This is a genomic window from Pseudomonas kulmbachensis (assembly GCF_963681935.1).
Taxonomy (GTDB): Bacteria; Pseudomonadota; Gammaproteobacteria; order Pseudomonadales; family Pseudomonadaceae; genus Aquipseudomonas; species Aquipseudomonas kulmbachensis.
The window spans coordinates 1-112276 of sequence record NZ_OY817088.1; the positions used below are offsets into that span (position 1 = coordinate 1).

General features: G+C 58.0%; 105 protein-coding genes and 8 pseudogenes (1 of these 113 cut by a window edge). 58 read left to right on the forward strand and 55 right to left on the reverse strand.

Translation table 11 applies throughout. The annotated features are described in order from the left end of the window. From dnaA to U5A05_RS00025, 5 genes are all read left to right on the forward strand, one after another. Positions 1-1509 (forward strand): chromosomal replication initiator protein DnaA, encoded by a 1509-nt coding sequence (dnaA, locus tag U5A05_RS00005; protein WP_321835160.1) that lies wholly within the window; start codon positions 1-3, stop codon positions 1507-1509. 38 nt (positions 1510-1547) lie between these two features. After that, positions 1548-2651, forward strand: coding sequence for a DNA polymerase III subunit beta (dnaN, locus tag U5A05_RS00010; RefSeq protein ID WP_048362216.1), 1104 nt, complete (start codon positions 1548-1550; stop codon positions 2649-2651). A gap of 21 nt (positions 2652-2672) precedes the next feature. Next, positions 2673-3776 (forward strand): DNA replication/repair protein RecF, encoded by a 1104-nt coding sequence (gene recF, locus U5A05_RS00015; protein WP_261740332.1) that lies wholly within the window; start codon positions 2673-2675, stop codon positions 3774-3776. 5 nt (positions 3777-3781) lie between these two features. Further along, positions 3782-6199 (forward strand): DNA topoisomerase (ATP-hydrolyzing) subunit B, encoded by a 2418-nt coding sequence (gyrB, locus tag U5A05_RS00020; protein WP_261740333.1) that lies wholly within the window; start codon positions 3782-3784, stop codon positions 6197-6199. A 264-nt stretch (positions 6200-6463) separates the two neighbouring features. Next, on the forward strand, positions 6464-7342 hold the full coding sequence (locus tag U5A05_RS00025; protein WP_261740334.1) for a LysR family transcriptional regulator: 879 nt from the start codon (positions 6464-6466) through the stop codon (positions 7340-7342). 24 nt (positions 7343-7366) lie between these two features. On the opposite strand, the gene U5A05_RS00030 is transcribed toward U5A05_RS00025, so the two are convergent. Both U5A05_RS00030 and U5A05_RS00035 read right to left on the reverse strand, forming a co-directional pair. Continuing rightward, the gene (locus U5A05_RS00030; protein ID WP_261740335.1) at positions 7367-7987 is read right to left on the reverse strand and encodes a LysE family translocator; all 621 of its coding nucleotides are present in this window, start codon (positions 7985-7987) and stop codon (positions 7367-7369) included. A 205-nt stretch (positions 7988-8192) separates the two neighbouring features. Next, entirely contained in the window at positions 8193-9080 is an 888-nt protein-coding gene (locus tag U5A05_RS00035) for a LysR family transcriptional regulator (protein ID WP_261740336.1), read from the reverse strand. 131 nt (positions 9081-9211) lie between these two features. Here U5A05_RS00035 and U5A05_RS00040 point away from each other — a divergent pair, with 131 nt between their 5' ends. Next, positions 9212-10873, forward strand: coding sequence for a GMC family oxidoreductase (locus tag U5A05_RS00040; protein ID WP_321835161.1), 1662 nt, complete (start codon positions 9212-9214; stop codon positions 10871-10873). Between the two features lie 90 nt (positions 10874-10963). Then, entirely contained in the window at positions 10964-12586 is a 1623-nt protein-coding gene (locus U5A05_RS00045; protein WP_261740338.1) for an MFS transporter, read from the forward strand. A 189-nt stretch (positions 12587-12775) separates the two neighbouring features. On the opposite strand, the gene U5A05_RS00050 is transcribed toward U5A05_RS00045, so the two are convergent. The 4 genes from U5A05_RS00050 to glyQ (U5A05_RS00065) all read right to left on the reverse strand — a co-directional run bounded on the left by U5A05_RS00050 (position 12776) and on the right by glyQ (U5A05_RS00065) (position 17170). After that, complete coding sequence (locus tag U5A05_RS00050; RefSeq protein ID WP_321835163.1) at positions 12776-13546, reverse strand: lysophospholipid acyltransferase family protein; 771 nt, start codon at positions 13544-13546, stop codon at positions 12776-12778. A 76-nt stretch (positions 13547-13622) separates the two neighbouring features. Beyond that, positions 13623-14156, reverse strand: a complete 534-nt coding sequence (gmhB, locus tag U5A05_RS00055; protein WP_261740340.1) for a D-glycero-beta-D-manno-heptose 1,7-bisphosphate 7-phosphatase — start codon at positions 14154-14156, stop codon at positions 13623-13625. 9 nt (positions 14157-14165) lie between these two features. Further along, positions 14166-16220 carry a glycine--tRNA ligase subunit beta gene (glyS, locus tag U5A05_RS00060; RefSeq protein ID WP_261740341.1) on the reverse strand — a complete coding sequence of 685 codons (2055 nt, stop codon included), beginning with the start codon at positions 16218-16220 and terminating at the stop codon, positions 14166-14168. After that, positions 16217-17170, reverse strand: coding sequence for a glycine--tRNA ligase subunit alpha (gene glyQ, locus U5A05_RS00065; protein WP_029611650.1), 954 nt, complete (start codon positions 17168-17170; stop codon positions 16217-16219). Before glyQ (U5A05_RS00065) ends, glyS (U5A05_RS00060) begins: the two co-directional genes overlap by 4 nt. An 81-nt stretch (positions 17171-17251) precedes the next feature. Between glyQ (U5A05_RS00065) and U5A05_RS00070 the strand changes: the two genes are divergently transcribed. Both U5A05_RS00070 and U5A05_RS00075 read left to right on the forward strand, forming a co-directional pair. After that, complete coding sequence (locus U5A05_RS00070; RefSeq protein WP_321835164.1) at positions 17252-17809, forward strand: DNA-3-methyladenine glycosylase I; 558 nt, start codon at positions 17252-17254, stop codon at positions 17807-17809. A 140-nt stretch (positions 17810-17949) separates the two neighbouring features. Further along, positions 17950-18837 carry a lysophospholipid acyltransferase gene (locus U5A05_RS00075; protein WP_321835165.1) on the forward strand — a complete coding sequence of 296 codons (888 nt, stop codon included), beginning with the start codon at positions 17950-17952 and terminating at the stop codon, positions 18835-18837. A 117-nt stretch (positions 18838-18954) separates the two neighbouring features. Here the strand turns inward: U5A05_RS00075 and U5A05_RS00080 are convergent, their stop codons facing one another. The 5 genes from U5A05_RS00080 to def (U5A05_RS00100) form a co-directional block, all read right to left on the reverse strand. Beyond that, positions 18955-19269 carry a hypothetical protein gene (locus U5A05_RS00080; RefSeq protein WP_321835168.1) on the reverse strand — a complete coding sequence of 105 codons (315 nt, stop codon included), beginning with the start codon at positions 19267-19269 and terminating at the stop codon, positions 18955-18957. A 10-nt stretch (positions 19270-19279) separates the two neighbouring features. Continuing rightward, on the reverse strand, positions 19280-20656 hold the full coding sequence (gene trkA, locus U5A05_RS00085) for a Trk system potassium transporter TrkA (RefSeq protein ID WP_261740345.1): 1377 nt from the start codon (positions 20654-20656) through the stop codon (positions 19280-19282). A gap of 19 nt (positions 20657-20675) precedes the next feature. Then, positions 20676-21986: a 16S rRNA (cytosine(967)-C(5))-methyltransferase RsmB gene (rsmB, locus tag U5A05_RS00090; protein WP_261740346.1), complete on the reverse strand. Its 1311-nt coding sequence runs from the start codon at positions 21984-21986 to the stop codon at positions 20676-20678. After that, positions 21983-22942: a methionyl-tRNA formyltransferase gene (fmt, locus tag U5A05_RS00095; protein WP_321835171.1), complete on the reverse strand. Its 960-nt coding sequence runs from the start codon at positions 22940-22942 to the stop codon at positions 21983-21985. Before fmt (U5A05_RS00095) ends, rsmB (U5A05_RS00090) begins: the two co-directional genes overlap by 4 nt. A 160-nt stretch (positions 22943-23102) precedes the next feature. Continuing rightward, entirely contained in the window at positions 23103-23609 is a 507-nt protein-coding gene (def, locus tag U5A05_RS00100) for a peptide deformylase (RefSeq protein ID WP_261740348.1), read from the reverse strand. A 381-nt stretch (positions 23610-23990) separates the two neighbouring features. Between def (U5A05_RS00100) and dprA (U5A05_RS00105) the strand changes: the two genes are divergently transcribed. Together dprA (U5A05_RS00105) and tsaC (U5A05_RS00110) are read left to right on the forward strand one after the other, a co-directional pair. After that, positions 23991-25088 (forward strand): DNA-processing protein DprA, encoded by a 1098-nt coding sequence (gene dprA, locus U5A05_RS00105; RefSeq protein ID WP_321835172.1) that lies wholly within the window; start codon positions 23991-23993, stop codon positions 25086-25088. A 35-nt stretch (positions 25089-25123) separates the two neighbouring features. Further along, positions 25124-25681, forward strand: a complete 558-nt coding sequence (gene tsaC, locus U5A05_RS00110; RefSeq protein WP_261740350.1) for an L-threonylcarbamoyladenylate synthase type 1 TsaC — start codon at positions 25124-25126, stop codon at positions 25679-25681. A 119-nt stretch (positions 25682-25800) separates the two neighbouring features. Here tsaC (U5A05_RS00110) and U5A05_RS00115 read toward each other — a convergent pair whose 3' ends face one another. After that, positions 25801-26778 (reverse strand): NADPH:quinone reductase, encoded by a 978-nt coding sequence (locus tag U5A05_RS00115; RefSeq protein ID WP_321835174.1) that lies wholly within the window; start codon positions 26776-26778, stop codon positions 25801-25803. A gap of 162 nt (positions 26779-26940) precedes the next feature. Here U5A05_RS00115 and hemF (U5A05_RS00120) point away from each other — a divergent pair, with 162 nt between their 5' ends. From hemF (U5A05_RS00120) to betT (U5A05_RS00135), 4 genes are all read left to right on the forward strand, one after another. Further along, positions 26941-27855: an oxygen-dependent coproporphyrinogen oxidase gene (gene hemF / locus U5A05_RS00120; RefSeq protein WP_261740352.1), complete on the forward strand. Its 915-nt coding sequence runs from the start codon at positions 26941-26943 to the stop codon at positions 27853-27855. A 22-nt stretch (positions 27856-27877) separates the two neighbouring features. Continuing rightward, positions 27878-28699: a shikimate dehydrogenase gene (gene aroE, locus U5A05_RS00125; RefSeq protein WP_261740353.1), complete on the forward strand. Its 822-nt coding sequence runs from the start codon at positions 27878-27880 to the stop codon at positions 28697-28699. A 69-nt stretch (positions 28700-28768) separates the two neighbouring features. Then, positions 28769-29095 carry a DOPA 4,5-dioxygenase family protein gene (locus tag U5A05_RS00130; RefSeq protein ID WP_261740354.1) on the forward strand — a complete coding sequence of 109 codons (327 nt, stop codon included), beginning with the start codon at positions 28769-28771 and terminating at the stop codon, positions 29093-29095. Between the two features lie 310 nt (positions 29096-29405). Beyond that, complete coding sequence (gene betT / locus U5A05_RS00135) at positions 29406-31403, forward strand: choline transporter BetT (RefSeq protein WP_321835175.1); 1998 nt, start codon at positions 29406-29408, stop codon at positions 31401-31403. Between the two features lie 193 nt (positions 31404-31596). Here the strand turns inward: betT (U5A05_RS00135) and U5A05_RS00140 are convergent, their stop codons facing one another. After that, positions 31597-32019, reverse strand: a complete 423-nt coding sequence (locus U5A05_RS00140; protein ID WP_261740355.1) for a type II toxin-antitoxin system VapC family toxin — start codon at positions 32017-32019, stop codon at positions 31597-31599. Continuing rightward, the gene (locus U5A05_RS00145; protein ID WP_261740356.1) at positions 32016-32261 is read right to left on the reverse strand and encodes a FitA-like ribbon-helix-helix domain-containing protein; all 246 of its coding nucleotides are present in this window, start codon (positions 32259-32261) and stop codon (positions 32016-32018) included. The genes U5A05_RS00140 and U5A05_RS00145 overlap by 4 nt, the downstream gene beginning before the upstream one ends. 490 nt (positions 32262-32751) lie before the next feature. On the opposite strand from U5A05_RS00145, the gene U5A05_RS00150 reads away from it, so the two are divergent. After that, positions 32752-33009, forward strand: coding sequence for a hypothetical protein (locus U5A05_RS00150; RefSeq protein WP_261740357.1), 258 nt, complete (start codon positions 32752-32754; stop codon positions 33007-33009). A 1-nt stretch (position 33010) separates the two neighbouring features. On the opposite strand, the pseudogene U5A05_RS00155 reads toward U5A05_RS00150, so the two are convergent. From U5A05_RS00155 to U5A05_RS00200, 10 genes and pseudogenes are all read right to left on the reverse strand, one after another. After that, positions 33011-33281, reverse strand: a pseudogene (locus tag U5A05_RS00155) (type II toxin-antitoxin system RelE/ParE family toxin). After that, positions 33271-33462 carry a type II toxin-antitoxin system RelB family antitoxin gene (gene relB / locus U5A05_RS00160; RefSeq protein ID WP_321835178.1) on the reverse strand — a complete coding sequence of 64 codons (192 nt, stop codon included), beginning with the start codon at positions 33460-33462 and terminating at the stop codon, positions 33271-33273. Before relB (U5A05_RS00160) ends, U5A05_RS00155 begins: the two are co-directional and overlap by 11 nt. A gap of 149 nt (positions 33463-33611) precedes the next feature. Then, complete coding sequence (locus U5A05_RS00165; protein WP_003444581.1) at positions 33612-33827, reverse strand: TOBE domain-containing protein; 216 nt, start codon at positions 33825-33827, stop codon at positions 33612-33614. Between the two features lie 34 nt (positions 33828-33861). Next, positions 33862-34668: an aliphatic sulfonates ABC transporter ATP-binding protein gene (gene ssuB, locus U5A05_RS00170; protein ID WP_261740359.1), complete on the reverse strand. Its 807-nt coding sequence runs from the start codon at positions 34666-34668 to the stop codon at positions 33862-33864. Then, positions 34665-35471, reverse strand: coding sequence for an aliphatic sulfonate ABC transporter permease SsuC (gene ssuC / locus U5A05_RS00175; RefSeq protein WP_261740360.1), 807 nt, complete (start codon positions 35469-35471; stop codon positions 34665-34667). Before ssuC (U5A05_RS00175) ends, ssuB (U5A05_RS00170) begins: the two co-directional genes overlap by 4 nt. Positions 35472-35478: 7 nt before the next feature. Next, a complete protein-coding gene (ssuD, locus tag U5A05_RS00180; RefSeq protein WP_261740361.1) occupies positions 35479-36627 on the reverse strand; it encodes an FMNH2-dependent alkanesulfonate monooxygenase in 1149 nt (382 codons plus the stop codon). Between the two features lie 33 nt (positions 36628-36660). Further along, positions 36661-37626 carry a sulfonate ABC transporter substrate-binding protein gene (locus tag U5A05_RS00185; protein WP_261740362.1) on the reverse strand — a complete coding sequence of 322 codons (966 nt, stop codon included), beginning with the start codon at positions 37624-37626 and terminating at the stop codon, positions 36661-36663. A gap of 104 nt (positions 37627-37730) precedes the next feature. Beyond that, positions 37731-38324, reverse strand: a complete 594-nt coding sequence (ssuE, locus tag U5A05_RS00190; RefSeq protein WP_261740363.1) for an NADPH-dependent FMN reductase — start codon at positions 38322-38324, stop codon at positions 37731-37733. Positions 38325-38686: 362 nt separating this feature from the next. Then, positions 38687-39325: a peroxiredoxin gene (locus U5A05_RS00195; RefSeq protein WP_261740364.1), complete on the reverse strand. Its 639-nt coding sequence runs from the start codon at positions 39323-39325 to the stop codon at positions 38687-38689. Between the two features lie 295 nt (positions 39326-39620). Beyond that, positions 39621-40976, reverse strand: a complete 1356-nt coding sequence (locus tag U5A05_RS00200) for an OprD family porin (protein ID WP_261740365.1) — start codon at positions 40974-40976, stop codon at positions 39621-39623. A gap of 501 nt (positions 40977-41477) precedes the next feature. Between U5A05_RS00200 and tauA (U5A05_RS00205) the strand changes: the two genes are divergently transcribed. The 4 genes and pseudogenes from tauA (U5A05_RS00205) (at position 41478) to tauD (U5A05_RS00220) (ending at position 44994) form a co-directional block, all read left to right on the forward strand. Continuing rightward, positions 41478-42461 (forward strand): taurine ABC transporter substrate-binding protein, encoded by a 984-nt coding sequence (tauA, locus tag U5A05_RS00205; RefSeq protein WP_261740366.1) that lies wholly within the window; start codon positions 41478-41480, stop codon positions 42459-42461. Between the two features lie 26 nt (positions 42462-42487). Beyond that, on the forward strand, positions 42488-43282 hold the full coding sequence (gene tauB, locus U5A05_RS00210; protein ID WP_261740367.1) for a taurine ABC transporter ATP-binding subunit: 795 nt from the start codon (positions 42488-42490) through the stop codon (positions 43280-43282). Next, a complete protein-coding gene (gene tauC / locus U5A05_RS00215; RefSeq protein WP_261740368.1) occupies positions 43279-44115 on the forward strand; it encodes a taurine ABC transporter permease TauC in 837 nt (278 codons plus the stop codon). Before tauB (U5A05_RS00210) ends, tauC (U5A05_RS00215) begins: the two co-directional genes overlap by 4 nt. A 47-nt stretch (positions 44116-44162) precedes the next feature. Then, positions 44163-44994 (forward strand): annotated as a pseudogene (tauD, locus tag U5A05_RS00220) (taurine dioxygenase). A 189-nt stretch (positions 44995-45183) separates the two neighbouring features. Here the strand turns inward: tauD (U5A05_RS00220) and U5A05_RS00225 are convergent. Further along, the gene (locus U5A05_RS00225) at positions 45184-45825 is read right to left on the reverse strand and encodes a TetR/AcrR family transcriptional regulator (RefSeq protein ID WP_261740370.1); all 642 of its coding nucleotides are present in this window, start codon (positions 45823-45825) and stop codon (positions 45184-45186) included. Positions 45826-45925: 100 nt separating this feature from the next. Beyond that, positions 45926-47302, reverse strand: coding sequence for a glutamine synthetase family protein (locus U5A05_RS00230; RefSeq protein WP_261740371.1), 1377 nt, complete (start codon positions 47300-47302; stop codon positions 45926-45928). Between the two features lie 278 nt (positions 47303-47580). Here U5A05_RS00230 and U5A05_RS00235 point away from each other — a divergent pair, with 278 nt between their 5' ends. The 8 genes and pseudogenes from U5A05_RS00235 to U5A05_RS00270 all read left to right on the forward strand — a co-directional run bounded on the left by U5A05_RS00235 (position 47581) and on the right by U5A05_RS00270 (position 56835). Continuing rightward, entirely contained in the window at positions 47581-48357 is a 777-nt protein-coding gene (locus U5A05_RS00235) for a gamma-glutamyl-gamma-aminobutyrate hydrolase family protein (protein WP_261740372.1), read from the forward strand. A 36-nt stretch (positions 48358-48393) separates the two neighbouring features. Further along, entirely contained in the window at positions 48394-49752 is a 1359-nt protein-coding gene (locus U5A05_RS00240; RefSeq protein WP_261740373.1) for a glutamine synthetase family protein, read from the forward strand. A gap of 61 nt (positions 49753-49813) precedes the next feature. Beyond that, positions 49814-51178, forward strand: a complete 1365-nt coding sequence (locus U5A05_RS00245) for an aspartate aminotransferase family protein (protein WP_261740374.1) — start codon at positions 49814-49816, stop codon at positions 51176-51178. A 198-nt stretch (positions 51179-51376) separates the two neighbouring features. After that, complete coding sequence (locus tag U5A05_RS00250; RefSeq protein ID WP_321836556.1) at positions 51377-52474, forward strand: polyamine ABC transporter substrate-binding protein; 1098 nt, start codon at positions 51377-51379, stop codon at positions 52472-52474. A gap of 251 nt (positions 52475-52725) precedes the next feature. After that, positions 52726-53820, forward strand: coding sequence for a polyamine ABC transporter substrate-binding protein (locus tag U5A05_RS00255; RefSeq protein WP_261740376.1), 1095 nt, complete (start codon positions 52726-52728; stop codon positions 53818-53820). 69 nt (positions 53821-53889) lie between these two features. Next, positions 53890-55031 (forward strand): annotated as a pseudogene (potA, locus tag U5A05_RS00260) (polyamine ABC transporter ATP-binding protein). Then, positions 55028-55948, forward strand: coding sequence for an ABC transporter permease subunit (locus U5A05_RS00265; protein WP_321835186.1), 921 nt, complete (start codon positions 55028-55030; stop codon positions 55946-55948). Before potA ends, U5A05_RS00265 begins: the two are co-directional and overlap by 4 nt. Then, entirely contained in the window at positions 55945-56835 is an 891-nt protein-coding gene (locus U5A05_RS00270; protein WP_321834606.1) for an ABC transporter permease subunit, read from the forward strand. The genes U5A05_RS00265 and U5A05_RS00270 overlap by 4 nt, the downstream gene beginning before the upstream one ends. A 173-nt stretch (positions 56836-57008) precedes the next feature. Here the strand turns inward: U5A05_RS00270 and U5A05_RS00275 are convergent, their stop codons facing one another. Beyond that, the gene (locus tag U5A05_RS00275; RefSeq protein ID WP_261740377.1) at positions 57009-57389 is read right to left on the reverse strand and encodes a COG4315 family predicted lipoprotein; all 381 of its coding nucleotides are present in this window, start codon (positions 57387-57389) and stop codon (positions 57009-57011) included. 152 nt (positions 57390-57541) lie between these two features. Here U5A05_RS00275 and phoB point away from each other — a divergent pair, with 152 nt between their 5' ends. The 7 genes from phoB to epsC all read left to right on the forward strand — a co-directional run bounded on the left by phoB (position 57542) and on the right by epsC (position 67055). Further along, complete coding sequence (gene phoB / locus U5A05_RS00280; RefSeq protein ID WP_016782809.1) at positions 57542-58234, forward strand: phosphate regulon transcriptional regulator PhoB; 693 nt, start codon at positions 57542-57544, stop codon at positions 58232-58234. Positions 58235-58278: 44 nt separating this feature from the next. Continuing rightward, positions 58279-59601: a phosphate regulon sensor histidine kinase PhoR gene (gene phoR, locus U5A05_RS00285; RefSeq protein WP_321835188.1), complete on the forward strand. Its 1323-nt coding sequence runs from the start codon at positions 58279-58281 to the stop codon at positions 59599-59601. Between the two features lie 99 nt (positions 59602-59700). Beyond that, a complete protein-coding gene (locus U5A05_RS00290) occupies positions 59701-61041 on the forward strand; it encodes a hemolysin family protein (RefSeq protein WP_261740379.1) in 1341 nt (446 codons plus the stop codon). 306 nt (positions 61042-61347) lie between these two features. Then, entirely contained in the window at positions 61348-62661 is a 1314-nt protein-coding gene (locus tag U5A05_RS00295; RefSeq protein ID WP_321835190.1) for a CitMHS family transporter, read from the forward strand. 253 nt (positions 62662-62914) lie between these two features. Continuing rightward, positions 62915-64573 carry a Na/Pi cotransporter family protein gene (locus tag U5A05_RS00300; RefSeq protein WP_321835192.1) on the forward strand — a complete coding sequence of 553 codons (1659 nt, stop codon included), beginning with the start codon at positions 62915-62917 and terminating at the stop codon, positions 64571-64573. 83 nt (positions 64574-64656) lie between these two features. After that, positions 64657-66033 carry a M16 family metallopeptidase gene (locus U5A05_RS00305; protein ID WP_321835194.1) on the forward strand — a complete coding sequence of 459 codons (1377 nt, stop codon included), beginning with the start codon at positions 64657-64659 and terminating at the stop codon, positions 66031-66033. Positions 66034-66128: 95 nt separating this feature from the next. Next, positions 66129-67055 carry a serine O-acetyltransferase EpsC gene (epsC, locus tag U5A05_RS00310; protein WP_261740383.1) on the forward strand — a complete coding sequence of 309 codons (927 nt, stop codon included), beginning with the start codon at positions 66129-66131 and terminating at the stop codon, positions 67053-67055. Positions 67056-67125: 70 nt separating this feature from the next. On the opposite strand, the gene trpA is transcribed toward epsC, so the two are convergent. Beyond that, positions 67126-67932 (reverse strand): tryptophan synthase subunit alpha, encoded by an 807-nt coding sequence (trpA, locus tag U5A05_RS00315; protein ID WP_261740384.1) that lies wholly within the window; start codon positions 67930-67932, stop codon positions 67126-67128. After that, positions 67932-69166: pseudogene (gene trpB, locus U5A05_RS00320) on the reverse strand (tryptophan synthase subunit beta). Before trpB ends, trpA begins: the two are co-directional and overlap by 1 nt. 113 nt (positions 69167-69279) lie before the next feature. Between trpB and U5A05_RS00325 the strand changes: the two are divergent. Next, positions 69280-70176: a LysR family transcriptional regulator gene (locus U5A05_RS00325; protein ID WP_261740386.1), complete on the forward strand. Its 897-nt coding sequence runs from the start codon at positions 69280-69282 to the stop codon at positions 70174-70176. Here U5A05_RS00325 and U5A05_RS00330 read toward each other — a convergent pair. Then, entirely contained in the window at positions 70173-70499 is a 327-nt protein-coding gene (locus U5A05_RS00330) for an ElaB/YgaM/YqjD family protein (protein WP_261740387.1), read from the reverse strand. The two genes, U5A05_RS00325 and U5A05_RS00330, sit on opposite strands and share 4 nt — an antisense overlap. 154 nt (positions 70500-70653) lie before the next feature. On the opposite strand from U5A05_RS00330, the gene U5A05_RS00335 reads away from it, so the two are divergent. Both U5A05_RS00335 and U5A05_RS00340 read left to right on the forward strand, forming a co-directional pair. Further along, entirely contained in the window at positions 70654-70869 is a 216-nt protein-coding gene (locus U5A05_RS00335; RefSeq protein ID WP_261740388.1) for a dodecin, read from the forward strand. Positions 70870-70988: 119 nt separating this feature from the next. Beyond that, entirely contained in the window at positions 70989-71213 is a 225-nt protein-coding gene (locus U5A05_RS00340) for a DUF1161 domain-containing protein (RefSeq protein WP_261740389.1), read from the forward strand. A 105-nt stretch (positions 71214-71318) separates the two neighbouring features. On the opposite strand, the gene U5A05_RS00345 is transcribed toward U5A05_RS00340, so the two are convergent. Further along, a complete protein-coding gene (locus U5A05_RS00345; protein WP_261740390.1) occupies positions 71319-72323 on the reverse strand; it encodes an LLM class flavin-dependent oxidoreductase in 1005 nt (334 codons plus the stop codon). A 215-nt stretch (positions 72324-72538) separates the two neighbouring features. On the opposite strand from U5A05_RS00345, the gene U5A05_RS00350 reads away from it, so the two are divergent. Both U5A05_RS00350 and U5A05_RS00355 read left to right on the forward strand, forming a co-directional pair. Next, the gene (locus U5A05_RS00350) at positions 72539-72970 is read left to right on the forward strand and encodes an OsmC family protein (protein WP_321835202.1); all 432 of its coding nucleotides are present in this window, start codon (positions 72539-72541) and stop codon (positions 72968-72970) included. Positions 72971-73127: 157 nt separating this feature from the next. Further along, complete coding sequence (locus tag U5A05_RS00355) at positions 73128-73373, forward strand: DUF1161 domain-containing protein (RefSeq protein WP_261740391.1); 246 nt, start codon at positions 73128-73130, stop codon at positions 73371-73373. Here the strand turns inward: U5A05_RS00355 and U5A05_RS00360 are convergent. Next, on the reverse strand, positions 73365-73781 hold the full coding sequence (locus U5A05_RS00360; RefSeq protein ID WP_261742524.1) for a PA0061/PA0062 family lipoprotein: 417 nt from the start codon (positions 73779-73781) through the stop codon (positions 73365-73367). The two genes, U5A05_RS00355 and U5A05_RS00360, sit on opposite strands and share 9 nt — an antisense overlap. Before the next feature lie 105 nt (positions 73782-73886). Between U5A05_RS00360 and U5A05_RS00365 the strand changes: the two genes are divergently transcribed. Beyond that, positions 73887-74948 (forward strand): aminopeptidase, encoded by a 1062-nt coding sequence (locus tag U5A05_RS00365; protein ID WP_321835203.1) that lies wholly within the window; start codon positions 73887-73889, stop codon positions 74946-74948. Here the strand turns inward: U5A05_RS00365 and U5A05_RS00370 are convergent. From U5A05_RS00370 to glyQ (U5A05_RS00380), 3 genes are read right to left on the reverse strand one after another with little or no spacing between them, the layout of a single operon-like run. Beyond that, positions 74935-75438, reverse strand: a complete 504-nt coding sequence (locus U5A05_RS00370; RefSeq protein ID WP_425262893.1) for a phosphatase domain-containing protein — start codon at positions 75436-75438, stop codon at positions 74935-74937. The two genes, U5A05_RS00365 and U5A05_RS00370, sit on opposite strands and share 14 nt — an antisense overlap. A 9-nt stretch (positions 75439-75447) precedes the next feature. Further along, on the reverse strand, positions 75448-77502 hold the full coding sequence (glyS, locus tag U5A05_RS00375) for a glycine--tRNA ligase subunit beta (protein ID WP_261740341.1): 2055 nt from the start codon (positions 77500-77502) through the stop codon (positions 75448-75450). Beyond that, complete coding sequence (gene glyQ, locus U5A05_RS00380; protein ID WP_029611650.1) at positions 77499-78452, reverse strand: glycine--tRNA ligase subunit alpha; 954 nt, start codon at positions 78450-78452, stop codon at positions 77499-77501. The genes glyS (U5A05_RS00375) and glyQ (U5A05_RS00380) overlap by 4 nt, the downstream gene beginning before the upstream one ends. Positions 78453-78533: 81 nt before the next feature. On the opposite strand from glyQ (U5A05_RS00380), the gene U5A05_RS00385 reads away from it, so the two are divergent. Both U5A05_RS00385 and U5A05_RS00390 read left to right on the forward strand, forming a co-directional pair. Further along, the gene (locus tag U5A05_RS00385) at positions 78534-79091 is read left to right on the forward strand and encodes a DNA-3-methyladenine glycosylase I (RefSeq protein WP_321835164.1); all 558 of its coding nucleotides are present in this window, start codon (positions 78534-78536) and stop codon (positions 79089-79091) included. 140 nt (positions 79092-79231) lie between these two features. Then, positions 79232-80118, forward strand: a pseudogene (locus tag U5A05_RS00390) (lysophospholipid acyltransferase). Between the two features lie 117 nt (positions 80119-80235). Here the strand turns inward: U5A05_RS00390 and U5A05_RS00395 are convergent. From U5A05_RS00395 to def (U5A05_RS00415), 5 genes are all read right to left on the reverse strand, one after another. Beyond that, positions 80236-80550, reverse strand: coding sequence for a hypothetical protein (locus U5A05_RS00395; protein WP_321835168.1), 315 nt, complete (start codon positions 80548-80550; stop codon positions 80236-80238). 10 nt (positions 80551-80560) lie between these two features. Then, complete coding sequence (gene trkA / locus U5A05_RS00400; RefSeq protein ID WP_261740345.1) at positions 80561-81937, reverse strand: Trk system potassium transporter TrkA; 1377 nt, start codon at positions 81935-81937, stop codon at positions 80561-80563. A 19-nt stretch (positions 81938-81956) separates the two neighbouring features. Continuing rightward, a complete protein-coding gene (rsmB, locus tag U5A05_RS00405) occupies positions 81957-83267 on the reverse strand; it encodes a 16S rRNA (cytosine(967)-C(5))-methyltransferase RsmB (protein ID WP_261740346.1) in 1311 nt (436 codons plus the stop codon). Beyond that, positions 83264-84223, reverse strand: a complete 960-nt coding sequence (gene fmt / locus U5A05_RS00410) for a methionyl-tRNA formyltransferase (protein WP_321835171.1) — start codon at positions 84221-84223, stop codon at positions 83264-83266. Before fmt (U5A05_RS00410) ends, rsmB (U5A05_RS00405) begins: the two co-directional genes overlap by 4 nt. 160 nt (positions 84224-84383) lie before the next feature. Next, a complete protein-coding gene (def, locus tag U5A05_RS00415) occupies positions 84384-84890 on the reverse strand; it encodes a peptide deformylase (RefSeq protein ID WP_261740348.1) in 507 nt (168 codons plus the stop codon). A gap of 381 nt (positions 84891-85271) precedes the next feature. Between def (U5A05_RS00415) and U5A05_RS24240 the strand changes: the two are divergent. The 3 genes and pseudogenes from U5A05_RS24240 to tsaC (U5A05_RS00425) form a co-directional block, all read left to right on the forward strand. Beyond that, positions 85272-85358, forward strand: a pseudogene (locus U5A05_RS24240) (hypothetical protein); the annotation flags it as partial. Between the two features lie 165 nt (positions 85359-85523). Next, a pseudogene (dprA, locus tag U5A05_RS00420) lies at positions 85524-86368 on the forward strand (DNA-processing protein DprA). 35 nt (positions 86369-86403) lie between these two features. Then, the gene (gene tsaC / locus U5A05_RS00425; RefSeq protein WP_261740350.1) at positions 86404-86961 is read left to right on the forward strand and encodes an L-threonylcarbamoyladenylate synthase type 1 TsaC; all 558 of its coding nucleotides are present in this window, start codon (positions 86404-86406) and stop codon (positions 86959-86961) included. A 119-nt stretch (positions 86962-87080) separates the two neighbouring features. Here the strand turns inward: tsaC (U5A05_RS00425) and U5A05_RS00430 are convergent, their stop codons facing one another. Beyond that, complete coding sequence (locus tag U5A05_RS00430; protein WP_321835174.1) at positions 87081-88058, reverse strand: NADPH:quinone reductase; 978 nt, start codon at positions 88056-88058, stop codon at positions 87081-87083. A 162-nt stretch (positions 88059-88220) separates the two neighbouring features. On the opposite strand from U5A05_RS00430, the gene hemF (U5A05_RS00435) reads away from it, so the two are divergent. The 4 genes from hemF (U5A05_RS00435) to betT (U5A05_RS00450) all read left to right on the forward strand — a co-directional run bounded on the left by hemF (U5A05_RS00435) (position 88221) and on the right by betT (U5A05_RS00450) (position 92681). Further along, positions 88221-89135, forward strand: coding sequence for an oxygen-dependent coproporphyrinogen oxidase (hemF, locus tag U5A05_RS00435; protein WP_261740352.1), 915 nt, complete (start codon positions 88221-88223; stop codon positions 89133-89135). Positions 89136-89157: 22 nt separating this feature from the next. Next, complete coding sequence (gene aroE, locus U5A05_RS00440; protein ID WP_321835206.1) at positions 89158-89979, forward strand: shikimate dehydrogenase; 822 nt, start codon at positions 89158-89160, stop codon at positions 89977-89979. A gap of 67 nt (positions 89980-90046) precedes the next feature. Further along, positions 90047-90373, forward strand: coding sequence for a DOPA 4,5-dioxygenase family protein (locus tag U5A05_RS00445; RefSeq protein ID WP_321836558.1), 327 nt, complete (start codon positions 90047-90049; stop codon positions 90371-90373). Between the two features lie 310 nt (positions 90374-90683). Next, complete coding sequence (gene betT / locus U5A05_RS00450; RefSeq protein ID WP_321835175.1) at positions 90684-92681, forward strand: choline transporter BetT; 1998 nt, start codon at positions 90684-90686, stop codon at positions 92679-92681. Positions 92682-92872: 191 nt separating this feature from the next. On the opposite strand, the gene U5A05_RS00455 is transcribed toward betT (U5A05_RS00450), so the two are convergent. Together U5A05_RS00455 and U5A05_RS00460 are read right to left on the reverse strand one after the other, a co-directional pair. Beyond that, entirely contained in the window at positions 92873-93295 is a 423-nt protein-coding gene (locus U5A05_RS00455; RefSeq protein ID WP_261740355.1) for a type II toxin-antitoxin system VapC family toxin, read from the reverse strand. Beyond that, positions 93292-93537, reverse strand: coding sequence for a FitA-like ribbon-helix-helix domain-containing protein (locus U5A05_RS00460; RefSeq protein ID WP_261740356.1), 246 nt, complete (start codon positions 93535-93537; stop codon positions 93292-93294). Before U5A05_RS00460 ends, U5A05_RS00455 begins: the two co-directional genes overlap by 4 nt. A 490-nt stretch (positions 93538-94027) precedes the next feature. Here U5A05_RS00460 and U5A05_RS00465 point away from each other — a divergent pair, with 490 nt between their 5' ends. After that, positions 94028-94285, forward strand: coding sequence for a hypothetical protein (locus U5A05_RS00465; protein WP_261740357.1), 258 nt, complete (start codon positions 94028-94030; stop codon positions 94283-94285). Position 94286: 1 nt separating this feature from the next. On the opposite strand, the pseudogene U5A05_RS00470 reads toward U5A05_RS00465, so the two are convergent. From U5A05_RS00470 to U5A05_RS00515, 10 genes and pseudogenes are all read right to left on the reverse strand, one after another. Continuing rightward, positions 94287-94557: pseudogene (locus U5A05_RS00470) on the reverse strand (type II toxin-antitoxin system RelE/ParE family toxin). Next, positions 94547-94738, reverse strand: a complete 192-nt coding sequence (relB, locus tag U5A05_RS00475; RefSeq protein ID WP_321835178.1) for a type II toxin-antitoxin system RelB family antitoxin — start codon at positions 94736-94738, stop codon at positions 94547-94549. Before relB (U5A05_RS00475) ends, U5A05_RS00470 begins: the two are co-directional and overlap by 11 nt. 149 nt (positions 94739-94887) lie before the next feature. Next, positions 94888-95103 (reverse strand): TOBE domain-containing protein, encoded by a 216-nt coding sequence (locus tag U5A05_RS00480; protein ID WP_003444581.1) that lies wholly within the window; start codon positions 95101-95103, stop codon positions 94888-94890. Between the two features lie 34 nt (positions 95104-95137). Then, positions 95138-95944: an aliphatic sulfonates ABC transporter ATP-binding protein gene (gene ssuB, locus U5A05_RS00485; RefSeq protein ID WP_261740359.1), complete on the reverse strand. Its 807-nt coding sequence runs from the start codon at positions 95942-95944 to the stop codon at positions 95138-95140. Then, complete coding sequence (ssuC, locus tag U5A05_RS00490; protein WP_261740360.1) at positions 95941-96747, reverse strand: aliphatic sulfonate ABC transporter permease SsuC; 807 nt, start codon at positions 96745-96747, stop codon at positions 95941-95943. Before ssuC (U5A05_RS00490) ends, ssuB (U5A05_RS00485) begins: the two co-directional genes overlap by 4 nt. Positions 96748-96754: 7 nt before the next feature. Further along, positions 96755-97903 (reverse strand): FMNH2-dependent alkanesulfonate monooxygenase, encoded by a 1149-nt coding sequence (ssuD, locus tag U5A05_RS00495; RefSeq protein ID WP_261740361.1) that lies wholly within the window; start codon positions 97901-97903, stop codon positions 96755-96757. 33 nt (positions 97904-97936) lie between these two features. Further along, positions 97937-98902, reverse strand: a complete 966-nt coding sequence (locus tag U5A05_RS00500; protein ID WP_261740362.1) for a sulfonate ABC transporter substrate-binding protein — start codon at positions 98900-98902, stop codon at positions 97937-97939. Between the two features lie 102 nt (positions 98903-99004). After that, on the reverse strand, positions 99005-99598 hold the full coding sequence (gene ssuE, locus U5A05_RS00505; RefSeq protein ID WP_261740363.1) for an NADPH-dependent FMN reductase: 594 nt from the start codon (positions 99596-99598) through the stop codon (positions 99005-99007). Between the two features lie 362 nt (positions 99599-99960). Next, entirely contained in the window at positions 99961-100599 is a 639-nt protein-coding gene (locus tag U5A05_RS00510) for a peroxiredoxin (RefSeq protein WP_261740364.1), read from the reverse strand. A gap of 295 nt (positions 100600-100894) precedes the next feature. Continuing rightward, positions 100895-102250, reverse strand: coding sequence for an OprD family porin (locus U5A05_RS00515; protein WP_261740365.1), 1356 nt, complete (start codon positions 102248-102250; stop codon positions 100895-100897). A gap of 501 nt (positions 102251-102751) precedes the next feature. Between U5A05_RS00515 and tauA (U5A05_RS00520) the strand changes: the two genes are divergently transcribed. From tauA (U5A05_RS00520) to tauD (U5A05_RS00535), 4 genes are read left to right on the forward strand one after another with little or no spacing between them, the layout of a single operon-like run. Continuing rightward, the gene (gene tauA, locus U5A05_RS00520) at positions 102752-103735 is read left to right on the forward strand and encodes a taurine ABC transporter substrate-binding protein (protein WP_261740366.1); all 984 of its coding nucleotides are present in this window, start codon (positions 102752-102754) and stop codon (positions 103733-103735) included. Between the two features lie 26 nt (positions 103736-103761). Continuing rightward, entirely contained in the window at positions 103762-104556 is a 795-nt protein-coding gene (gene tauB / locus U5A05_RS00525) for a taurine ABC transporter ATP-binding subunit (RefSeq protein ID WP_261740367.1), read from the forward strand. Further along, complete coding sequence (gene tauC, locus U5A05_RS00530) at positions 104553-105389, forward strand: taurine ABC transporter permease TauC (RefSeq protein ID WP_261740368.1); 837 nt, start codon at positions 104553-104555, stop codon at positions 105387-105389. Before tauB (U5A05_RS00525) ends, tauC (U5A05_RS00530) begins: the two co-directional genes overlap by 4 nt. Positions 105390-105436: 47 nt before the next feature. Further along, positions 105437-106270 carry a taurine dioxygenase gene (gene tauD / locus U5A05_RS00535; RefSeq protein ID WP_261740369.1) on the forward strand — a complete coding sequence of 278 codons (834 nt, stop codon included), beginning with the start codon at positions 105437-105439 and terminating at the stop codon, positions 106268-106270. A gap of 189 nt (positions 106271-106459) precedes the next feature. Here tauD (U5A05_RS00535) and U5A05_RS00540 read toward each other — a convergent pair whose 3' ends face one another. Together U5A05_RS00540 and U5A05_RS00545 are read right to left on the reverse strand one after the other, a co-directional pair. Next, positions 106460-107101, reverse strand: coding sequence for a TetR/AcrR family transcriptional regulator (locus tag U5A05_RS00540; RefSeq protein ID WP_261740370.1), 642 nt, complete (start codon positions 107099-107101; stop codon positions 106460-106462). A 101-nt stretch (positions 107102-107202) separates the two neighbouring features. Then, positions 107203-108579: a glutamine synthetase family protein gene (locus tag U5A05_RS00545; RefSeq protein ID WP_261740371.1), complete on the reverse strand. Its 1377-nt coding sequence runs from the start codon at positions 108577-108579 to the stop codon at positions 107203-107205. Between the two features lie 278 nt (positions 108580-108857). Between U5A05_RS00545 and U5A05_RS00550 the strand changes: the two genes are divergently transcribed. From U5A05_RS00550 to U5A05_RS00560, 3 genes are all read left to right on the forward strand, one after another. Further along, positions 108858-109634 (forward strand): gamma-glutamyl-gamma-aminobutyrate hydrolase family protein, encoded by a 777-nt coding sequence (locus U5A05_RS00550; protein ID WP_261740372.1) that lies wholly within the window; start codon positions 108858-108860, stop codon positions 109632-109634. A gap of 36 nt (positions 109635-109670) precedes the next feature. Further along, the gene (locus tag U5A05_RS00555; RefSeq protein ID WP_261740373.1) at positions 109671-111029 is read left to right on the forward strand and encodes a glutamine synthetase family protein; all 1359 of its coding nucleotides are present in this window, start codon (positions 109671-109673) and stop codon (positions 111027-111029) included. Positions 111030-111090: 61 nt separating this feature from the next. Further along, positions 111091-112276, forward strand: partial view of an aspartate aminotransferase family protein gene (locus U5A05_RS00560; RefSeq protein WP_261740374.1) — the 5' portion only. 179 nt of this gene lie beyond the right edge of the window; the window shows 1186 of its 1365 coding nt (coding positions 1-1186); it begins with the start codon at positions 111091-111093; its stop codon lies beyond the right edge, outside the window.

The following is a 112276-nucleotide window of genomic DNA, read 5'->3' on the forward strand; positions in this document are numbered from 1 at the left end:
GTGTCAGTGGAACTTTGGCAGCAGTGCGTAGAGCTTTTGCGCGAAGAGCTGCCTGCCCAGCAATTCAACACCTGGATCCGTCCACTACAGGTCGAAGCCGAAGGCGACGAGTTGCGCGTGTATGCACCCAACCGCTTTGTTCTCGACTGGGTTAACGAAAAGTATCTGAGCCGTTTGCTTGAACTGTTGAACGAGCACAGCAATGGCATGGCGCCAGCGTTGTCCTTGTTAATAGGCAGCAAACGCAGCTCGGCGCCTCGTGCTGCCCCCAATGCGCCTCTGGCCGCAGCGGCTTCTCAACAAGCCCCGGCACCAGCGAGTTCATCGGCCAGCCAAGCCTCTGCTCCCGCCCCGGCCCCTAAACAGGCGGCTCAGGCGAGCGAAGAGCCTTCGCGTGCCAGCTTCGATCCAATGGCTGGCGCCAGCTCGCAACAAGCTCCCGTGCGCGCCGAACAGCGCACCGTTCAGGTTGAAGGTGCGCTCAAGCACACCAGCTACCTGAACCGCACCTTTACCTTTGAAAACTTCGTTGAGGGTAAATCCAACCAACTGGCTCGCGCTGCGGCGTGGCAGGTGGCGGATAACCCCAAGCACGGTTACAACCCGCTCTTCCTTTATGGCGGCGTTGGTTTGGGTAAGACTCACTTGATGCATGCGGTGGGTAACCACCTGCTGAAGAAGAACCCGAATGCCAAGGTCGTGTACCTGCATTCCGAGCGTTTTGTAGCTGACATGGTTAAAGCCTTGCAGCTCAACGCCATCAACGAGTTCAAGCGCTTCTACCGTTCGGTAGACGCCTTGCTCATCGATGACATTCAATTCTTTGCGCGCAAGGAGCGGTCCCAGGAAGAGTTCTTCCACACCTTCAACGCCCTGCTTGAAGGCGGTCAACAAGTGATTCTGACCAGCGACCGTTACCCGAAAGAAATCGAAGGGCTCGAAGAGCGTCTTAAATCGCGCTTCGGCTGGGGTTTGACGGTTGCCGTCGAGCCGCCTGAGCTTGAAACCCGTGTGGCGATCCTGATGAAGAAGGCCGATCAGGCTAAAGTCGATCTGCCCCACGATGCAGCGTTCTTTATTGCCCAGCGCATTCGCTCCAACGTGCGTGAGCTAGAAGGCGCGCTCAAGCGCGTGATCGCTCACTCGCACTTCATGGGGCGCGACATCACCATTGAACTGATCCGCGAGTCCCTCAAGGACTTGCTGGCGCTGCAAGATAAACTCGTCTCTGTGGATAACATTCAGCGCACAGTGGCCGAGTACTACAAAATCAAGATTTCGGACCTGCTGTCCAAGCGTCGCTCGCGCTCGGTTGCGCGACCACGTCAGGTTGCGATGGCTCTGTCCAAAGAACTGACCAACCACAGCTTGCCGGAAATCGGCGACGTGTTTGGCGGTCGTGACCACACTACGGTCTTGCACGCATGCCGCAAGATCAACGAACTCAAGGAATCCGACGCGGACATCCGCGAGGACTACAAGAACCTGCTGCGAACACTGACAACCTGATGACACCAGCGCAGCTTATTAAGGCAAGGGACTAGACCATGCATTTCACCATTCAACGCGAAGCCCTGTTGAAACCCCTGCAACTGGTCGCAGGCGTCGTTGAACGCCGCCAGACCTTGCCGGTATTGTCCAACGTGCTGTTGGTTGTCGAAGGCCAGCAACTGTCGCTGACCGGTACCGACCTTGAAGTCGAGCTGGTTGGTCGCGTTCAACTTGAAGAACCAGCCGAGCCAGGCGAAATCACCGTACCTGCGCGTAAGCTGATGGATATCTGCAAAAGCTTGCCTAACGATGCTTTGATCGACATCAAGCTCGATGACAACAAGCTGGTGGTCAAGGCTGGCCGTAGCCGCTTTACCCTGTCGACCTTGCCGGCCAACGATTTCCCGACGGTTGAAGAAGGCCCAGGTTCGCTGACCTGCAACTTGCAGCAAAGCAAACTGCGCCGCCTGATTGAGCGCACCAGCTTTGCCATGGCGCAGCAGGACGTTCGTTACTACCTCAACGGCATGCTGCTGGAAGTGTCCGCCGGTATCATCCGTGCAGTGGCCACCGACGGTCACCGTCTGGCCATGTGCTCGATGAAAGCCGATATCGGCCAGCCAGACCGTCACCAAGTGATCGTGCCGCGTAAAGGTATCCTTGAGCTGGCACGCTTGCTGACCGAGCCGGACGGCGAAGTGAGCATCGTTCTGGGCGCACACCACATCCGTGCCACCACCGGCGAGTTCACCTTCACCTCTAAACTGGTTGACGGCAAATTCCCGGACTACGAGCGTGTGCTGCCTAAAGGCGGTGACAAAATCGTAATCGGTGACCGTCAGGCACTGCGTGAAGCGTTCAGCCGTACCGCGATTCTGTCCAACGAGAAGTACCGTGGTATCCGTCTGCAATTGGCCAATGGCCAGCTGAAAATCCAGGCCAACAACCCGGAGCAGGAAGAAGCGGAAGAAGAAGTGGGCGTTGACTACAACGGCGGCTCGCTGGAAATCGGCTTCAACGTGAGCTACCTGCTGGACGTGCTGGGCGTGATGACCACTGAACAAGTGCGTCTGATCCTGTCGGACTCCAACAGCAGCGCCCTGGTGCAAGAGTCGGACAATGATGACTCGGCCTACGTTGTTATGCCGATGCGCCTGTAACTTATGCACAGCCAAAGCTAGATGTCCCTTAGTCGTGTCACAGTCACCGCGGTGCGTAACCTGCACCCGGTGACCTTCTCCCCTTCCCCCCGCATTAATATCCTGTACGGCGCCAACGGCAGCGGAAAAACCAGCGTGCTGGAAGCCATCCACTTGCTGGGGCTGGCGCGTTCGTTTCGAAGTGTGCGGCTTAACCCCGTGATTCAGCACGAGCAGCAGAGCTGTACGGTTTTTGGTCAGGTCGAACTGGCTGAAGGCGGGCACAGTGCGCTGGGTATCTCGCGGGACCGCCAGGGGGAGTTTCAGATTCGTATCGACGGTCAGAATGCGCGCAGTGCTGCGCAGCTGGCCGAGATACTGCCGCTGCAATTGATTAACCCGGACAGCTTCCGACTGCTGGAAGGCGCTCCAAAGATCCGTAGGCAGTTTCTCGACTGGGGCGTGTTCCATGTCGAGCCACGCTTCATGTCTACCTGGCAGCGGCTACAGAAGGCCCTGCGGCAGCGGAACTCATGGCTGCGGCATGGTACACTCGACGCCGTTTCACAAGCGGCCTGGGACCGGGAACTGTGCCTGGCCAGTGCTGAAATTGATGAATACCGCCGCGCCTACATCAAAGCCTTGAAACCAGTCTTTGAGCAGACCTTGAGTGAGTTACTTGAGCTCGAAGGGTTAACGCTGAGCTATTACCGTGGTTGGGACAAAGACCGTGAGCTGAGTGCTGTACTCGCCGCGTCTGTCCACCGGGACCAGCAAATGGGGCACACCCAGGCCGGGCCACAACGTGCTGATTTGCGCCTTAAGTTGGGTGCAAACAACGCCGCAGACATCTTGTCGCGGGGGCAGCAGAAGTTGGTGGTTTGCGCGCTGCGCATTGCTCAAGGGCACTTGGTCAGCCAAGCCCGGCGTGGCCAATGTATTTATCTGGTGGATGACTTGCCGTCTGAATTGGACGAGCAGCATCGCAACGCATTGTGTCGCTTGTTGGAAGACTTACGCTGCCAGGTATTTATTACCTGTGTAGATCACGAATTATTGAGGGAAGGCTGGCAGACGGAAACGCCAGTTGCCCTGTTCCACGTGGAACAGGGCTGTATCACCCAGACCCACGACCATCGGGAGTGAAGGCATTGAGCGAAGAAAACACGTACGACTCAACGAGCATTAAAGTGCTGAAAGGCCTTGATGCCGTACGCAAACGTCCCGGTATGTACATTGGTGATACTGACGATGGCAGCGGTCTGCACCACATGGTGTTCGAAGTAGTCGACAACTCCATCGACGAAGCGCTGGCTGGCCATTGCGACGACATCACCATCACCATTCACCCGGATGAATCCATCACCGTGCGCGACAACGGCCGCGGCATTCCGGTAGATGTGCATAAAGAAGAAGGCGTTTCTGCAGCCGAGGTCATCATGACCGTGCTGCACGCTGGCGGTAAGTTCGATGACAACTCCTACAAAGTCTCCGGCGGCCTGCACGGTGTAGGTGTTTCGGTGGTAAACGCCCTGTCCGAGCTGCTGATCCTGACCGTACGCCGCAGTGGCAAGATCTGGGAACAGACCTATGTCCACGGTGTACCTCAGGCGCCAATGGCGATTGTTGGCGAGAGCGAAAGCACCGGTACGCAGATCCACTTCAAGCCTTCGGCTGATACCTTCAAGAACATCCACTTCAGCTGGGACATTCTGGCCAAGCGGATTCGTGAGCTTTCCTTCCTCAACTCCGGTGTGGGTATCGTCCTCAAGGACGAGCGCAGCGGCAAGGAAGAGCTGTTCAAGTACGAAGGCGGTCTGCGAGCGTTCGTTGATTACCTGAACACCAACAAGACTCCGGTCAACGAGGTGTTCCACTTCAATGTGCAGCGTGAAGATGGCATTGGCGTGGAAATCGCCCTGCAGTGGAACGACAGCTTCAACGAGAACCTGTTGTGCTTCACCAACAACATTCCGCAGCGCGATGGCGGTACGCACTTGGTGGGCTTCCGCTCTGCCCTGACGCGTAACCTCAACACCTACATCGAAGCTGAAGGCCTGGCCAAAAAGCACAAAGTCGCCACCACCGGTGATGACGCCCGTGAAGGCCTGACCGCGATCATCTCGGTGAAAGTGCCAGATCCGAAGTTCAGCTCCCAGACCAAAGACAAGCTAGTGTCTTCCGAAGTGAAGACCGCTGTTGAACAGGAAATGGGCAAGTTCTTCTCCGACTTCCTGCTGGAGCACCCGAACGAAGCCAAGCTGATCGTCGGCAAGATGATCGATGCAGCCCGTGCGCGTGAAGCTGCGCGTAAAGCCCGTGAGATGACCCGCCGTAAAGGCGCGTTGGACATCGCAGGCTTGCCCGGCAAACTGGCCGACTGCCAGGAAAAAGACCCGGCGTTGTCCGAACTGTACCTCGTGGAAGGTGACTCTGCTGGCGGCTCCGCCAAGCAGGGACGCAACCGCCGTACCCAAGCCATCCTGCCGTTGAAAGGTAAAATCCTCAACGTTGAGAAAGCGCGCTTCGACAAGATGATTTCTTCGCAAGAAGTAGGCACCTTGATCACTGCATTGGGTTGCGGCATCGGCCGCGACGAGTACAACATCGCCAAACTGCGCTATCACAACATCATCATCATGACCGATGCTGACGTCGACGGTTCGCACATTCGTACCCTGCTGCTGACCTTCTTCTTCCGTCAGTTGCCGGAGCTGATCGAACGTGGCTACATCTACATCGCTCAGCCGCCGTTGTACAAAGTGAAAAAAGGCAAGCAAGAGCAATACATCAAAGACGACGAGGCCATGGAAGAGTACATGACCCAGTCGGCTCTTGAAGATGCCAGCCTGCACTTGAACGACGAAGCCCCGGGCATCTCCGGTGAGGCGCTGGAGCGTCTGGTGTACGACTTCCGCATGGTGATGAAGACTCTGAAGCGTTTGTCGCGCCTGTACCCACAGGAGCTGACCGAGCACTTCATCTACCTGCCAGCCGTTACCCTTGAGCAGTTGGGCGACCACGCGGTCATGCAAGACTGGATGGCCAAGTTTGAAGAGCGTCTGCGTCTGGTCGAGAAATCGGGCCTGGTTTACAAGGCCAGCCTGCGTGAAGACCGTGAGCGTAATGTCTGGTTGCCAGAGGTCGAACTGATCTCCCACGGCCACTCGACCTTCATCACGTTCAACCGTGACTTCTTCGGCAGCAACGACTACAAAACCGTTGTGACCCTGGGCGCCCAACTGAGCACCCTGCTTGACGAAGGTGCATACATCCAGCGTGGCGAACGCAAAAAAGCCGTGACCGAGTTCAAAGAAGCACTTGAATGGTTGATGGCCGAAAGCACCAAGCGCCATACCATCCAGCGCTACAAAGGTCTGGGTGAAATGAACCCGGATCAACTCTGGGAAACCACGATGGACCCAAGCGTGCGCCGCATGCTGAAAGTCACCATCGAAGACGCGGTCGGCGCTGACCAGATCTTCAACACCTTGATGGGCGACGCCGTAGAACCGCGTCGTGAGTTCATCGAGAACAACGCTCTGGCAGTGTCCAACCTGGACTTCTGATGATGTGTTGCAGGTTGACTGGATAGGTGGGCATTTTTTGCCCACTACTCCAAGGCAACCTGGCAAGCCACTGAAAAAGCCCGCTTAATAATAGGCGGGCTTTTTTTCGTTCAAAAAATGGTCAAACTCTAGAGTGAGCATCGAGTTACGTACCATCCCTGTGCTCTCTGCGGGTTTGCTCCATGCAAAAACTTTAACGTGCCCTCTCATTATTTCGAGTAGAAATAGAGGTATCGATTTTCCATTTTTGAGTACGTCGTCAACGTGAACTGGGATGATCTGAAAGTTTTTATCTTCGTTGCCAAGTCGAATAACGTGACCGAGGCGGGCAACTCGCTCAACGTTTCGGCATCGACGGTGTCGCGCAAGATCGCCGCACTTGAGGATTCGCTCAGTACCGTGTTGTTCTTGAAAAACACCAACGGCTATTTCCTGACGGAAGCTGGCAGGGCGTTGCTTCCACTGGCGTTAGAGACGCAGGAGCGCTTCAAGCTCATTGAGCGACAGATGTCGCAGCCAAGCAATCGGATGGCTGGGCAGGTGCGTATCGATTGCCCGGAGCTAATGGGCACGCACCTGATCATTCCTGGACTGGCGGATTTCCGTGATCAATACCCTGAGATCAGTTTCGACTTCATCAACTCGGCGGTGTCTTCAAAACTCACGCAAAGCCATAGCGACATCATTATTCGATTACGCAGACCCGAAAACGGCAACTTCACCATGCGCCGGGTCGGGACACTGATGCAGGGCCTTTTTTGTTCTGAAGGTTATGCCGCTGCCAATACACTCCCAGCGAAGCCCGACGACTTGAAGCATCATTACTTGATTGGTTGGACTGAGGAAATGGCTTATATGCCGCTCGCGCAATGGCTGAATGAGGTGAGCCGCGACCAGAAACTCTGGATGCGCGTGCCCAACCTCAATGCTCAGCTCAAGGCGGTAGAAGCTGATCTTGGTATCGCCGCGCTACCAACCTATGTTGCACAGCAGTCAGGCTTGCGTCAGGTCCTGGCCGATAGCCCCCTGCACAGTTCCGATATCTGGCTTCTGCGCAATCAGGCTACGCAAGGCGTAGGCCGAGTCGATCAAGTGGTGGATTATTTGACAGCGCTATTGCACAGCAAAACGGTAGAGATGTAATAGCAACCTTTGCAGGGAGACTCCTTACAGCGAGCCGGTACGCAGGAAAATCCAGACCGCTACCGCGATCAGCATCAGTCCAAACATCGCGTTCTGGAACACCAGCAGTTTGGGCCGCGCCTGGATAAGTTTCTGCACCGTCGACCCCATCGATACCCAGATGACGTGCGAAAAGAAATTCAGCGTAATCAGCGCAGCGCTCAATATCAGCACGACGCTGCTGCTGGTCTCGCCAGAGGGCGTGAAGGTGGAAAACATCACCAGCAACATCACTATTCCTTGTACATTGCCCAACTGCACAACGATCCCGTCTCGAAACTGCAAGTGTATGGTTTTGTCGCTGGGCGCTTTCAGCGGGCGGCACAACAGTCGCACCCCAAGCCACAAGATGTAGAAGCTGCCGAGCACTTGCAGTACCCAGACCAACCTCGGGTTGTTCATCAGTGTGTGATAGAGCCCTAGCCCGACCAGCACCGCGAGCAAGAAATAAGTGATGTCCAGGCCGACGATAAACCGGACCGAACGACGTACACCGCTTTGTGCGCCGGAGGTCGCAACCATCAAGTTGCCAGGACCAGCACTCAGGGTCAGCGGTGCCATGGTTGACAGCCAAAGCAGCCAGTTGATGCTTAATATTTCTTGCACGTTCTTATCCCCAATCACGGCATGGACTGCACGCCATCAAGTCTAATTCGCGGTCGCTTATAACGTTATAGCGAAGAGCGCAAAGCGATATTCCATAAATGTGGGAAGTGAGACAGCGCTTTTCTGGCCTTTCAAACCACCACTGATGTAGCGCAGTCAAAAAAGGCCAACGCTAAGGTTGGCCTTTTTATGGTAAAAAATTCGCCTACGGCGCCAGCAAAACCCCCTGCTCTTCCTTGCACAATTCCAGCAAAAAATCCCACACCACTCTCAGCCTTACGGACTTGTGCAGTTCACGGCGGGTGCTGATCCAGTAGCTGCGTTGCACTGACTCTTCGGGCAATACGCGTACTAGTTCCAGGTCGTTGCAGGCCATGTAGTTGGGCAATACGGCGATGCCCAAACCTGCGCGAGCCGCTTGGTGCTGGGCGATGACGCTGGTGCTGCGAAAGGTCACGGTGGGGGTGCGGCAGAAGTTGTTCAGAAACAGCAGTTCCTGACTGAACAGCAAGTCGTCGACGTAGCCGATCCAGTAGTGATTGGCCAGGTCATCACGGTTGTTCAGCGGCGGTGCCTTGTCGAGGTAAAGGCGACTGGCATACAGGGCCAGGCGGTAGTCGGTAAGTTTGCGAGTTATCAACAGGTCAGCGTTGGGACGCTCCAGATGAATGCTGATTTCAGCCTCGCGGTTGAGGATGCTGACAAAGCGCGGTACGGCCACCAGTTCCACTTCCAGCCCTGGGTAGCGTTCAAACAACCCGCGTAATCGCGAAGTGATGAACATGATGCCGATTCCCTCAGTGACCCCAAGACGGACCTTCCCCATGGGTGCGATGGCCTGGGTGATTTCCTCTTGCGCCAGCAATGCGACGTTTTCCATGGCCTCGGCATGCTTGAGTAGCGCTTGCCCGGCGGGCGTCAGTTCGTAGCCTTGGGCATGCTGTACGAACAGCGCCGCTCCAAGGTGCTGTTCGATGCTTTCAATGTGCCTGGCGACGGTGCTGTGTGTGGTGTTCAGGCGTTTGGCGGCCGTGAGCAGGCGACCACTGCGCTGCAGCTCCAGAAAGTAACGCAGGTCATTCCAGTCGAACATGTCAGCCCCCAAGCGCCATTGATAAACCGGCTGTGCAAAAACGCACAAGCCATGGGTGAAATCACGCGTTTCAAACTCGAAATTAATCAATAGGATGGTGCAGGACAAGAACAATAAAGGCGAGGTGATCAATGCCATCAGCCAGTAAGGTGTACGACTACATCATTGTGGGCGCAGGACCTGCGGGTTCCGTGTTGGCAAATCGGCTGTCTGCCGATCCACGGCACAGCGTGTTGCTGCTCGAAGCGGGTGGGCAAGATAACTACCCGTGGATCCATATCCCCGTGGGTTACCTGTATTGCATCGGTAACCCGCGCACCGACTGGTGCTTCAAAACCGAGGCCCAGGTCGGCCTGCAGGGCCGCAGCCTGAGCTACCCTCGGGGCAAGGTGCTGGGCGGCAGCTCGTCGATCAACGGCATGATTTATATGCGTGGCCAGGCGGGCGATTACGACCGCTGGGCCGAGCTGGGTAATACGGGCTGGTCCTGGAAAGAAGTTCTGCCCCTGTTCAAACGCAGTGAGAAACACTTTGCCGGCAACTCCGATCTGCATGGCAGTGATGGCGAGTGGCGGGTTGAGCAACAGCGTTATACCTGGCCAATTCTAGATGCATTTCGCGATGCCGCCGCACAGAGCGGGATTGCCAGCGTCAGCGACTTCAACGGTGGCGACAATCAGGGCTGTGGATACTTTCAAGTCAACCAGCGATCCGGTGTGCGCTGGAATGCTTCCAAGGCGTTTTTGCGCCCGGTGCTGAAACGCCCGAATCTGACCGTATTGACTGATGTTCAGGTGGATAAGGTGTTGCTTGAAAACGGTCGGGCGACGCAGGTTTGCTCCCGTTGGCAAGGCACTGAACATACCTTCACGGCGGGTCGCGAGATTATCTTGTGCGCGGGCTCCATCGGCTCACCCGGGATCTTGCAGCGCTCGGGTATTGGCCCCCGCCCTCTGCTCGAAAGCCTGGGGATAACTGTTAAGCACGAATTGCCGGGTGTGGGTGGCAACCTGCAGGACCATCTGCAACTGCGGCTGATTTTCAAACTGACCAAGGCACGCACCTTAAACCAGGTGGCTAACAGCCTGTGGGGCAAAGTCGGCATGGGCCTGCGTTATGCCTACGACCGTAGTGGTCCCTTGGCCATGGCGCCCAGTCAGTTGGGTGCGTTCGTAAAGTCTGATCCCGCTCAACCTTCGGCCAACTTGCAGTACCACGTCCAGCCGCTGTCCCTTGAGCGCTTTGGCGAGCCACTGCACACCTTCCCCGCCTTCACTGCCTCGGTGTGCAACTTGCGCCCGAAAAGCCGAGGCCGGGTCGATATACGTTCGGCCAACCCGGATGACGCGCCGCTGATTGATCCCAATTACTTGAGCCACCCTGACGATTTAAAGGTCGCTGCGGATGCTATTCGTCTGACCCGACGCATTGTGGCCAACGCTGCTTTGCAGGCTTTTACGCCAGAGGAATACCTCCCGGGCAAAGACCTGCAAACCGAGCAAGAGTTGTACGACGCTGCTGCCCGAATAGGTACGACGATTTTTCACCCTGTGGGTACTTGCCGCATGGGCCAGGACGCTGAGGCAGTGGTCGATGCCGAGTTACGCGTCCATGGCGTACCGGGTTTAAGGGTGGCAGATGCGTCGATCATGCCGAGCATCGTGTCAGGTAATACCTGCTCTCCGACTTTGATGATTGGCGAAAAAGCCGCGCAGTTAATTCTGCAGGCGTCGATTAACTCGCTTGAACAAGCAACAGACGTTAACCGCGCGGTAGCTACACCGGTCGCCTGAGCGCGATCGTGGTTTCGGGCGCAGTCATCCGGAACCGACAGTGGACAACAACAATAATCACTGTGGCCCAAAGGGCTGAGGACATTGAATATGTCAGACTCAATTGCACAACAGGCGGCTCCCGCCAAGGCAACTACTGGCCGGGAAGAACGAAAGATCATTTTTGCGTCATCCCTCGGGACAGTTTTCGAGTGGTATGACTTTTTCTTGTATGGCGCTTTGGCCACCGTGCTCAGCAAGCAGTTCTTTGCCGGGGTAAACGACACCACTGCGTTTATTTTTGCCTTGATGGCCTTCGCCGCCGGGTTCTTGGTCAGGCCGTTCGGTGCACTGGTGTTCGGCCGATTGGGCGACATGATCGGGCGCAAATACACATTTCTCATGACCATCATTCTGATGGGCTTATCGACTTTTGCTGTCGGCTTGCTACCGACTTACACCAGCATCGGCATCGCGGCACCGATCATGCTCGTGCTGTTGCGCATGCTTCAAGGGCTGGCGCTGGGCGGTGAGTATGGTGGCGCAGCCACCTACGTGGCAGAGCATGCGGCCCCTGGCAAACGTGGCTTTAATACCAGCTGGATTCAATCCACAGCCACCCTGGGCCTGCTGCTGTCGTTGCTGGTGGTGCTGAGCTGCCGTTACCTGACCGGTGACCAGTTTGAAGTCTGGGGCTGGCGCCTGCCGTTCCTGCTGTCCATCGTGTTGCTGGGCATCTCGACCTGGATCCGCATGAGCATGCACGAGTCGCCAGCTTTCGTGAAAATGAAGGCCGAGGGCAAGACCAGCAAATCACCGATCCGTGAGTCATTCGGCAAGTGGGAAAACCTCAAAATCGTTCTGATTGCACTGTTCGGCATCAACGCCGGCCAGGCAGTGACCTTCTATACCGCGCAGTTTTACGTGCTGTTCTTTCTCACACAGATGCTCAAGATGGACCCGGCCCAGGCCAACTTGCTGCTGATTATCAGCGTGGTGATTGGCGCACCGTTCTTTATTTTCTTTGGCTGGCTGTCGGACCGTGTGGGTCGCAAGCCGATCCTGATGCTGGGCCTGTTGTTGGCCACGGTGCTGTACTTCCCGCTGTTCAAAGCATTGAGCCATTACGCCAACCCGCAGATTGATACCGCCAGCCGCCAGTCACCGATTGTGGTGATGGCCGATCCGGCCACGTGTACCTTCCAGTTCGACCCGGTAGGCAAGGCGCGTTTTGACAGCCCGTGTGACAAGGTCAAAACCTTCCTGGTGAAACAAGGTCTGCCGTACACCTCGCAGTCAGCCGCCTTGGGTACAGAGGTCCAGGTGTCAGTCGGTGAGCAGAAAATCAACGGTTTCGACGAAGCGGCCATGCGTGCTGCGATTACCGAAGCAGGCTACCCGGCCAAGGCTGACCCGAGTTCGGTTAACCAACCGATGGTCGTGCTGATGATGGTGCTGCTGACCCTTATCGCCACCATGACCTACGGCCCGCTGGCAGCGGTAATGGTCGAACTGTTCCCGACCCGCATCCGCTACACCTCGATGTCGTTGCCATACCACATCGGTAATGGCTGGTTCGGTGGTTTCCTGCCTACCGTGTCATTTGCGCTGGTGGTCTACACCGGGGATATCTTCTATGGCCTGTGGTATCCGGTCGTGATTACCGGAGTCAGCCTGGTGGTAGGCATGATCTTCCTCAAGGAGACGAAGAACGTAAATATCGATAAGGTCTAAGGCCAGCTTCTGCTGGTCCATAGACACAAAAAAACCGGCTCGAATAAGCCGGTTTTTTTATGTGCTTAGAAAAACTTATGCACGTTTTTCAGTAAAAAGTCATAAGTTGAAATAAGCATTTAAATCATCAACTTACGGCAATTTTTTGAAAGATATCAAAAACTTGTGCACAAGTTATCCACAATTTTACTAGCCCACAACCACGTCAGTTGGCGCAGCCACTGGCGGCAGTGAGCCCATGTCGCGTTGAGCCTGTTCGTTCCAGGTTTGCACCCGGTCGTTGAGCTCGGCAATTGCTCGTGGCCCTGTACCGTTGGCGTACATCGGTTCGCCAATCACCAGCTCGATCGTGCCGGGCTTTTTAGCCCAGCCGGTCTTGGGCCAGTACTTGCCAGCATTGTGGGCAATCGGCAGTACCGGCAACTCGGCGTTGACCGCCAGCGCCGTGCCACCACGGGAAAACTTGCCCACTTGGCCAAAGGGCACACGGGTGCCTTCCGGAAAGATCAGCACCCAAATATTGTCCTTGAGCAGCTCATCACCTTTTTTGGCGATGTGTTTGAGCGCCGCCTTGGGGTTATCGCGGTCGATGGCAATCGGACGCAGCATCGCCATCGCCCAGCCAAAGAACGGTACGTACAGCAATTCGCGCTTGAGTACCTGGCTCAACGGCTGAAAGTAGGCCGAGAGAAAAAACGTCTCCCAGGTACTTTGGTGGTTGGCCAGGATCACGCACGGTTGTTGTGGAACGTTTTCAGCGCCCTTCACGTTAACGTGAATGCCCAGAAACACCCGCGTCAGCCACAGTGCGCAGCGGCACCAGTACACGTTAATAAACCGGTAACGCGCACGGAACGGCAAGAAGGGGGCGACAAAAAAGCTCAGCGAGCACCACAGCAGAGAGCTGGTGCCCAGCAGCAGGTAAAAGAAGAAGGTTCTGATGGCCTGCAGGATCGACATAGCGACTTTTACCGATGCGGATAAAGCACGACTGAACAGCCCGTACACAGAGTGCCGGTGAGTGTTCAAACCTGCTCTATTTGTGGATAAGTTCTGCGGCAACTGCCGCCAGATCGTCAAATATTAGGGTATTAACCGGTATTACTTTGGCCAAAGTTTGTAGGCCTTTTCCGGTTTTTACCAAAACTGGCTGAGAATCGACGGCTTGTGCAGCCTGCAAGTCACCCAAACTGTCGCCGACAAACCAACATTTGGCCAAATCAGCGCCGTAATGCGTGGCAATCGATTGCAACATGCCCGGTTTTGGCTTGCGGCAAGCGCAGCCTTCATTGGGGCCGTGTGGGCAATAAACGATCAGCCCGACCTCGCCACCCTGCTCCGCCACCAGCGCCCGTAAACGGTCGTGCATGGCGTCCAGCGTGGCGACATCGTAATAGCCGCGGGCAATGCCGGATTGGTTGGTCGCGATGGCGACCGTCCAGCCGGCTTTGCTCAACTGCGCAATGGCCTCGATCGCGCCGGGCAGTGGAATCCACTCCTCGACTGACTTGATGTAAGCGTCGGAGTCGTAATTGATCACTCCGTCCCGATCGAGAATCAGCAGTTTCAACGGTAACCCCTAGCTCAGCAGTGAAATATCGGCAACGCCCAGGAACAGGCCACGCAGACGCGCCAGCAATGCGTAGCGGTTAGCTCGCACGCTAGGGTCTTCAGCGTTGATCATCACCGCTTCAAAGAACGCATCCACCGGCTCGCGCAGCGAGGCCAGACGGGTCAGCGCTTCGTTGTACTGACGGGCAGCGGCCATTGGCTGTACGGCTTCGTCGGCCTTCTGGATGGCCGAGAACAGCGAGAACTCACTGGCATTGTCGAAATAGCGGGCTTCAACGTGAGTCGAAACCGTGCCTTCAACCTTGCTCAGCAAGTTCGATACACGCTTGTTCACGGCGGCCAGTGCAGCGGCTTCCGGCAATTGACGGAACGCCTGTACGGCTTGCACGCGCTGATCGAAATCCAGTGCCGAGGTTGGGTTAAGTGCACGTACCGACAGGTAAGTGGCCACATCCACGCCTTCGTCTTCGTAACGCGCACGCAGGCGGTCGAAGATGAACTCCTGTACCTGATCAGCCAAACCGGCCGACTTGATCTTGGCACCGAAAGCGCTGACAGCGAATTTCACTGCTTCAGTCAGGTCGAGGTCGAGCTTTTTGTCGATCAGAATGCGTAAGATACCCAGCGCGGCACGACGCAGTGCGTACGGGTCTTTGCTACCTGTAGGCAACATGCCGATGCCGAAAATACCCACCAGGGTGTCGAGCTTGTCAGCGATGGCCACCGCAGCGCCGGTCAGGGTGCTCGGCAACTCGGCGCCAGCACCACGCGGCATGTACTGCTCGTTCAATGCCAGGGCGACGTCTTCAGGCTCGCCGTCGTTCAGCGCGTAGTAGTAACCGGCAATGCCTTGCATCTCCGGGAACTCGCCGACCATTTCAGTGGCCAGGTCGCACTTGGACAGCAAACCGGCACGGGCTGCACGCGGAGCATCGCCGCCAATGCGCGGGGCAATAAATGCCGCCAGTTTGGAAACGCGCTCGGCCTTGTCGTAAACGCTGCCCAGTTGAGCCTGGAACACCACGTTTTGCAGGCGCAGATTGAAGCTTTCCAGCGTCTGTTTTTTGTCTTGCTTGAAGAAGAACTCAGCATCGGTCAGACGCGGGCGAACCACTTTCTCGTTACCCGAGATGATCTGCTGCGGGTCTTTGCTCTCGATGTTGGCCACGGTAATGAAGCGCGGCAGCAACTTGCCATCAACGTCCAGCAGGCAGAAATACTTCTGGTTGTCCTGCATGGTGGTGATCAGGGCTTCTTGCGGCACATCCAGGAAGCGCTCTTCAAACGAGCACACCAGCGGCACCGGCCATTCAACCAGAGCGGTCACTTCGTCGAGCAGGCTTGGCGGCACGATTGCAGTACCTTCCTGCATCGTCGCCAGTTCGGTTACACGCTTGGAAATCAGCTCACGGCGCTCGTTGAAGTCCGCCAGCACGTGGGCTTTGCGCAGGTCTTCGAGGTAGTTGGCTGGCGCGCTGATGCGCACGCTTTCCGGGTGGTGGAAACGGTGCCCACGGGAGTCACGACCCGATTTTTGCGCGAGGATGGTGCAGTCGATCACTTCGTCGCCCAGCAGCATCACCAGCCATTGGGTCGGACGCACGAACTCGACCTTGCGTGCACCCCAGCGCATGCGCTTGGGGATCGGCAGGTCGTTGAGCGAGTCTTCAACGATGGTCGGCAGCAGGCTGGCGGTCGGCTTACCGACGATCACCTGGCTGAAGCGCAGTTTTGGACCGCTCTGATCGATTTCGCTCAGCTCAACGCCGCACTTCTTGGCAAAGCCCAAGGCTGCCTGCGTCGGGTTGCCTTCAGCATCGAACGCCGCCTGGCGTGGCGGGCCGTCGATATTGATGCTGCGATCCGGTTGCTGGGTGTCGAGCTGAGTCAGCAGCACGGCCAGACGACGCGGTGCGGCGTAGACTTTTTTCGCGCTGAAGTTCAGACCGGCGCTTTGCAGGCCTTTTTCAATCCCGGCGAGAAATGCCTCAGCCAGGGTATTGAGGGCTTTTGGCGGCAGTTCTTCAGTGCCCAGTTCAACCAGAAAATCTTGAGCACTCATTGTACTGCCTCCAACTTGGCCAACACTTCATCACGCAAATCAGGTGGAGCCATCGGGAAGCCCAGCTTGGCGCGAGCTTCGAGATACGCCTGTGCCACGGCACGGGCCAGGGTACGCACACGCAGGATGTACTGCTGACGCGCAGTCACGGAAATCGCGCGACGCGCATCCAGCAGGTTGAAGGTGTGGGACGCCTTGAGCACCATTTCGTAGCTTGGCAACGGCAGCGGCTGGTCGAGTTCGATCAGGCGCTTGGCTTCGCTTTCATAGAAATCGAACAGCTCAAACAGCTTGTCGACGTTGGCGTGTTCGAAGTTGTAAGTCGATTGCTCGACTTCGTTCTGATGGAACACGTCGCCGTAAGTCACTTTGCCGAACGGGCCGTCAGTCCATACCAGGTCGTAGACGGAATCCACGCCCTGCAGGTACATCGCCAGACGCTCAAGGCCGTAGGTGATTTCGCCAGTTACCGGGTAGCACTCAATGCCGCCTACTTGCTGGAAGTAGGTGAATTGGGTGACTTCCATACCGTTAAGCCAGATTTCCCAGCCCAGACCCCAAGCGCCCAGTGTTGGCGATTCCCAGTTGTCTTCGACGAAACGGATGTCGTGTACCAGAGGGTCCAGGCCGATATGTTTCAGCGAACCCAGGTACAGCTCCTGGAAGTTGGGCGGGTTTGGCTTCAATACCACCTGGAACTGGTAGTAGTGCTGCAAACGGTTCGGGTTTTCGCCGTAGCGGCCGTCAGTCGGGCGACGACTGGGCTGCACATAAGCGGCGTTCCAGGTTTCCGGCCCCAGAGAGCGCAAAAACGTGGCGGTATGGAATGTGCCGGCGCCCACTTCCATATCGTAGGGCTGAAGCACCACACAACCTTGCTCGGCCCAGTATTGCTGGAGGGCGAGGATCAAGTCTTGGAAGGTACGCACTGCTGGCGTAGGCTGGCTCACAAATTCACCTGTTTCTTGGGCTGCGATTTAAAGAGCGGGAGTATACCCGATTCGGTCGCCCCTCCACCCCCTGGAGCCTATATGCCACGTTGCTTCTGGTGTTCAGAAGATCCGCTGTATGCCGCTTATCACGATCAAGAGTGGGGAGTGCCGTTGCGCGACGCGCATGGGTTGTTCGAGTTGTTATTGCTCGAAGGGTTCCAGGCGGGTTTGTCCTGGATCACGGTTTTAAAGAAACGCGATCACTATCGCAAGGTCATGTTCGGCTTCGATGTGCAGCGTTTGGCGGCCATGACGGATGCTGAAATAGAAGCGTTGTTGCTGGATCCGGGGATCATTCGCAATCGTTTAAAAGTGGCTGGCGCACGGCGCAATGCCCAGGCCTGGCTGGCGCTGGCCAATCCTGTCGAGTTTTTATGGTCGTTTGTGGGCGGTAAGCCGAAGATCAACCATTTCACCGAACGTCATGAGTTCCCGGCGGTTACGCCCCAGGCTGAAGCCATGAGCAAAGCCCTGAAAAAAGCCGGATTTACGTTCGTCGGCCCGACCATTTGCTATGCCTTTATGCAGGCCAGCGGTATGGTCATGGACCACGCCACTTATTGCGACCGTTACGCTGAACTGGCAAACGGCGGTTAGAATACGGGCCACTTGCAAAACCTGATGTGGGAGCGGGCTTGCTCGCGATGCAGGCAACACGGTTTTTCAGAAAGACCGCAGTGATGCAATCGCGAGCAAGCCCGCTCCCACAAAGTCATTATTTGTTGTGGGAAAACCCTGTGGAAAAGTTTAAAGGTGCCTTGCTGGTCGGGGCTTTGCGGTTGTTTGCCATGCTCCCGTGGGGCGCGGTGCAACGCGTGGGGTCGGCCATCGGCTGGCTGATGTGGAAACTGCCCAATCGCTCACGCGATGTGGTGCGCATCAACCTGGCCAAATGCTTTCCTGAAATGGACCCGGGCGCCCGCGAGCAACTGGTGGGTCAAAGCCTGGAAGATATCGGCAAAAGTCTGACCGAGAGTGCTTGCGCCTGGATTTGGCCAGCCCAGCGTTCCATCGACCTGGTGCGTGAAGTCGAAGGCCTGGACGTGCTCAAGGACGCCCTGGCCTCAGGCAAGGGTGTGGTCGGCATCACCAGCCACCTGGGCAACTGGGAAGTGCTTAATCACTTCTATTGCAGCCAGTGCAAACCGATCATTTTCTATCGCCCGCCCAAGCTCAAAGCAGTGGATGAATTGCTGCAAAAGCAACGGGTCCAGCTGGGCAACCGCGTGGCGGCATCGACCAAAGAAGGCATCCTGAGTGTCATCAAGGAAGTACGCAAAGGCGGTCAGGTGGGCATTCCGGCTGATCCGGAGCCTGCAGAGTCGGCGGGTATCTTTGTGCCGTTTCTCGGCACCATGGCACTGACCAGCAAGTTTGTCCCCAATATGCTGGCGGGTGGCAAAGCGGTGGGGGTATTCCTGCACGCGCTGCGTCTGCCGGATGGCTCGGGCTTCAAGGTGATACTGGAGGCCGCGCCAGAAGACATGTACAGCACCGACACGGCAACCTCGTGCGCAGCCATGAGCAAGGTGGTCGAGAAATATGTACGCGCTTACCCGAGCCAGTACATGTGGAGCATGAAGCGCTTCAAAAAACGCCCGCCGGGTGAAGCGCGCTGGTACTAGTAAGGCCACAAACTTTGTAGCCGCTGGCGCAGGTTGCGATAAGGGCCGCAGGACCTTCAATATCCGGGGTCGCTGCGCCACCCATCGCAGCCTGCGCCAGTGGCTACAAGTGAAGAGTCAAGGCTGCTGTTTATCCAGCTTCTTCAAAAATACCGTCATTTCCTTTTCGGCCTGCTTGTCGCCGTGGGCCTGCGCTGCCGCAATCCCCTGCTCCCACGCCAAGCGCGCCGCGGCACGATCATCCGCCGCCAAATGCGCCTTGCCCAGCAGCTTCCAGGCTGCGGAATACTTGGGGTCAAAGCCTACGCAACGTTGCAGATGCTCCGCCGCCTTGAGGTTATCCCCAAGGTCGAGATAACCCTTGCCCAGACCAAAGCGCAGTAATGAGTTATCCACACCCTTGGCGAGCATTTTCTCCAGTGACTCCAGCATCCCTGACTCCTTAGAAAAAACTCAAGCCCACGTGGAACAGCTTCTCTACGTCGCGAATATGCTTTTTATCCACAAGGAACAAAATCACATGGTCGCCGGCATTGATCACTGTCGAGTCGTGGGCAATCAGTACTTCTTCGTCGCGAATAATCGCGCCAATCGTGGTGCCCGGAGGCAGATGGATTTCGCCGATGCTGCGACCGATCACCTTGCTCGATTTCGAATCACCGTGGGCAATCGCTTCGATGGCCTCGGCCGCGCCCCGGCGCAATGAGTGCACGCTGACGATATCGCCCCGGCGCACGTGGGCCAGCAAGGTGCCAATGGTGGCGAGCTGCGGGCTGATGGCGATATCAATTTCGCCGCCCTGAATCAGATCCACGTAGGCCGGGTTGTTGATGATGGTCATCACCTTCTTCGCACCCAGGCGCTTGGCCAGCAACGAGGACATGATATTGGCCTCGTCATCGTTGGTCAGGGCCAAAAATACGTCGGCGTCCGCGATGTTTTCTTCAAGCATCAAGTCGCGGTCCGAAGCACTGCCTTGCAGCACCACAGTGCTGTCGAGGGTGTCGGACAAATAGCGGCAACGCGCCGGATTCATCTCGATGATCTTGACCTGGTACCGGCTCTCAATGGCCTCGGCCAAGCGTTCGCCAATCTGCCCGCCACCAGCAATCACAATGCGCTTGTAGCTTTCATCCAGACGGCGCATTTCGCTCATAACGGCGCGAATATTGGCCTTGGCGGCGATGAAAAAAACCTCATCATCCGCTTCGATGACCGTATCGCCACGGGGCGTAATCGGTCGGTCGCGTCGGAAAATCGCCGCAACCCGTGTATCCACATTCGGCATGTGTTCGCGTAGCTGGCGCAACTGCTGACCAATCAACGGGCCGCCGTAGTACGCCTTGACCGCCACCAACTGCGCTTTGCCTTCGGCAAAGTCGATCACCTGCAAGGCGCCGGGGTGTTCGATCAGGCGCTTGATGTAATTGGTCACCACCTGCTCGGGGCTGATCAATACGTCGACCGGGATTGCGTCGTTATCGAACAGCTCTTCGCCGCGTGTCAGATAAGCCGCTTCGCGTACCCGGGCGATTTTGGTCGGGGTGTGAAACAGCGTATGAGCCACCTGGCACGCGACCATGTTGGTCTCGTCGCTGTTGGTCACGGCCACCAGCATGTCGGCGTCATCCGCACCTGCCTGACGCAGCACATTGGGCAACGAGGCGCGGCCCTGCACGGTGCGAATATCGAGGCGATCACCAAGATCGCGCAGGCGCTCACCATCGGTGTCGACCACGGTGATGTCGTTAGCTTCGCTGGCCAAATGTTCTGCCAGCGTTCCGCCGACCTGGCCTGCGCCGAGGATGATGATTTTCATGCCTGCAATCCCTAATCCGTTAGCCGCGAGCGGCAGCGATCTTGATCAATTTGGCGTAATAAAAGCCGTCGTGTCCGCCCTCTTGTGCCAGTAACTGGCGGCCGTGGGGCTGCTTGATGCCGAACTGCCCGGCGATATCCAGCTCCCGGGCACCCGGAGTACGGGCCAGGAACGCTTCAATCACTTCAGTATTTTCGGTCGGCAATGTCGAGCAAGTGGCGTAGAGCAAGATGCCACCCACTTCCAGGGTAGGCCACATCGCGTCCAGTAATTCGCCTTGCAGGGTGGCGAGCGCGGCAATGTCGTCCGGCTGGCGGGTCAGCTTGATGTCCGGGTGACGGCGGATAACCCCGGTTGCCGAGCAGGGTGCATCGAGCAGGATGCGCTGGAACGGCTTGCCGTCCCACCAGGTGGCGGTGTCGCGACCGTCGGCGGCAATCAGCTCGGCGCTCAGGCCCAGACGCTCAAGGTTTTCGCGTACACGCACCAGACGCTTGGCTTCCAGATCGACCGCCACCACGCCAGCCAGTGCAGGTTCTACCTCCAGAATGTGGCAAGTCTTGCCGCCTGGGGCGCAGCAGGCGTCGAGTACGCGCTGGCCCGGGGCCAGATCCAGCAAGTCGGCGGCCAGTTGCGCGGCTTCGTCCTGCACGCTGATCCAGCCTTCGGCAAAGCCCGGCAGGCTGCGAACGTCGCAGGCCGCAGCCAGTACGATACCGTCCTGGCTGAAGACGCAAGGTTGGGCTTCGATACCAGCCTCGACCAGCAATTGCAGGTACGCATCGCGGCTGTGATGACGGCGGTTAACCCGCAATATCATTGGCGGGTGTGCGTTGTTGGCCGCGCAAATAGCTTCCCATTGCTCAGGCCAAAAAGCCTTCAGGGATTTTTGCAGCCAGCGCGGGTGAGCGGTACGCACCACCGGGTCATGCTCAAGCTCCGCCAGCAAGCCTTCGCTCTCGCGCTGGGCGTTGCGCAACACGGCGTTGAGCAGGGCTTTGGCCCAAGGTTTTTTCAGCTTGTCGGCACAACCTACGGTTTCGCCGATGGCGGCGTGGGCCGGAATGCGGGTGTAGAGCAGTTGATACAAACCTACCAATAGCAGCGCTTCAACATCAGCGTCGGCGGCCTTGAATGGCTTTTGCAGCAGCTTGTTGGCCAGCGCCGACAAGCGTGGCTGCCAGCGGGCGGTACCAAACGCCAGATCCTGAGTCAGGCCGCGATCGCGCACCTCAACCTTGTCCAGTTGCAGCGGCAAGGAGCTGTTGAGCGATGCTTTGCCGTTCAACACTGCAGTCAGTGCCTTGGCAGCGGCCAGACGAGGGTTCATTGGGCGTTTTCCGTATGACCGAGGGTGATGCCGACAGCGAATTTCTCACGGCGACTGTTGAAAAAATCACTGAAGTTCAGCGCTTTGCCGCCAGGCAATTGCAGACGTGTCAGGCACAACGCGCCTTCACCGCAGCCGACGATCAGACCGTCCTTGCTCGCGGCAAGAATTTGCCCCGGTGCGCCCTGGGCGTCAGCTACGGTCGCGGCCAGCACTTTCAGGGCTTCGCCATTGAGCGTGCTGTGACAGATCGGCCATGGATTGAAAGCACGGACCAGACGCTCCAGCTCAACCGCCGGGCGGCTCCAGTCGATACGTGCTTCATCCTTGTTCAATTTGTGGGCGTAGGTGGCCAGGCTGTCATCCTGCACTTCACCTTGCAGTGTGCCAGCCGCCAGCCCGGCAATGGCCTGGATCACGGCGGGTGGGCCGAGCTCGGCCAGACGGTCATGCAGGCTGCCACCGGTGTCATTGGCGGTAATCGGGGTGACGGACTTGAGCAGCATCGGGCCGGTGTCCAGACCCGCCTCCATGCGCATCACGGTCACGCCGCTTTCACTGTCGCCAGCTTCGATGGCGCGCTGAATCGGCGCCGCCCCGCGCCAGCGTGGCAGCAAGGAGGCGTGGCTGTTAATGCAACCCAGACGCGGAATATCCAGCACCACTTGCGGCAGGATCAGGCCGTAGGCCACCACCACCAGCAAGTCCGGGTTGAGTGCGGCCAGCTCGGCCTGAGCTTCGGGCGCGCGCAGGGTTGGCGGCTGCATCACCGAAATATTGTGTTCCAGTGCAAGTTGTTTGACCGGGCTTGGCATCAGCTTTTGCCCGCGCCCGGCCGGACGATCCGGTTGGGTGTATACCGCGACGATCTCGTAAGGGGTGCTCAGCAACGCCTTGAGGTGTTCAGCGGCGAATTCTGGGGTGCCAGCAAAGACGATGCGCAGTGGCTCAGTCATGGGTTACTCACTTGGAATGGGATGCGCGGGGGAAAACATTTCTAATGTGGGAGCGGGCTTGCTCGCGATTCAGACAACTCGGTCTATCAGTGAGGTCGAGTTGATCCTATCGCGAGCAAGCCCGCTCCCACATAGAAGAGGCCTGTAGCCGATGGGAGGATCAAGCGTTCTGGCGGTGCAGTTTTTCCAGCTTCTTCTTGATCCGGTCGCGCTTGAGCGTAGACAGGTAATCGACAAACAGCTTGCCGTTGAGGTGGTCGCATTCATGCTGAATGCACACGGCCAGCAGGTCTTCGGCAATCATCTCGAACGGCTTGCCGTCACGGTCCAGCGCTTTGATCTTGACGCGCTGCGGGCGATCAACGTTTTCGTAGTAACCCGGCACCGAGAGGCATCCTTCCTGATACTGGCCCATCTCGTCGCAGAGGATTTCGAACTCGGGGTTGATGAATACCATTGGTTCGCTGCGGTCTTCGCTCAGGTCCATGACCACGATGCGTTTGTGCACGTTGACCTGAGTGGCGGCCAGACCGATGCCCGGCGCCTCGTACATGGTTTCAAACATGTCATCGATCAACTGACGGACTTCGTCGTCCACAACCGCCACGGGTTTGGCGATGGTACGCAGACGCGAGTCTGGGAATTCGAGGATGTTCAAAATAGCCATAAGTTTGATTGGTGCACTGTGTGAAAGATTCAAAAACGGTTGTCAGGTGGGTCCTGTGGACTCGAGCAACCTGTGCAAAACGTCTCCTTCAGAGAGAACCCGCTCGGGCTCTGGCGTTTCACGCGAGTGCACATAATAAAGGGATTCACCCGCGGATGAAACGACTAGCTGCCGCGCTGCACGGCCGCATGTCTCAATTTGAAACCAACGTGCGCAGCCTCTCGCTAACGTTCAACTAATGTTGGGTTTCTACGGGCATTTTCAAGCATCACTCGGGTGCTCAAACCGGCCCTTGTCCGCGTTTGCTAAACAACTTGTCAACAGACTTATCCACAGCTTGTTCCTCATATCCAGATGGAATAACCGATCAAGGATGATCCCATGCCGCTGTCAGAAATATCCCCGTCAGAGCTTGAAGCCCGCTTGCGCTTGCACCGCCTGCCCGAGCTTGGGCCGCGGCGTTATTACAGCCTGTTCAGTGCCTTCGGTTCGGCCAGTTCGGCGCTCAGTGCACCTGCCAGCGCCTGGGGTGCACTGGGGCTGCCCGCCGCGTGTGCCCAGGCGCGGCGCAGCCCTGAAGTTCTCGATGGTGCAAGCGCTGCATTGCGCTGGCTTGAGGGCTCCGGGCAGCATGTGCTGCTGCATGACCAGGCCGATTACCCGGCACTTTTGAGTGAACTGAACGATGCTCCACCGCTGTTATTTGTAGCGGGCGAGCCTGGGATTCTGGAAAAACCGCAGTTGGCGATGGTCGGTAGCCGACGTGCTTCACGGCCAGGTCTGGATACAGCCGCAGCCTTTTCCCGCAGCCTGGCCGGGGCCGGTTTTGTAATTACCAGCGGGTTGGCGTTGGGGATTGATGGTGCCGCGCACCAGGCTGCCCTGGACGTTGGAGGGCAGACGGTAGGCGTGTTGGGCACGGGTCTGCAAAAACTTTATCCACAGCGCCATCGGGCTCTGGCGGATGCGATGATTGCCAACGGTTGCGCGGTGGTTTCGGAGTTCCCCTTGGACGCCGGGCCGCTACCGGCGAACTTCCCGCGGCGTAATCGAATCATCAGCGGTTTGGCCCTGGGCGTGCTGGTGGTCGAGGCCAGTGTTGCCAGTGGCTCGCTGATCACCGCTCGCCTGGCCGCCGAGCAGGGGCGCGAGGTCTATGCCATTCCCGGTTCTATCCACCACCCTGGGGCACGTGGCTGTCATCAGTTGATCCGTGATGGCGCGACTCTGGTTGAAACCGTGGAGCACATTCTGGAAGGCCTGCGAGGCTGGCGCTCAATGCCGTTATCCACCCCTCCTTTGTTTACACCAAGCTGTCATCCATTAGTGCAATTGTTGCAGGCAGCACCTCACACCAGTGAAGCCTTGGTCAACGCCAGTGGTTGGGACCTGCCCCGATTGCTGGCAGCGTTGACCGAACTTGAACTGGCGGGGCATGTCGTGTTGGAGGGCGGGCGTTGGTTTGCCCGCGCCAGCTAAGTACACTGCGCGCAGTACATATCTGGAGACATTCAATGATCAGCACCTGGCGCGTCCAACAAGCTGCAAGAGCCATTCGCGCGGGCGCGGTGATTGCCTATCCGACTGAAGCGGTCTGGGGTTTGGGCTGCGACCCGTGGGATGAAGACGCGGTCGAGCGGTTGCTGGCGATCAAATCGCGGCCTGTGGATAAAGGCCTGATTCTGGTGGCAGACAACATTCACCAATTCGACTTTTTGTTTGAAGACTTCCCGCAGGCATGGATCGACCGTATGGCCAGCACCTGGCCTGGGCCGAACACCTGGTTGGTGCCGCATCAGGGCTTGCTGCCCGACTGGATCACCGGGGTACATGACACCGTGGCGCTGCGTGTGAGCGATCATCCACTGGTGCGAGAGCTGTGCGCGTTGGTGGGGCCGATCGTATCGACTTCGGCTAACCCGGCGGGCTTGCCGGCGGCGCGCACACGCTTGAAAGTCGAGCAGTATTTCCGTGGGCAAATTGATCATGTGCTGGGCGGGAATCTGGGCGGGCGTAAAAACCCGAGCCTGATCCGCGATCTGGCGACGGGCAAGGTTGTGCGCCCGGCTTGAGCAAAACCTGTAGCCGCTGTCGTAGGCTGCGATAAGGCCCATAGGGCCTTCAAGATTGTAAAAATCTACGACCCCTTCGGGCTCGATCGCAGCCTGCGGCAGCGGCTACAAGGTTTCGATCAAGGCAACAAAATGGTCGAGCCCGTGGTGCGTCGCGCCGACAGCTCAGTGTGAGCCTTGGCCGCGTCACTCAGGGCAAAACGCTGGCTGATATCAACCTTGATAGCGCCACTGCGGATCATCGCAAACAGCTCATCAGCCATCGCCTGCAGGTTTTCGGCGTTATTGGCGTAGCTGGCCAACGTCGGCCGGGTCACGTACAGCGAACCCTTCTGCGACAAGATCCCCAGGTTCACACCGGTCACCGCCCCTGACGCATTGCCAAAGCTGACCATCAAGCCGCGGGGTGCCACGCAATCCAGCGAGGTCAGCCAAGTGTCTTTGCCGACACCGTCGTAGACCACCGGGCACTTCTTGCCGTCGGTCAATTCCAGCACCCGCTTGGCGACATCTTCGTGGCTGTAGTTGATGGTTTCCCACGCGCCCAGCGCTTTGGCGAGAGCAGCTTTTTCGTCCGAGCTGACCGTACCGATCAGCTTCACACCCAGCGCTTTTGCCCATTGGCAGGCAATCGAACCGACGCCACCTGCTGCCGCGTGAAACAGGATGGTTTCGCCGGCTTTGAGTTCATACGTCTGACGCAGCAAGTACTGGGTGGTAAGCCCCTTGAGCATCACGGCAGCGGCATGCTCGAACGAAATGTCGTCGGGCAGCTTCACCACATTGGCGGCAGGCAACACATGCAGCTCGCTGTACGCACCCAGCGGGCCGGTGCCGTAAGCCACGCGGTCGCCGACTTTCAGATTGCGCACTTCACTGCCCACCGCATCGACAATACCTGCCCCTTCGTTGCCCAGCCCGGATGGCAGCTCAGGCAGCGGGTACAAGCCGCCACGGTAATAGGTATCGATGAAGTTCAGGCCGATAGCCTGGTTGCGTACCCGCACTTGCTGAGGGCCCGGTTCGGCGGGTTGGAAGTCAACATACTCAAGCACTTCCGGGCCGCCGTGGGCCCGAAACTGGATACGCTTAGCCATCTGCACTTTCCTTGCTGATTTGACGAAGCCACTATCCAACGCTTAAGCGTGATCTTCGTCAACAGCGATGAAGCAGGGTGCAGTGTTATGCTAGCGGCCCTTTGCCGCCGGCCCCGCTCAGAACGAAGTGCCGCGTCGCTTTGCCCGATTTAAGGTGATGTCATGACTACTCGCACCGAGGCTGTAAAAGCCTACCTGCTCGACCTTCAAGACCGCATTTGCAACGCACTGCAAACTGAAGACGGCGGCACGCAATTCGTCGAAGACGCTTGGCAACGCCCAGCGGGCGGTGGCGGTCGCACTCGTGTGATTGAAAACGGCCACGTGATTGAGAAAGGCGGCGTCAATTTTTCTCACGTGTTTGGCAGCGGCTTGCCGCCGTCCGCAAGTGCCCATCGCCCGGAACTGGCGGGCCGTGGTTTTGAAGCCTTGGGCGTGTCGCTGGTGATTCACCCGCACAACCCCCATGTGCCAACATCCCACGCTAATGTGCGGTTTTTCATCGCGGAAAAAGAAGGCGAAGAGCCGGTCTGGTGGTTCGGTGGCGGTTTTGACCTCACCCCGTACTACGCCGTTGAAGAAGACTGCGTGCACTGGCACCGCGTGGCCGAGCAGGCGTGCGCGCCGTTCGGTGCCGATGTATACCCGCGCTACAAGGCCTGGTGCGACACCTACTTCCACATCAAGCACCGCAACGAGCCCCGTGGTATCGGCGGCCTGTTCTTCGATGACCTGAACGAGTGGGATTTCGACACCTGTTTCGCCTTTATTCGTGCCATTGGCGACGCCTATATCGACGCCTACCTGCCGATCGTCCAGCGCCGTAAAAACGACGAATACACCGCCCAACAGCGTGAATTCCAGGAGTTCCGCCGTGGCCGCTACGTTGAATTCAACCTGGTCTATGACCGTGGCACCTTGTTTGGTTTGCAATCGGGCGGACGCACCGAGTCGATCCTGATGTCGCTGCCACCCCAGGTGCGCTGGGGCTACGATTGGAAAGCTGAGCCGGGTAGCCCGGAAGCGCGTCTTACCGAGTACTTCCTGCAAGACCGCGACTGGTTAGCCAACGCCTGATATTGCCCGAGGAGTTTGCCTGATGGACCGTTACGTCGTTTTTGGTAACCCGATTGCCCACAGCAAATCCCCGGTACTGCATCGCCTGTTTGCCGAGCAAACAGGCCAGGTCATGCAGTACGACACGTTGCTTGCGCCGCTGGATGATTTTGCAGGCTGTGCGAGAGCGTTCTTTCTAGAGGGCTGCGGTGCCAACGTCACCGTGCCGTTCAAGGAAGAGGCATACCGTTTGGCGGCCCAGTTGACTCCCCGGGCGCAACGCGCAGGCGCGGTCAACACGCTAAGCAAACAGGCCGATGGCAGCCTGCTCGGGGATAACACTGACGGCGCCGGTTTGGTGCGCGATCTCACGGTCAATGCCGGCTTCAGCCTTCAGGGCAAACGCATTCTGATCCTGGGCGCGGGCGGAGCGGTACGCGGCGCATTGGAGCCGATCCTGGCCGAAGGCCCGGCTTCAGTGACCATCGCCAATCGCACGGTGGAAAAAGCCGAAGTGCTGGCCGAACTGTTCAGCGACCTGGGGCCTGTGGCCGCCAGTGGTTTTGACTGGCTGCGTGAGCCGGTCGACGTGATCATCAATGCCACCTCCGCCAGCCTCTCGGGTGAAGTCCCACCGATTGCCAGCAGCCTGATCGAGCCGGGCAAAACCCTGTGCTACGACATGATGTACGGCAAGGAGCCAACACCGTTTTGCCTCTGGGCCAGCGCGCATGGCGCGGGCCAGGTGATGGATGGTTTGGGGATGCTGGCCGAACAGGCAGGCGAAGCGTTCTACCTATGGCGCGGCGTGCGCCCGGACACGGCCCCGGCGTTGGCTGAGTTGCGCCGGTTGCTGGCGCTGTAAAGCCAACCCTCACCCCAGCCCTCTCCCTGAGGAAGAGGGTTGGGGTGAGGGGCTTTAAACGAGGTACTTATGCAACGAATCAACGGCTATCACGCCCATCTCTATTTTGATGCGACCACCATCGACCAGGCCCGCGCCTTGGCCGAAGAAGGCACGCGTCTGTTCAACCTGCAAATGGGCCGCGTCCACGAGCGCCCGGTCGGCCCGCACCCGGACTGGAGCTGCCAACTGGCCTTCGGTCCCGAATTGATCGGCGCGGTCCTGCCGTGGCTGGCGCTCAATCGGCGCGGGCTGGTGGTGTTTTTGCACCCCGATACCGGCAACGACCTGCTGGATCACACCGAGCATGCGATCTGGATGGGGGCTATTCGGCCGTTGGACTTGTCTGTTTTTTGATCAATCGAGAACGGGATTGAATTTTTTTCGGCCCCCGAAAAGTCTGTTGTTTTCAACTGCAAGCAATCCCCTGATAGCCCCACGCTATAACGGCTGAACGTTGATCATGGCCATGTGTCATACCTTGCCATGAGCTAACGTATCAGACGTGCAGCCGTGGGCAGCGATTAGTGCTGAAAGGCCATCCATGTTTAACTTGAATGCTCGTTCAAGTTAAACCGGTGGTCCGCTGCCCGCTCACAACAGGAGGCTAACCCTTGCCGAATCCGCTCTTTTTGATCCCGTTTTACCTTTATAAGGTGCACATCCAATGAGTGTACCGATCACGTCCGAGACGTCCCAGATCCGCATGAACCCGCCGGTTTTCTACTTTGCCGCCGCGTTTATCCTGATCTTTGGCCTGGTAGTAATTGCCATGCCACAAGCCGCCGGTGAATGGTTGCTGGCTGCACAAAACTGGGCGGCCAACACGGTCGGCTGGTACTACATGTTAGCGATGACCCTGTATCTGATCTTTGTGATCGTCACCGCCTTGTCCGGTTACGGCAAGATCAAGCTCGGTGCCGACCACGACGAACCCGAGTTCAGTTACCTGTCCTGGGCGGGCATGCTGTTCGCCGCCGGGATCAGCATCACGCTATTTTTCTTCTGTGTGTCCGAACCCCTGACCCATATGCTCGCCCCGCCTCAAGGCCCGGCCGGTACGTCAGAGGCTGCACGCCAGGGCATGCAGTTGCTGTTCCTGCACTGGGGCCTGCATGGCTGGGGCGTGTTCGCCTTTGTCGGCATGGCGCTGGCCTACTTCGCCTATCGTCACAACCTGCCGCTGGCGCTGCGTTCGGCGCTGTACCCGCTGATTGGTAAACGCATCAACGGGCCAATCGGCTATGCGGTGGATGGCTTCGGTATCATCGCCACCGTGTTTGGTCTGGGCGCAGACATGGGGTTTGGGGTGTTGCACCTCAACTCCGGCCTCGATTATCTGTTCGGTTTGCCGCACACCCAATGGGTGCAGGTGGGTCTGATCACGCTGATGATGGGCGCGGCGATTCTGGTGGCCATTGCCGGCGTCGATAAAGGCGTGCGTGTGATGTCCGACATCAACATGCTGCTGGCCTGTGCGCTGCTGCTGTTTGTGTTGTTCGCAGGGCCTACCCAACATTTGCTGAACACGTTGGTGCAGAACATCGGTGACTATTTGGGCGCGTTGCCGACCAAGAGTTTCGACGTGTATGCCTACGACAAGCCAAGCGATTGGCTGGGCGGTTGGACCGTGTTCTATTGGGCCTGGTGGATCGCATGGTCGCCGTTTGTGGGCCTGTTTATTGCGCGTATTTCCCGTGGCCGTACCATCCGCGAATTCGTGTTTGGCGTGCTGCTGATTCCGCTGGGCTTCACCCTCGCGTGGATGTCGATTTTTGGCAACAGCGCCATCGATCAAGTGCTCAACCACGGCATGGTTGCCCTCGGTCAGTCGGCCATCGACGACCCGTCGCGCACGTTGTACCTGCTGCTTGAGACCTACCCGTGGAGCCGAACCGTGATTGCGGTGACGGTGTTTATCAGCTTCGTGTTCTTCGTGACCTCGGCCGACTCCGGCACCGTGGTGTTGTCCACTCTTTCGGCGCGAGGCAATAACGCCGACGAAGACGGCCCCAAGTGGCTGCGGGTGTTCTGGGGCGCGATGACCGCGCTGGTCACCAGTGCGTTGTTGTTCTCGGGCAGTATCGATGCGCTCAAGTCAGCGGTGGTGCTGACCTCGCTGCCGTTCTCGCTGATTTTGCTGCTGATGATGTGGGGCCTGCACAAGGCGTTCTACCTAGAGTCGCAGAAGCAAATCGCGCAGATGCACTCCCTGGCGCCGGTTTCGCACTCGCGTCGTGGCGGCTGGCGTCAGCGCTTGAGCCAGGCCGTGCACTTCCCGTCGCGTGACGAGGTGTACCGTTTTATGGACACCACCGTGCGTCCGGCGATTGAAGAAGTGAGCGCGGTGTTCCTGGAGAAAGGCCTTAACGTCGTCACCCAACCGGACCCGGCCAACGACAACGTGAGCCTGGAAATCGGTCACGGCGAAGAGCACCCGTTTATCTATCAGGTGCAGATGCGTGGCTATTTCACGCCGTCCTTTGCCCGTGGTGGTTTTGGCAAAAAAGAGCAACTGCGTAACCGCCGTTACTACCGTGCTGAAGTGCATTTGGCTGAAGGCAGCCAGGACTACGACCTGACTGGCTACACCAAAGAGCAAATCATCAACGACATCCTCGACCAGTACGAACGCCATATGCAGTTTTTGCATTTGGTGCGGTGATTGGGTTGGCCCGCCCGCAATGGGCGGGCCACGGTTGTTGTTGAAACCTCTGTAGCCGCTGACGAGCGGAGCGAGGCTGCGATCGAGTGCGAAGCGCTCGCGAAACCTGAGCTATCGATTGATCTGACACAACGCGACGTTTCTTTTTACGAGCGCTACGCACTCGATCGCAGCCTTCGTTCCTCGGCAGCGGCTACAGAAATAGCCACGGGTTGATGAGGTGCACCTTCCCGTGGGCAACATCTTTCAGATTGCGTGTGGCGAGGCTGGCGTTGTGTAACAGGCAAATCGCAGCTATTTGCGCATCCGCCAAACTGACAGGCTTGCCCTTGGCTTCACTGCTTGCAACCCATTGCGCATAGCGTGAGGCAGCATGTGCATCGAACGGTAAAACCCGGTCAGCAAAATCTTCGGTGAACATCGCCAGGGCCATGTCATGCAAATGCTCTTTGCGTTTGCTAGTGGGCAATCGGGCGATGCCGTGAAGGATCTCGGCCATCGTAATGGCACTGATAAATAAACCCTCGGCACTTTGTGCATCCATCCATGCCATCACGGCAGCGTTTGGCTGCGCACGCATCAGTTCAGAAAGCACGTTGGTGTCGAGAATTATCATTCGTCGAAGTCCACCGTGCGGGCGCGCTCCTCTCTGCTGGGCAAGTCCAGCTCAACACCACCTGCATCCGCAAAACGTGCATGAATGCGGCTTGCCAGGCCCTGATTTTGCGTGGGGGCCTTGAGTGCACGGCGCAATATCAACCGCACCTCTTCTTCCATCGAATGACCGTTGAGGGCAGCCTCAATGCGCAAACGTTCTTTAACCTGATCGTCCAGGTTTCGAATGGTAATACTGGCCATGTGCACCTCGTGCAATCAATGAAATCATTGGGATCATAAGAGGGTTTGAAAGCAGTCGTCAGTGAGCGCCGATCAACGGCGCCTCCGTGGGAGCGAGCCTGCTCGCGATGCTCTTGGGGCCTTCGCGAGCAGGCTCGCTCCCACAGTATGTGAACAGTTTTACGCGTCTACAGACCTTTCGCGCACTTGTGTGGGATCGGGCTTTAGCGCTTTTGACCCCATTGTCGTGCTCCAAGCGGGCTGCCTATAGTCCGCCCCGTCGCTGAATAATCAGCGTTCAGGCGTGCAAGCCTGATTCCTACCAATATCAACTTTTCATTTCGCTTGTTAGGCTCTGCGCCTGCAATCAGCGTTATGGCGGTTGTGCGCGGGAGACCTTCGGGTCTGCCGGGTGGGTAGGTAACCGGTCTTGCACACCCGCGCACAGCTGCCACCCTCTTTCTGCGTGCAAGCTGATTGAAGTGGCTCCTTTTCTTTAGGAGTTTCAACCATGACGCCTTACCTGCCTCAAACCGACAACCCTGTCGGCTCAAACGTCTTGTTAATCGATACCCGCGCCTCTGTGGCTGACCTGCTGGCGTGTGCCGAGCAGCGTTTTCAGGCGGCCAAGAACCTGCTGCGCTGTTTGTCGCTGATGAGCGGCCACAGCCATGACCCCCATGACATGAGCGCGGTATGTGAAGCCTCGTCGTTGCTGTTGCAGCAAGGGTGCGATGTGTTGGGGGTGCTGGCGCTGCGAGAAGGGTGAGTCAGGGATATTGCCGCCTGGCATGAAGCACGGTCAGTATTTCGATCACGATCCGTGACTCGATAAACCACCAGGTAGTTGGGATGGACAACAATTTCCCGAGTACCAGGGACTCGGCCAAACCGGTAGAGGTAGGGATGTTGAGGCAAGGCTGAGGTTGCGGCTTGAATGTTTTGGTAAAGCTCGCTGGCCGCCACAATATTGCGATCGCCGATGTAGTCAAGAATCTCGCCGAGTTGAGCCCGCGCAAGGGGCCGCCACTCAACCAGCATCGCGCTCTTTGCGTTTTGACTCGATCAGGGCATGCATGTGCGCCATCACCTGATCGTGCGGGATGCCGGGTCTCGGGTCATCAAGGGCAGCCTGTACCTTGGCGCGAAACCAGTGGTCATAGCTGGCGGCCTGCTCTTCGGTTTCGAACTCGGAAACGATAGGGGAAAGGTGGGGGCTCATGGAGACCTCCTGTGTAGATGCCTGTGAGTCTAATCTGTCCACCGCTTACTATCCTTGCAACCACGACGAAGGGCATTTCAAGTAACAATTTTCAGGCACAAAAAACCCCGAAGGGCTTTCACCGTTCGGGGTTGTGGATCGCCCATGATTTACAACTTGGCGATGGACACTTCGGTGGATTTTACGAAGGCGATCACTTCGCTGCCGACCACCAGCTCCAGCTCTTTTACCGAGCGGGTGGTGATGACGGAGGTGACGATGCCCGATGCGGTTTGTACGTCGATTTCCGACAGTACGTCGCCCAGCACGATTTCCTTGATGTGGCCTTTGAACTGGTTGCGAACGTTGATGGCTTTAATGGTCATGGTGTCGATTCCTGTCTTGGGATAGAAAGTAGGTTTATTGCGCCCAGCGCAGTTGCGTGGGCAGCGGTGCTACGGGTTCCGGCTCCGGTGGCGAGCCAGGCAATGCAAGTACACGGTTCAGTACTTCGGTTTCCAGTGCCGCCAGGCGGTGCGAGCCGCGTGCCCGTGGGCGTTGCAGGTCGACCGTGAGGTCCAGCCCCACCTGGCCTTCTTCAATCAGAATCACTCGGTCGGCTATCGCGACGGCTTCGCTGACGTCGTGGGTCACCAACAACACCGTGAAGCCATGCTGGCGCCACAGGCGTTCGATCAGTTGCTGCATCTCGATACGGGTCAGGGCATCCAGTGCGCCCAGCGGCTCGTCCAGCAGCAGCAAACGGGGTTGATGGATCAGGGCGCGGGCCAGGGCCACACGCTGCTTCTGCCCACCCGAGAGTGCTGCAGGCCATTCATTGGCGCGTTCGGCCAGGCCGACTTCTTCCAGTGCTTTAAGCGCTTTGGGGCGCCAGTCGCCTTTAAGGCCGAGGCCAACGTTGTCGATGACTTTTTTCCAGGGCAGCAGGCGCGCTTCCTGAAACATCAGCCGGGTATCTTCGCGAGCCGCTTGCAGCGGCGCGCTACCGGCCAGTAATTGGCCTGCGGTGGGTTGATCGAGCCCGGCCAGCAGGCGCATCAGGGTACTTTTACCGCAACCGCTGCGGCCCACGATGGCGACGAATTGCCCCGCCGGAATGTGCAGGTTGATGTCACGCAGGACCAGGCGCTCGCCGAAGGCTTTTTGCAGACCGTTGATGGCCAGCGGTATGCCCTGGCGCAAACGTGGGGGTTGTTGAGCTGTCATGCTGCACCGCCTTTAACCACTTGATACGCCGGGTGCCAGCGCAACCAGATGCGCTCCAAACCCCGGGCCGCGGTATCGGCCAATTTGCCGAGCACTGCGTACAAAACAATCGCCAGAACGACCACGTCGGTTTGCAAAAACTCCCGGGCGTTCATCGCCAGGTAGCCAATGCCGGAGCTGGCGGAGATGGTTTCGGCCACGATCAACGTCAGCCACATAAAGCCCAGGGCAAAACGCACGCCCACCAGAATCGAAGGCAACGCGCCCGGCAAGATCACCTGCCAGAACAGACTGAAGCCGGACAGGCCATAGTTGCGCGCCATTTCTACCAGCGCCGGATCAACGTTGCGGATGCCGTGGTAAGTGTTGAGGTAGATCGGAAATAAAGTCCCCAGCGCCACCAGAAAAATCTTTGCCGACTCATCGATGCCGAACCACAGGATGACCAGCGGAATCAGCGCCAGGTGCGGGATGTTGCGGATCATTTGCACCGAGCTGTCGAGCAGGCGTTCGCCCCATTTCGACAGGCCGGTGATAAAGCCCAGCACCAGGCCAATGCTGGCGCCGATAGCAAAGCCCAACCCGGCGCGCCAGCCACTGATGGCCAGGTGTTTCCAGATTTCGCCACTGCGTACCAGCTCGACTCCGGCTGCGATCACGGCGCTGGGCGCGGGCAGGATGCGTGTCGACAACCAGCCCGCCGACACGGACAGCTGCCACACCGCCAGCAACAACACAGGCAAGGCCCAGGGCGCCAGGGTGTGACCGATTTTATTGAGGCCCAAGGCCTTGCCTGAACTCATGGCGACCTCAGCTCTGCGACGCAGCTTTAGGGAGAATGTCACTGGCGACCATTTCGCCAAACGGGCTCACGTATCCAGCCCCTTTTGGCAGTTCCGGGCGCTCGATATCCAGATGCGGGAACAGCAGCTCAGCCACCCGGTACGACTCTTCCAGGTGCGGATAGCCCGAGAAAATAAATGTATCGATGCCCAGGTCGGCGTATTCCTGAACCCGTGCTGCCACGGTTGGGCCGTCACCGACCAGTGCTGTGCCCGCGCCGCCGCGCACCAGGCCCACGCCCGCCCAGAGGTTGGGGCTGACTTCGAGGTTGTCGCGGCTACCGCCGTGCAGCGCGGCCATGCGTTGTTGGCCTACCGAGTCAAAGCGCGACAGAGAGGCTTGAGCGCGGGCGATGGTGTCTTCGTCCAGATGCGAGATCAGTTTGTCGGCGGCTTTCCATGCCTCTTCGTTGGTTTCACGCACGATCACGTGCAAGCGAATGCCGAAGCGCACAGTGCGGCCCAGCTTGGCGGCCTTGGCCCGTACCTGTTCGATTTTTTCGGCAACGGCGGCCGGTGGCTCGCCCCAGGTCAACACCATTTCAACTTGTTCGGCAGCCAGGTCCTGCGCCGCTTCCGAGGAGCCGCCGAAGTACAGCGGCGGACGCGGTTGCTGGATCGGCGGGTAGAGCAATTTTGCGCCTTTGACGGTGATGTGCTTGCCGTCGTAGTCCACGGTTTCGCCTTCGAGCACCCGGCGCCAGATGCGGGTGAATTCCACCGAGGCTTCATAACGCTCTTCGTGACTGAGGAACAAGCCATCACCGGCCAGCTCTTCCGGATCGCCACCGGTCACCAGGTTGAACAGCGCGCGGCCACCGGACAGGCGGTCCAGGGTTGCGGCCTGACGCGCCGCAACAGTTGGCGAAACAATGCCTGGGCGCAGGGCCACCAGAAATTTCAGACGCTGGGTCACGGGGATCAACGCTGCCGCCACCAGCCACGAGTCTTCGCATGAACGTCCGGTCGGGATCAGCACCCCGCCAAAGCCCAGACGGTCAGCCGCTTGTGCTACTTGTTGCAGGTAGCCGTAATCAACAGCGCGGGCGCCTTCGGAGGTGCCAAGGTAATGGCCATCACCGTGGGTAGGCAGGAACCAGAAAATATTGAGGCTCATGGAGTGGTCTCCTAAATGTGGGGGCAGCAAGCGTTAGTTGGCTTTGGCCACAGCGGCCGGTGGCGTCCAGATCACGTCTTTGATCACCAATGGCTTGGGGATCAACTTGAGCTGGTGGAAGGTGTCAGCGATTTTTTGCTGTGCGTTGACCACTTCCGGGGTCAGGAACTGCGCGCCGTAGCCCTGGCGCTTGACCGCTGTAAAGGTAATTTCAGGAGACAGGCCCAGCAGCGGTGCAACTTGTTGCGTCACCTCTTCAGGGTGAGCTTTGGCCCATTCGCCAATATTGCGCACTTCATCGACCAGGGTTTCGATCACCTTGGGATGCTGTTCGGCGTAAGGCTTGGTGGCCAGGTAGAACTGGTGGTTGTCAGCGATACCGGTGGCGTCACGCAGGGTGCGCGCTTGCAGCTGTTGTTCGGCAGCGGCCTGGTACGGGTCCCAGATCACCCAAGCGTCGACACTGCCGCGCTCGAAAGCGGCGCGGGCGTCGGCAGGCGGCAGGAATACAGTCTGGATGTCGGTGTATTTAAGGCCAGCGTCTTCAAGGGCGCGCACCAGCAGGTAGTGAACGTTGGAGCCTTTGTTGAGGACGACTTTTTTGCCTTTGAGGTCTTGCACCGATTTGATCGGTGAATCCTTGGGCACCAGGATCGCTTCGCTGGTAGGCGCTGGTGGCTCGAAGGCGACGTAGAGCAGATCGGCGCCAGCAGCTTGGGCGAAGACGGGCGGGGTTTCGCCGGTCACGCCGAAGTCGATAGAGCCCACGTTCAGGCCTTCAAGCAGTTGCGGGCCGCCGGGGAATTCGGTCCATTGCACGTCGACGCCCTGCTCTGCCAGGCGCTTTTCCAGCGTGCCTTTGGCCTTGAGCAGCATCAGCGTGCCGTACTTCTGGTAACCGATGCGCAGGGCATCGGCTTGAGCTTGGGTAACCGCGCCAAAGGACACAGCCGCAGCAAACAGTGCGACCAGACCACGACGCAAAATGACAGGGCGCATGGCGCTCTCCTTTTGTTGTTCGAGATTCGGGTAGCACCTGCCGAGCCGTTAGCGGATCAGTAAGGTGGTGGAGCTTTTTTCTGTGGGAGGGAAATTATGTTGTTTCAGATACTCCAACGAGCCGTGACCAGGCGCTCGTTGAGGATGTTTGGGTCCAGTGGCTTGGGGCGTCGTGCCAGGGCGCTGTAGAACTGCTCAAGCGACTCGTTCATGCGCTGTTCCAGTACCGGCACCAGCTGCGCTTGTGCGCTGCCTTCGCCGTAAGCAATCTGGCTGTCTTCGGCAAAAATGCCGTGCAGCATTTCCTGGGCCTTGAGCGCCGACAGTACCGGCTTGAGGGCGTAGTCCACGGCCAGCATGTGGGCGATGCTGCCACCGGTGGCGATGGGCAATACCACTTTGTGGCTCAGGGCGCGTTCGGGCAGCAAGTCGAGCACGGTTTTCAGTGCGCCGCTGAACGAGGCCTTGTACACCGGGGTGGCGATCACCAGGCCGTCGGCGTTTTCAATCTGTTGCAGCAGGTCGATAATTTTTGGACTGTCGAAACGTGCGTGCAGCAAGTCTTCGGCCGGAAAGTCACGTACCTGATAACTCACTACTTCGACGCCTTGCTGGTTGAGCCAGCGTTTGGCGTGATCCAGCAACACTCCCGAGCGGGAACGTTGGCTTGGACTTCCTCCGAGTGTCACAACCAGCATCTAGACGTTTCCTTGAATGAATATGTGCAATTCGCTGTCAGCGTTTTCGCTTGAGTGAATAGACCTTAACAGGTGATTTATATATCTATAAATCATATTTATTCATTTGTTTATTCTTAAAATGCATATGCATTTTTGTTGAATAAAAGGCAAAAAAAAGGCCATCGAAATGGCCAGAAACCCTGTTGAAGACACGCAACTCATGTAGCAGCTGCCAAAGGAACGAGGCTGCGTCCGGCGGCGTAGCCGTCGTAAAACCTGAGAACCCGGTCTTTCAGTTAAACCGCAGGCTCAGGTTTTACGAGCGCTACGCACTCGAACGCAGCCTCGTTCCTTCGGCAGCTGCTACAGGGGATCAGTCGCTATTTGTTCGGCTGTGGCGTCAGGCGCAGGTAGGGCTTCACGGCGCGGTAGCCTTTGGGGAAGCGTTTGTTGATTTCGTCTTCATCCTTGAGCGATGGCACGATCACTACTTCGTCACCGTCCTGCCAGTTGGCCGGGGTGGCGACTTTGTAGTTGTCGGTCAGTTGCAGCGAGTCGATCACTCGCAGGATTTCGTTGAAATTGCGCCCGGTACTGGCCGGGTAGGTGATGGTCAGGCGGATTTTTTTGTTCGGATCAATCACGAACAGCGAGCGCACGGTGAGGGTGTCGCTGGCATTGGGGTGGATCAGGTCGTAGAGGTCAGACACCTTGCGATCGGCATCAGCCAGGATCGGGAAGTTGACCACCGTGTTCTGGGTTTCGTTGATGTCCTCGATCCACTTGTGGTGCGAGTCCACCGGGTCAACGGACAGTGCAATGGCTTTTACGCCGCGCTTGGCGAACTCGTCCTTGAGCTTGGCGGTAAAGCCCAGCTCGGTGGTGCACACCGGGGTGAAGTCCGCCGGGTGCGAGAACAGCACTCCCCAGCTGTCGCCCAGCCACTCATGGAAGTGGATCTTGCCAGCGCTGGAATCCTGTTCGAAATCGGGGGCGATATCGCCGAGTCTGAGGCTCATGGTGCAGCTCCTTTTTTATAGGGAATGGCAGGGCGTGTGGGAGCTACTCTGCCTGCGCCACGACTTAATTAAAAAGAATAAATATCGATTTGGTTAGAGCTTAAAGGAATATTAAAAACTGTTTCATTGGACGCAGACAAGCCTTGGGGCCACTCTGGATTCAGGTTTAGGCAAGGGGAGTGGCAGGGAGCTACGACTATTAATGTGTTGCGAATTGATCGTTCAGGTCTTCGGTAAACACCCTGCCCGGCATTGCGCCGGGCAGGATTTTTCTTACCTTTGTACTACACCAAGCTTATAGCAACGGGATCGAGTAGCTGACGATCAGACGGTTTTCGTCCTGATCGCGCTGGCTCGCAATATCGTTGCGCCACATGGCGTTTTTCCACATGAAGCCGAGGTTTTTCAGCGTGCCTTCCTGAACAACGTAAGCCACGGTGATATCGCGTTCCCACTCGGAAGCGCCATTGCTGGTTTGTACATTTTTGTTGCTGTAGGTATCGATGTTATCGCCACGCAGGTAAACCGCGCCCGCCGTCAGGCCAGGTACGCCCACTTTGGCGAAGTCATACGAGTAACGTGCCTGCCAGGTACGCTCGCCAGCACGGGCGAACTTCGAGATCTGCATGTCGGTAGGGATGTAAGCCGATGCGCCGTCGCCCTGGTTCAGGAACGGGAAGTCGCTGCTGCCGTTGCTGACCTGATAGCCGCCACCAAAGGTATGACCTTCAACGGTGTACAGGAACAGGCCGCTGATCAGGTTGTTGTCGACCTTGCCTTTGCCGCTACCCGCTGAGCTGTTGGCGTAATCACCGGTGGTGTAATACGCAGAATCGTGGCCGTTCTTGCCATCGTCGGTGCTGTTGAAGTAACGCAGGTCAGATTTCAACACGCCAGGACCGATGGACCAGTTGTGAACCAGGCCCAGGAAGTGTTGCTTGTAGAAATCTTCCAGGTTGCCGTAGTAGTACTGCAGCAACAGGTCTTTGTTGAGCTTGTAGTCCACGCCGCCGTAGTAGAACTTGTTAACAAACTCGCCTGTTATGGAGTTGTTAGCACCGCCAATCGACAGGCCTTCGTTGTTGCTGGAGTTACGACCCTTGGCGTGTTCGATCTGACCGCCGGTGAAGGTCAGGTCCTTGAACTCGCTGGAGGTGATCTGGCCACCCTGGAAGGTCTGCGGCAGCATACGACCGTCGTTGCTTACGATAACCGGCAGTTTTGGCTGCAGGGTACCGATGCGCAGTTCGGTCTGGGAAATCTTGGCTTTGGCGGTCAGGCCCAGGCTGGAGAAATCGTCTACAGCGTGGTTGCCGTCGCTTGGGAATACCGAGCCGCCATAGTTTGCGCCGGTAGGGTTGCCGTGTTTGGCAGTGCTGGAATCAAGCTTGACGCCCAGCAGGCCAATGGCGTCCAGACCAAAACCGACTGTGCCCTGGGTGAAACCCGAGGCAAAGTCCACCTGGAAGCCTTGGCCCCATTCGGCGGTGTAGTTGGAGTTTTTCGGCGCACCCGAATCACGGTTATCGTTGTTGATGTAGAAGTTACGCAGTTTCAGCGTGGCCTTGCTGTCTTCGATGAAGCCAGCAGCGCTTGCTTGTTGTGCCAACAACCCTACGGCCACAGCGATGGCCAAGGTGGACTTGTTCATTGTGTTGCTCCTTTGCGTCTCTAATTTTTGTAGTTCTTTAGCCCCGAATCTGATGTTTGGGTGCTACAGATGCGCGATTAGCGCCAGACGGTGACTGGCAAGTCAATCGTAACCAAGCATGTCTACGACCTTTGTCTAGTCATTTGCCGTTTGTGCGCAGAGTAATGGCTATTTGATAAACCTAAAAAGAATTGTTTCTGATCTTTTCAGATCATATGGCTATATAGCAGGGTTTTTCCTACGCGCATGCGAAGGAATGCTATCGGTCTTTTGTCTAATTTATAAACATATTTTCATGAATTTTTTAATAGCGTTTGGTTCTTAAACGTTCGACCCGATCACCTGTTGGGCAAAAGGCCATATCCGCTGCGGCCTTAGTGCATTTCTGGATGTTGCTGAACTACATAAGCTAATGCTTAAAAGTTATTTATTTACTGATTCTTAGATCATTTAACCTCACATTCTGCCGATATCCGGCCGTCTGCCGAGGAGCTCTTCCTGATGAAACTGCACTCTCCCTTACGCCTTTTGGCTGCTTTGTCCCTGGCGGGTGCCAGCTTCTTCGCGCAGGCCGCTACTGCGGATGTGACCGTGGCTTACCAGACCACCGTGGACCCGGCGAAAGTCGCCCAGGCCGACGGTGCTTATGAAAAAGCCACGGGCGCCAAGATCAACTGGCGCAAATTTGATAACGGCTCCGACATCATTGCCGCCATCGCCTCGGGCGATGTGCAAATCGGTTACCTCGGTTCCAGCCCGCTGACGGCTGCGATCACTCGCAAGGTGCCGGTTGAAACCTTCTTGATAGCCACCCAGATCGGCGGCGCTGAAGCACTGGTGGCTCGCAACGGCTCCGGCATCAACGGCCCGCAGGACCTGATCGGCAAAAAAGTTGCCGTTCCATTTGTATCCACCGGCCACTACAGCCTGCTGGCAGCGTTGAAGCACTGGAATATTGACCCTTCGAAAGTACAGATCCTCAACCTCGCGCCACCGGCCATTGTGGCTGCCTGGAAGCGTGGCGATATTGACGCCACTTACGTATGGGACCCAGCACTGGGTGCGGCCAAAGAGAATGGCAAAGTGCTGATCACCTCGGGCGAATTGGCAAAGGTTGGTGCTCCAACCTTTGATGCCTGGATCGTGCGTAAGGACTTCGCCGCCAAGCACCCGGAAATCGTCAAGGAGTTTGCCAAAGTCACGCTGGATGCTTACGCCGACTATCGCAAGGACCCCAAGGCCTGGCTGGCCAATCAGAGCAATGTCGATAAGGTTGTGAAACTCTCGGGCGCCAAGCCTTCTGACATCCCAGTACTGCTGCAAGGCAACGTGTACCCGCTGGCCAGCGACCAAGTGGTTTTGCTCGGCGCACCGACCACCAAGGCTCTGACTGACACGGCAGCATTCCTGAAAGAACAGGGCAAGGTCGATGCAGTACTTGCCGACTATGCCCCTTCGGTCAACGCCACTTTTATCACTCAATAATTCGCGCCGCGCAGGAGTCGACCGTCATGGCCTTGTTATCACTGGAGCGCATCAGCGCACAGTACCCGGGCGCTGCTGAGCCGGTACTGTCGGATATTTCCGTCAGCCTCGGTCCTCAACAACTGTTGGTCGCACTCGGCCCGTCGGGTAGCGGTAAAACCTCGCTGCTGAATCTGATCGCAGGCTTTGTCGAACCCAGCGGTGGTCGTATCACCCTCGACGGAGTGCCGGTACACGGCCCCAGCGCCGAGCGCGGTGTGGTGTTTCAGGACGATGTGTTACTGCCGTGGCAAGACGTGCTGGCGAACGTGGCCTTTGGCCTTGAGCTGGCCGGTGTGCCGCGGGATAAACGCGAAGCTCGCGCCCGTGAAATGCTGGCCCTGGTGGATTTGGCGGGGTTTGAAAAACGCCGGGTATGGGAGCTTTCGGGCGGGCAGAAACAGCGCGTCGGCCTGGCCCGCGCCCTGGCTGCCGACCCTCGGATCCTGCTGATGGATGAACCCTTCGGCGCACTCGATGCCTTCACCCGCGAGCAGATGCAAGAACTGCTGCTGCAGGTGTGCCGTCGCACCGACAAGCCGGTATTTCTGATCACCCACGACATCGAAGAAGCGGTGTTTCTGGCCACGGATCTGATTTTGCTGGCACCCAACCCGGGGCGCATTGTTGAGCGGCTGACGCTGGATTTTGGCCAGCGCTATAACGCTGGCGAGTCCGCCCGCTCGATCAAGTCTGATCCTCGTTTTATCGAAACCCGTGAACACGTGCTTGAGCGCGTGTTTTCACAACGCGGTGCCGCCCAGCGGCAGGAGCGCGCATGAGCAGTTATGAAGCAATCGCAGCCGCCCCGGTTGCTGCGCCGCACGCGCCGCGCCCGGTCAAGCGCAGCCTGAGCACGCGCTGGATCAGCGTTCTGACCCTGCTGACCTTGATTGCCCTGTGGTGGGCAGTGACGGCCGCGGGCTTGATCGAACCGCTGTTTTTGCCACCGCCGTCTGCCGTACTGGAAAAAGGCTGGTTGCTGGCGACCAAAGGCTACATGGATTCCACGTTGTGGCAGCACTTGGGCGCGAGCTTGAGCCGTATCGGCCTGGGCCTGGGTTTTGCGATTCTGACCGCGGTGCCGGTGGGAATCGCCATTGGCCATAACCGTATTGCGCGGGGCATTTTCGACCCGCTGATCGAGTTCTATCGCCCGATTCCGCCATTGGCTTATTTGCCGCTGATTGTGATCTGGTGCGGCATTGGCGAGTTGTCGAAAGTATTGCTGATTTACCTGGCGATTTTTGCCCCGATTGCGATTGCTACCGCCACTGGTGTGCGTACCGTTGACCCGGCCAAGGTGCGTGCCGCGCAGTCGTTGGGCGCTACGCGCTGGCAGTTGATTCGTCATGTGATTTTGCCCAGTGCCTTGCCGGATATTTTGACCGGTGTACGCATTGGTCTGGGGGTGGGCTGGTCGACCCTGGTGGCCGCCGAGCTGATCGCCGCCACCAGCGGTTTGGGGTTTATGGTGCAGTCTGCCGCGCAATTTCTAGTCACCGATGTGGTGGTGCTGGGAATTCTGGTGATCGCCATCATCGCCTTTGCCATGGAAATGGGCCTGCGCGCCCTGCAACGCAAGCTGGTGCCGTGGCACGGCCAGGCTCACTAAACAGAACTCGACGCTGATTAATTGGCGCGCTGCTAAAGAGATAGATTATGAGCCTGACCATTACCCCGATTAGCTCTGCCCTTGGCGCCCAGATTGCTGGCGTCGACCTGACTCAACCCTGAGTCCGGAACACCGTGATGCCATCGAGCAGGCGTTGCTGGCGCATCATGTGGTGTTCTTCAAGCATCAGTCGATCACGCCGCAGCAGCAGGCACGTTTTGCTGCCAACTTCGGTGATCTGCATATTCATCCAATTTATCCCAACGTACCGGAGCAGCCAGAAGTGCTGGTGCTGGATACGGCCGTGACCGACGTGCGCGACAACGCGGTGTGGCATACCGACGTGACCTTTTTGCCGACGCCGGCGATGGGGGCGGTGCTGAGTGCCAAGCAGTTGCCGGCTTTTGGTGGCGACACCTTGTGGGCGGGCGGGATCGCCGCTTTTGAAGGGTTGTCCAGGCCACTGCAAGTTTTGCTGGAAGGGCTGACTGCAACCCACGACTTCACCAAGTCGTTCCCGCTGGAGCGTTTCGGTTCGACCCTGAAGACCTTGCGCGCTGGGAGCAGACCCGCAAAAACAACCCGCCGTTGTCGCACCCGGTGGTTCGCACCCACCCGGTGAGCGGTCGCAAATCGTTGTTCGTCAATGAAGGCTTTACCACCAAAATCAATGAGCTTTCAGAAGCTGAAAGCGAAGCGATCCTCAAGTTGTTGTTTGCCCATGCGACGCGCCCCGAGTACACCATTCGCTGGCGCTGGGAGGAAAATGACGTGGCGTTTTGGGACAACCGTTCTACCCAGCATTACGCCGTGGACGATTACCGCCCGAACCGCCGCGTGATGCACCGTGCGACGATTTTGGGTGATGCGCCGTTCTGATGAACACCGCATGAGGTGTTCATCAGGGATCCTCGTACCAGCTGACGAGCGGAGCGAGGCTGCGTCCGGCTGCGAAGCGGCCGTAAAATCTGAGACCCGGTTTTAACTGGCTCACCGCAGGTGTATGTTTTCGCGGCTGCTGCGCAGCCGGACGCAGCCTCGCTCCGCTCGTCAGCTGCTACGCAACGTCTAGCGGCTGCAGCTTTCACGCTTGGGCAAAAACGGCGGCAAGTACAACCCCAGGTAAGCATCCACTACACGTATGCCTTCTTCGGCCATGCGCGGGGTGATGCTGTCGTGCAGTTGGATGGAGCGCGCATATACGCGGTCGCCCAGCTCCATCGCCAAGGCAAATACGTCCACGTCCTGTGGCAGTGCCGGCAACTCAAAATGGCGCATAAATAAACCATGCATCAACTGGCCCAGCTCCAGGTCGTGCTGACGGTCTGCCTGGGTTACTTCGGTGAGACCATGCTGGGCCAGGATCAGTTGCCGGGCAGCGGCATCTTCGCTGTAAATCGTCAGCATGCGCAGCTCAACGAGGCGCGACAGGTCTCGCCAGTCCCTCAACGCTTCATGCTCAATCGGCTCTTGCAGGCAGGCGCGGAACGCCGCATGCACATCTGCGGTCAAGGCTTCGAGGAGCGCGGGCACACCGGCGAAAAAGTGATAGACCGACGACGGCGGGATTTCAGCGCGTTCGGCCACGCTGTAAATCGACAGGCTGGACACCCCTTCTTCTGCCAGCAGTGTGCGGGCAGCATTGAGTATCGAATCGATCCGGACCTGGCTGCGAGCGCGTGACTTTCGAGGTGTGGCAAGGCGCGTCATGGGTGTCTCCTGCGGGGCAGTGCGCATTGTACGAGCCTTGGGCCCATAAAAAACGCCGCAGGCCGTGAGGCCTGCTGCGTTCCTTGTGGACTGCAAACGCTTACACGGTATGCAGATACCAGTTGTATTCGAGGTCGGAGATGGAGTGTTCAAACTCTTCCAGCTCGCTCTCTTTACAGGCGACAAAGATATCGATGTATTTCGGGTCGATATATTTGGCCATTACTTCGCTGTCATCCAACTCGCGCAATGCATCACGCAGGTTGTTTGGCAGGCTTTGCTCGTTCTGCTCGTAGCTGTTGCCTTCGACTGGCGCACCCGGTTCGATCTTGTTGGTCAGACCGTGGTGAATACCGGCCAGTACCGAGGCCATCAACAGGTATGGGTTGGCATCGGCACCGGCAACCCGGTGTTCGATACGTACCGAGTCGGACGACCCGGTAGGTACGCGAATCGCCACGGTACGGTTGTCCAGGCCCCAGCACGGCGAGTTCGGCACGTAGAACTGTGCGCCGAAACGACGGTACGAGTTGACGTTAGGGCAAAGGAACGCCATCTGCGCCGGTAGGGTCTCGAGCACACCGCCGATCGCGTGACGCAATGCGGCGTTCTGCTCGGGATCCTCGCTGGCAAAAATATTTTTGCCTTCTTTGTCCAGAATCGAAATATGAACGTGTAGTCCGTTGCCCGCCTGGCCCGGGTAAGGCTTGGCCATGAACGTGGTGTCCATCTCATGGTCATAGGCGATGTTTTTGATCAGTCGCTTGAGCAGTACCGCGTAGTCGCAGGCCTTGATCGGGTCGGCAACGTGGTGCAGGTTCACTTCGAACTGCGCCGGGGCACTTTCTTTAACGATGGCGTCAGCCGGGATGCCTTGTTCTTTGGCACCTTCCAGAATGTCCTGGAGGCAGTCGACGTATTCATCGAGGTCGTCGATCAGGTAAACCTGAGTCGAATGTGGACGTTTGCCGGAGATCGGCGAGCGTGGAGGTTGCGGGCGACCGTTAACGTTCTCCTGGTCAATCAGGTAGAACTCCAGCTCGAAAGCGGCGCAGATGGTCAGGCCCATCTCGTCAAATTTGGTAACAACTTGACGCAGCACTTCGCGAGGGTCGGCGAAGAAAGGTTCACCTTCTAGTTCGTGCATAGTCATCAGCAGTTGCGCGGTTGGGCGCTTTTGCCAAGGTTCATTGCACAGGGTGTCCGGGATGGGATAACAGATTCTGTCTGCGTCACCGATATCCAGACCCAGGCCGGTGCTTTCCACCGTTGAGCCATTGATATCAAGTGCAAACAGAGAGGCAGGCAGGTTGATGCCTTTCTCGTAAACCTTGTGGAGGCTGGTGCGTTCGATGCGCTTGCCGCGCACCACACCATTCATATCCGCAATTAGAAGGTCTACGTACAGAACCTCAGGATGATCCTTAAGGAACGCGTTCGCTTCGTTAAGCTGAACGGCACGCGGGGGTACCGACATGATGCAACACCTTTGTTGTTAAAAATATCAATCATTGAGCGCTACGGGTTTCAGTCAACCCGAACGGCATACCGAAGTCAAGCTGCCTGTTTTATGCCCTTAAAAAGCGCCTAAAGGCCATTTTTGACGCTTTTTGGGGCGTCTTTGACCTTTTTGAACGCTTGGCGCCCGCAGGCTTGAGCGGGCCGTGTTGTATTTTTTACGGGGGTGTTGTGTAAAAAAATGAACAAGGCTAAGCTCGATTCAAACCCATAACAGCAATAATACCGGGGTGTTACATGTCACGCCTGCCGTTAATCGGCGTCACCGCCTGCACCAAGCAGATCGGTTTGCATCCTTATCACATCACTGGCGATAAGTACGTGCGAGCAGTTGCAGTGGCTGCCAAAGGCTTGCCTCTGATCATACCGTCACTGGCGGAATTGATTGATCCGACCGATATTCTTGACGGTCTGGACGGCCTGCTCTTTACCGGGTCTCCTTCCAATATAGAACCCCATTTGTATCACGGCCCTGCCAGCGCGCCTGGCACGCTGCATGATCCTGACCGTGATCGCACTACCCTTCCCTTGATTCGTGCTGCTATTGCAGCTGGCATTCCGGTGCTCGGGATTTGTCGCGGCTTTCAGGAATTAAATGTAGCTCTGGGTGGCTCACTTCACCAGAAATTGCACGAAGTCGAAGGCTTTATCGAGCACCGCGAAGACCCCAGCGCCCCTGTTGAAGTGCAATACGCTGCGAGCCACGCCATGCACGTTCAGCCGGGCGGCATCCTGGCTGGTCTAGGATTGCCGGCTGAGTTCGAGGTCAACTCGATTCATACCCAGGGTATTGAGCGCGTAGCGCCAGGCCTACGGGTTGAAGCCCTGGCGCCGGACGGCCTGGTCGAAGCCGTTTCGGTAAAAGACGGCAAGGCTTTTGCTTTGGCGGTTCAGTGGCACCCCGAATGGCAGGTAAGCTCTAACCCGATTTATCTCGCCATCTTTCAGGCGTTTGGAAATGCCTGTAGAAGGCGCGCTACACAACGCGACGCGGATGCGTCAGTAAACGCCTGACTTATTCAAGTCAGGACACTCAGCCCAGAGGCATTTATGAGTAACAACCTCGACCAGCTCACCGATTGGTTGAAAGACCACAAGATCACAGAAGTCGAATGCATGATCGCCGACCTCACCGGGATTACTCGCGGGAAGATTTCGCCGACCAACAAGTTCATTGCCGAAAAAGGCATGCGCCTGCCCGAGAGCGTATTGCTGCAAACCGTTACGGGCGACTATGTCGAAGACGACATCTATTACGAGCTTCTGGACCCGGCCGATATCGACATGATCTGCCGTCCCGACCAGAACGCAGTATTTGTGGTGCCGTGGGCCATCGAGCCAACCGCTCAGGTGATTCACGACACCTACGACAAGCAGGGCAACCCGATTGAGTTGTCGCCGCGCAACGTGCTTAAAAAGGTTCTCAAACTCTACGCCGATCACGGCTGGCAGCCGATCGTGGCGCCAGAAATGGAGTTCTACCTGACCAAGCGCAGCGACGACCCGGACTACCCGTTGCAGCCTCCGGTGGGTCGCTCCGGTCGCCCGGAAACCGGTCGTCAGTCCTTCTCTATTGAAGCGGCCAACGAATTCGATCCGCTGTTCGAAGACGTTTATGACTGGTGCGAACTGCAAGAGCTGGATCTGGACACGCTGATCCACGAAGACGGCACGGCGCAGATGGAGATCAACTTCCGTCACGGCGACGCACTGTCGCTGGCCGACCAGATTCTGGTGTTCAAGCGCACCATGCGCGAGGCTGCGCTCAAGCACAACGTGGCCGCGACCTTCATGGCCAAACCGATGACCGGTGAGCCTGGCAGCGCCATGCACCTGCACCAGAGCATCATTGATATCAACACCGGCAAAAACGTCTTCTCCAATGAAGACGGGACCATGAGCCAGCTGTTCCTCAACCATATCGGTGGGCTGCAAAAGTTCATTCCAGAGCTGCTGCCGCTGTTTGCCCCGAACGTGAACTCGTTCCGCCGTTTCTTGCCTGATACCTCGGCACCAGTAAACGTGGAGTGGGGCGAAGAGAACCGCACCGTGGGCCTGCGCGTGCCGGATGCCGGCCCGCAAAACCGCCGTGTCGAAAACCGCTTGCCGGGCGCCGATGCCAACCCGTATCTGGCGATTGCTGCCAGCTTGCTGTGCGGTTATATCGGCATGGTCGAAGGCATCAACCCGAGCGCGCCTGTGGTCGGTCGTGGTTATGAACGTCGCAACTTGCGCCTGCCGTTGACCCTTGAAGAGGCACTGGCACGCATGGAAGGCAGCAAGACTGTCGAGAAGTACCTGGGCACCAAGTTCATCACCGGTTACGTGGCAGTCAAACGTGCCGAACATGAAAACTTCAAGCGCGTCATCAGTTCGTGGGAGCGGGAATTCCTGCTGTTCGCCGTCTGACACGCTGGAGGGGCGCGCCTGGGAGGCGCGGTCCCTCCTCTACTGACTAAAGGAGAGCTGTATGACCAACAAAAACCCGCAAACCCTCCAATGGCAACAACTGAGTAACGACCACCATCTGGCCCCGTTCAGCGACTTCAAACAGTTGAAAGAAGTCGGCCCACGCATCATCACTCATGCCAAAGGCGTGTACCTGTGGGACAGCGAAGGCCACAAGATTCTCGACGGCATGGCCGGCCTGTGGTGTGTTGCCATCGGCTATGGCCGTGACGAACTGGCCGATGCCGCTAGCAAGCAAATGCGCGAACTGCCGTACTACAACCTGTTTTTCATGACCGCTCACCCGCCGGTACTTGAACTGTCCAAAGCCATCGCCGAGATCGCGCCTGAAGGCATGAACCACGTGTTCTTCACCGGCTCAGGCTCTGAAGGCAACGACACCATGTTGCGCATGGTTCGCCATTACTGGGCGATCAAGGGCCAGCCCAACAAGAAAACCATCATCAGCCGCAAAAACGGCTACCACGGCTCCACCGTGGCGGGCGCGAGCCTGGGCGGCATGACCTACATGCACGAACAGGGCGACTTGCCGATCCCTGGCATCACCCACATCCCGCAGCCGTACTGGTTCGGCGAGGGTGGCGACATGTCCCCGGAAGAGTTCGGCATCTGGGCCGCCAATCAGCTGGAAGAAAAAATCCTCGAACTGGGCGTCGACAATGTCGGGGCCTTTATTGCCGAGCCGATCCAGGGCGCAGGCGGCGTGATCGTTCCTCCTGCCACCTACTGGCCGCGCATCAAGGAAATTCTGGCCAAGTACGACATCCTGTTTGTTGCAGATGAAGTGATTTGTGGCTTTGGTCGTACCGGTGAGTGGTTCGGTAGCGATTTCTACGACCTCAAACCGGACATGATGACCATCGCCAAGGGCCTGACCTCGGGTTATATCCCGATGGGTGGCCTGATCGTGCGCGATGAAGTGGTTGCGGTACTGAACGAAGGTGGCGATTTCAACCACGGTTTCACCTACTCGGGTCACCCGGTAGCGGCAGCAGTGGCACTGGAAAACATCCGCATCCTGCGCGAAGAAAAAATTATCGAGACGGTTCACGCCGAAACGGCACCGTATTTGCAAAAGCGTTTACGTGAACTGAACGACCATCCGCTGGTGGGCGAAGTGCGCGGTGTTGGCATGCTGGGTGCCATTGAATTGGTGCAGGACAAAGCCACGCGCAAACGTTACGAAGGCCGTGGTGCTGGCATGATCTGCCGACAGTTCTGTTTCGCTAACGGTCTGATCATGCGCGCCGTAGGCGACACCATGATTATTTCGCCGCCGCTGGTGATCAGTAAAGACGAGATCGACGAGCTGGTGACAAAGGCGCGCAAGTGCCTGGATCTGACCTTGGAAGCACTGCAAGGTTAACTGCTAGGCTTCGGGCGCAAGACAACTGCGATCCTAAAGCAGGTAATTGCGCTCTGGGCCTTAAGAATCAAGGCTTTCCCTTGAAAGCCTGCCCCAGATCTTGCCAGACTTGCCGCCGGCTTTAGTCACCTTGAGATCAGGTCGCTGAATCGGTGGTTTAAAAGAACAATTGGAGCATTACAGATGAAGGCATCAGGTTTGAAAAAAGTTGGCAAGACACTTCTCGCCCTCTCCTTGATGGGTGTGATGGCCGGGGCAGCTCAAGCGGCAGACAAAGTACTGCACATCTACAATTGGTCCGATTACATCGCACCCGACACCGTTAAAAAATTCGAAGACCAGACCGGTATCAAGGTGGTCTACGACGTGTTCGACAGCAACGAGACCCTTGAGGCCAAGCTGCTGGCGGGCAAGTCCGGCTACGACATTGTCGTGCCATCCAACAATTTCCTGGCCAAGCAGATCAAGGCCGGGGTTTACCAGGAACTGGACCGCTCCAAGCTGCCTAACTGGAAAAACCTCGATCCTGCGTTGCTCAAGGCCGTTGGCGATGCCAGCGACAAAGACAACAAACATGCGTTCCCGTACATGTGGGGCACCATCGGTATTGGGTACAACCCTGAGAAGGTCAAGGCCGCTCTAGGTGTCGACACCATCGATTCCTGGGACGTGCTGTTCAAGCCGGAGAACGCTGCCAAGCTCAAAAGCTGCGGCATAAGCTTCCTCGACTCGCCGACCGAAATGCTCCCGGCCGCCCTGCATTACCTGGGCTACCCGACCGATTCGCAAGACAAGAAACAATTGGCTGAAGCCGAAGCGCTGTTCCTGAAAATTCGTCCTTCGGTTGGCTACTTCCACTCGTCCAAGTACATCTCCGACCTTGCCAACGGCAACATCTGCGTAGCCGTGGGTTACTCGGGTGACCTTGAACAGTCCATTTCCCGCGCCAAAGAAGCCGGTGACAAGGTCAAGCTCAAGTATGTGATCCCTAAAGAAGGTGCTGGCAGCTTCTACGACATGGTCGCCATTCCCAAGGATGCCGAGAACGTTGACGCCGCTTATGCCTGGATGAACTTCCTGATGCAGCCTGAGATCATGGCCGAGATCACTAATAGCGTGCGTTTCCCGAACGGTAACAAGGCTGCAACGCCGCTAGTGAATAAAGACATCTCTGGCGACCCGAGCATTTACCCGTCCGATGACGTGAAGGCCAAGCTGTACGCAATCAGCGATTTGCCGCCAACAACCTTGCGTTTGTTGACGCGCAGCTGGACCAAAATCAAGTCAGGCAAGTAACTACCTGTAGCCGCTGCCGCAGGCTGCGATTGAGCCCGAAGGGCTCACGCTGTTTTCGGTCACTTGAAGGCCCTTCTGGCCTTATCGCAGCCTTCGGCAGCGGCTAAAAAATCAGGTAAGTGCTTAATAAATAGCGGAAAACTTTGCTGTGTCGGTTTATCGAGGGTAAGTTGCGCGCCGGTTTTGTCTTTGGCGGCTCGGCTGCCGTGTGACGCGGGCAACTCAGGCCCAACTATATTGAGGACCATCACGTGTCTATATCTTTGTTTCGCAAGACCTTGCTGGTCGGAGCCGGTTTGACGCTTGCCGTCAGCGTACAAGCGGCACCTACAGTGCACATTTATAACTGGTCGGACTACATCGCACCGAACACGCTGAGTGATTTCGAAGCCGCTACCGGTATCAAACCGGTGTATGACGTGTTCGACTCCAACGAAACCCTTGAAGGCAAATTGCTGGCCGGGCGTACCGGTTATGACGTGGTCGTTCCGTCTAACCATTTCCTGGGCAAGCAGATCAAGGCGGGCGCGTTCCAGAAGCTCGACATGTCGCAGTTGCCGAACTATTCCAACCTCGACCCGGCCCTGCTCAAGCGCCTTCAGGCCAACGACCCGGGTAACCAATATGCCGTGCCGTACCTGTGGGGCACCAACGGGATTGGTTACAACGTCGATAAAGTCAAAGAAGTACTGGGGGTCGACAGCATTGACTCCTGGGATGTGGTGTTCAAACCCGAGAACATGAAGAAGCTGACCAAGTGCGGCGTAGCCTTCCTGGATTCGGCTGATGAAATGCTGCCTACCGTACTCAACTACCTGGGCCTGGATGCCAACAGCACCAACCCCAAGGACTACAAAAAAGCAGAAGCAACACTGATGTCGGTGCGTCCATACGTCACCTACTTCCACTCTTCCAAATACATTTCCGACCTGGCCAACGGCAACATCTGTGTGGCGATTGGCTTCTCCGGTGATGTATTCCAGGCCAAGGCTCGGGCCGCAGATGCCAAGAAAGGCGTGAATATCGCGTATATCGTGCCCAAGGAAGGCGGCGCGCTGTGGTTTGACATGCTGGCCATCCCCAAGGATTCCAGCAACGTCAAGGAGGCTCACGCGTTCATCAATTACCTGCTCAAGCCTGAAGTGATCGCTCAAGTCAGCGACTATGTTGGTTATGCCAACCCCAATCCTGCGGCTGACAAGGTGATGGATGAGTCCATTCGTACCGACGAAGCGGTTTACCCAACCCAGGCGGTGCTGGACAAAACGTACGTTTCAACCGAGTTACCGCCGAAAGTACAGCGTCTGATGACGCGTACGTGGACCAAGGTCAAGACGGGCAAGTAATCTCGCAAGACCACCTATCCAAGGCTCGATCATCTAGGTCGGGCTGCTAAATTTGTTGGGAGTTTCGTAATGGCTGTTGCCTCCGGCGCCTATAAGAAAGCCCTCGAGGGCGACCAGACACCTAAGCAGGTGCTGGTCAAAATCGACCGGGTCACGAAAAATTCGACGAGACGATTGCCGTGGACGACGTGTCCCTGGAAATCAACAAGGGCGAAATTTTCGCCATGCTCGGCGGATCGGGATCGGGCAAATCTACCTTGCTGCGCATGCTGGCAGGCTTCGAGCGCCCAACAGAGGGTCGTATTTTCCTCGACGGTGTCGACATCACTGATATGCCGCCCTATGAGCGCCCGATCAACATGATGTTCCAGTCCTATGCATTGTTCCCGCATATGACCGTGGCGCAAAACATCGCCTTCGGCCTCAAGCAGGACAAAATGTCCAACGCCGAGATCGATGCCCGCGTCGGCGAAATGCTCAAGCTGGTACACATGAACCAGTACGCCAAGCGCAAACCGCATCAGTTGTCTGGCGGTCAGCGTCAGCGTGTGGCCTTGGCCCGTTCGTTGGCCAAGCGTCCGAAACTGCTGCTGCTCGACGAGCCGATGGGCGCACTGGACAAAAAACTGCGTTCGCAGATGCAGCTCGAGCTGGTAGAGATCATCGAGCGCGTCGGCGTGACCTGCGTCATGGTGACCCACGACCAGGAAGAGGCCATGACCATGGCCCAGCGCATTGCCATCATGCACCAGGGCTGGATCGCCCAGATCGGCAGCCCGATCGATATTTACGAGACCCCGGTCAGCCGCCTGGTCTGCGAGTTCATCGGTAACGTCAACCTGTTCGACGGTGAAGTGGTCGACGACGCTGAAGGCTATGCGCGCATCAAGTGCCCGGAGCTGGAGAACGACATTTACGTCGGTCACGGTGTCAGTACCTCGGTGGAAGACAAACACACCACTTACGCCATTCGCCCGGAAAAAATGCTCGTCACCACCGAGAAACCGGCCTGCGAATACAACTGGTCGCGTGGCAAGGTGCATGACATCGCCTACCTTGGCGGGCACTCGGTGTTCTACGTCGAGCTGCCGAGCGGCAAGATCGTCCAGTCGTTTGTAGCCAACGCCGAACGCCGTGGCGCCCGCCCGACCTGGGACGACGAAGTCTACGTCTGGTGGGAAGACGACAGCGGCGTGGTACTGCGCTCATGAACATGCGAAAACTCAAACGCCGACTGCAACGAATAACCCCCGGTGGCCGCCATATGGTCATCGGGATTCCATTCCTGTGGCTGTTTTTGTTCTTCATGCTGCCGTTCTTTATCGTACTGAAGATCAGTTTTGCCGAAGCTGACGTCGCCATTCCGCCGTACACCGAGATCTACAGCTACGTCGACCAGAAGGTCCAACTGCTGCTGAACCTGGGCAACTACGCCATGCTGGGCGACGACGAGCTGTACATCGCCGCCTACCTGGGGTCGTTGAAGATGGCCTTTTTCAGCACGGCGTTGTGCCTGCTGATCGGTTATCCGATGGCCTATGCCATCGCCAATGCGCGCAAAGAGATGCAGACCGTGCTGGTGCTGCTGATCATGATGCCGACCTGGACCGCGATCCTGATCCGCGTGTATGCCTGGATGGGCATCCTCAGCAACAACGGTCTGCTCAATGGTTTCCTGATGTCGATGGGCTGGATCAGCGAGCCGCTGCAGATTCTCAACACCAATATCGCGGTGTATATCGGCGTCGTGTATTCGTACCTGCCGTTTATGATCCTGCCGTTGTATGCCAACCTCGTAAAACACGACACCAGCCTGCTGGAAGCCGCGTCTGACCTGGGTTCGAGCACTTTCAACAGCTTCTGGAAAATCACCGTTCCGCTGTCCAAAAACGGCATTATCGCTGGCTGCATGCTGGTGTTTATCCCGGTGGTGGGCGAGTTCGTGATCCCGGAACTGCTGGGCGGGCCGGAAACCCTGATGATCGGTAAAGTGTTGTGGCAAGAATTCTTCAACAACCGTGACTGGCCGGTAGCCTCCGCGCTTGCCGTGGTGATGCTGGCGATCCTGATCGTGCCCATCATTCTGTTCAACCGCAGCCAGGCTAAAGAGCTGGAGGGCAAGATATGAATCGCTTCCGTTTTTCGAGCTTTATGCTGGTTGCAGGGCTGCTCTTCATCTACCTGCCGATGTTGATTCTGGTGATCTACTCGTTCAACGCCTCCAAGCTGGTAACGGTGTGGGGCGGCTGGTCCCTGAAGTGGTACGTGGGCTTGCTGGATAACACGCAACTGATGGGCTCGGTCATGCGTTCGCTGGAGATTGCCTGCTACACGGCGATTGCAGCGGTGGCGCTGGGTACTCTGGCGGCGTTTGTACTGACCCGCATCAGCCACTTCAAGGGTCGCACCCTGTTTGGCGGCTTGGTGACGGCGCCGTTGGTAATGCCGGAAGTGATCACCGGTCTGTCGCTGTTGCTGTTGTTCGTGGCCATGGCGCAGATGATTGGCTGGCCGCAAGAACGCGGTATCGTCACCATCTGGATCGCCCACACCACGTTCTGCTCGGCCTATGTGGCCGTGGTGGTGTCGTCGCGACTGCGTGAACTTGATCTGTCGATCGAAGAAGCAGCCATGGACCTGGGTGCCAAACCGTGGAAAGTGTTCTTTTTGATCACCATCCCAATGATCGCGCCGTCACTGGCTGCGGGCGGCATGATGTCGTTCGCCCTGTCGCTGGACGACCTGGTATTGGCCAGCTTCGTGTCGGGACCGGGGTCCACGACCCTGCCGATGGAAGTGTTTTCGGCGGTGCGTCTGGGGGTTAAACCCGAGATCAACGCCGTGGCCAGCCTGATTCTACTGGCGGTGTCGTTGATGACCTTTATGGTGTGGTTCTTCAGCCGCCGAGCTGAAGAGCACCGTAAAAAAGCCATTCAGCAAGCCATCGACGAGTCGACGGCTGAGTCCTGGAAGCAGCCTGACGTGCGTCGGCCGCAGCCTACAAACGCGGTTTAAGCGCAGTTCATAAAAAACCTCGCCTCCTGTGAAAGGGCGGCGAGGTTTTTTATGGGGCAGGAAACACAGCAATTTTTTGTAGCCGCTGCCACAGGCTGCGATGGAGTGCGCAGCAGTCCCTCAGAAGGACCTGCGGTCCTTATCGCAGCCTGCGGCAGCGGCTACACAATCATCTAAGGCTTGGCGACTTTCCAGGCGCCGTCCATTTTACCGTCGCCGGTCATGTCGCCAGCAGCCTTGTCCATGACAAAGGTGTACAGCGGCTTGCCGTCGTAGGCCCACTGCATGGTGCCGTCATCACGCTTGACCATGGTCCACTTGCCCATGTCGTTATGATTACCTTCGACCATCAGCGGCGGCCAGTTGGTCGCGCACTTGTCGTTGCACATGGATTTGCCACCCGCATCCTTGGCGAAGGTGTAGAGCGTCATGCCTTTGTGGTCGACGAGCATGCCATCTTTGGTCATCGCCGGATCAGCTGCAAACGCCAGCCCTGGCAAGGTGAATGCTGCGGCTAGCAGCAATGTCTTTAGGGAAAGCGAACTAGAGGTCATCGGAATCGTCCTTTATGTGGTTGTACGATTTGAACTCAAAGCGTAGTTCACTAACCTACAGAACGCGTCCGATACCCAAAGCTGTCACACGACTGCAATAATTCCGTTATCTAATGCGCCACAAGACAGTTAAATGACACGAGGGTTACGGCATGGTTGGCAGGAGCATTTTGATCGTTGATGACGAGGCGCCGATTCGTGAGATGATCGCCGTGGCCTTGGAAATGGCGGGCTACGACTGCCTGGAAGCCGATAATGCTCAGGACGCTCACGCCATTATCGTGGACCGTAAACCGGACCTGATTCTGCTCGACTGGATGCTGCCCGGCGGCACGTCCGGCATCGAGTTGGCCCGACGCCTCAAGCGCGAAGAGCTGACCAGTGATATTCCGATCATCATGCTGACGGCCAAAGGTGAAGAGGACAACAAGATTCAGGGCCTGGAAGTCGGCGCTGATGACTACATCACCAAGCCGTTTTCCCCACGTGAACTGGTAGCCCGCCTCAAGGCCGTACTACGCCGCGCAGGCCCGGCCGATGCAGAATCCCCTATCGAGATCGGTGGCTTGCTGCTCGATCCGATCAGTCACCGTGTGACCATCGACGGCACCCCGGCCGAAATGGGCCCTACTGAATACCGCCTGCTGCAATTCTTCATGACCCACCAGGAGCGTGCCTACACGCGTGGCCAATTGCTCGACCAGGTCTGGGGCGGCAACGTGTACGTGGAAGAGCGCACCGTGGACGTGCACATCCGCCGCCTGCGCAAAGCGCTCGGTGAGGCATACGAAAATCTGGTACAAACCGTGCGTGGCACCGGTTACCGGTTTTCGACCAAGGCCTGATACCGGCTTTATCTGATCCAACGGCAAGCAAGGACCCGCGCGACGTGAATCAAAACTGGCATGGCACTCTGATTCGTCATTTGTTGCTTCTGGTCGCCACCTGCCTGGTGGTCGGGTTGCTCAGTGGCTATTACGGCTGGAGCCTGGCCATAGGCCTGGCGTTCTATCTGGGCTGGACCCTCAAGCAGTTGTTGCGTTTGCACGAGTGGCTGCGCCAGCACAAACCCGACGAAGCACCGCCCGATGGTTATGGCCTGTGGGGCGAGGTGTTTGACAGCATCTACCACCTGCAACGCCGCGATCAGCGGGTACGCGGGCGCCTGCAAGCGGTAATCGATCGGGTGCAGGAGTCTACGGCAGCCCTTCAGGACGCGGTCATCATGCTCGATAGCGACGGCAACCTGGAATGGTGGAACCGCGCTGCAGAGACATTGCTGGGCCTGAAGACGCCTCAGGACAGCGGTCAGCCAGTGACCAATCTGGTGCGCCACCCGCGCTTCAAGGAATACTTCGAGCAGGACAACTACAGCGAGCCTCTGGATATCCCTTCGCCGGTCAACGATCACCTGCGCATCCAGCTCTACATCACTCGCTACGGTAACAACGAACACCTGATGCTGGTGCGCGACGTGACGCGGATTCATCAGCTGGAGCAGATGCGTAAAGACTTTATCGCCAACGTATCCCACGAGCTGCGCACGCCATTGACGGTGATCTGCGGCTATCTGGAAACCCTGCTCGATAACGTCGATGACGTGAACCCGCGTTGGAAGCGCCCGCTGTCGCAAATGCAGCAACAGGGTGAACGCATGCAGACCTTGCTCAACGATTTGCTGCTGCTGGCCAAGCTCGAAGCCACGGACTACCCGTCTGATAACCAGCCGGTGGCCATCGACACGTTACTGCGCTCGATCAAAAGCGATGCCCAGGCCTTATCCGGGCAACGCAATCAGACCATTACCCTCGACGTCGAGGCCGATTGCGCGCTCAAAGGCAGTGAAGCCGAGTTGCGGAGCGCATTTTCCAACCTGGTTTTTAATGCAGTCAAATACACCCCGGATGGCGGCAGTGTGCGCATTCGCTGGTGGGCAGACAGCACGGGTGCGCACCTGAGCGTGCAGGATTCGGGTGTGGGCATCGACAAAAAACACTTGCCGCGCCTCACTGAACGCTTCTACCGCGTCGACTCCAGCCGCAACGCCAGCACGGGCGGCACCGGGTTGGGGTTGGCCATTGTCAAACATGTGCTGTTACGCCATCGCGCACGTCTGGAGATCAGCAGCGTGTTGGGTCATGGCAGTACGTTTACCTGCCATTTCGCCCCGGTTCAGGTGGCCAAACCACGACTGCAGACGCAGGTTGACTAGGCCCTGTGGCCTTTTCCCACTAGGCAAGGGCCACATCAGCCGTTACATTGCTTGGCCTTACCTCCCTATTTGTAACGACGGAACCCGTAAAACTCCATCATGGACCCTTCCCCTGGCTTGACCCTCGCGACACTCTTCGCCGACTTCGGCATGATTCTTTTTGCTCTGATCCTGGTTTTGCTCAACGGTTTTTTCGTTGCGGCCGAATTCGCCATGGTCAAACTGCGCTCCACCCGGGTCGAGGCCATCGCCGACGTCAACGGCTGGCGCGGGCAGATCCTGCGCACCGTGCACAATCAGCTCGACGCTTACCTCTCGGCTTGCCAATTGGGTATTACCCTGGCATCGCTGGGCCTGGGCTGGGTCGGTGAACCGGCGTTCGCTCACATCCTGGAACCGCTGCTGGGTGCAATCGGTGTCGAGTCGCCTGAAGTAATCAAGGGCGTATCGTTCTTTGCCGCCTTCTTTATTATTTCGTACCTGCACATCGTGGTTGGCGAGCTGGCTCCCAAGTCGTGGGCCATCCGCAAGCCAGAGACCCTTTCGCTGTGGACCGCCGTGCCGCTGTACCTGTTCTACTGGGCCATGTACCCGGCTATTTACCTGCTCAACGCCAGCGCCAACGCGATTTTGCGGATTGCCGGTCAAGGTGAGCCTGGCGCTCACCACGATCACGCCTACAGCCGCGAAGAACTCAAACTGATCCTGCACTCGAGCCGTGGTCAGGACCCGAGCGACCAGGGCATGCGCGTGTTGGCTTCGGCGGTCGAAATGGGCGAGCTGGAAGTGGTCGACTGGGCCAACTCCCGCGAAGACCTGGTGACTCTGGATTCCAAGGCACCGCTCAAGGAAATCCTGGCGCTGTTCCGTCGCCACAAGTTCAGCCGTTACCCGGTGTACGACGCCGATACCAATACTTTCGTCGGCCTGCTGCACATCAAGGACCTGCTGCTTGAGCTGGCTGACCTTGATCACTTGCCAGAGACGTTCAACCTTGAAGAGCTGACCCGGCCGCTGGAACGCGTATCGCGGCATATGCCGCTGTCGCAATTGCTTGAGCAGTTCCGCAAGGGCGGCGCGCACTTTGCCCTGGTCGAAGAAGCTGACGGCAAGGTCGTGGGCTACCTGACTATGGAAGACGTGCTGGAAGTACTGGTTGGCGATATCCAGGACGAACACCGCAAGGCCGAGCGCGGCATCCTGTCTTATCAGCCCGGCAAACTGCTGGTACGCGGTGACACACCGCTGTTCAAGATCGAGCGCCTGCTGGGTGTGGATCTGGACCACGTAGAGGCCGAAACCGTCGCAGGCCTGATCTACGACACCCTCAAGCGGGTACCCGCCGAAGAAGAGCAACTGGAAGTCGAAGGTTTGCGCATTATCATCAAAAAGATGAAAGGCCCGAAAATTGTATTGGCCAAGGTTCTTAAGCTGGATTAAAGACCGTATGACCTGTAGCCGCTGACGAGGAACGAAGGCTGCGATCGGCGGCGCAGCCGTCGTAACATCAGGTTATCCGGTGTTCCAGGCACTCCTCTTGTTCATGTTCTGCGACGGCTTCGCCGCCGATCGCAGCCGCGCTGCTCTCCTCAGCGGCTACAAACCCTCCTGTAAGATTTTTTACCGGCGAAAGCTGGTTGAAAGCTTCCCCCTCTAGCATCAGGTCATCACCGGCAACAGACCGGTTGGCCTGGCATGCGCATAACACGCAGTCAGAGCCCTACTACAACAATAAGGGTGACTTTCATGCTGACCTTCCTTGGCTTTGCCATGGTCATTACATTTATGTACCTGATCATGACCAAGCGCCTTTCCGCCCTGATAGCCCTGATTCTGGTACCCATCCTGTTTGCCGTGTTCGGTGGTTTTGCGCCGAAAATCGGGCCGATGATGCTTGAAGGCATCACCAAGCTTGCCCCGACCGGGGTGATGCTGATGTTTGCCATTCTCTACTTTGCTCTGATGATCGATTCGGGCTTGTTTGACCCGGCGGTGCGCAAGATCCTCAAGTTGGTCAAAGGCGACCCGCTGAAGATCTCGGTGGGCACTGCGGTGCTGGCACTGGTGGTCTCTCTGGATGGCGACGGCGCGACCACTTACATGATTTGCGTGGCAGCTATGCTGCCGCTCTACAGCCGTATCGGCATGAGCCCGCGGATCATGGCTGGCCTGATCATTCTGGCGGGTGGCGTGATGAACATGACGCCCTGGGGCGGCCCGACCGCCCGGGCGGCCAGTGCGCTGCATGTCGACCCTTCGGATATCTTTGTGCCAATGATCCCGGCAATGCTCGCTGGCTGTGTGGCGATCCTGGCTATCGCCTGGTTCTACGGCAAGCGTGAGCGTGCGCGTCTGGGTGAGCTGCACCTGCACGGCGATGGTGATGAAATCGACCACAGCGAAATCAGCGTCTCGCAATACCCGGATGCCCGTCGGCCAAAATTGATCTGGTTCAACGGCGCGTTAACCCTGGCGCTGATGGTCGCCCTGATCGCCGGTTTGCTGCCTCTGCCCGTGCTGTTTATGGTCGCGTTCAGCATCGCGATGATCGTCAACTACCCTTGCCTGCAACAGCAAAAAGACCGCGTCGCGGCACATGCGGGTAGCGTATTGGCGGTAGTCGGGCTGATTTTTGCGGCAGGTATCTTTACTGGCATCCTGTCGGGCACCGGCATGGTCGACGCCATGTCCAAAAGCCTGCTGGCCGTGATCCCGCCTGTGCTCGGGCCTTACCTGGCGGTAATCACCGCGCTGGTGAGCATGCCGTTCACCTTCTTCATGTCCAACGATGCGTTCTACTACGGTGTACTGCCTGTGTTGGCAGAAGCCGCCAGCCATTACGGCATCACCGCGGCCGAAATGGCCCGCGCCTCGATTGTTGGCCAGCCTGTGCATTTGCTCAGCCCGTTGGTGCCATCGACCTACTTGCTGGTGGCTCTGGCTGGTATCGAGTTTGGTGATCACCAGCGCTTCACCCTGAAATGGGCAATTCTGGTGTGCATGTGCATCATGGTTGCGGCGTTGCTGCTGGGGACATTCCCGCTGTTCAGTACGCTGTAACACATCTGTCATACCCCCTGTGGGAGCGGGCTTGCTCGCGATGGCATCGACGCGGTCATTCAGATAAACCGCGTTGCCTGCATCGCGAGCAAGCCCGCTCCCACAGGTACATCATTGCCCAGAAGAGTTTCAACCCTCCGCCAGCTATGCGATGCTGGCGTTCTGCTCAAATGCCGACTACATCTTAAGAAACATCTGTAAGAACGGCCCGCAGCTATCTGATCCTTAGACACATCCATTACAGGGAGCCAGCATGCTGACCCTGCTCAATCTGCTTTCAGCCGTGACCCTGTTGATCTGGGGCACGCATATCGTCCGAACCGGCATTCTGCGGGTCTACGGCACCAACCTGCGTCATGTCATCGGGCAAAACGTGTCCCGGCGCATGTTTGCCTTTGTCGCCGGGATCGTGGTCACGGCCATGGTGCAGAGCAGCAACGCCACGGCCATGCTGGTCACATCATTTGTCGGCCAGGGGCTGATGGCACTCACCCCCGCGCTGGCAACCATGCTCGGTGCCGATGTCGGTACGGCCCTGATGGCCCGAGTGCTGACCTTCGACCTGTCGTGGTTGTCCCCGCTGCTGATTTTCCTGGGTGTGATTTTCTTTCTGACCCGCAAGCAAACCCGTGCCGGACAACTGGGCCGCGTCGGGATCGGTCTGGGGCTGATTATCCTGGCGCTGCAACTGATCGTCGAAGCTGCCTCACCGATCACCCATGCCCAAGGCGTAAAGGTGATTTTCGCCTCGTTGACCGGCGACATACTGCTGGATGCGCTGGTCGGCGCCCTGTTCGCGATGATTTCCTACTCAAGCTTGGCGGCCGTGCTGCTGACCGCCACATTGGCTGGCGCCGGGGTGATCAGCCTGCACGTGGCAATCGGCTTGGTGATTGGCGCCAATATTGGCAGCGGCGTGCTGGCGTTTCTCAGTACCAATATGCAAAACGCCGCCGGACGTCAGGTGGCTCTGGGTAGCCTGCTGTACAAACTTATCGGCCTGTTGCTGATCATGCCCGTGCTCAATCCGCTGGTGGCCTGGATGGACAGCCTCAGCTACAGCGCGCAAGAGTTGGTGATTGGTTTTCACCTGCTCTACAACACCGTGCGCTGCTTTTTGATGTTGCCGACAGTGAGTCTGATGGCGCGCATTTGCGCCTGGCTGCTGCCCGAGCGCGAACAAACCAACGGCGTGGTCAAGCCGCGTCATCTGGACCCGGCAGCGCTCGACACACCGAGCCTGGCACTGACCAACGCAGTGCGCGAGACCCTGCGCATTGGCGACCTGATCGACACCATGTTGGTCAATATGCTCGATGTTCTGCGCGGCAAGCAGACCGCCGTCACCCAGGAAATGCGCACCCTGAGCGATGAAGTCGAAGTGCTGTACAGCGCAGTCAAACTCTACCTGGCGCAGATGCCCAGGGAAGACTTGAGTGAGCAAGACAGCCGACGCTGGGCAGAAATCATCGAATTGGCGATCAACCTCAAGCTTGCCAGCGACGTGATCGAACGCATGCTGCGTAAAGTCCAGCAGCAGAAAACCTCGCAGCGCCGATCGTTTTCAGAAACGGGGCTGGAGGAGCTTGTGGGCCTGCAAACCCAGTTGATCGAAAACCTGCGCCTTGGGCTGACGGTTTTCCTCAGCTCCGATCCTCAGAGCGCACGCCAGCTGTTGCGCGAAAAGCGCCGCTTTCGCGCGCAAGAGCGGCGTTTGGCCCACGCTCACGTGAGTCGTCTGCAACGTAAAATCACTCAAAGTATCGAGACCAGTTCAATGCATCTGGAGCTGATCGCTGATATGCAGCGCCTGAATTCGCTGTTCTGTGGCAGCGCTTATGTGGTGCTGGAAACCTCTGAAACCGGAGCGCTGGAGCTCAGTGACGCAGCTGATACCCAGCATTCACCTTGAACGTTGTGGGGCGGGCTGTTGTCAGCCGTTAAGCAGCGACTAAGCTGCACGGGCTCAGGGATTCGAGAATTCAGGGATTTTTTATGCGTTGCCTGCTGTTCATCTGTTTACTGCTTGGCGCAACTCAGGGCTTTGCCCTTGATCGTTACAGTGTCGAGGGCTATCAACTGCCCAATGGTCTGCAACTGATCCTCAAACCCGGCAATGAGCGCGGTCACGTGGCCATTCGGTTGGTGGTGGGTGTGGGCCTGGATGATTTTTCATGCGCCGACCAGCAATTGCCGCACTTGCTGGAACATTTGCTGTTCAGCGGGATCGACGACACTGGCGAAGGTGGCCTGGAGGAGCGCATGCAGGCGCTGGGTGGCGAGTGGAATGCCTTCACCAGCAATGCCGACACCACGTTTGTGATTGAAGCTCCGGCCAGGAACCAGCGCAAAATCCTCGACCTGCTCCTGGGCCTGCTGACCCGTACGCAACTGACCGAGCAACGTATCAGCGACGCCAAGAAAGTGGTTGAACGCGAAGACGGCGGTCATTACTCGCACTTGCAGCGTTGGCTGGACCGCCAGGACCTGGGCCACAGCGCTAGTAATCAGTTGGCGGTCGAGTTGGGGCTTAAGTGCGCCGAGCGGGCAGAAGTGCATAACCTCACGCGCCAGCAGTTAGAGGCTGTGCGCCAGAACTGGTATGCGCCCAACAATATGACGCTGATTATCGTCGGTGACCTCGACCGGCTGCTGCCAGCCTATCTGGAGCGTACCTACGGTGCGCTCGAGCCGGTTGAGCCCAGCGAACACAAACCTCTTGCCGCGATTGATGCCAAGGCCGACGCCGAGCGCGAACTGGTGCGCGGGGTGGTCGGCGACACTGCGACCCTGCACTGGCTGTTGCCGGAGCCGGTGATCGAAGGCCTGTCCGATGAAACCTGGAGCCTGCTGCGCGATTATCTGGAGTGGGCGCTGTACAGCGAGCTACGGCTCAAGAAGGGCTTGTCTTACGGGCCCTGGGCTGAGCGCGAAGTGTTCGGCGGCGTGGGCTTCTTGAGCCTGAATGCGGATGTTGAACGCGATAACGTGGCCCAGGCCCGGCAGGTGGTTGAGCAACTCAAGGCGCAACTGCTCAAGGACGGGCTGGATCCGCAGATATTTGCCCGGCTCAAGAACGCCGCCATTGCCCGCAAGGCGTGGTCGGTGCAAGGCAACAGTGCGCTGGCCGATTACTATTGGTCTTCGTTGGGCGACTACGACGATGGGCACTTCGCCGACCCGGCCAAACAGCTTCAGGCCATCACCCTGAAGCAAGCCAACACGGCATTGCGCGAGTTGTTTGCCGAGCCAGGCTATGTGCGCATCGAGAAGCCGCTGTTCAGTTATCAGGGCTTGAGCATGGCCATTTTTGGCGGGTTGGTGTTGCTGGTCATCGTAGGGGTGGGCTGGCGCGCCTGGCGTCGGCGTTAACCAGTGATTGCCCGAGTCGCCAACCTTTTGATAGCGTAAAGTCATTGCCAATTTTCGGCTGGTCGATCCAGCCGCCAGCGTGCGGAGTATTCATCGTGAGTGATCGTTCCAATCCTTGGCAATTGCAGGCCATCGTCTGCCAACTGCGCACGGCGCGAAACCAGTGGCGTACACAAAACGGGCGTGTCAGCGGGGAACAGGGCGGTCGTGAGCTGCCGTCACGTGCCGCGATGGCCGATATTCTTGAAGCCTTGTGCGGCGCATTGTTTCCAATGCGTCTGGGCCCGGTAGACCTGCGTGAAGAGAGCGAAGACTTCTATGTCGGCCACACACTGGATGTGGCGCTGAACGCGTTGCTGACCCAAGCTCGGCTGGAGCTGCGCTACGCGGCACGCCAGGGCGGGTTACCCGACGAGGGTGTGGATGCGACCGCGACCTTGCTGATTCAGGACTTTGCCTTGGCCTTGCCCGGCTTGCGCGGCATTTTGGACACCGACGTGCTGGCTGCTTACCACGGCGACCCGGCGGCGCGCAGTGTGGATGAAGTGTTGTTGTGCTATCCGGGGATTCTGGCGGTGATTCATCACCGGTTGGCGCATCACCTGTACCGCGCCGGTTTGCCATTGCTGGCGCGGATCAGTGCAGAAATTGCGCACTCGGCCACCGGCATTGATATTCACCCCGGCGCGCAGATTGGCCGTAGTTTCTTTATCGATCACGGGACGGGCGTTGTGATCGGAGAAACCGCGATTATCGGCGAGCGTGTGCGGATCTATCAGGCTGTGACGCTGGGCGCCAAGCGCTTTCCGGCGGATGAGTCAGGGCAATTGCAGAAGGGCCATCCACGCCATCCGATCGTTGAGGATGATGTGGTGATCTATGCTGGCGCGACGATTTTGGGGCGCATCACCATTGGCCAGGGTTCGACCATTGGCGGCAACGTATGGCTGACCCGCAGCGTGCCCGCGGGCAGCAACCTGACCCAGGCCAATTTGCTGCACGATGATGGGACGCAGAAGTAAGATCGCGTGAACCTTGTCCCTCACCCAGCCCTCCGGGTGAGGGCAAGGGTGAGGGGCTCTTGATCTTGAATTAGCGGGCGCTACGCACGCCTTCTGCCAGCGCTGCACACAAGCTCAGCACACCATCCACCGCCTGCTCAGGCGTCGCTGCATTCTCGATCTTGTCGATCAAGGCCGAGCCCACCACCACGCCATCTGCCAACCGCGCAATCGCCGCAGCCTGTTCTGGGGTGCGGATGCCAAAGCCCACGCTGATCGGCAGGTCGGTATGGCGACGCAGACGCTCAATGGCCGCGCTCACTTGCTCGGTTGTCGCGGAACCGGCACCGGTCACGCCCGCTACCGATACGTAGTACACAAAGCCCGAGCTGCCCGCCAGCACGGTTGGCAAGCGCACATCGTCAGTGGTCGGCGTGGTCAGACGGATAAAGTCCAGGCCCGCTGCCTGCGCCGGATCGCACAGCTCGCTGTTGTGCTCGGGCGGCATGTCGACCACGATCAGGCCGTCTACACCTGCCGCTTTGGCTTCGGCAATAAACTTGGGCACACCATAGTGGTGGATCGGGTTGAAGTAGCCCATCAGTACCAACGGCGTGTTGCTGTTGTCTTCACGGAACTCGCGAACCATTTGCAGGGTTTTGGCCAAGTTCTGCTTGGCACCCAGGGCGCGGATGTTGGCCAGCTGAATCGCCGGGCCATCGGCCATTGGGTCGGTAAAGGGCATGCCCAGTTCGATCACATCGGCGCCCGCTGCAGGCAAGCCCTTGAGGATCGCCAGCGAGGTGGCGTAATCCGGGTCACCGGCAGTGACGAAGGTGACCAGGGCTGCGCGATTTTGCTCCTTGAGTTCGGTGAAGCGCGTTTGCAGGCGGCTCATTAGTGTTTCTCCTGCTGGGATTGCTCTTGTTGAGAGTTTTCCATGTGGTGCATCACAGTTTGCATGTCTTTGTCGCCTCGACCGGACAGGTTGACCACCATCAGGTGATCGGCTGGCAGGGTGGGTGCGCGTTTGAATACTTCGGCCAGCGCGTGGGCGCTTTCCAGGGCCGGGATGATGCCTTCAAGGCGGCAGCATTTGTGGAAGGCGTCCAGGGCTTCGTCGTCGGTCACCGAGGTGTACTCGACGCGGCCGATGTCGTGCAACCAGGCGTGTTCAGGGCCAATGCCAGGGTAGTCGAGACCCGCTGAAATCGAGTGGGCGTCAATGATCTGGCCATCGTCGTCCTGCAACAGGAAGGTGCGGTTGCCGTGCAGTACGCCCGGCTCGCCGCCGTTGAGGCTGGCCGCGTGTTTGCCGGTTTCGATGCCGTAACCCGCCGCTTCCACGCCGATGATTTCGACGCTGGTGTCATCCAGAAACGGGTGGAACAGGCCCATCGCGTTGGAGCCGCCACCGATGCATGCCACCAGGCTGTCTGGCAGGCGTCCTTCCTGGGCTTGCATCTGGTCGCGGGTTTCCTTGCCGATCACGGCCTGGAAGTCGCGCACCATGGCTGGGTACGGGTGTGGACCCGCCACAGTACCGATCAGGTAGAAGGTGTCGTCAACGTTGGTCACCCAGTCACGCAGGGCTTCGTTCATTGCGTCTTTGAGAGTGCCGGTGCCCGCGATAACCGGGATCACTTCAGCGCCCAGCAGCTTCATGCGGAACACGTTGGCCTGCTGGCGCTCGATGTCGGTGGTGCCCATGTAGATCACGCACTGCAGACCAAAGCGCGCTGCCACGGTGGCGGTGGCCACGCCGTGCATGCCGGCGCCGGTCTCGGCAATAATGCGTTTTTGCCCATGCGTCGCGCCAGCAGAATCTGGCCGATGCAGTTGTTGATCTTGTGCGCGCCGGTGTGGTTCAGCTCTTCGCGCTTGAGGTAGATCTTGGCGCCGCCACAGAACTCGGTGAGCCGCTCGGCGAAGTACAGCGGGCTTGGGCGGCCAACGTAGTCGCGCTGGAAGTAGGCCAGTTGCTTGATGAACTCAGGGTCTGTTTTTGCCAGCTCGTACTCGCGATCCAGATCAAGGATCAGCGGCATCAGGGTTTCAGCCACGTAACGGCCGCCGAATGAGCCAAACAGGCCATTGGCATCAGGGCCGGTACGCAAGGTGGATTGAGTCATGTGACGCTCCAGATAAAAAGTTACGAAGGTCGATGGACCTGACTTTACCCGCGACAGCCCAGGATGAAAACCGATAAGATCGCCGTAACCTGTCAGGAAAACTCACAGATATCATGAGTCGCGACCTCCCTCCCCTGAATGCCTTGCGGGCATTCGAAGCCACCGCCCGCCTGACTAGCGTCAGCCAGGCGGCCGAGCAATTGAATGTCACCCACGGCGCCGTTAGTCGCCAACTAAAAGTACTCGAAGAGCACTTGGGGGTGAGCCTGTTCGTCAAGGAAGGGCGTGGACTAAAGCTTACCGACGCCGGAACCCGCCTGCGTGATGCCAGCAGCGAAGCTTTCGAACGTCTACGAAATGTGTGCGCTGAACTCACGCAAAGCCAGGTTGATGCCCCGTTTGTGTTGGGCTGTTCAGGCAGTTTGCTGGCGCGCTGGTTTATTCCGCGCTTGGGTCGACTGAATGCCGATTTGCCGGACTTGCGCTTGCACTTGTCGGCCGGTGAAGGCGATCTCGACCCGCGACGCCCAGGTCTGGATGCCTTGCTGGTATTTGCCGAGCCGCCGTGGCCCGCGGATATGCAGGTGTATGAGTTGGTCAGTGAGCGTATTGGCCCGGTGGTCAGCCCGCGCTATGCGCGCTACGAACAACTGCGTCACGCCCCGGCCAGCGTCTTGCTCGACGAACCGTTGCTGCACACCACTTCGCGGCCTCAGGCCTGGCCAAACTGGGCGCAGCAGAATGCAATCGAGTCAAAGGACTTGAAGTTCGGGCAGGGGTTTGAACACTTGTATTACTTGCTTGAGGCCGCCGTTGCGGGCTTGGGTGTGGCAATTGCCCCCGAGCCGCTGGTGGTGCAAGACCTTCAGGCTGGACGCCTGGTGGCGCCGTGGGGCTTCAACGAGACTGCGGCGCAGTTGACGTTATGGTTGCCCAAGCGCGCCGCAGATGGGCGCGCCCGGCAACTGGCGCAATGGCTCAAGGCTGAGCTTGCGCGTAGCGCGGATTAGTTGCCGCGCTTGCACATCAGGAAGGCCGCCAGCAGGCCCAGTGCGCCTATGGCAACGCCTGCGGTGGCATACGGGTGTTCCTGGGCGTATTCGCGGGTGGCGATCGCGGTTTCGCGGGTTTTGTCTTTCACTTCTTCGTAGGCATCGCTGAGCAGATGGCGCGAATGCTTGAGTGCATTCTCGGCATTGCTTTTGAGGGCGCTAAGCGTCTTTTTGGATTCGTCCGAAGCATCGTGCTTGAGGCTTTCCAGAGACTTGAGCAGGCTCTCGATCTCTGCTTCCATGCTTTGCAATGAGGCTTTACGTAAAGAGTTGCTAGCCATTAGGGCTCTCCTGCATTGATGAGTGAGGTGCTTGTTAAGTCCGACTACGCAGATTTCAGAAAGTGCAGTTGGCCTGAACTTTTCCTTTCAGATTGCCTACAAAGTATTTAGCACAATCGCTGCTAGGCTTTGATCTACGACAAAGGAGAACGTTATGTCTGACCATCACACCTACAAGAAAGTTGAACTGGTAGGCTCGTCCCCGAGCAGCATAGAAGACGCCATCGGTAATGCACTGGCCGAGGCCAACAAAAGCATCAAACACATGGAATGGTTCGAAGTGATCGACACCCGCGGGCACATCAAGGACGGCAAGGTGGCGCACTATCAGGTGACACTCAAAATCGGTTTTCGGATTGCTACCAGTTGATTTGACACAGCCTTTTGATCAGCGGGCTGGCCGTTTGCCATAAAGTCCGCTACACCGTCTGGGTGCAATGCGGCACATGCGCATTGCACCCTTTTTGTTTTGACCGGGGAATGTGACCGATGAAAAAGATTTTATTGGCTGTAGGTTTGCTGAGTCTGGCAGGAACGGCGTTTGCACAGGGCAAGCCTTGTGAAGAACTGAAAAGCGAAATCGCCGCGAAGATTGAGGCTCACGGCACCCAGCATTATTCGCTGACCACTGTGGAAAAAGGCACTTCGGCTGACGGCAAAGTAGTGGGTACCTGCGAAGGCGGTACCAAGGAAATCGTCTACAAGCGCGGGTAATTCTCTGTGGGAGCGAGCCTGCTCGCGCTGCCAGACGACGCGGTGTTTCAGTTGAACTGCGTCGATGCCATCGCGAGCAGGCTCGCTCCCACGTTTGCTTTAGGGTTAAGCCTCTTTCATCACCTGCGACAGCAATTCATACGAATGAATGCGGTCTGCATGCTCATACAAATCACAGGTAAAGATCAGCTCGTCCGCTTGGGTTTGTTCGATCAAGACGTCCAGTTTGGCGCGAATTTTCTGCGGGCTGCCGACCATAGCCAGACCCAGGAAGCTCATCACCGCCTCTTTCTCGTGGGGCAACCACAGGCCATCCATCGTTTCCACAGGTGGGCGCTGCACCAGGCTTTGCCCACGCATCAACGCCAAAATCCGCTGTTGTACAGAAGTGGCCAGATACTCGGCCTGCTCGTCGGTATCGGCTGCAACCAGCGGAATGCCAAGCATCACGTAAGGTTTGTCGAGGGTCGCCGATGGCTTGAAGTGGTTGCGATACACGCGAATCGCTTCGTGCATCAAGCGCGGTGCGAAATGTGAGGCAAAGGCGTAAGGCAAGCCAAGTTCACCGGCCAGTTGTGCACTGAACAAGCTGGAGCCCAGCAGCCAGACCGGTACGTTGCTCCCGGTGCCCGGCATGGCGATTATCTGTTGGTCCGGGGTGCGCGGGCCCAGATAGCGCATCAACTCGGCCACATCCTGCGGGAAGTCATCGGCACTGCCTGAACGCTCACGGCGCAGGGCGCGGGCGGTCATCTGGTCCGAACCCGGCGCACGACCAAGGCCCAGATCGATCCGCCCCGGGTACAGACTTTCCAGAGTGCCGAACTGCTCGGCGATCACCAGCGGCGCATGGTTGGGCAGCATCACGCCACCCGAGCCCACGCGAATGGTCGAAGTGCCCCCGGCCAGATAACCGATCAATACCGAGGTCGCCGAGCTGGCGATGCCGTCCATATTGTGGTGTTCGGCGACCCAGAAACGGTTGTAACCCAACTTTTCTACGTGCTGTGCCAAGTCCAGCGAATTGCGCAACGACTGGGCGGCGCTGCCATTTTCGCGCACAGGCACCAGGTCGAGGGTCGAGAATTTGATGTCAGACAATCGTTTCATCAGCTGGCTACTCCAGGTGGGATGCAGGTCAAGGTGCTCGCTTGATCTGCCAGTGCTTACAGCAATATGGGCATATACCCGAGTTTCAATGGTGGGCAGGGAATTGATCCGATAAAAATGACGACTGGTCCGACAAGATGAACTTTGTGAGACGAACTACCCTCACTAGTTCATTCAAGGCGTGAAACCTTCGCGCCGTACTTCAGGAGGCACGCATGAGTATCAAAAAGAAAGCATCGGCTCATTGGGCAGGCGACCTTAAAACCGGCATCGGCTCCATCTCCACGGAAACCGGCGTGCTGCGCGAAGCGCCATATGGCTTCAAGGCCCGGTTTGAAGGCGGCAAGGGCACCAACCCCGAAGAGCTGATTGGCGCAGCCCATGCGGGCTGCTTTTCGATGGCGCTGTCGATGATCCTTGGTGATGCCGGCCTCAAGGCCGACAGTATCGACACCACTGCCGAGGTTACGCTGGATCAGGTGGACGGCGGCTTTGAGATCACTGCCGTGCATCTGGTGCTCAAGGCCAAAGTGCCCGGCGCAACCCAGGCGCAATTTGACGAACTGACCACCAAGGCGAAGGAAGGCTGTCCGGTGTCCAAGGTGCTGAATGCGAAAATCACTCTCGACGCCACGCTGGTGAGCTGACGGTACACGCCGCCCCGCAGCCATAAGCGGGGCGGCGTTGGCCGGGCAGTTGGTACCCGGCTGCGACAGATCAGTCCTGTGCTGCGCTAAATGTGATCGAATGATCGCCACTCGCGTCAGATCATGACTTTGCGTCCTGCCTCAAGGGAGTCTCACCATGAAACGTTTTGCTCTAGCTGTTGTTTGCTGCGCCATGGCTACTTCGGCCTTGGCTGCCCCCAAGCCGTGTGAAGAACTGAAGGCTGAAATCGAAGCCAAGATCCAGGCCAACAATGTGTCGTCCTACACGCTGGAAATCGTGACTACCGAAGACGTCCATGACGAGAATATGGTGGTTGGGTCGTGCGAATACGGCAGCAAAAAAATCATTTATCAGAACAACGATCGTCAGGCCTCACGGTAAGCAGTTAACCAGCCGCTCCTCGGCCACCACCTTGCCCGCTGCGTTGTACAGTCGGGCGTAGGCGTTGAAACCCAGCGAGCGTGTTTGCAACCGGTAATGCTGGCCGGGCTCGAAGTTATCGTAATTGACGGTGACATAGCACAGCCGTTCCTGCGGATCGCTGAACATGCCCATGCCGCCGACAAATACCTCGAAATCGAAACGCACCATCAATTCATGGCTGCCCGGGGTGACTTGAAAGTAGCGTCCGTCGCTCATGCGCTGATTGTCCAGGCGCTCTGCCATCACCAGCTTGCCGGTTTGTGTTTCAAGGTCGACCCAGGCCATCTTCGGGTCCGGCGCGGGCAATGGCGTGCTGACGCAAGCGCTCAGCAGGCAGGCTGTCAGCAATAGCAAAAACGTGCGCATGGTGATTTCCACAAGGGTGTGAAGCACAAGCATAGCGCTGATCCATTGGCCTATCGCGTGTCGCCTTCGGTTAATCTTGCGCCACTCGCCTATCGAGATCGCTTTATGACGTTGCGTATTCGCTGCCTGCTCGCCATTGCCCTGATACCGCTGCTCAATGGCTGTTCCAGTGCTGCGTACTACGCTCAATTGGCCGATGGCCAATGGCAATTATTAAAAGCCCGCCAGCCGGTGGCCAAGGTGATTGCCGACCCGCAGCAGCCGCCTGTCCTGCGCCAGCATCTGGCTAATGCCCAGGCTGCCCGCACCTTTGCCAGCCAGCATTTGTACCTGCCGGACAATCAGAGCTATCGCCTGTATGCCGACCTCAAACGGCCCTATGTGGTGTGGAATGTATTTGCCACCCCAGAGTTTTCCCTCAACCCCGTGACCCATTGCTTTCCGATTGCCGGGTGCGTGGCCTACCGAGGTTTTTACAGCCAGGGTGCGGCGCGCGGCGAAGCGGCCCTGCAACATCAGCAGGGCAATGACGTGCTTATCAGTGGGGTCGAGGCTTACTCGACATTGGGCTGGTTTGATGACCCTATCCTCAACAGCATGCTCACCTGGGGCGATGAGCGCCTGGCCACCCTGATTTTTCACGAACTGGCGCACCAGCGCGTCTATGTGAAGGATGACAGTGAGTTCAATGAGTCTTTTGCCAGCTTCGTTGAACAGGAAGGTACCCGCCAATGGCGCGCCCACCAAGGGCTGCCGCCCTCAAGCCGCGATAGCTTGAAGCAGCGCGAGCAGTTTGTCGGGTTAGTACTCAACACCCGTCAGCGCCTGCAAGACCTCTACGCGCAGCCTGTGCCTGACGCTGAAATGCGTCAGCGCAAAGCTGCAGAGTTTGAGCGAATGCGCCGCGAGTACCGTCAGCTACGCCATAAGGAATGGGCTGGGAATAATCGGTTTGATGCGTGGGTCAATGCGCCGATGAATAACGCAAAGCTGCTGCCGTTTGGCCTGTACGACCAATGGGTGCCGGCTTTCGCTGCGCTGTTTGAACACCTTGATCGCGATTGGCCAAGGTTTTATCGCGAGGTTGAACAACTCGGCAAACTGCCCCGGCAACAGCGCAGGGCTGCTTGGAGCAGTGGGCGCGAGCCAACAGTCAGCTGGACTTGAACCAGCCCTTTACCGCGCAGGCAAACGCGCTGGTACTGCAGGCGCCGCTGCTCAAGGCTTCACGCAATTTGGGAATATCGGCTTTCGTCATGTAGCTGACGCCATCCTTGAAGTGTGAGGTCTGGCCAAAGCCGCCCTGAGTCATTTCCTTGAGTGCGTCTTCCTTGCTCCAGTCCTGCACCACCACGCGGTACATCGCTGCCATCAAGCCCGTGCGGTCCACGCCGTGTTTGCAGTGCATCAACACCGGGCCCTGGGCTTGTGCGGTTTGAATGGCGCGCAATGCGGCCAGCACATCGGCGTCATCCACATGATTGGTCCGGTAAGGCAGCTGGACTTGGGTGACACCGGGGGTCTTGAGCCAGGCGTCATCGGCCTCGGGCAAGAAGTCGATCGCGCCGGGCAGTGGAATCCACTCCTCGACTGACTTGATGTAAGCGTCGGAGTCGTAATTGATCACTCCGTCCCGATCGAGAATCAGCAGTTTCAACGGTAACCCCTAGCTCAGCAGTGAAATATCGGCAACGCCCAGGAACAGGCCACGCAGACGCGCCAGCAATGCGTAGCGGTTAGCTCGCACGCTAGGGTCTTCAGCGTTGATCATCACCGCTTCAAAGAACGCATCCACCGGCTCGCGCAGCGAGGCCAGACGGGTCAGCGCTTCGTTGTACTGACGGGCAGCGGCCATTGGCTGTACGGCTTCGTCGGCCTTCTGGATGGCCGAGAACAGCGAGAACTCACTGGCATTGTCGAAATAGCGGGCTTCAACGTGAGTCGAAACCGTGCCTTCAACCTTGCTCAGCAAGTTCGATACACGCTTGTTCACGGCGGCCAGTGCAGCGGCTTCCGGCAATTGACGGAACGCCTGTACGGCTTGCACGCGCTGATCGAAATCCAGTGCCGAGGTTGGGTTAAGTGCACGTACCGACAGGTAAGTGGCCACATCCACGCCTTCGTCTTCGTAACGCGCACGCAGGCGGTCGAAGATGAACTCCTGTACCTGATCAGCCAAACCGGCCGACTTGATCTTGGCACCGAAAGCGCTGACAGCGAATTTCACTGCTTCAGTCAGGTCGAGGTCGAGCTTTTTGTCGATCAGAATGCGTAAGATACCCAGCGCGGCACGACGCAGTGCGTACGGGTCTTTGCTACCTGTAGGCAACATGCCGATGCCGAAAATACCCACCAGGGTGTCGAGCTTGTCAGCGATGGCCACCGCAGCGCCGGTCAGGGTGCTCGGCAACTCGGCGCCAGCACCACGCGGCATGTACTGCTCGTTCAATGCCAGGGCGACGTCTTCAGGCTCGCCGTCGTTCAGCGCGTAGTAGTAACCGGCAATGCCTTGCATCTCCGGGAACTCGCCGACCATTTCAGTGGCCAGGTCGCACTTGGACAGCAAACCGGCACGGGCTGCACGCGGAGCATCGCCGCCAATGCGCGGGGCAATAAATGCCGCCAGTTTGGAAACGCGCTCGGCCTTGTCGTAAACGCTGCCCAGTTGAGCCTGGAACACCACGTTTTGCAGGCGCAGATTGAAGCTTTCCAGCGTCTGTTTTTTGTCTTGCTTGAAGAAGAACTCAGCATCGGTCAGACGCGGGCGAACCACTTTCTCGTTACCCGAGATGATCTGCTGCGGGTCTTTGCTCTCGATGTTGGCCACGGTAATGAAGCGCGGCAGCAACTTGCCATCAACGTCCAGCAGGCAGAAATACTTCTGGTTGTCCTGCATGGTGGTGATCAGGGCTTCTTGCGGCACATCCAGGAAGCGCTCTTCAAACGAGCACACCAGCGGCACCGGCCATTCAACCAGAGCGGTCACTTCGTCGAGCAGGCTTGGCGGCACGATTGCAGTACCTTCCTGCATCGTCGCCAGTTCGGTTACACGCTTGGAAATCAGCTCACGGCGCTCGTTGAAGTCCGCCAGCACGTGGGCTTTGCGCAGGTCTTCGAGGTAGTTGGCTGGCGCGCTGATGCGCACGCTTTCCGGGTGGTGGAAACGGTGCCCACGGGAGTCACGACCCGATTTTTGCGCGAGGATGGTGCAGTCGATCACTTCGTCGCCCAGCAGCATCACCAGCCATTGGGTCGGACGCACGAACTCGACCTTGCGTGCACCCCAGCGCATGCGCTTGGGGATCGGCAGGTCGTTGAGCGAGTCTTCAACGATGGTCGGCAGCAGGCTGGCGGTCGGCTTACCGACGATCACCTGGCTGAAGCGCAGTTTTGGACCGCTCTGATCGATTTCGCTCAGCTCAACGCCGCACTTCTTGGCAAAGCCCAAGGCTGCCTGCGTCGGGTTGCCTTCAGCATCGAACGCCGCCTGGCGTGGCGGGCCGTCGATATTGATGCTGCGATCCGGTTGCTGGGTGTCGAGCTGAGTCAGCAGCACGGCCAGACGACGCGGTGCGGCGTAGACTTTTTTCGCGCTGAAGTTCAGACCGGCGCTTTGCAGGCCTTTTTCAATCCCGGCGAGAAATGCCTCAGCCAGGGTATTGAGGGCTTTTGGCGGCAGTTCTTCAGTGCCCAGTTCAACCAGAAAATCTTGAGCACTCATTGTACTGCCTCCAACTTGGCCAACACTTCATCACGCAAATCAGGTGGAGCCATCGGGAAGCCCAGCTTGGCGCGAGCTTCGAGATACGCCTGTGCCACGGCACGGGCCAGGGTACGCACACGCAGGATGTACTGCTGACGCGCAGTCACGGAAATCGCGCGACGCGCATCCAGCAGGTTGAAGGTGTGGGACGCCTTGAGCACCATTTCGTAGCTTGGCAACGGCAGCGGCTGGTCGAGTTCGATCAGGCGCTTGGCTTCGCTTTCATAGAAATCGAACAGCTCAAACAGCTTGTCGACGTTGGCGTGTTCGAAGTTGTAAGTCGATTGCTCGACTTCGTTCTGATGGAACACGTCGCCGTAAGTCACTTTGCCGAACGGGCCGTCAGTCCATACCAGGTCGTAGACGGAATCCACGCCCTGCAGGTACATCGCCAGACGCTCAAGGCCGTAGGTGATTTCGCCAGTTACCGGGTAGCACTCAATGCCGCCTACTTGCTGGAAGTAGGTGAATTGGGTGACTTCCATACCGTTAAGCCAGATTTCCCAGCCCAGACCCCAAGCGCCCAGTGTTGGCGATTCCCAGTTGTCTTCGACGAAACGGATGTCGTGTACCAGAGGGTCCAGGCCGATATGTTTCAGCGAACCCAGGTACAGCTCCTGGAAGTTGGGCGGGTTTGGCTTCAATACCACCTGGAACTGGTAGTAGTGCTGCAAACGGTTCGGGTTTTCGCCGTAGCGGCCGTCAGTCGGGCGACGACTGGGCTGCACATAAGCGGCGTTCCAGGTTTCCGGCCCCAGAGAGCGCAAAAACGTGGCGGTATGGAATGTGCCGGCGCCCACTTCCATATCGTAGGGCTGAAGCACCACACAACCTTGCTCGGCCCAGTATTGCTGGAGGGCGAGGATCAAGTCTTGGAAGGTACGCACTGCTGGCGTAGGCTGGCTCACAAATTCACCTGTTTCTTGGGCTGCGATTTAAAGAGCGGGAGTATACCCGATTCGGTCGCCCCTCCACCCCCTGGAGCCTATATGCCACGTTGCTTCTGGTGTTCAGAAGATCCGCTGTATGCCGCTTATCACGATCAAGAGTGGGGAGTGCCGTTGCGCGACGCGCATGGGTTGTTCGAGTTGTTATTGCTCGAAGGGTTCCAGGCGGGTTTGTCCTGGATCACGGTTTTAAAGAAACGCGATCACTATCGCAAGGTCATGTTCGGCTTCGATGTGCAGCGTTTGGCGGCCATGACGGATGCTGAAATAGAAGCGTTGTTGCTGGATCCGGGGATCATTCGCAATCGTTTAAAAGTGGCTGGCGCACGGCGCAATGCCCAGGCCTGGCTGGCGCTGGCCAATCCTGTCGAGTTTTTATGGTCGTTTGTGGGCGGTAAGCCGAAGATCAACCATTTCACCGAACGTCATGAGTTCCCGGCGGTTACGCCCCAGGCTGAAGCCATGAGCAAAGCCCTGAAAAAAGCCGGATTTACGTTCGTCGGCCCGACCATTTGCTATGCCTTTATGCAGGCCAGCGGTATGGTCATGGACCACGCCACTTATTGCGACCGTTACGCTGAACTGGCAAACGGCGGTTAGAATACGGGCCACTTGCAAAACCTGATGTGGGAGCGGGCTTGCTCGCGATGCAGGCAACACGGTTTTTCAGAAAGACCGCAGTGATGCAATCGCGAGCAAGCCCGCTCCCACAAAGTCATTATTTGTTGTGGGAAAACCCTGTGGAAAAGTTTAAAGGTGCCTTGCTGGTCGGGGCTTTGCGGTTGTTTGCCATGCTCCCGTGGGGCGCGGTGCAACGCGTGGGGTCGGCCATCGGCTGGCTGATGTGGAAACTGCCCAATCGCTCACGCGATGTGGTGCGCATCAACCTGGCCAAATGCTTTCCTGAAATGGACCCGGGCGCCCGCGAGCAACTGGTGGGTCAAAGCCTGGAAGATATCGGCAAAAGTCTGACCGAGAGTGCTTGCGCCTGGATTTGGCCAGCCCAGCGTTCCATCGACCTGGTGCGTGAAGTCGAAGGCCTGGACGTGCTCAAGGACGCCCTGGCCTCAGGCAAGGGTGTGGTCGGCATCACCAGCCACCTGGGCAACTGGGAAGTGCTTAATCACTTCTATTGCAGCCAGTGCAAACCGATCATTTTCTATCGCCCGCCCAAGCTCAAAGCAGTGGATGAATTGCTGCAAAAGCAACGGGTCCAGCTGGGCAACCGCGTGGCGGCATCGACCAAAGAAGGCATCCTGAGTGTCATCAAGGAAGTACGCAAAGGCGGTCAGGTGGGCATTCCGGCTGATCCGGAGCCTGCAGAGTCGGCGGGTATCTTTGTGCCGTTTCTCGGCACCATGGCACTGACCAGCAAGTTTGTCCCCAATATGCTGGCGGGTGGCAAAGCGGTGGGGTATTCCTGCACGCGCTGCGTCTGCCGGATGGCTCGGGCTTCAAGGTGATACTGGAGGCCGCGCCAGAAGACATGTACAGCACCGACACGGCAACCTCGTGCGCAGCCATGAGCAAGGTGGTCGAGAAATATGTACGCGCTTACCCGAGCCAGTACATGTGGAGCATGAAGCGCTTCAAAAAACGCCCGCCGGGTGAAGCGCGCTGGTACTAGTAAGGCCACAAACTTTGTAGCCGCTGGCGCAGGTTGCGATAAGGGCCGCAGGACCTTCAATATCCGGGGTCGCTGCGCCACCCATCGCAGCCTGCGCCAGTGGCTACAAGTGAAGAGTCAAGGCTGCTGTTTATCCAGCTTCTTCAAAAATACCGTCATTTCCTTTTCGGCCTGCTTGTCGCCGTGGGCCTGCGCTGCCGCAATCCCCTGCTCCCACGCCAAGCGCGCCGCGGCACGATCATCCGCCGCCAAATGCGCCTTGCCCAGCAGCTTCCAGGCTGCGGAATACTTGGGGTCAAAGCCTACGCAACGTTGCAGATGCTCCGCCGCCTTGAGGTTATCCCCAAGGTCGAGATAACCCTTGCCCAGACCAAAGCGCAGTAATGAGTTATCCACACCCTTGGCGAGCATTTTCTCCAGTGACTCCAGCATCCCTGACTCCTTAGAAAAAACTCAAGCCCACGTGGAACAGCTTCTCTACGTCGCGAATATGCTTTTTATCCACAAGGAACAAAATCACATGGTCGCCGGCATTGATCACTGTCGAGTCGTGGGCAATCAGTACTTCTTCGTCGCGAATAATCGCGCCAATCGTGGTGCCCGGAGGCAGATGGATTTCGCCGATGCTGCGACCGATCACCTTGCTCGATTTCGAATCACCGTGGGCAATCGCTTCGATGGCCTCGGCCGCGCCCCGGCGCAATGAGTGCACGCTGACGATATCGCCCCGGCGCACGTGGGCCAGCAAGGTGCCAATGGTGGCGAGCTGCGGGCTGATGGCGATATCAATTTCGCCGCCCTGAATCAGATCCACGTAGGCCGGGTTGTTGATGATGGTCATCACCTTCTTCGCACCCAGGCGCTTGGCCAGCAACGAGGACATGATATTGGCCTCGTCATCGTTGGTCAGGGCCAAAAATACGTCGGCGTCCGCGATGTTTTCTTCAAGCATCAAGTCGCGGTCCGAAGCACTGCCTTGCAGCACCACAGTGCTGTCGAGGGTGTCGGACAAATAGCGGCAACGCGCCGGATTCATCTCGATGATCTTGACCTGGTACCGGCTCTCAATGGCCTCGGCCAAGCGTTCGCCAATCTGCCCGCCACCAGCAATCACAATGCGCTTGTAGCTTTCATCCAGACGGCGCATTTCGCTCATAACGGCGCGAATATTGGCCTTGGCGGCGATGAAAAAAACCTCATCATCCGCTTCGATGACCGTATCGCCACGGGGCGTAATCGGTCGGTCGCGTCGGAAAATCGCCGCAACCCGTGTATCCACATTCGGCATGTGTTCGCGTAGCTGGCGCAACTGCTGACCAATCAACGGGCCGCCGTAGTACGCCTTGACCGCCACCAACTGCGCTTTGCCTTCGGCAAAGTCGATCACCTGCAAGGCGCCGGGGTGTTCGATCAGGCGCTTGATGTAATTGGTCACCACCTGCTCGGGGCTGATCAATACGTCGACCGGGATTGCGTCGTTATCGAACAGCTCTTCGCCGCGTGTCAGATAAGCCGCTTCGCGTACCCGGGCGATTTTGGTCGGGGTGTGAAACAGCGTATGAGCCACCTGGCACGCGACCATGTTGGTCTCGTCGCTGTTGGTCACGGCCACCAGCATGTCGGCGTCATCCGCACCTGCCTGACGCAGCACATTGGGCAACGAGGCGCGGCCCTGCACGGTGCGAATATCGAGGCGATCACCAAGATCGCGCAGGCGCTCACCATCGGTGTCGACCACGGTGATGTCGTTAGCTTCGCTGGCCAAATGTTCTGCCAGCGTTCCGCCGACCTGGCCTGCGCCGAGGATGATGATTTTCATGCCTGCAATCCCTAATCCGTTAGCCGCGAGCGGCAGCGATCTTGATCAATTTGGCGTAATAAAAGCCGTCGTGTCCGCCCTCTTGTGCCAGTAACTGGCGGCCGTGGGGCTGCTTGATGCCGAACTGCCCGGCGATATCCAGCTCCCGGGCACCCGGAGTACGGGCCAGGAACGCTTCAATCACTTCAGTATTTTCGGTCGGCAATGTCGAGCAAGTGGCGTAGAGCAAGATGCCACCCACTTCCAGGGTAGGCCACATCGCGTCCAGTAATTCGCCTTGCAGGGTGGCGAGCGCGGCAATGTCGTCCGGCTGGCGGGTCAGCTTGATGTCCGGGTGACGGCGGATAACCCCGGTTGCCGAGCAGGGTGCATCGAGCAGGATGCGCTGGAACGGCTTGCCGTCCCACCAGGTGGCGGTGTCGCGACCGTCGGCGGCAATCAGCTCGGCGCTCAGGCCCAGACGCTCAAGGTTTTCGCGTACACGCACCAGACGCTTGGCTTCCAGATCGACCGCCACCACGCCAGCCAGTGCAGGTTCTACCTCCAGAATGTGGCAAGTCTTGCCGCCTGGGGCGCAGCAGGCGTCGAGTACGCGCTGGCCCGGGGCCAGATCCAGCAAGTCGGCGGCCAGTTGCGCGGCTTCGTCCTGCACGCTGATCCAGCCTTCGGCAAAGCCCGGCAGGCTGCGAACGTCGCAGGCCGCAGCCAGTACGATACCGTCCTGGCTGAAGACGCAAGGTTGGGCTTCGATACCAGCCTCGACCAGCAATTGCAGGTACGCATCGCGGCTGTGATGACGGCGGTTAACCCGCAATATCATTGGCGGGTGTGCGTTGTTGGCCGCGCAAATAGCTTCCCATTGCTCAGGCCAAAAAGCCTTCAGGGATTTTTGCAGCCAGCGCGGGTGAGCGGTACGCACCACCGGGTCATGCTCAAGCTCCGCCAGCAAGCCTTCGCTCTCGCGCTGGGCGTTGCGCAACACGGCGTTGAGCAGGGCTTTGGCCCAAGGTTTTTTCAGCTTGTCGGCACAACCTACGGTTTCGCCGATGGCGGCGTGGGCCGGAATGCGGGTGTAGAGCAGTTGATACAAACCTACCAATAGCAGCGCTTCAACATCAGCGTCGGCGGCCTTGAATGGCTTTTGCAGCAGCTTGTTGGCCAGCGCCGACAAGCGTGGCTGCCAGCGGGCGGTACCAAACGCCAGATCCTGAGTCAGGCCGCGATCGCGCACCTCAACCTTGTCCAGTTGCAGCGGCAAGGAGCTGTTGAGCGATGCTTTGCCGTTCAACACTGCAGTCAGTGCCTTGGCAGCGGCCAGACGAGGGTTCATTGGGCGTTTTCCGTATGACCGAGGGTGATGCCGACAGCGAATTTCTCACGGCGACTGTTGAAAAAATCACTGAAGTTCAGCGCTTTGCCGCCAGGCAATTGCAGACGTGTCAGGCACAACGCGCCTTCACCGCAGCCGACGATCAGACCGTCCTTGCTCGCGGCAAGAATTTGCCCCGGTGCGCCCTGGGCGTCAGCTACGGTCGCGGCCAGCACTTTCAGGGCTTCGCCATTGAGCGTGCTGTGACAGATCGGCCATGGATTGAAAGCACGGACCAGACGCTCCAGCTCAACCGCCGGGCGGCTCCAGTCGATACGTGCTTCATCCTTGTTCAATTTGTGGGCGTAGGTGGCCAGGCTGTCATCCTGCACTTCACCTTGCAGTGTGCCAGCCGCCAGCCCGGCAATGGCCTGGATCACGGCGGGTGGGCCGAGCTCGGCCAGACGGTCATGCAGGCTGCCACCGGTGTCATTGGCGGTAATCGGGGTGACGGACTTGAGCAGCATCGGGCCGGTGTCCAGACCCGCCTCCATGCGCATCACGGTCACGCCGCTTTCACTGTCGCCAGCTTCGATGGCGCGCTGAATCGGCGCCGCCCCGCGCCAGCGTGGCAGCAAGGAGGCGTGGCTGTTAATGCAACCCAGACGCGGAATATCCAGCACCACTTGCGGCAGGATCAGGCCGTAGGCCACCACCACCAGCAAGTCCGGGTTGAGTGCGGCCAGCTCGGCCTGAGCTTCGGGCGCGCGCAGGGTTGGCGGCTGCATCACCGAAATATTGTGTTCCAGTGCAAGTTGTTTGACCGGGCTTGGCATCAGCTTTTGCCCGCGCCCGGCCGGACGATCCGGTTGGGTGTATACCGCGACGATCTCGTAAGGGGTGCTCAGCAACGCCTTGAGGTGTTCAGCGGCGAATTCTGGGGTGCCAGCAAAGACGATGCGCAGTGGCTCAGTCATGGGTTACTCACTTGGAATGGGATGCGCGGGGGAAAACATTTCTAATGTGGGAGCGGGCTTGCTCGCGATTCAGACAACTCGGTCTATCAGTGAGGTCGAGTTGATCCTATCGCGAGCAAGCCCGCTCCCACATAGAAGAGGCCTGTAGCCGATGGGAGGATCAAGCGTTCTGGCGGTGCAGTTTTTCCAGCTTCTTCTTGATCCGGTCGCGCTTGAGCGTAGACAGGTAATCGACAAACAGCTTGCCGTTGAGGTGGTCGCATTCATGCTGAATGCACACGGCCAGCAGGTCTTCGGCAATCATCTCGAACGGCTTGCCGTCACGGTCCAGCGCTTTGATCTTGACGCGCTGCGGGCGATCAACGTTTTCGTAGTAACCCGGCACCGAGAGGCATCCTTCCTGATACTGGCCCATCTCGTCGCAGAGGATTTCGAACTCGGGGTTGATGAATACCATTGGTTCGCTGCGGTCTTCGCTCAGGTCCATGACCACGATGCGTTTGTGCACGTTGACCTGAGTGGCGGCCAGACCGATGCCCGGCGCCTCGTACATGGTTTCAAACATGTCATCGATCAACTGACGGACTTCGTCGTCCACAACCGCCACGGGTTTGGCGATGGTACGCAGACGCGAGTCTGGGAATTCGAGGATGTTCAAAATAGCCATAAGTTTGATTGGTGCACTGTGTGAAAGATTCAAAAACGGTTGTCAGGTGGGTCCTGTGGACTCGAGCAACCTGTGCAAAACGTCTCCTTCAGAGAGAACCCGCTCGGGCTCTGGCGTTTCACGCGAGTGCACATAATAAAGGGATTCACCCGCGGATGAAACGACTAGCTGCCGCGCTGCACGGCCGCATGTCTCAATTTGAAACCAACGTGCGCAGCCTCTCGCTAACGTTCAACTAATGTTGGGTTTCTACGGGCATTTTCAAGCATCACTCGGGTGCTCAAACCGGCCCTTGTCCGCGTTTGCTAAACAACTTGTCAACAGACTTATCCACAGCTTGTTCCTCATATCCAGATGGAATAACCGATCAAGGATGATCCCATGCCGCTGTCAGAAATATCCCCGTCAGAGCTTGAAGCCCGCTTGCGCTTGCACCGCCTGCCCGAGCTTGGGCCGCGGCGTTATTACAGCCTGTTCAGTGCCTTCGGTTCGGCCAGTTCGGCGCTCAGTGCACCTGCCAGCGCCTGGGGTGCACTGGGGCTGCCCGCCGCGTGTGCCCAGGCGCGGCGCAGCCCTGAAGTTCTCGATGGTGCAAGCGCTGCATTGCGCTGGCTTGAGGGCTCCGGGCAGCATGTGCTGCTGCATGACCAGGCCGATTACCCGGCACTTTTGAGTGAACTGAACGATGCTCCACCGCTGTTATTTGTAGCGGGCGAGCCTGGGATTCTGGAAAAACCGCAGTTGGCGATGGTCGGTAGCCGACGTGCTTCACGGCCAGGTCTGGATACAGCCGCAGCCTTTTCCGCAGCCTGGCCGGGGCCGGTTTTGTAATTACCAGCGGGTTGGCGTTGGGGATTGATGGTGCCGCGCACCAGGCTGCCCTGGACGTTGGAGGGCAGACGGTAGGCGTGTTGGGCACGGGTCTGCAAAAACTTTATCCACAGCGCCATCGGGCTCTGGCGGATGCGATGATTGCCAACGGTTGCGCGGTGGTTTCGGAGTTCCCCTTGGACGCCGGGCCGCTACCGGCGAACTTCCCGCGGCGTAATCGAATCATCAGCGGTTTGGCCCTGGGCGTGCTGGTGGTCGAGGCCAGTGTTGCCAGTGGCTCGCTGATCACCGCTCGCCTGGCCGCCGAGCAGGGGCGCGAGGTCTATGCCATTCCCGGTTCTATCCACCACCCTGGGGCACGTGGCTGTCATCAGTTGATCCGTGATGGCGCGACTCTGGTTGAAACCGTGGAGCACATTCTGGAAGGCCTGCGAGGCTGGCGCTCAATGCCGTTATCCACCCCTCCTTTGTTTACACCAAGCTGTCATCCATTAGTGCAATTGTTGCAGGCAGCACCTCACACCAGTGAAGCCTTGGTCAACGCCAGTGGTTGGGACCTGCCCCGATTGCTGGCAGCGTTGACCGAACTTGAACTGGCGGGGCATGTCGTGTTGGAGGGCGGGCGTTGGTTTGCCCGCGCCAGCTAAGTACACTGCGCGCAGTACATATCTGGAGACATTCAATGATCAGCACCTGGCGCGTCCAACAAGCTGCAAGAGCCATTCGCGCGGGCGCGGTGATTGCCTATCCGACTGAAGCGGTCTGGGGTTTGGGCTGCGACCCGTGGGATGAAGACGCGGTCGAGCGGTTGCTGGCGATCAAATCGCGGCCTGTGGATAAAGGCCTGATTCTGGTGGCAGACAACATTCACCAATTCGACTTTTTGTTTGAAGACTTCCCGCAGGCATGGATCGACCGTATGGCCAGCACCTGGCCTGGGCCGAACACCTGGTTGGTGCCGCATCAGGGCTTGCTGCCCGACTGGATCACCGGGGTACATGACACCGTGGCGCTGCGTGTGAGCGATCATCCACTGGTGCGAGAGCTGTGCGCGTTGGTGGGGCCGATCGTATCGACTTCGGCTAACCCGGCGGGCTTGCCGGCGGCGCGCACACGCTTGAAAGTCGAGCAGTATTTCCGTGGGCAAATTGATCATGTGCTGGGCGGGAATCTGGGCGGGCGTAAAAACCCGAGCCTGATCCGCGATCTGGCGACGGGCAAGGTTGTGCGCCCGGCTTGAGCAAAACCTGTAGCCGCTGTCGTAGGCTGCGATAAGGCCCATAGGGCCTTCAAGATTGTAAAAATCTACGACCCCTTCGGGCTCGATCGCAGCCTGCGGCAGCGGCTACAAGGTTTCGATCAAGGCAACAAAATGGTCGAGCCCGTGGTGCGTCGCGCCGACAGCTCAGTGTGAGCCTTGGCCGCGTCACTCAGGGCAAAACGCTGGCTGATATCAACCTTGATAGCGCCACTGCGGATCATCGCAAACAGCTCATCAGCCATCGCCTGCAGGTTTTCGGCGTTATTGGCGTAGCTGGCCAACGTCGGCCGGGTCACGTACAGCGAACCCTTCTGCGACAAGATCCCCAGGTTCACACCGGTCACCGCCCCTGACGCATTGCCAAAGCTGACCATCAAGCCGCGGGGTGCCACGCAATCCAGCGAGGTCAGCCAAGTGTCTTTGCCGACACCGTCGTAGACCACCGGGCACTTCTTGCCGTCGGTCAATTCCAGCACCCGCTTGGCGACATCTTCGTGGCTGTAGTTGATGGTTTCCCACGCGCCCAGCGCTTTGGCGAGAGCAGCTTTTTCGTCCGAGCTGACCGTACCGATCAGCTTCACACCCAGCGCTTTTGCCCATTGGCAGGCAATCGAACCGACGCCACCTGCTGCCGCGTGAAACAGGATGGTTTCGCCGGCTTTGAGTTCATACGTCTGACGCAGCAAGTACTGGGTGGTAAGCCCCTTGAGCATCACGGCAGCGGCATGCTCGAACGAAATGTCGTCGGGCAGCTTCACCACATTGGCGGCAGGCAACACATGCAGCTCGCTGTACGCACCCAGCGGGCCGGTGCCGTAAGCCACGCGGTCGCCGACTTTCAGATTGCGCACTTCACTGCCCACCGCATCGACAATACCTGCCCCTTCGTTGCCCAGCCCGGATGGCAGCTCAGGCAGCGGGTACAAGCCGCCACGGTAATAGGTATCGATGAAGTTCAGGCCGATAGCCTGGTTGCGTACCCGCACTTGCTGAGGGCCCGGTTCGGCGGGTTGGAAGTCAACATACTCAAGCACTTCCGGGCCGCCGTGGGCCCGAAACTGGATACGCTTAGCCATCTGCACTTTCCTTGCTGATTTGACGAAGCCACTATCCAACGCTTAAGCGTGATCTTCGTCAACAGCGATGAAGCAGGGTGCAGTGTTATGCTAGCGGCCCTTTGCCGCCGGCCCCGCTCAGAACGAAGTGCCGCGTCGCTTTGCCCGATTTAAGGTGATGTCATGACTACTCGCACCGAGGCTGTAAAAGCCTACCTGCTCGACCTTCAAGACCGCATTTGCAACGCACTGCAAACTGAAGACGGCGGCACGCAATTCGTCGAAGACGCTTGGCAACGCCCAGCGGGCGGTGGCGGTCGCACTCGTGTGATTGAAAACGGCCACGTGATTGAGAAAGGCGGCGTCAATTTTTCTCACGTGTTTGGCAGCGGCTTGCCGCCGTCCGCAAGTGCCCATCGCCCGGAACTGGCGGGCCGTGGTTTTGAAGCCTTGGGCGTGTCGCTGGTGATTCACCCGCACAACCCCCATGTGCCAACATCCCACGCTAATGTGCGGTTTTTCATCGCGGAAAAAGAAGGCGAAGAGCCGGTCTGGTGGTTCGGTGGCGGTTTTGACCTCACCCCGTACTACGCCGTTGAAGAAGACTGCGTGCACTGGCACCGCGTGGCCGAGCAGGCGTGCGCGCCGTTCGGTGCCGATGTATACCCGCGCTACAAGGCCTGGTGCGACACCTACTTCCACATCAAGCACCGCAACGAGCCCCGTGGTATCGGCGGCCTGTTCTTCGATGACCTGAACGAGTGGGATTTCGACACCTGTTTCGCCTTTATTCGTGCCATTGGCGACGCCTATATCGACGCCTACCTGCCGATCGTCCAGCGCCGTAAAAACGACGAATACACCGCCCAACAGCGTGAATTCCAGGAGTTCCGCCGTGGCCGCTACGTTGAATTCAACCTGGTCTATGACCGTGGCACCTTGTTTGGTTTGCAATCGGGCGGACGCACCGAGTCGATCCTGATGTCGCTGCCACCCCAGGTGCGCTGGGGCTACGATTGGAAAGCTGAGCCGGGTAGCCCGGAAGCGCGTCTTACCGAGTACTTCCTGCAAGACCGCGACTGGTTAGCCAACGCCTGATATTGCCCGAGGAGTTTGCCTGATGGACCGTTACGTCGTTTTTGGTAACCCGATTGCCCACAGCAAATCCCCGGTACTGCATCGCCTGTTTGCCGAGCAAACAGGCCAGGTCATGCAGTACGACACGTTGCTTGCGCCGCTGGATGATTTTGCAGGCTGTGCGAGAGCGTTCTTTCTAGAGGGCTGCGGTGCCAACGTCACCGTGCCGTTCAAGGAAGAGGCATACCGTTTGGCGGCCCAGTTGACTCCCCGGGCGCAACGCGCAGGCGCGGTCAACACGCTAAGCAAACAGGCCGATGGCAGCCTGCTCGGGGATAACACTGACGGCGCCGGTTTGGTGCGCGATCTCACGGTCAATGCCGGCTTCAGCCTTCAGGGCAAACGCATTCTGATCCTGGGCGCGGGCGGAGCGGTACGCGGCGCATTGGAGCCGATCCTGGCCGAAGGCCCGGCTTCAGTGACCATCGCCAATCGCACGGTGGAAAAAGCCGAAGTGCTGGCCGAACTGTTCAGCGACCTGGGGCCTGTGGCCGCCAGTGGTTTTGACTGGCTGCGTGAGCCGGTCGACGTGATCATCAATGCCACCTCCGCCAGCCTCTCGGGTGAAGTCCCACCGATTGCCAGCAGCCTGATCGAGCCGGGCAAAACCCTGTGCTACGACATGATGTACGGCAAGGAGCCAACACCGTTTTGCCTCTGGGCCAGCGCGCATGGCGCGGGCCAGGTGATGGATGGTTTGGGGATGCTGGCCGAACAGGCAGGCGAAGCGTTCGACCTATGGCGCCGTGTGCGCCCGGACACGGCCCCGGCGTTGGCTGAGTTGCGCCGGTTGCTGGCGCTGTAGCCAACCCTCACCCCAGCCCTCTCCCTGAGGAAGAGGGTTGGGGTGAGGGGCTTTAAACGAGGTACTTCTGCAACGAATCAACGGCTATCACGCCCATCTCTATTTTGATCCGCCCACCATCGCCCCGGCCTGCCGCTTGGCCGAAGAAGGCACGCGTCTGTTCAACCTGCAAATGGGCCGCGTCCACGAGCGCCCGGTCGGCCCGCACCCGGACTGGAGCTGCCAACTGGCCTTCGGTCCCGGATTGATCGGCGCGGTCCTGCCGTGGCTGGCGCTCAATCGGCGCGGGCTGGTGGTGTTTTTGCACCCCGATACCGGCAACGACCTGCTGGATCACACCGAGCATGCGATCTGGATGGGGGCTATTCGGCCGTTGGACTTGTCTGTTTTTTGATCAATCGAGAACGGGATTGAATTTTTTTCGGCCCCCGAAAAGTCTGTTGTTTTCAACTGCAAGCAATCCCCTGATAGCCCCACGCTATAACGGCTGAACGTTGATCATGGCCATGTGTCATACCTTGCCATGAGCTAACGTATCAGACGTGCAGCCGTGGGCAGCGATTAGTGCTGAAAGGCCATCCATGTTTAACTTGAATGCTCGTTCAAGTTAAACCGGTGGTCCGCTGCCCGCTCACAACAGGAGGCTAACCCTTGCCGAATCCGCTCTTTTTGATCCCGTTTTACCTTTATAAGGTGCACATCCAATGAGTGTACCGATCACGTCCGAGACGTCCCAGATCCGCATGAACCCGCCGGTTTTCTACTTTGCCGCCGCGTTTATCCTGATCTTTGGCCTGGTAGTAATTGCCATGCCACAAGCCGCCGGTGAATGGTTGCTGGCTGCACAAAACTGGGCGGCCAACACGGTCGGCTGGTACTACATGTTAGCGATGACCCTGTATCTGATCTTTGTGATCGTCACCGCCTTGTCCGGTTACGGCAAGATCAAGCTCGGTGCCGACCACGACGAACCCGAGTTCAGTTACCTGTCCTGGGCGGGCATGCTGTTCGCCGCCGGGATCAGCATCACGCTATTTTTCTTCTGTGTGTCCGAACCCCTGACCCATATGCTCGCCCCGCCTCAAGGCCCGGCCGGTACGTCAGAGGCTGCACGCCAGGGCATGCAGTTGCTGTTCCTGCACTGGGGCCTGCATGGCTGGGGCGTGTTCGCCTTTGTCGGCATGGCGCTGGCCTACTTCGCCTATCGTCACAACCTGCCGCTGGCGCTGCGTTCGGCGCTGTACCCGCTGATTGGTAAACGCATCAACGGGCCAATCGGCTATGCGGTGGATGGCTTCGGTATCATCGCCACCGTGTTTGGTCTGGGCGCAGACATGGGGTTTGGGGTGTTGCACCTCAACTCCGGCCTCGATTATCTGTTCGGTTTGCCGCACACCCAATGGGTGCAGGTGGGTCTGATCACGCTGATGATGGGCGCGGCGATTCTGGTGGCCATTGCCGGCGTCGATAAAGGCGTGCGTGTGATGTCCGACATCAACATGCTGCTGGCCTGTGCGCTGCTGCTGTTTGTGTTGTTCGCAGGGCCTACCCAACATTTGCTGAACACGTTGGTGCAGAACATCGGTGACTATTTGGGCGCGTTGCCGACCAAGAGTTTCGACGTGTATGCCTACGACAAGCCAAGCGATTGGCTGGGCGGTTGGACCGTGTTCTATTGGGCCTGGTGGATCGCATGGTCGCCGTTTGTGGGCCTGTTTATTGCGCGTATTTCCCGTGGCCGTACCATCCGCGAATTCGTGTTTGGCGTGCTGCTGATTCCGCTGGGCTTCACCCTCGCGTGGATGTCGATTTTTGGCAACAGCGCCATCGATCAAGTGCTCAACCACGGCATGGTTGCCCTCGGTCAGTCGGCCATCGACGACCCGTCGCGCACGTTGTACCTGCTGCTTGAGACCTACCCGTGGAGCCGAACCGTGATTGCGGTGACGGTGTTTATCAGCTTCGTGTTCTTCGTGACCTCGGCCGACTCCGGCACCGTGGTGTTGTCCACTCTTTCGGCGCGAGGCAATAACGCCGACGAAGACGGCCCCAAGTGGCTGCGGGTGTTCTGGGGCGCGATGACCGCGCTGGTCACCAGTGCGTTGTTGTTCTCGGGCAGTATCGATGCGCTCAAGTCAGCGGTGGTGCTGACCTCGCTGCCGTTCTCGCTGATTTTGCTGCTGATGATGTGGGGCCTGCACAAGGCGTTCTACCTAGAGTCGCAGAAGCAAATCGCGCAGATGCACTCCCTGGCGCCGGTTTCGCACTCGCGTCGTGGCGGCTGGCGTCAGCGCTTGAGCCAGGCCGTGCACTTCCCGTCGCGTGACGAGGTGTACCGTTTTATGGACACCACCGTGCGTCCGGCGATTGAAGAAGTGAGCGCGGTGTTCCTGGAGAAAGGCCTTAACGTCGTCACCCAACCGGACCCGGCCAACGACAACGTGAGCCTGGAAATCGGTCACGGCGAAGAGCACCCGTTTATCTATCAGGTGCAGATGCGTGGCTATTTCACGCCGTCCTTTGCCCGTGGTGGTTTTGGCAAAAAAGAGCAACTGCGTAACCGCCGTTACTACCGTGCTGAAGTGCATTTGGCTGAAGGCAGCCAGGACTACGACCTGACTGGCTACACCAAAGAGCAAATCATCAACGACATCCTCGACCAGTACGAACGCCATATGCAGTTTTTGCATTTGGTGCGGTGATTGGTTGGCCCGCCCGCAATGGGCGGGCCACGGTTGTTGTTGAAACCTCTGTAGCCGCTGACGAGCGGAGCGAGGCTGCGATCGAGTGCGAAGCGCTCGCGAAACCTGAGCTATCGATTGATCTGACACAACGCGACGTTTCTTTTACGAGCGCTACGCACTCGATCGCAGCCTTCGTTCCTCGGCAGCGGCTACAGAAATAGCCACGGGTTGATGAGGTGCACCTTCCCGTGGGCAACATCTTTCAGATTGCGTGTGGCGAGGCTGGCGTTGTGTAACAGGCAAATCGCAGCTATTTGCGCATCCGCCAAACTGACAGGCTTGCCCTTGGCTTCACTGCTTGCAACCCATTGCGCATAGCGTGAGGCAGCATGTGCATCGAACGGTAAAACCCGGTCAGCAAAATCTTCGGTGAACATCGCCAGGGCCATGTCATGCAAATGCTCTTTGCGTTTGCTAGTGGGCAATCGGGCGATGCCGTGAAGGATCTCGGCCATCGTAATGGCACTGATAAATAAACCCTCGGCACTTTGTGCATCCATCCATGCCATCACGGCAGCGTTTGGCTGCGCACGCATCAGTTCAGAAAGCACGTTGGTGTCGAGAATTATCATTCGTCGAAGTCCACCGTGCGGGCGCGCTCCTCTCTGCTGGGCAAGTCCAGCTCAACACCACCTGCATCCGCAAAACGTGCATGAATGCGGCTTGCCAGGCCCTGATTTTGCGTGGGGGCCTTGAGTGCACGGCGCAATATCAACCGCACCTCTTCTTCCATCGAATGACCGTTGAGGGCAGCCTCAATGCGCAAACGTTCTTTAACCTGATCGTCCAGGTTTCGAATGGTAATACTGGCCATGTGCACCTCGTGCAATCAATGAAATCATTGGGATCATAAGAGGGTTTGAAAGCAGTCGTCAGTGAGCGCCGATCAACGGCGCCTCCGTGGGAGCGAGCCTGCTCGCGATGCTCTTGGGGCCTTCGCGAGCAGGCTCGCTCCCACAGTATGTGAACAGTTTTACGCGTCTACAGACCTTTCGCGCACTTGTGTGGGATCGGGCTTTAGCGCTTTTGACCCCATTGTCGTGCTCCAAGCGGGCTGCCTATAGTCCGCCCCGTCGCTGAATAATCAGCGTTCAGGCGTGCAAGCCTGATTCCTACCAATATCAACTTTTCATTTCGCTTGTTAGGCTCTGCGCCTGCAATCAGCGTTATGGCGGTTGTGCGCGGGAGACCTTCGGGTCTGCCGGGTGGGTAGGTAACCGGTCTTGCACACCCGCGCACAGCTGCCACCCTCTTTCTGCGTGCAAGCTGATTGAAGTGGCTCCTTTTCTTTAGGAGTTTCAACCATGACGCCTTACCTGCCTCAAACCGACAACCCTGTCGGCTCAAACGTCTTGTTAATCGATACCCGCGCCTCTGTGGCTGACCTGCTGGCGTGTGCCGAGCAGCGTTTTCAGGCGGCCAAGAACCTGCTGCGCTGTTTGTCGCTGATGAGCGGCCACAGCCATGACCCCCATGACATGAGCGCGGTATGTGAAGCCTCGTCGTTGCTGTTGCAGCAAGGGTGCGATGTGTTGGGGGTGCTGGCGCTGCGAGAAGGGTGAGTCAGGGATATTGCCGCCTGGCATGAAGCACGGTCAGTATTTCGATCACGATCCGTGACTCGATAAACCACCAGGTAGTTGGGATGGACAACAATTTCCCGAGTACCAGGGACTCGGCCAAACCGGTAGAGGTAGGGATGTTGAGGCAAGGCTGAGGTTGCGGCTTGAATGTTTTGGTAAAGCTCGCTGGCCGCCACAATATTGCGATCGCCGATGTAGTCAAGAATCTCGCCGAGTTGAGCCCGCGCAAGGGGCCGCCACTCAACCAGCATCGCGCTCTTTGCGTTTTGACTCGATCAGGGCATGCATGTGCGCCATCACCTGATCGTGCGGGATGCCGGGTCTCGGGTCATCAAGGGCAGCCTGTACCTTGGCGCGAAACCAGTGGTCATAGCTGGCGGCCTGCTCTTCGGTTTCGAACTCGGAAACGATAGGGGAAAGGTGGGGGCTCATGGAGACCTCCTGTGTAGATGCCTGTGAGTCTAATCTGTCCACCGCTTACTATCCTTGCAACCACGACGAAGGGCATTTCAAGTAACAATTTTCAGGCACAAAAAACCCCGAAGGGCTTTCACCGTTCGGGGTTGTGGATCGCCCATGATTTACAACTTGGCGATGGACACTTCGGTGGATTTTACGAAGGCGATCACTTCGCTGCCGACCACCAGCTCCAGCTCTTTTACCGAGCGGGTGGTGATGACGGAGGTGACGATGCCCGATGCGGTTTGTACGTCGATTTCCGACAGTACGTCGCCCAGCACGATTTCCTTGATGTGGCCTTTGAACTGGTTGCGAACGTTGATGGCTTTAATGGTCATGGTGTCGATTCCTGTCTTGGGATAGAAAGTAGGTTTATTGCGCCCAGCGCAGTTGCGTGGGCAGCGGTGCTACGGGTTCCGGCTCCGGTGGCGAGCCAGGCAATGCAAGTACACGGTTCAGTACTTCGGTTTCCAGTGCCGCCAGGCGGTGCGAGCCGCGTGCCCGTGGGCGTTGCAGGTCGACCGTGAGGTCCAGCCCCACCTGGCCTTCTTCAATCAGAATCACTCGGTCGGCTATCGCGACGGCTTCGCTGACGTCGTGGGTCACCAACAACACCGTGAAGCCATGCTGGCGCCACAGGCGTTCGATCAGTTGCTGCATCTCGATACGGGTCAGGGCATCCAGTGCGCCCAGCGGCTCGTCCAGCAGCAGCAAACGGGGTTGATGGATCAGGGCGCGGGCCAGGGCCACACGCTGCTTCTGCCCACCCGAGAGTGCTGCAGGCCATTCATTGGCGCGTTCGGCCAGGCCGACTTCTTCCAGTGCTTTAAGCGCTTTGGGGCGCCAGTCGCCTTTAAGGCCGAGGCCAACGTTGTCGATGACTTTTTTCCAGGGCAGCAGGCGCGCTTCCTGAAACATCAGCCGGGTATCTTCGCGAGCCGCTTGCAGCGGCGCGCTACCGGCCAGTAATTGGCCTGCGGTGGGTTGATCGAGCCCGGCCAGCAGGCGCATCAGGGTACTTTTACCGCAACCGCTGCGGCCCACGATGGCGACGAATTGCCCCGCCGGAATGTGCAGGTTGATGTCACGCAGGACCAGGCGCTCGCCGAAGGCTTTTTGCAGACCGTTGATGGCCAGCGGTATGCCCTGGCGCAAACGTGGGGGTTGTTGAGCTGTCATGCTGCACCGCCTTTAACCACTTGATACGCCGGGTGCCAGCGCAACCAGATGCGCTCCAAACCCCGGGCCGCGGTATCGGCCAATTTGCCGAGCACTGCGTACAAAACAATCGCCAGAACGACCACGTCGGTTTGCAAAAACTCCCGGGCGTTCATCGCCAGGTAGCCAATGCCGGAGCTGGCGGAGATGGTTTCGGCCACGATCAACGTCAGCCACATAAAGCCCAGGGCAAAACGCACGCCCACCAGAATCGAAGGCAACGCGCCCGGCAAGATCACCTGCCAGAACAGACTGAAGCCGGACAGGCCATAGTTGCGCGCCATTTCTACCAGCGCCGGATCAACGTTGCGGATGCCGTGGTAAGTGTTGAGGTAGATCGGAAATAAAGTCCCCAGCGCCACCAGAAAAATCTTTGCCGACTCATCGATGCCGAACCACAGGATGACCAGCGGAATCAGCGCCAGGTGCGGGATGTTGCGGATCATTTGCACCGAGCTGTCGAGCAGGCGTTCGCCCCATTTCGACAGGCCGGTGATAAAGCCCAGCACCAGGCCAATGCTGGCGCCGATAGCAAAGCCCAACCCGGCGCGCCAGCCACTGATGGCCAGGTGTTTCCAGATTTCGCCACTGCGTACCAGCTCGACTCCGGCTGCGATCACGGCGCTGGGCGCGGGCAGGATGCGTGTCGACAACCAGCCCGCCGACACGGACAGCTGCCACACCGCCAGCAACAACACAGGCAAGGCCCAGGGCGCCAGGGTGTGACCGATTTTATTGAGGCCCAAGGCCTTGCCTGAACTCATGGCGACCTCAGCTCTGCGACGCAGCTTTAGGGAGAATGTCACTGGCGACCATTTCGCCAAACGGGCTCACGTATCCAGCCCCTTTTGGCAGTTCCGGGCGCTCGATATCCAGATGCGGGAACAGCAGCTCAGCCACCCGGTACGACTCTTCCAGGTGCGGATAGCCCGAGAAAATAAATGTATCGATGCCCAGGTCGGCGTATTCCTGAACCCGTGCTGCCACGGTTGGGCCGTCACCGACCAGTGCTGTGCCCGCGCCGCCGCGCACCAGGCCCACGCCCGCCCAGAGGTTGGGGCTGACTTCGAGGTTGTCGCGGCTACCGCCGTGCAGCGCGGCCATGCGTTGTTGGCCTACCGAGTCAAAGCGCGACAGAGAGGCTTGAGCGCGGGCGATGGTGTCTTCGTCCAGATGCGAGATCAGTTTGTCGGCGGCTTTCCATGCCTCTTCGTTGGTTTCACGCACGATCACGTGCAAGCGAATGCCGAAGCGCACAGTGCGGCCCAGCTTGGCGGCCTTGGCCCGTACCTGTTCGATTTTTTCGGCAACGGCGGCCGGTGGCTCGCCCCAGGTCAACACCATTTCAACTTGTTCGGCAGCCAGGTCCTGCGCCGCTTCCGAGGAGCCGCCGAAGTACAGCGGCGGACGCGGTTGCTGGATCGGCGGGTAGAGCAATTTTGCGCCTTTGACGGTGATGTGCTTGCCGTCGTAGTCCACGGTTTCGCCTTCGAGCACCCGGCGCCAGATGCGGGTGAATTCCACCGAGGCTTCATAACGCTCTTCGTGACTGAGGAACAAGCCATCACCGGCCAGCTCTTCCGGATCGCCACCGGTCACCAGGTTGAACAGCGCGCGGCCACCGGACAGGCGGTCCAGGGTTGCGGCCTGACGCGCCGCAACAGTTGGCGAAACAATGCCTGGGCGCAGGGCCACCAGAAATTTCAGACGCTGGGTCACGGGGATCAACGCTGCCGCCACCAGCCACGAGTCTTCGCATGAACGTCCGGTCGGGATCAGCACCCCGCCAAAGCCCAGACGGTCAGCCGCTTGTGCTACTTGTTGCAGGTAGCCGTAATCAACAGCGCGGGCGCCTTCGGAGGTGCCAAGGTAATGGCCATCACCGTGGGTAGGCAGGAACCAGAAAATATTGAGGCTCATGGAGTGGTCTCCTAAATGTGGGGGCAGCAAGCGTTAGTTGGCTTTGGCCACAGCGGCCGGTGGCGTCCAGATCACGTCTTTGATCACCAATGGCTTGGGGATCAACTTGAGCTGGTGGAAGGTGTCAGCGATTTTTTGCTGTGCGTTGACCACTTCCGGGGTCAGGAACTGCGCGCCGTAGCCCTGGCGCTTGACCGCTGTAAAGGTAATTTCAGGAGACAGGCCCAGCAGCGGTGCAACTTGTTGCGTCACCTCTTCAGGGTGAGCTTTGGCCCATTCGCCAATATTGCGCACTTCATCGACCAGGGTTTCGATCACCTTGGGATGCTGTTCGGCGTAAGGCTTGGTGGCCAGGTAGAACTGGTGGTTGTCAGCGATACCGGTGGCGTCACGCAGGGTGCGCGCTTGCAGCTGTTGTTCGGCAGCGGCCTGGTACGGGTCCCAGATCACCCAAGCGTCGACACTGCCGCGCTCGAAAGCGGCGCGGGCGTCGGCAGGCGGCAGGAATACAGTCTGGATGTCGGTGTATTTAAGGCCAGCGTCTTCAAGGGCGCGCACCAGCAGGTAGTGAACGTTGGAGCCTTTGTTGAGGACGACTTTTTTGCCTTTGAGGTCTTGCACCGATTTGATCGGTGAATCCTTGGGCACCAGGATCGCTTCGCTGGTAGGCGCTGGTGGCTCGAAGGCGACGTAGAGCAGATCGGCGCCAGCAGCTTGGGCGAAGACGGGCGGGGTTTCGCCGGTCACGCCGAAGTCGATAGAGCCCACGTTCAGGCCTTCAAGCAGTTGCGGGCCGCCGGGGAATTCGGTCCATTGCACGTCGACGCCCTGCTCTGCCAGGCGCTTTTCCAGCGTGCCTTTGGCCTTGAGCAGCATCAGCGTGCCGTACTTCTGGTAACCGATGCGCAGGGCATCGGCTTGAGCTTGGGTAACCGCGCCAAAGGACACAGCCGCAGCAAACAGTGCGACCAGACCACGACGCAAAATGACAGGGCGCATGGCGCTCTCCTTTTGTTGTTCGAGATTCGGGTAGCACCTGCCGAGCCGTTAGCGGATCAGTAAGGTGGTGGAGCTTTTTTCTGGGAGGGAAATTATGTTGTTTCAGATACTCCAACGAGCCGTGACCAGGCGCTCGTTGAGGATGTTTGGGTCCAGTGGCTTGGGGCGTCGTGCCAGGGCGCTGTAGAACTGCTCAAGCGACTCGTTCATGCGCTGTTCCAGTACCGGCACCAGCTGCGCTTGTGCGCTGCCTTCGCCGTAAGCAATCTGGCTGTCTTCGGCAAAAATGCCGTGCAGCATTTCCTGGGCCTTGAGCGCCGACAGTACCGGCTTGAGGGCGTAGTCCACGGCCAGCATGTGGGCGATGCTGCCACCGGTGGCGATGGGCAATACCACTTTGTGGCTCAGGGCGCGTTCGGGCAGCAAGTCGAGCACGGTTTTCAGTGCGCCGCTGAACGAGGCCTTGTACACCGGGGTGGCGATCACCAGGCCGTCGGCGTTTTCAATCTGTTGCAGCAGGTCGATAATTTTTGGACTGTCGAAACGTGCGTGCAGCAAGTCTTCGGCCGGAAAGTCACGTACCTGATAACTCACTACTTCGACGCCTTGCTGGTTGAGCCAGCGTTTGGCGTGATCCAGCAACACTCCCGAGCGGGAACGTTGGCTTGGACTTCCTCCGAGTGTCACAACCAGCATCTAGACGTTTCCTTGAATGAATATGTGCAATTCGCTGTCAGCGTTTTCGCTTGAGTGAATAGACCTTAACAGGTGATTTATATATCTATAAATCATATTTATTCATTTGTTTATTCTTAAAATGCATATGCATTTTTGTTGAATAAAAGGCAAAAAAAAGGCCATCGAAATGGCCAGAAACCCTGTTGAAGACACGCAACTCATGTAGCAGCTGCCAAAGGAACGAGGCTGCGTCCGGCGGCGTAGCCGTCGTAAAACCTGAGAACCCGGTCTTTCAGTTAAACCGCAGGCTCAGGTTTTACGAGCGCTACGCACTCGAACGCAGCCTCGTTCCTTCGGCAGCTGCTACAGGGGATCAGTCGCTATTTGTTCGGCTGTGGCGTCAGGCGCAGGTAGGGCTTCACGGCGCGGTAGCCTTTGGGGAAGCGTTTGTTGATTTCGTCTTCATCCTTGAGCGATGGCACGATCACTACTTCGTCACCGTCCTGCCAGTTGGCCGGGGTGGCGACTTTGTAGTTGTCGGTCAGTTGCAGCGAGTCGATCACTCGCAGGATTTCGTTGAAATTGCGCCCGGTACTGGCCGGGTAGGTGATGGTCAGGCGGATTTTTTTGTTCGGATCAATCACGAACAGCGAGCGCACGGTGAGGGTGTCGCTGGCATTGGGGTGGATCAGGTCGTAGAGGTCAGACACCTTGCGATCGGCATCAGCCAGGATCGGGAAGTTGACCACCGTGTTCTGGGTTTCGTTGATGTCCTCGATCCACTTGTGGTGCGAGTCCACCGGGTCAACGGACAGTGCAATGGCTTTTACGCCGCGCTTGGCGAACTCGTCCTTGAGCTTGGCGGTAAAGCCCAGCTCGGTGGTGCACACCGGGGTGAAGTCCGCCGGGTGCGAGAACAGCACTCCCCAGCTGTCGCCCAGCCACTCATGGAAGTGGATCTTGCCAGCGCTGGAATCCTGTTCGAAATCGGGGGCGATATCGCCGAGTCTGAGGCTCATGGTGCAGCTCCTTTTTTATAGGGAATGGCAGGGCGTGTGGGAGCTACTCTGCCTGCGCCACGACTTAATTAAAAAGAATAAATATCGATTTGGTTAGAGCTTAAAGGAATATTAAAAACTGTTTCATTGGACGCAGACAAGCCTTGGGGCCACTCTGGATTCAGGTTTAGGCAAGGGGAGTGGCAGGGAGCTACGACTATTAATGTGTTGCGAATTGATCGTTCAGGTCTTCGGTAAACACCCTGCCCGGCATTGCGCCGGGCAGGATTTTTCTTACCTTTGTACTACACCAAGCTTATAGCAACGGGATCGAGTAGCTGACGATCAGACGGTTTTCGTCCTGATCGCGCTGGCTCGCAATATCGTTGCGCCACATGGCGTTTTTCCACATGAAGCCGAGGTTTTTCAGCGTGCCTTCCTGAACAACGTAAGCCACGGTGATATCGCGTTCCCACTCGGAAGCGCCATTGCTGGTTTGTACATTTTTGTTGCTGTAGGTATCGATGTTATCGCCACGCAGGTAAACCGCGCCCGCCGTCAGGCCAGGTACGCCCACTTTGGCGAAGTCATACGAGTAACGTGCCTGCCAGGTACGCTCGCCAGCACGGGCGAACTTCGAGATCTGCATGTCGGTAGGGATGTAAGCCGATGCGCCGTCGCCCTGGTTCAGGAACGGGAAGTCGCTGCTGCCGTTGCTGACCTGATAGCCGCCACCAAAGGTATGACCTTCAACGGTGTACAGGAACAGGCCGCTGATCAGGTTGTTGTCGACCTTGCCTTTGCCGCTACCCGCTGAGCTGTTGGCGTAATCACCGGTGGTGTAATACGCAGAATCGTGGCCGTTCTTGCCATCGTCGGTGCTGTTGAAGTAACGCAGGTCAGATTTCAACACGCCAGGACCGATGGACCAGTTGTGAACCAGGCCCAGGAAGTGTTGCTTGTAGAAATCTTCCAGGTTGCCGTAGTAGTACTGCAGCAACAGGTCTTTGTTGAGCTTGTAGTCCACGCCGCCGTAGTAGAACTTGTTAACAAACTCGCCTGTTATGGAGTTGTTAGCACCGCCAATCGACAGGCCTTCGTTGTTGCTGGAGTTACGACCCTTGGCGTGTTCGATCTGACCGCCGGTGAAGGTCAGGTCCTTGAACTCGCTGGAGGTGATCTGGCCACCCTGGAAGGTCTGCGGCAGCATACGACCGTCGTTGCTTACGATAACCGGCAGTTTTGGCTGCAGGGTACCGATGCGCAGTTCGGTCTGGGAAATCTTGGCTTTGGCGGTCAGGCCCAGGCTGGAGAAATCGTCTACAGCGTGGTTGCCGTCGCTTGGGAATACCGAGCCGCCATAGTTTGCGCCGGTAGGGTTGCCGTGTTTGGCAGTGCTGGAATCAAGCTTGACGCCCAGCAGGCCAATGGCGTCCAGACCAAAACCGACTGTGCCCTGGGTGAAACCCGAGGCAAAGTCCACCTGGAAGCCTTGGCCCCATTCGGCGGTGTAGTTGGAGTTTTTCGGCGCACCCGAATCACGGTTATCGTTGTTGATGTAGAAGTTACGCAGTTTCAGCGTGGCCTTGCTGTCTTCGATGAAGCCAGCAGCGCTTGCTTGTTGTGCCAACAACCCTACGGCCACAGCGATGGCCAAGGTGGACTTGTTCATTGTGTTGCTCCTTTGCGTCTCTAATTTTTGTAGTTCTTTAGCCCCGAATCTGATGTTTGGGTGCTACAGATGCGCGATTAGCGCCAGACGGTGACTGGCAAGTCAATCGTAACCAAGCATGTCTACGACCTTTGTCTAGTCATTTGCCGTTTGTGCGCAGAGTAATGGCTATTTGATAAACCTAAAAAGAATTGTTTCTGATCTTTTCAGATCATATGGCTATATAGCAGGGTTTTTCCTACGCGCATGCGAAGGAATGCTATCGGTCTTTTGTCTAATTTATAAACATATTTTCATGAATTTTTTAATAGCGTTTGGTTCTTAAACGTTCGACCCGATCACCTGTTGGGCAAAAGGCCATATCCGCTGCGGCCTTAGTGCATTTCTGGATGTTGCTGAACTACATAAGCTAATGCTTAAAAGTTATTTATTTACTGATTCTTAGATCATTTAACCTCACATTCTGCCGATATCCGGCCGTCTGCCGAGGAGCTCTTCCTGATGAAACTGCACTCTCCCTTACGCCTTTTGGCTGCTTTGTCCCTGGCGGGTGCCAGCTTCTTCGCGCAGGCCGCTACTGCGGATGTGACCGTGGCTTACCAGACCACCGTGGACCCGGCGAAAGTCGCCCAGGCCGACGGTGCTTATGAAAAAGCCACGGGCGCCAAGATCAACTGGCGCAAATTTGATAACGGCTCCGACATCATTGCCGCCATCGCCTCGGGCGATGTGCAAATCGGTTACCTCGGTTCCAGCCCGCTGACGGCTGCGATCACTCGCAAGGTGCCGGTTGAAACCTTCTTGATAGCCACCCAGATCGGCGGCGCTGAAGCACTGGTGGCTCGCAACGGCTCCGGCATCAACGGCCCGCAGGACCTGATCGGCAAAAAAGTTGCCGTTCCATTTGTATCCACCGGCCACTACAGCCTGCTGGCAGCGTTGAAGCACTGGAATATTGACCCTTCGAAAGTACAGATCCTCAACCTCGCGCCACCGGCCATTGTGGCTGCCTGGAAGCGTGGCGATATTGACGCCACTTACGTATGGGACCCAGCACTGGGTGCGGCCAAAGAGAATGGCAAAGTGCTGATCACCTCGGGCGAATTGGCAAAGGTTGGTGCTCCAACCTTTGATGCCTGGATCGTGCGTAAGGACTTCGCCGCCAAGCACCCGGAAATCGTCAAGGAGTTTGCCAAAGTCACGCTGGATGCTTACGCCGACTATCGCAAGGACCCCAAGGCCTGGCTGGCCAATCAGAGCAATGTCGATAAGGTTGTGAAACTCTCGGGCGCCAAGCCTTCTGACATCCCAGTACTGCTGCAAGGCAACGTGTACCCGCTGGCCAGCGACCAAGTGGTTTTGCTCGGCGCACCGACCACCAAGGCTCTGACTGACACGGCAGCATTCCTGAAAGAACAGGGCAAGGTCGATGCAGTACTTGCCGACTATGCCCCTTCGGTCAACGCCACTTTTATCACTCAATAATTCGCGCCGCGCAGGAGTCGACCGTCATGGCCTTGTTATCACTGGAGCGCATCAGCGCACAGTACCCGGGCGCTGCTGAGCCGGTACTGTCGGATATTTCCGTCAGCCTCGGTCCTCAACAACTGTTGGTCGCACTCGGCCCGTCGGGTAGCGGTAAAACCTCGCTGCTGAATCTGATCGCAGGCTTTGTCGAACCCAGCGGTGGTCGTATCACCCTCGACGGAGTGCCGGTACACGGCCCCAGCGCCGAGCGCGGTGTGGTGTTTCAGGACGATGTGTTACTGCCGTGGCAAGACGTGCTGGCGAACGTGGCCTTTGGCCTTGAGCTGGCCGGTGTGCCGCGGGATAAACGCGAAGCTCGCGCCCGTGAAATGCTGGCCCTGGTGGATTTGGCGGGGTTTGAAAAACGCCGGGTATGGGAGCTTTCGGGCGGGCAGAAACAGCGCGTCGGCCTGGCCCGCGCCCTGGCTGCCGACCCTCGGATCCTGCTGATGGATGAACCCTTCGGCGCACTCGATGCCTTCACCCGCGAGCAGATGCAAGAACTGCTGCTGCAGGTGTGCCGTCGCACCGACAAGCCGGTATTTCTGATCACCCACGACATCGAAGAAGCGGTGTTTCTGGCCACGGATCTGATTTTGCTGGCACCCAACCCGGGGCGCATTGTTGAGCGGCTGACGCTGGATTTTGGCCAGCGCTATAACGCTGGCGAGTCCGCCCGCTCGATCAAGTCTGATCCTCGTTTTATCGAAACCCGTGAACACGTGCTTGAGCGCGTGTTTTCACAACGCGGTGCCGCCCAGCGGCAGGAGCGCGCATGAGCAGTTATGAAGCAATCGCAGCCGCCCCGGTTGCTGCGCCGCACGCGCCGCGCCCGGTCAAGCGCAGCCTGAGCACGCGCTGGATCAGCGTTCTGACCCTGCTGACCTTGATTGCCCTGTGGTGGGCAGTGACGGCCGCGGGCTTGATCGAACCGCTGTTTTTGCCACCGCCGTCTGCCGTACTGGAAAAAGGCTGGTTGCTGGCGACCAAAGGCTACATGGATTCCACGTTGTGGCAGCACTTGGGCGCGAGCTTGAGCCGTATCGGCCTGGGCCTGGGTTTTGCGATTCTGACCGCGGTGCCGGTGGGAATCGCCATTGGCCATAACCGTATTGCGCGGGGCATTTTCGACCCGCTGATCGAGTTCTATCGCCCGATTCCGCCATTGGCTTATTTGCCGCTGATTGTGATCTGGTGCGGCATTGGCGAGTTGTCGAAAGTATTGCTGATTTACCTGGCGATTTTTGCCCCGATTGCGATTGCTACCGCCACTGGTGTGCGTACCGTTGACCCGGCCAAGGTGCGTGCCGCGCAGTCGTTGGGCGCTACGCGCTGGCAGTTGATTCGTCATGTGATTTTGCCCAGTGCCTTGCCGGATATTTTGACCGGTGTACGCATTGGTCTGGGGGTGGGCTGGTCGACCCTGGTGGCCGCCGAGCTGATCGCCGCCACCAGCGGTTTGGGGTTTATGGTGCAGTCTGCCGCGCAATTTCTAGTCACCGATGTGGTGGTGCTGGGAATTCTGGTGATCGCCATCATCGCCTTTGCCATGGAAATGGGCCTGCGCGCCCTGCAACGCAAGCTGGTGCCGTGGCACGGCCAGGCTCACTAAACAGAACTCGACGCTGATTAATTGGCGCGCTGCTAAAGAGATAGATTATGAGCCTGACCATTACCCCGATTAGCTCTGCCCTTGGCGCCCAGATTGCTGGCGTCGACCTGACTCAACCCCTGAGTCCGGAACACCGTGATGCCATCGAGCAGGCGTTGCTGGCGCATCATGTGGTGTTCTTCAAGCATCAGTCGATCACGCCGCAGCAGCAGGCACGTTTTGCTGCCAACTTCGGTGATCTGCATATTCATCCAATTTATCCCAACGTACCGGAGCAGCCAGAAGTGCTGGTGCTGGATACGGCCGTGACCGACGTGCGCGACAACGCGGTGTGGCATACCGACGTGACCTTTTTGCCGACGCCGGCGATGGGGGCGGTGCTGAGTGCCAAGCAGTTGCCGGCTTTTGGTGGCGACACCTTGTGGGCGGGCGGGATCGCCGCTTTTGAAGGGTTGTCCAGGCCACTGCAAGTTTTGCTGGAAGGGCTGACTGCAACCCACGACTTCACCAAGTCGTTCCCGCTGGAGCGTTTCGGTTCGACCCCTGAAGACCTTGCGCGCTGGGAGCAGACCCGCAAAAACAACCCGCCGTTGTCGCACCCGGTGGTTCGCACCCACCCGGTGAGCGGTCGCAAATCGTTGTTCGTCAATGAAGGCTTTACCACCAAAATCAATGAGCTTTCAGAAGCTGAAAGCGAAGCGATCCTCAAGTTGTTGTTTGCCCATGCGACGCGCCCCGAGTACACCATTCGCTGGCGCTGGGAGGAAAATGACGTGGCGTTTTGGGACAACCGTTCTACCCAGCATTACGCCGTGGACGATTACCGCCCGAACCGCCGCGTGATGCACCGTGCGACGATTTTGGGTGATGCGCCGTTCTGATGAACACCGCATGAGGTGTTCATCAGGGATCCTCGTACCAGCTGACGAGCGGAGCGAGGCTGCGTCCGGCTGCGAAGCGGCCGTAAAATCTGAGACCCGGTTTTAACTGGCTCACCGCAGGTGTATGTTTTCGCGGCTGCTGCGCAGCCGGACGCAGCCTCGCTCCGCTCGTCAGCTGCTACGCAACGTCTAGCGGCTGCAGCTTTCACGCTTGGGCAAAAACGGCGGCAAGTACAACCCCAGGTAAGCATCCACTACACGTATGCCTTCTTCGGCCATGCGCGGGGTGATGCTGTCGTGCAGTTGGATGGAGCGCGCATATACGCGGTCGCCCAGCTCCATCGCCAAGGCAAATACGTCCACGTCCTGTGGCAGTGCCGGCAACTCAAAATGGCGCATAAATAAACCATGCATCAACTGGCCCAGCTCCAGGTCGTGCTGACGGTCTGCCTGGGTTACTTCGGTGAGACCATGCTGGGCCAGGATCAGTTGCCGGGCAGCGGCATCTTCGCTGTAAATCGTCAGCATGCGCAGCTCAACGAGGCGCGACAGGTCTCGCCAGTCCCTCAACGCTTCATGCTCAATCGGCTCTTGCAGGCAGGCGCGGAACGCCGCATGCACATCTGCGGTCAAGGCTTCGAGGAGCGCGGGCACACCGGCGAAAAAGTGATAGACCGACGACGGCGGGATTTCAGCGCGTTCGGCCACGCTGTAAATCGACAGGCTGGACACCCCTTCTTCTGCCAGCAGTGTGCGGGCAGCATTGAGTATCGAATCGATCCGGACCTGGCTGCGAGCGCGTGACTTTCGAGGTGTGGCAAGGCGCGTCATGGGTGTCTCCTGCGGGGCAGTGCGCATTGTACGAGCCTTGGGCCCATAAAAAAACGCCGCAGGCCGTGAGGCCTGCTGCGTTCCTTGTGGACTGCAAACGCTTACACGGTATGCAGATACCAGTTGTATTCGAGGTCGGAGATGGAGTGTTCAAACTCTTCCAGCTCGCTCTCTTTACAGGCGACAAAGATATCGATGTATTTCGGGTCGATATATTTGGCCATTACTTCGCTGTCATCCAACTCGCGCAATGCATCACGCAGGTTGTTTGGCAGGCTTTGCTCGTTCTGCTCGTAGCTGTTGCCTTCGACTGGCGCACCCGGTTCGATCTTGTTGGTCAGACCGTGGTGAATACCGGCCAGTACCGAGGCCATCAACAGGTATGGGTTGGCATCGGCACCGGCAACCCGGTGTTCGATACGTACCGAGTCGGACGACCCGGTAGGTACGCGAATCGCCACGGTACGGTTGTCCAGGCCCCAGCACGGCGAGTTCGGCACGTAGAACTGTGCGCCGAAACGACGGTACGAGTTGACGTTAGGGCAAAGGAACGCCATCTGCGCCGGTAGGGTCTCGAGCACACCGCCGATCGCGTGACGCAATGCGGCGTTCTGCTCGGGATCCTCGCTGGCAAAAATATTTTTGCCTTCTTTGTCCAGAATCGAAATATGAACGTGTAGTCCGTTGCCCGCCTGGCCCGGGTAAGGCTTGGCCATGAACGTGGTGTCCATCTCATGGTCATAGGCGATGTTTTTGATCAGTCGCTTGAGCAGTACCGCGTAGTCGCAGGCCTTGATCGGGTCGGCAACGTGGTGCAGGTTCACTTCGAACTGCGCCGGGGCACTTTCTTTAACGATGGCGTCAGCCGGGATGCCTTGTTCTTTGGCACCTTCCAGAATGTCCTGGAGGCAGTCGACGTATTCATCGAGGTCGTCGATCAGGTAAACCTGAGTCGAATGTGGACGTTTGCCGGAGATCGGCGAGCGTGGAGGTTGCGGGCGACCGTTAACGTTCTCCTGGTCAATCAGGTAGAACTCCAGCTCGAAAGCGGCGCAGATGGTCAGGCCCATCTCGTCAAATTTGGTAACAACTTGACGCAGCACTTCGCGAGGGTCGGCGAAGAAAGGTTCACCTTCTAGTTCGTGCATAGTCATCAGCAGTTGCGCGGTTGGGCGCTTTTGCCAAGGTTCATTGCACAGGGTGTCCGGGATGGGATAACAGATTCTGTCTGCGTCACCGATATCCAGACCCAGGCCGGTGCTTTCCACCGTTGAGCCATTGATATCAAGTGCAAACAGAGAGGCAGGCAGGTTGATGCCTTTCTCGTAAACCTTGTGGAGGCTGGTGCGTTCGATGCGCTTGCCGCGCACCACACCATTCATATCCGCAATTAGAAGGTCTACGTACAGAACCTCAGGATGATCCTTAAGGAACGCGTTCGCTTCGTTAAGCTGAACGGCACGCGGGGGTACCGACATGATGCAACACCTTTGTTGTTAAAAATATCAATCATTGAGCGCTACGGGTTTCAGTCAACCCGAACGGCATACCGAAGTCAAGCTGCCTGTTTTATGCCCTTAAAAAGCGCCTAAAGGCCATTTTTGACGCTTTTTGGGGCGTCTTTGACCTTTTTGAACGCTTGGCGCCCGCAGGCTTGAGCGGGCCGTGTTGTATTTTTTACGGGGGTGTTGTGTAAAAAAATGAACAAGGCTAAGCTCGATTCAAACCCATAACAGCAATAATACCGGGGTGTTACATGTCACGCCTGCCGTTAATCGGCGTCACCGCCTGCACCAAGCAGATCGGTTTGCATCCTTATCACATCACTGGCGATAAGTACGTGCGAGCAGTTGCAGTGGCTGCCAAAGGCTTGCCTCTGATCATACCGTCACTGGCGGAATTGATTGATCCGACCGATATTCTTGACGGTCTGGACGGCCTGCTCTTTACCGGGTCTCCTTCCAATATAGAACCCCATTTGTATCACGGCCCTGCCAGCGCGCCTGGCACGCTGCATGATCCTGACCGTGATCGCACTACCCTTCCCTTGATTCGTGCTGCTATTGCAGCTGGCATTCCGGTGCTCGGGATTTGTCGCGGCTTTCAGGAATTAAATGTAGCTCTGGGTGGCTCACTTCACCAGAAATTGCACGAAGTCGAAGGCTTTATCGAGCACCGCGAAGACCCCAGCGCCCCTGTTGAAGTGCAATACGCTGCGAGCCACGCCATGCACGTTCAGCCGGGCGGCATCCTGGCTGGTCTAGGATTGCCGGCTGAGTTCGAGGTCAACTCGATTCATACCCAGGGTATTGAGCGCGTAGCGCCAGGCCTACGGGTTGAAGCCCTGGCGCCGGACGGCCTGGTCGAAGCCGTTTCGGTAAAAGACGGCAAGGCTTTTGCTTTGGCGGTTCAGTGGCACCCCGAATGGCAGGTAAGCTCTAACCCGATTTATCTCGCCATCTTTCAGGCGTTTGGAAATGCCTGTAGAAGGCGCGCTACACAACGCGACGCGGATGCGTCAGTAAACGCCTGACTTATTCAAGTCAGGACACTCAGCCCAGAGGCATTTATGAGTAACAACCTCGACCAGCTCACCGATTGGTTGAAAGACCACAAGATCACAGAAGTCGAATGCATGATCGCCGACCTCACCGGGATTACTCGCGGGAAGATTTCGCCGACCAACAAGTTCATTGCCGAAAAAGGCATGCGCCTGCCCGAGAGCGTATTGCTGCAAACCGTTACGGGCGACTATGTCGAAGACGACATCTATTACGAGCTTCTGGACCCGGCCGATATCGACATGATCTGCCGTCCCGACCAGAACGCAGTATTTGTGGTGCCGTGGGCCATCGAGCCAACCGCTCAGGTGATTCACGACACCTACGACAAGCAGGGCAACCCGATTGAGTTGTCGCCGCGCAACGTGCTTAAAAAGGTTCTCAAACTCTACGCCGATCACGGCTGGCAGCCGATCGTGGCGCCAGAAATGGAGTTCTACCTGACCAAGCGCAGCGACGACCCGGACTACCCGTTGCAGCCTCCGGTGGGTCGCTCCGGTCGCCCGGAAACCGGTCGTCAGTCCTTCTCTATTGAAGCGGCCAACGAATTCGATCCGCTGTTCGAAGACGTTTATGACTGGTGCGAACTGCAAGAGCTGGATCTGGACACGCTGATCCACGAAGACGGCACGGCGCAGATGGAGATCAACTTCCGTCACGGCGACGCACTGTCGCTGGCCGACCAGATTCTGGTGTTCAAGCGCACCATGCGCGAGGCTGCGCTCAAGCACAACGTGGCCGCGACCTTCATGGCCAAACCGATGACCGGTGAGCCTGGCAGCGCCATGCACCTGCACCAGAGCATCATTGATATCAACACCGGCAAAAACGTCTTCTCCAATGAAGACGGGACCATGAGCCAGCTGTTCCTCAACCATATCGGTGGGCTGCAAAAGTTCATTCCAGAGCTGCTGCCGCTGTTTGCCCCGAACGTGAACTCGTTCCGCCGTTTCTTGCCTGATACCTCGGCACCAGTAAACGTGGAGTGGGGCGAAGAGAACCGCACCGTGGGCCTGCGCGTGCCGGATGCCGGCCCGCAAAACCGCCGTGTCGAAAACCGCTTGCCGGGCGCCGATGCCAACCCGTATCTGGCGATTGCTGCCAGCTTGCTGTGCGGTTATATCGGCATGGTCGAAGGCATCAACCCGAGCGCGCCTGTGGTCGGTCGTGGTTATGAACGTCGCAACTTGCGCCTGCCGTTGACCCTTGAAGAGGCACTGGCACGCATGGAAGGCAGCAAGACTGTCGAGAAGTACCTGGGCACCAAGTTCATCACCGGTTACGTGGCAGTCAAACGTGCCGAACATGAAAACTTCAAGCGCGTCATCAGTTCGTGGGAGCGGGAATTCCTGCTGTTCGCCGTCTGACACGCTGGAGGGGCGCGCCTGGGAGGCGCGGTCCCTCCTCTACTGACTAAAGGAGAGCTGTATGACCAACAAAAACCCGCAAACCCTCCAATGGCAACAACTGAGTAACGACCACCATCTGGCCCCGTTCAGCGACTTCAAACAGTTGAAAGAAGTCGGCCCACGCATCATCACTCATGCCAAAGGCGTGTACCTGTGGGACAGCGAAGGCCACAAGATTCTCGACGGCATGGCCGGCCTGTGGTGTGTTGCCATCGGCTATGGCCGTGACGAACTGGCCGATGCCGCTAGCAAGCAAATGCGCGAACTGCCGTACTACAACCTGTTTTTCATGACCGCTCACCCGCCGGTACTTGAACTGTCCAAAGCCATCGCCGAGATCGCGCCTGAAGGCATGAACCACGTGTTCTTCACCGGCTCAGGCTCTGAAGGCAACGACACCATGTTGCGCATGGTTCGCCATTACTGGGCGATCAAGGGCCAGCCCAACAAGAAAACCATCATCAGCCGCAAAAACGGCTACCACGGCTCCACCGTGGCGGGCGCGAGCCTGGGCGGCATGACCTACATGCACGAACAGGGCGACTTGCCGATCCCTGGCATCACCCACATCCCGCAGCCGTACTGGTTCGGCGAGGGTGGCGACATGTCCCCGGAAGAGTTCGGCATCTGGGCCGCCAATCAGCTGGAAGAAAAAATCCTCGAACTGGGCGTCGACAATGTCGGGGCCTTTATTGCCGAGCCGATCCAGGGCGCAGGCGGCGTGATCGTTCCTCCTGCCACCTACTGGCCGCGCATCAAGGAAATTCTGGCCAAGTACGACATCCTGTTTGTTGCAGATGAAGTGATTTGTGGCTTTGGTCGTACCGGTGAGTGGTTCGGTAGCGATTTCTACGACCTCAAACCGGACATGATGACCATCGCCAAGGGCCTGACCTCGGGTTATATCCCGATGGGTGGCCTGATCGTGCGCGATGAAGTGGTTGCGGTACTGAACGAAGGTGGCGATTTCAACCACGGTTTCACCTACTCGGGTCACCCGGTAGCGGCAGCAGTGGCACTGGAAAACATCCGCATCCTGCGCGAAGAAAAAATTATCGAGACGGTTCACGCCGAAACGGCACCGTATTTGCAAAAGCGTTTACGTGAACTGAACGACCATCCGCTGGTGGGCGAAGTGCGCGGTGTTGGCATGCTGGGTGCCATTGAATTGGTGCAGGACAAAGCCACGCGCAAACGTTACGAAG

What these genes read in the sequence shown, in the direction of transcription:
- U5A05_RS00230 (WP_261740371.1), bottom strand. Translation starts at nt 47,302, where the DNA reads ATGTCGGTACCCCCGCGTGCCGTTCAGCTTAACGAAGCGAACGCGTTC.
- ssuC (WP_261740360.1), bottom strand. Translation starts at nt 96,747, where the DNA reads ATGAGTTCAGGCAAGGCCTTGGGCCTCAATAAAATCGGTCACACCCTG.
- tauC (WP_261740368.1), top strand. Translation starts at nt 43,279, where the DNA reads ATGAGCAGTTATGAAGCAATCGCAGCCGCCCCGGTTGCTGCGCCGCAC.
- U5A05_RS00305 (WP_321835194.1), top strand. Translation starts at nt 64,657, where the DNA reads ATGCGTTGCCTGCTGTTCATCTGTTTACTGCTTGGCGCAACTCAGGGC.
- U5A05_RS00330 (WP_261740387.1), bottom strand. Translation starts at nt 70,499, where the DNA reads ATGGCTAGCAACTCTTTACGTAAAGCCTCATTGCAAAGCATGGAAGCA.
- hemF (WP_261740352.1), top strand. Translation starts at nt 26,941, where the DNA reads ATGACTACTCGCACCGAGGCTGTAAAAGCCTACCTGCTCGACCTTCAA.
- ssuD (WP_261740361.1), bottom strand. Translation starts at nt 36,627, where the DNA reads ATGAGCCTCAATATTTTCTGGTTCCTGCCTACCCACGGTGATGGCCAT.
- trpA (WP_261740384.1), bottom strand. Translation starts at nt 67,932, where the DNA reads ATGAGCCGCCTGCAAACGCGCTTCACCGAACTCAAGGAGCAAAATCGC.
- U5A05_RS00395 (WP_321835168.1), bottom strand. Translation starts at nt 80,550, where the DNA reads ATGCTGGAGTCACTGGAGAAAATGCTCGCCAAGGGTGTGGATAACTCA.
- U5A05_RS00145 (WP_261740356.1), bottom strand. Translation starts at nt 32,261, where the DNA reads ATGGCCAGTATTACCATTCGAAACCTGGACGATCAGGTTAAAGAACGT.
- fmt (WP_321835171.1), bottom strand. Translation starts at nt 84,223, where the DNA reads ATGACTGAGCCACTGCGCATCGTCTTTGCTGGCACCCCAGAATTCGCC.
- U5A05_RS00225 (WP_261740370.1), bottom strand. Translation starts at nt 45,825, where the DNA reads ATGACGCGCCTTGCCACACCTCGAAAGTCACGCGCTCGCAGCCAGGTC.
- U5A05_RS00140 (WP_261740355.1), bottom strand. Translation starts at nt 32,019, where the DNA reads ATGATAATTCTCGACACCAACGTGCTTTCTGAACTGATGCGTGCGCAG.
- U5A05_RS00195 (WP_261740364.1), bottom strand. Translation starts at nt 39,325, where the DNA reads ATGAGCCTCAGACTCGGCGATATCGCCCCCGATTTCGAACAGGATTCC.
- U5A05_RS00040 (WP_321835161.1), top strand. Translation starts at nt 9,212, where the DNA reads ATGCCATCAGCCAGTAAGGTGTACGACTACATCATTGTGGGCGCAGGA.
- U5A05_RS00365 (WP_321835203.1), top strand. Translation starts at nt 73,887, where the DNA reads ATGACGTTGCGTATTCGCTGCCTGCTCGCCATTGCCCTGATACCGCTG.
- U5A05_RS00045 (WP_261740338.1), top strand. Translation starts at nt 10,964, where the DNA reads ATGTCAGACTCAATTGCACAACAGGCGGCTCCCGCCAAGGCAACTACT.
- U5A05_RS00185 (WP_261740362.1), bottom strand. Translation starts at nt 37,626, where the DNA reads ATGCGCCCTGTCATTTTGCGTCGTGGTCTGGTCGCACTGTTTGCTGCG.
- relB (WP_321835178.1), bottom strand. Translation starts at nt 33,462, where the DNA reads ATGAGCCCCCACCTTTCCCCTATCGTTTCCGAGTTCGAAACCGAAGAG.
- U5A05_RS00510 (WP_261740364.1), bottom strand. Translation starts at nt 100,599, where the DNA reads ATGAGCCTCAGACTCGGCGATATCGCCCCCGATTTCGAACAGGATTCC.
- U5A05_RS00300 (WP_321835192.1), top strand. Translation starts at nt 62,915, where the DNA reads ATGCTGACCCTGCTCAATCTGCTTTCAGCCGTGACCCTGTTGATCTGG.
- betT (WP_321835175.1), top strand. Translation starts at nt 90,684, where the DNA reads ATGAGTGTACCGATCACGTCCGAGACGTCCCAGATCCGCATGAACCCG.
- ssuD (WP_261740361.1), bottom strand. Translation starts at nt 97,903, where the DNA reads ATGAGCCTCAATATTTTCTGGTTCCTGCCTACCCACGGTGATGGCCAT.
- U5A05_RS00550 (WP_261740372.1), top strand. Translation starts at nt 108,858, where the DNA reads ATGTCACGCCTGCCGTTAATCGGCGTCACCGCCTGCACCAAGCAGATC.
- recF (WP_261740332.1), top strand. Translation starts at nt 2,673, where the DNA reads ATGTCCCTTAGTCGTGTCACAGTCACCGCGGTGCGTAACCTGCACCCG.
- rsmB (WP_261740346.1), bottom strand. Translation starts at nt 21,986, where the DNA reads ATGAACCCTCGTCTGGCCGCTGCCAAGGCACTGACTGCAGTGTTGAAC.
- U5A05_RS00545 (WP_261740371.1), bottom strand. Translation starts at nt 108,579, where the DNA reads ATGTCGGTACCCCCGCGTGCCGTTCAGCTTAACGAAGCGAACGCGTTC.
- U5A05_RS00345 (WP_261740390.1), bottom strand. Translation starts at nt 72,323, where the DNA reads ATGAAACGATTGTCTGACATCAAATTCTCGACCCTCGACCTGGTGCCT.
- U5A05_RS00200 (WP_261740365.1), bottom strand. Translation starts at nt 40,976, where the DNA reads ATGAACAAGTCCACCTTGGCCATCGCTGTGGCCGTAGGGTTGTTGGCA.
- dnaN (WP_048362216.1), top strand. Translation starts at nt 1,548, where the DNA reads ATGCATTTCACCATTCAACGCGAAGCCCTGTTGAAACCCCTGCAACTG.
- U5A05_RS00360 (WP_261742524.1), bottom strand. Translation starts at nt 73,781, where the DNA reads ATGCGCACGTTTTTGCTATTGCTGACAGCCTGCCTGCTGAGCGCTTGC.
- U5A05_RS00385 (WP_321835164.1), top strand. Translation starts at nt 78,534, where the DNA reads ATGCCACGTTGCTTCTGGTGTTCAGAAGATCCGCTGTATGCCGCTTAT.
- rsmB (WP_261740346.1), bottom strand. Translation starts at nt 83,267, where the DNA reads ATGAACCCTCGTCTGGCCGCTGCCAAGGCACTGACTGCAGTGTTGAAC.
- aroE (WP_321835206.1), top strand. Translation starts at nt 89,158, where the DNA reads ATGGACCGTTACGTCGTTTTTGGTAACCCGATTGCCCACAGCAAATCC.
- U5A05_RS00290 (WP_261740379.1), top strand. Translation starts at nt 59,701, where the DNA reads ATGGACCCTTCCCCTGGCTTGACCCTCGCGACACTCTTCGCCGACTTC.
- ssuB (WP_261740359.1), bottom strand. Translation starts at nt 95,944, where the DNA reads ATGACAGCTCAACAACCCCCACGTTTGCGCCAGGGCATACCGCTGGCC.
- glyS (WP_261740341.1), bottom strand. Translation starts at nt 77,502, where the DNA reads ATGAGTGCTCAAGATTTTCTGGTTGAACTGGGCACTGAAGAACTGCCG.
- U5A05_RS00460 (WP_261740356.1), bottom strand. Translation starts at nt 93,537, where the DNA reads ATGGCCAGTATTACCATTCGAAACCTGGACGATCAGGTTAAAGAACGT.
- U5A05_RS00430 (WP_321835174.1), bottom strand. Translation starts at nt 88,058, where the DNA reads ATGGCTAAGCGTATCCAGTTTCGGGCCCACGGCGGCCCGGAAGTGCTT.
- U5A05_RS00465 (WP_261740357.1), top strand. Translation starts at nt 94,028, where the DNA reads ATGACGCCTTACCTGCCTCAAACCGACAACCCTGTCGGCTCAAACGTC.
- U5A05_RS00355 (WP_261740391.1), top strand. Translation starts at nt 73,128, where the DNA reads ATGAAACGTTTTGCTCTAGCTGTTGTTTGCTGCGCCATGGCTACTTCG.
- U5A05_RS00555 (WP_261740373.1), top strand. Translation starts at nt 109,671, where the DNA reads ATGAGTAACAACCTCGACCAGCTCACCGATTGGTTGAAAGACCACAAG.
- ssuE (WP_261740363.1), bottom strand. Translation starts at nt 38,324, where the DNA reads ATGCTGGTTGTGACACTCGGAGGAAGTCCAAGCCAACGTTCCCGCTCG.
- U5A05_RS00350 (WP_321835202.1), top strand. Translation starts at nt 72,539, where the DNA reads ATGAGTATCAAAAAGAAAGCATCGGCTCATTGGGCAGGCGACCTTAAA.
- ssuC (WP_261740360.1), bottom strand. Translation starts at nt 35,471, where the DNA reads ATGAGTTCAGGCAAGGCCTTGGGCCTCAATAAAATCGGTCACACCCTG.
- U5A05_RS00455 (WP_261740355.1), bottom strand. Translation starts at nt 93,295, where the DNA reads ATGATAATTCTCGACACCAACGTGCTTTCTGAACTGATGCGTGCGCAG.
- dprA (WP_321835172.1), top strand. Translation starts at nt 23,991, where the DNA reads ATGCCGCTGTCAGAAATATCCCCGTCAGAGCTTGAAGCCCGCTTGCGC.
- U5A05_RS00500 (WP_261740362.1), bottom strand. Translation starts at nt 98,902, where the DNA reads ATGCGCCCTGTCATTTTGCGTCGTGGTCTGGTCGCACTGTTTGCTGCG.
- U5A05_RS00540 (WP_261740370.1), bottom strand. Translation starts at nt 107,101, where the DNA reads ATGACGCGCCTTGCCACACCTCGAAAGTCACGCGCTCGCAGCCAGGTC.
- def (WP_261740348.1), bottom strand. Translation starts at nt 84,890, where the DNA reads ATGGCTATTTTGAACATCCTCGAATTCCCAGACTCGCGTCTGCGTACC.
- betT (WP_321835175.1), top strand. Translation starts at nt 29,406, where the DNA reads ATGAGTGTACCGATCACGTCCGAGACGTCCCAGATCCGCATGAACCCG.
- U5A05_RS00080 (WP_321835168.1), bottom strand. Translation starts at nt 19,269, where the DNA reads ATGCTGGAGTCACTGGAGAAAATGCTCGCCAAGGGTGTGGATAACTCA.
- trkA (WP_261740345.1), bottom strand. Translation starts at nt 81,937, where the DNA reads ATGAAAATCATCATCCTCGGCGCAGGCCAGGTCGGCGGAACGCTGGCA.
- U5A05_RS00245 (WP_261740374.1), top strand. Translation starts at nt 49,814, where the DNA reads ATGACCAACAAAAACCCGCAAACCCTCCAATGGCAACAACTGAGTAAC.
- U5A05_RS00275 (WP_261740377.1), bottom strand. Translation starts at nt 57,389, where the DNA reads ATGACCTCTAGTTCGCTTTCCCTAAAGACATTGCTGCTAGCCGCAGCA.
- U5A05_RS00270 (WP_321834606.1), top strand. Translation starts at nt 55,945, where the DNA reads ATGAATCGCTTCCGTTTTTCGAGCTTTATGCTGGTTGCAGGGCTGCTC.
- phoB (WP_016782809.1), top strand. Translation starts at nt 57,542, where the DNA reads ATGGTTGGCAGGAGCATTTTGATCGTTGATGACGAGGCGCCGATTCGT.
- fmt (WP_321835171.1), bottom strand. Translation starts at nt 22,942, where the DNA reads ATGACTGAGCCACTGCGCATCGTCTTTGCTGGCACCCCAGAATTCGCC.
- U5A05_RS00235 (WP_261740372.1), top strand. Translation starts at nt 47,581, where the DNA reads ATGTCACGCCTGCCGTTAATCGGCGTCACCGCCTGCACCAAGCAGATC.
- tauA (WP_261740366.1), top strand. Translation starts at nt 41,478, where the DNA reads ATGAAACTGCACTCTCCCTTACGCCTTTTGGCTGCTTTGTCCCTGGCG.
- tauC (WP_261740368.1), top strand. Translation starts at nt 104,553, where the DNA reads ATGAGCAGTTATGAAGCAATCGCAGCCGCCCCGGTTGCTGCGCCGCAC.
- U5A05_RS00035 (WP_261740336.1), bottom strand. Translation starts at nt 9,080, where the DNA reads ATGTTCGACTGGAATGACCTGCGTTACTTTCTGGAGCTGCAGCGCAGT.
- U5A05_RS00335 (WP_261740388.1), top strand. Translation starts at nt 70,654, where the DNA reads ATGTCTGACCATCACACCTACAAGAAAGTTGAACTGGTAGGCTCGTCC.
- ssuB (WP_261740359.1), bottom strand. Translation starts at nt 34,668, where the DNA reads ATGACAGCTCAACAACCCCCACGTTTGCGCCAGGGCATACCGCTGGCC.
- tsaC (WP_261740350.1), top strand. Translation starts at nt 86,404, where the DNA reads ATGATCAGCACCTGGCGCGTCCAACAAGCTGCAAGAGCCATTCGCGCG.
- tsaC (WP_261740350.1), top strand. Translation starts at nt 25,124, where the DNA reads ATGATCAGCACCTGGCGCGTCCAACAAGCTGCAAGAGCCATTCGCGCG.
- hemF (WP_261740352.1), top strand. Translation starts at nt 88,221, where the DNA reads ATGACTACTCGCACCGAGGCTGTAAAAGCCTACCTGCTCGACCTTCAA.
- U5A05_RS00265 (WP_321835186.1), top strand. Translation starts at nt 55,028, where the DNA reads ATGAACATGCGAAAACTCAAACGCCGACTGCAACGAATAACCCCCGGT.
- U5A05_RS00325 (WP_261740386.1), top strand. Translation starts at nt 69,280, where the DNA reads ATGAGTCGCGACCTCCCTCCCCTGAATGCCTTGCGGGCATTCGAAGCC.
- tauB (WP_261740367.1), top strand. Translation starts at nt 42,488, where the DNA reads ATGGCCTTGTTATCACTGGAGCGCATCAGCGCACAGTACCCGGGCGCT.
- glyS (WP_261740341.1), bottom strand. Translation starts at nt 16,220, where the DNA reads ATGAGTGCTCAAGATTTTCTGGTTGAACTGGGCACTGAAGAACTGCCG.
- ssuE (WP_261740363.1), bottom strand. Translation starts at nt 99,598, where the DNA reads ATGCTGGTTGTGACACTCGGAGGAAGTCCAAGCCAACGTTCCCGCTCG.
- trkA (WP_261740345.1), bottom strand. Translation starts at nt 20,656, where the DNA reads ATGAAAATCATCATCCTCGGCGCAGGCCAGGTCGGCGGAACGCTGGCA.
- U5A05_RS00070 (WP_321835164.1), top strand. Translation starts at nt 17,252, where the DNA reads ATGCCACGTTGCTTCTGGTGTTCAGAAGATCCGCTGTATGCCGCTTAT.
- U5A05_RS00050 (WP_321835163.1), bottom strand. Translation starts at nt 13,546, where the DNA reads ATGTCGATCCTGCAGGCCATCAGAACCTTCTTCTTTTACCTGCTGCTG.
- relB (WP_321835178.1), bottom strand. Translation starts at nt 94,738, where the DNA reads ATGAGCCCCCACCTTTCCCCTATCGTTTCCGAGTTCGAAACCGAAGAG.
- U5A05_RS00295 (WP_321835190.1), top strand. Translation starts at nt 61,348, where the DNA reads ATGCTGACCTTCCTTGGCTTTGCCATGGTCATTACATTTATGTACCTG.
- U5A05_RS00240 (WP_261740373.1), top strand. Translation starts at nt 48,394, where the DNA reads ATGAGTAACAACCTCGACCAGCTCACCGATTGGTTGAAAGACCACAAG.
- aroE (WP_261740353.1), top strand. Translation starts at nt 27,878, where the DNA reads ATGGACCGTTACGTCGTTTTTGGTAACCCGATTGCCCACAGCAAATCC.
- U5A05_RS00130 (WP_261740354.1), top strand. Translation starts at nt 28,769, where the DNA reads ATGCAACGAATCAACGGCTATCACGCCCATCTCTATTTTGATGCGACC.
- U5A05_RS00150 (WP_261740357.1), top strand. Translation starts at nt 32,752, where the DNA reads ATGACGCCTTACCTGCCTCAAACCGACAACCCTGTCGGCTCAAACGTC.
- tauA (WP_261740366.1), top strand. Translation starts at nt 102,752, where the DNA reads ATGAAACTGCACTCTCCCTTACGCCTTTTGGCTGCTTTGTCCCTGGCG.
- def (WP_261740348.1), bottom strand. Translation starts at nt 23,609, where the DNA reads ATGGCTATTTTGAACATCCTCGAATTCCCAGACTCGCGTCTGCGTACC.
- tauB (WP_261740367.1), top strand. Translation starts at nt 103,762, where the DNA reads ATGGCCTTGTTATCACTGGAGCGCATCAGCGCACAGTACCCGGGCGCT.
- U5A05_RS00165 (WP_003444581.1), bottom strand. Translation starts at nt 33,827, where the DNA reads ATGACCATTAAAGCCATCAACGTTCGCAACCAGTTCAAAGGCCACATC.
- U5A05_RS00480 (WP_003444581.1), bottom strand. Translation starts at nt 95,103, where the DNA reads ATGACCATTAAAGCCATCAACGTTCGCAACCAGTTCAAAGGCCACATC.
- U5A05_RS00340 (WP_261740389.1), top strand. Translation starts at nt 70,989, where the DNA reads ATGAAAAAGATTTTATTGGCTGTAGGTTTGCTGAGTCTGGCAGGAACG.
- U5A05_RS00515 (WP_261740365.1), bottom strand. Translation starts at nt 102,250, where the DNA reads ATGAACAAGTCCACCTTGGCCATCGCTGTGGCCGTAGGGTTGTTGGCA.
- tauD (WP_261740369.1), top strand. Translation starts at nt 105,437, where the DNA reads ATGAGCCTGACCATTACCCCGATTAGCTCTGCCCTTGGCGCCCAGATT.
- U5A05_RS00115 (WP_321835174.1), bottom strand. Translation starts at nt 26,778, where the DNA reads ATGGCTAAGCGTATCCAGTTTCGGGCCCACGGCGGCCCGGAAGTGCTT.